This window comes from Enterococcus sp. DIV0008 (assembly GCF_050542615.1).
Classification (GTDB): domain Bacteria; phylum Bacillota; class Bacilli; order Lactobacillales; family Enterococcaceae; genus Enterococcus_D; species Enterococcus_D innesii.
Genome location: NZ_CP172937.1, coordinates 1,595,172 through 1,710,151, shown reverse-complemented (window position 1 = coordinate 1,710,151; position 114,980 = coordinate 1,595,172). Strand labels below are relative to the sequence as shown.

Annotated in this window: 119 protein-coding genes, 1 other RNA gene and 2 pseudogenes (2 of these 122 cut by a window edge); 25 read left to right on the top strand and 97 right to left on the bottom strand. The window is 42.4% G+C overall.

The genetic code is table 11. The annotated features are described in order from the left end of the window. Window positions 1-71: the final stretch of a cupin domain-containing protein gene (locus tag IGI84_RS08220; protein WP_430600178.1), read on the top strand. The gene continues 349 nt to the left of window position 1, outside the view; only the last 71 of its 420 coding nucleotides appear in the window; its start codon lies off the left edge, out of view; its stop codon occupies window positions 69-71. A gap of 14 nt (window positions 72-85) precedes the next feature. Beyond that, a pseudogene (locus IGI84_RS08215) lies at window positions 86-835 on the top strand (SDR family oxidoreductase). Between the two features lie 63 nt (window positions 836-898). On the opposite strand, the pseudogene IGI84_RS08210 reads toward IGI84_RS08215, so the two are convergent. Continuing rightward, window positions 899-1,078, bottom strand: a pseudogene (locus tag IGI84_RS08210) (LysR family transcriptional regulator); the annotation flags it as partial. Between IGI84_RS08210 and IGI84_RS08205 the strand changes: the two are divergent. Both IGI84_RS08205 and IGI84_RS08200 read left to right on the top strand, forming a co-directional pair. Further along, on the top strand, window positions 1,068-1,406 hold the full coding sequence (locus IGI84_RS08205) for a triphosphoribosyl-dephospho-CoA synthase (protein ID WP_254907616.1): 339 nt from the start codon (window positions 1,068-1,070) through the stop codon (window positions 1,404-1,406). The pseudogene IGI84_RS08210 and the gene IGI84_RS08205 sit on opposite strands and share 11 nt — an antisense overlap. A 174-nt stretch (window positions 1,407-1,580) precedes the next feature. Beyond that, window positions 1,581-2,624, top strand: coding sequence for an AI-2E family transporter (locus IGI84_RS08200; RefSeq protein ID WP_086292364.1), 1,044 nt, complete (start codon window positions 1,581-1,583; stop codon window positions 2,622-2,624). 71 nt (window positions 2,625-2,695) lie between these two features. Here the strand turns inward: IGI84_RS08200 and IGI84_RS08195 are convergent, their stop codons facing one another. The 4 genes from IGI84_RS08195 to IGI84_RS08180 all read right to left on the bottom strand — a co-directional run bounded on the left by IGI84_RS08195 (window position 2,696) and on the right by IGI84_RS08180 (window position 5,589). Beyond that, entirely contained in the window at window positions 2,696-3,172 is a 477-nt protein-coding gene (locus tag IGI84_RS08195) for a GNAT family N-acetyltransferase (protein WP_195265110.1), read from the bottom strand. A gap of 177 nt (window positions 3,173-3,349) precedes the next feature. Further along, on the bottom strand, window positions 3,350-3,574 hold the full coding sequence (locus tag IGI84_RS08190) for a hypothetical protein (RefSeq protein ID WP_077453327.1): 225 nt from the start codon (window positions 3,572-3,574) through the stop codon (window positions 3,350-3,352). 138 nt (window positions 3,575-3,712) lie between these two features. Further along, a complete protein-coding gene (locus tag IGI84_RS08185; protein ID WP_195265112.1) occupies window positions 3,713-4,699 on the bottom strand; it encodes a Gfo/Idh/MocA family protein in 987 nt (328 codons plus the stop codon). Further along, window positions 4,696-5,589 (bottom strand): MurR/RpiR family transcriptional regulator, encoded by an 894-nt coding sequence (locus IGI84_RS08180; RefSeq protein WP_081119468.1) that lies wholly within the window; start codon window positions 5,587-5,589, stop codon window positions 4,696-4,698. The genes IGI84_RS08185 and IGI84_RS08180 overlap by 4 nt, the downstream gene beginning before the upstream one ends. A 204-nt stretch (window positions 5,590-5,793) precedes the next feature. On the opposite strand from IGI84_RS08180, the gene IGI84_RS08175 reads away from it, so the two are divergent. The 3 genes from IGI84_RS08175 to IGI84_RS08165 all read left to right on the top strand — a co-directional run bounded on the left by IGI84_RS08175 (window position 5,794) and on the right by IGI84_RS08165 (window position 8,333). Continuing rightward, complete coding sequence (locus IGI84_RS08175) at window positions 5,794-6,819, top strand: Gfo/Idh/MocA family oxidoreductase (protein ID WP_195265114.1); 1,026 nt, start codon at window positions 5,794-5,796, stop codon at window positions 6,817-6,819. 72 nt (window positions 6,820-6,891) lie between these two features. Then, the gene (locus IGI84_RS08170; RefSeq protein ID WP_321205995.1) at window positions 6,892-7,332 is read left to right on the top strand and encodes a heme-binding protein; all 441 of its coding nucleotides are present in this window, start codon (window positions 6,892-6,894) and stop codon (window positions 7,330-7,332) included. Window positions 7,333-7,355: 23 nt separating this feature from the next. Further along, window positions 7,356-8,333, top strand: coding sequence for a Gfo/Idh/MocA family protein (locus IGI84_RS08165; RefSeq protein ID WP_081119465.1), 978 nt, complete (start codon window positions 7,356-7,358; stop codon window positions 8,331-8,333). A 62-nt stretch (window positions 8,334-8,395) separates the two neighbouring features. Here IGI84_RS08165 and IGI84_RS08160 read toward each other — a convergent pair whose 3' ends face one another. After that, window positions 8,396-8,584 (bottom strand): hypothetical protein, encoded by a 189-nt coding sequence (locus tag IGI84_RS08160; RefSeq protein ID WP_005226063.1) that lies wholly within the window; start codon window positions 8,582-8,584, stop codon window positions 8,396-8,398. A 181-nt stretch (window positions 8,585-8,765) separates the two neighbouring features. Between IGI84_RS08160 and IGI84_RS08155 the strand changes: the two genes are divergently transcribed. After that, on the top strand, window positions 8,766-10,091 hold the full coding sequence (locus tag IGI84_RS08155; protein WP_081119464.1) for a dihydrolipoyl dehydrogenase family protein: 1,326 nt from the start codon (window positions 8,766-8,768) through the stop codon (window positions 10,089-10,091). A 717-nt stretch (window positions 10,092-10,808) separates the two neighbouring features. Here the strand turns inward: IGI84_RS08155 and IGI84_RS08150 are convergent. The 4 genes from IGI84_RS08150 to IGI84_RS08135 form a co-directional block, all read right to left on the bottom strand. Beyond that, entirely contained in the window at window positions 10,809-11,603 is a 795-nt protein-coding gene (locus IGI84_RS08150; RefSeq protein WP_081119462.1) for a hypothetical protein, read from the bottom strand. Further along, a complete protein-coding gene (locus IGI84_RS08145) occupies window positions 11,593-12,132 on the bottom strand; it encodes a sigma-70 family RNA polymerase sigma factor (protein ID WP_081119461.1) in 540 nt (179 codons plus the stop codon). Before IGI84_RS08145 ends, IGI84_RS08150 begins: the two co-directional genes overlap by 11 nt. Before the next feature lie 61 nt (window positions 12,133-12,193). Beyond that, window positions 12,194-12,586 carry a hypothetical protein gene (locus tag IGI84_RS08140; protein WP_081119460.1) on the bottom strand — a complete coding sequence of 131 codons (393 nt, stop codon included), beginning with the start codon at window positions 12,584-12,586 and terminating at the stop codon, window positions 12,194-12,196. A 293-nt stretch (window positions 12,587-12,879) separates the two neighbouring features. Next, on the bottom strand, window positions 12,880-13,365 hold the full coding sequence (locus IGI84_RS08135; protein WP_081119459.1) for an AmiS/UreI family transporter: 486 nt from the start codon (window positions 13,363-13,365) through the stop codon (window positions 12,880-12,882). A gap of 341 nt (window positions 13,366-13,706) precedes the next feature. Here IGI84_RS08135 and IGI84_RS08130 point away from each other — a divergent pair, with 341 nt between their 5' ends. Further along, entirely contained in the window at window positions 13,707-13,961 is a 255-nt protein-coding gene (locus IGI84_RS08130) for a LexA family protein (RefSeq protein WP_077453350.1), read from the top strand. Window positions 13,962-13,994: 33 nt separating this feature from the next. On the opposite strand, the gene IGI84_RS08125 is transcribed toward IGI84_RS08130, so the two are convergent. Then, window positions 13,995-14,990, bottom strand: a complete 996-nt coding sequence (locus tag IGI84_RS08125; protein WP_142425473.1) for a DNA/RNA non-specific endonuclease — start codon at window positions 14,988-14,990, stop codon at window positions 13,995-13,997. Window positions 14,991-15,398: 408 nt separating this feature from the next. Between IGI84_RS08125 and mgtE the strand changes: the two genes are divergently transcribed. After that, window positions 15,399-16,763 (top strand): magnesium transporter, encoded by a 1,365-nt coding sequence (gene mgtE / locus IGI84_RS08120; protein WP_195265116.1) that lies wholly within the window; start codon window positions 15,399-15,401, stop codon window positions 16,761-16,763. A 152-nt stretch (window positions 16,764-16,915) separates the two neighbouring features. Continuing rightward, entirely contained in the window at window positions 16,916-17,857 is a 942-nt protein-coding gene (rsgA, locus tag IGI84_RS08115; RefSeq protein WP_081119455.1) for a ribosome small subunit-dependent GTPase A, read from the top strand. Window positions 17,858-18,173: 316 nt separating this feature from the next. On the opposite strand, the gene IGI84_RS08110 is transcribed toward rsgA, so the two are convergent. The 27 genes from IGI84_RS08110 to IGI84_RS07980 form a co-directional block, all read right to left on the bottom strand. Further along, window positions 18,174-18,527, bottom strand: a complete 354-nt coding sequence (locus IGI84_RS08110; protein ID WP_086292379.1) for a DUF2200 domain-containing protein — start codon at window positions 18,525-18,527, stop codon at window positions 18,174-18,176. 96 nt (window positions 18,528-18,623) lie between these two features. Beyond that, on the bottom strand, window positions 18,624-18,911 hold the full coding sequence (locus IGI84_RS08105; protein WP_005226077.1) for a hypothetical protein: 288 nt from the start codon (window positions 18,909-18,911) through the stop codon (window positions 18,624-18,626). Continuing rightward, a complete protein-coding gene (locus tag IGI84_RS08100; RefSeq protein WP_077453357.1) occupies window positions 18,908-19,186 on the bottom strand; it encodes a hypothetical protein in 279 nt (92 codons plus the stop codon). The genes IGI84_RS08105 and IGI84_RS08100 overlap by 4 nt, the downstream gene beginning before the upstream one ends. Before the next feature lie 37 nt (window positions 19,187-19,223). After that, a complete protein-coding gene (locus tag IGI84_RS08095) occupies window positions 19,224-19,592 on the bottom strand; it encodes a hypothetical protein (protein ID WP_016611785.1) in 369 nt (122 codons plus the stop codon). A 1,992-nt stretch (window positions 19,593-21,584) separates the two neighbouring features. Continuing rightward, a complete protein-coding gene (locus tag IGI84_RS08090; protein ID WP_170924092.1) occupies window positions 21,585-21,737 on the bottom strand; it encodes a hypothetical protein in 153 nt (50 codons plus the stop codon). A 131-nt stretch (window positions 21,738-21,868) separates the two neighbouring features. Beyond that, window positions 21,869-22,717, bottom strand: a complete 849-nt coding sequence (locus IGI84_RS08085; protein WP_220426548.1) for a sce7725 family protein — start codon at window positions 22,715-22,717, stop codon at window positions 21,869-21,871. 15 nt (window positions 22,718-22,732) lie between these two features. After that, window positions 22,733-23,401 carry a hypothetical protein gene (locus tag IGI84_RS08080; RefSeq protein ID WP_220426547.1) on the bottom strand — a complete coding sequence of 223 codons (669 nt, stop codon included), beginning with the start codon at window positions 23,399-23,401 and terminating at the stop codon, window positions 22,733-22,735. A gap of 84 nt (window positions 23,402-23,485) precedes the next feature. Next, entirely contained in the window at window positions 23,486-24,121 is a 636-nt protein-coding gene (locus tag IGI84_RS08075) for a hypothetical protein (RefSeq protein ID WP_077453362.1), read from the bottom strand. Between the two features lie 125 nt (window positions 24,122-24,246). Further along, the gene (locus IGI84_RS08070) at window positions 24,247-26,514 is read right to left on the bottom strand and encodes an AAA family ATPase (protein ID WP_430600951.1); all 2,268 of its coding nucleotides are present in this window, start codon (window positions 26,512-26,514) and stop codon (window positions 24,247-24,249) included. Window positions 26,515-26,532: 18 nt separating this feature from the next. After that, entirely contained in the window at window positions 26,533-27,012 is a 480-nt protein-coding gene (locus tag IGI84_RS08065) for a DUF6530 family protein (protein WP_005235941.1), read from the bottom strand. Window positions 27,013-27,209: 197 nt separating this feature from the next. Further along, the gene (locus IGI84_RS08060) at window positions 27,210-27,470 is read right to left on the bottom strand and encodes a TfoX/Sxy family DNA transformation protein (RefSeq protein ID WP_195265126.1); all 261 of its coding nucleotides are present in this window, start codon (window positions 27,468-27,470) and stop codon (window positions 27,210-27,212) included. Further along, window positions 27,467-28,006 (bottom strand): GNAT family N-acetyltransferase, encoded by a 540-nt coding sequence (locus IGI84_RS08055; RefSeq protein WP_220426544.1) that lies wholly within the window; start codon window positions 28,004-28,006, stop codon window positions 27,467-27,469. Before IGI84_RS08055 ends, IGI84_RS08060 begins: the two co-directional genes overlap by 4 nt. A gap of 179 nt (window positions 28,007-28,185) precedes the next feature. Next, window positions 28,186-29,034, bottom strand: a complete 849-nt coding sequence (locus IGI84_RS08050; protein ID WP_220426543.1) for a DegV family protein — start codon at window positions 29,032-29,034, stop codon at window positions 28,186-28,188. Window positions 29,035-29,127: 93 nt separating this feature from the next. Then, window positions 29,128-30,402: an LCP family protein gene (locus tag IGI84_RS08045; protein ID WP_430600950.1), complete on the bottom strand. Its 1,275-nt coding sequence runs from the start codon at window positions 30,400-30,402 to the stop codon at window positions 29,128-29,130. A gap of 117 nt (window positions 30,403-30,519) precedes the next feature. Further along, on the bottom strand, window positions 30,520-30,990 hold the full coding sequence (locus IGI84_RS08040; RefSeq protein WP_430600949.1) for a GNAT family N-acetyltransferase: 471 nt from the start codon (window positions 30,988-30,990) through the stop codon (window positions 30,520-30,522). Beyond that, window positions 30,965-31,846, bottom strand: a complete 882-nt coding sequence (gene pheA / locus IGI84_RS08035; protein WP_077453373.1) for a prephenate dehydratase — start codon at window positions 31,844-31,846, stop codon at window positions 30,965-30,967. Before pheA ends, IGI84_RS08040 begins: the two co-directional genes overlap by 26 nt. Before the next feature lies 1 nt (window position 31,847). After that, complete coding sequence (locus IGI84_RS08030; RefSeq protein ID WP_077453374.1) at window positions 31,848-32,354, bottom strand: shikimate kinase; 507 nt, start codon at window positions 32,352-32,354, stop codon at window positions 31,848-31,850. Continuing rightward, window positions 32,351-33,640, bottom strand: a complete 1,290-nt coding sequence (gene aroA, locus IGI84_RS08025; RefSeq protein ID WP_200124451.1) for a 3-phosphoshikimate 1-carboxyvinyltransferase — start codon at window positions 33,638-33,640, stop codon at window positions 32,351-32,353. The genes IGI84_RS08030 and aroA overlap by 4 nt, the downstream gene beginning before the upstream one ends. A gap of 9 nt (window positions 33,641-33,649) precedes the next feature. Next, window positions 33,650-34,735 carry a prephenate dehydrogenase gene (locus IGI84_RS08020; RefSeq protein ID WP_430600948.1) on the bottom strand — a complete coding sequence of 362 codons (1,086 nt, stop codon included), beginning with the start codon at window positions 34,733-34,735 and terminating at the stop codon, window positions 33,650-33,652. A 44-nt stretch (window positions 34,736-34,779) separates the two neighbouring features. Beyond that, window positions 34,780-35,946, bottom strand: coding sequence for a chorismate synthase (aroC, locus tag IGI84_RS08015; protein ID WP_200124447.1), 1,167 nt, complete (start codon window positions 35,944-35,946; stop codon window positions 34,780-34,782). A gap of 19 nt (window positions 35,947-35,965) precedes the next feature. Continuing rightward, window positions 35,966-37,021: a 3-dehydroquinate synthase gene (gene aroB / locus IGI84_RS08010; RefSeq protein ID WP_200124885.1), complete on the bottom strand. Its 1,056-nt coding sequence runs from the start codon at window positions 37,019-37,021 to the stop codon at window positions 35,966-35,968. A 36-nt stretch (window positions 37,022-37,057) separates the two neighbouring features. Then, window positions 37,058-38,083, bottom strand: a complete 1,026-nt coding sequence (gene aroF, locus IGI84_RS08005; RefSeq protein WP_077453378.1) for a 3-deoxy-7-phosphoheptulonate synthase — start codon at window positions 38,081-38,083, stop codon at window positions 37,058-37,060. 31 nt (window positions 38,084-38,114) lie between these two features. Beyond that, a complete protein-coding gene (locus tag IGI84_RS08000) occupies window positions 38,115-38,984 on the bottom strand; it encodes a shikimate dehydrogenase (RefSeq protein ID WP_170924090.1) in 870 nt (289 codons plus the stop codon). A 415-nt stretch (window positions 38,985-39,399) separates the two neighbouring features. Beyond that, entirely contained in the window at window positions 39,400-40,158 is a 759-nt protein-coding gene (locus IGI84_RS07995; RefSeq protein WP_081118659.1) for an ABC transporter ATP-binding protein, read from the bottom strand. Next, complete coding sequence (locus IGI84_RS07990) at window positions 40,158-41,042, bottom strand: ABC transporter permease (protein ID WP_081118660.1); 885 nt, start codon at window positions 41,040-41,042, stop codon at window positions 40,158-40,160. The genes IGI84_RS07995 and IGI84_RS07990 overlap by 1 nt, the downstream gene beginning before the upstream one ends. A gap of 76 nt (window positions 41,043-41,118) precedes the next feature. Continuing rightward, a complete protein-coding gene (gene trpX / locus IGI84_RS07985) occupies window positions 41,119-42,171 on the bottom strand; it encodes a tryptophan ABC transporter substrate-binding protein (RefSeq protein ID WP_096742696.1) in 1,053 nt (350 codons plus the stop codon). A gap of 377 nt (window positions 42,172-42,548) precedes the next feature. After that, window positions 42,549-43,124 (bottom strand): hypothetical protein, encoded by a 576-nt coding sequence (locus IGI84_RS07980; protein ID WP_077453382.1) that lies wholly within the window; start codon window positions 43,122-43,124, stop codon window positions 42,549-42,551. 125 nt (window positions 43,125-43,249) lie between these two features. On the opposite strand from IGI84_RS07980, the gene IGI84_RS07975 reads away from it, so the two are divergent. Both IGI84_RS07975 and efbA read left to right on the top strand, forming a co-directional pair. Continuing rightward, window positions 43,250-43,648 carry a DUF1622 domain-containing protein gene (locus IGI84_RS07975; RefSeq protein WP_077453383.1) on the top strand — a complete coding sequence of 133 codons (399 nt, stop codon included), beginning with the start codon at window positions 43,250-43,252 and terminating at the stop codon, window positions 43,646-43,648. Between the two features lie 107 nt (window positions 43,649-43,755). After that, on the top strand, window positions 43,756-45,456 hold the full coding sequence (gene efbA / locus IGI84_RS07970; RefSeq protein ID WP_200124443.1) for a fibronectin-binding protein EfbA: 1,701 nt from the start codon (window positions 43,756-43,758) through the stop codon (window positions 45,454-45,456). A 252-nt stretch (window positions 45,457-45,708) separates the two neighbouring features. On the opposite strand, the gene IGI84_RS07965 is transcribed toward efbA, so the two are convergent. The 19 genes from IGI84_RS07965 to IGI84_RS07875 form a co-directional block, all read right to left on the bottom strand. Beyond that, window positions 45,709-46,200, bottom strand: a complete 492-nt coding sequence (locus tag IGI84_RS07965) for a pyridoxamine 5'-phosphate oxidase family protein (RefSeq protein WP_200124441.1) — start codon at window positions 46,198-46,200, stop codon at window positions 45,709-45,711. A 14-nt stretch (window positions 46,201-46,214) separates the two neighbouring features. Continuing rightward, window positions 46,215-47,117, bottom strand: a complete 903-nt coding sequence (locus IGI84_RS07960; protein ID WP_200124439.1) for an AraC family transcriptional regulator — start codon at window positions 47,115-47,117, stop codon at window positions 46,215-46,217. Window positions 47,118-47,427: 310 nt separating this feature from the next. Further along, window positions 47,428-48,105 carry a carbonic anhydrase family protein gene (locus IGI84_RS07955; protein ID WP_017144366.1) on the bottom strand — a complete coding sequence of 226 codons (678 nt, stop codon included), beginning with the start codon at window positions 48,103-48,105 and terminating at the stop codon, window positions 47,428-47,430. Window positions 48,106-48,261: 156 nt separating this feature from the next. Then, on the bottom strand, window positions 48,262-48,897 hold the full coding sequence (gene pyrE, locus IGI84_RS07950) for an orotate phosphoribosyltransferase (RefSeq protein ID WP_086292399.1): 636 nt from the start codon (window positions 48,895-48,897) through the stop codon (window positions 48,262-48,264). Then, a complete protein-coding gene (pyrF, locus tag IGI84_RS07945) occupies window positions 48,894-49,613 on the bottom strand; it encodes an orotidine-5'-phosphate decarboxylase (protein ID WP_081118667.1) in 720 nt (239 codons plus the stop codon). The genes pyrE and pyrF overlap by 4 nt, the downstream gene beginning before the upstream one ends. Continuing rightward, entirely contained in the window at window positions 49,613-50,536 is a 924-nt protein-coding gene (locus IGI84_RS07940) for a dihydroorotate dehydrogenase (RefSeq protein ID WP_200124437.1), read from the bottom strand. The genes pyrF and IGI84_RS07940 overlap by 1 nt, the downstream gene beginning before the upstream one ends. After that, a complete protein-coding gene (locus IGI84_RS07935; protein WP_194194543.1) occupies window positions 50,536-51,312 on the bottom strand; it encodes a dihydroorotate dehydrogenase electron transfer subunit in 777 nt (258 codons plus the stop codon). The genes IGI84_RS07940 and IGI84_RS07935 overlap by 1 nt, the downstream gene beginning before the upstream one ends. Before the next feature lie 21 nt (window positions 51,313-51,333). Further along, window positions 51,334-54,519 carry a carbamoyl-phosphate synthase large subunit gene (gene carB, locus IGI84_RS07930; RefSeq protein ID WP_200124435.1) on the bottom strand — a complete coding sequence of 1,062 codons (3,186 nt, stop codon included), beginning with the start codon at window positions 54,517-54,519 and terminating at the stop codon, window positions 51,334-51,336. 1 nt (window position 54,520) lies between these two features. Continuing rightward, entirely contained in the window at window positions 54,521-55,600 is a 1,080-nt protein-coding gene (locus IGI84_RS07925; RefSeq protein ID WP_200124428.1) for a carbamoyl phosphate synthase small subunit, read from the bottom strand. A gap of 1 nt (window position 55,601) precedes the next feature. Continuing rightward, window positions 55,602-56,885: a dihydroorotase gene (locus IGI84_RS07920; RefSeq protein ID WP_430600947.1), complete on the bottom strand. Its 1,284-nt coding sequence runs from the start codon at window positions 56,883-56,885 to the stop codon at window positions 55,602-55,604. Window positions 56,886-56,916: 31 nt separating this feature from the next. Further along, window positions 56,917-57,843 carry an aspartate carbamoyltransferase catalytic subunit gene (locus IGI84_RS07915; protein WP_096742686.1) on the bottom strand — a complete coding sequence of 309 codons (927 nt, stop codon included), beginning with the start codon at window positions 57,841-57,843 and terminating at the stop codon, window positions 56,917-56,919. Between the two features lie 47 nt (window positions 57,844-57,890). Beyond that, complete coding sequence (locus tag IGI84_RS07910) at window positions 57,891-59,171, bottom strand: solute carrier family 23 protein (RefSeq protein ID WP_081118672.1); 1,281 nt, start codon at window positions 59,169-59,171, stop codon at window positions 57,891-57,893. Window positions 59,172-59,190: 19 nt separating this feature from the next. Then, window positions 59,191-59,727 (bottom strand): bifunctional pyr operon transcriptional regulator/uracil phosphoribosyltransferase PyrR, encoded by a 537-nt coding sequence (gene pyrR, locus IGI84_RS07905; protein ID WP_077453394.1) that lies wholly within the window; start codon window positions 59,725-59,727, stop codon window positions 59,191-59,193. A 243-nt stretch (window positions 59,728-59,970) separates the two neighbouring features. Beyond that, a complete protein-coding gene (locus IGI84_RS07900) occupies window positions 59,971-60,879 on the bottom strand; it encodes an RluA family pseudouridine synthase (RefSeq protein ID WP_077453395.1) in 909 nt (302 codons plus the stop codon). Then, window positions 60,863-61,348 (bottom strand): signal peptidase II, encoded by a 486-nt coding sequence (lspA, locus tag IGI84_RS07895; RefSeq protein ID WP_200124424.1) that lies wholly within the window; start codon window positions 61,346-61,348, stop codon window positions 60,863-60,865. Before lspA ends, IGI84_RS07900 begins: the two co-directional genes overlap by 17 nt. Next, window positions 61,345-62,052, bottom strand: a complete 708-nt coding sequence (locus IGI84_RS07890; protein ID WP_430600946.1) for a CBS domain-containing protein — start codon at window positions 62,050-62,052, stop codon at window positions 61,345-61,347. Before IGI84_RS07890 ends, lspA begins: the two co-directional genes overlap by 4 nt. Then, a complete protein-coding gene (locus IGI84_RS07885; RefSeq protein ID WP_142424861.1) occupies window positions 62,045-62,452 on the bottom strand; it encodes a hypothetical protein in 408 nt (135 codons plus the stop codon). Before IGI84_RS07885 ends, IGI84_RS07890 begins: the two co-directional genes overlap by 8 nt. Before the next feature lie 228 nt (window positions 62,453-62,680). Continuing rightward, window positions 62,681-64,351, bottom strand: a complete 1,671-nt coding sequence (locus IGI84_RS07880) for a formate--tetrahydrofolate ligase (protein ID WP_200124422.1) — start codon at window positions 64,349-64,351, stop codon at window positions 62,681-62,683. 208 nt (window positions 64,352-64,559) lie between these two features. Next, window positions 64,560-64,970 (bottom strand): EbsA family protein, encoded by a 411-nt coding sequence (locus IGI84_RS07875; RefSeq protein ID WP_077453400.1) that lies wholly within the window; start codon window positions 64,968-64,970, stop codon window positions 64,560-64,562. Between the two features lie 65 nt (window positions 64,971-65,035). Between IGI84_RS07875 and IGI84_RS07870 the strand changes: the two genes are divergently transcribed. After that, complete coding sequence (locus IGI84_RS07870; RefSeq protein WP_086292405.1) at window positions 65,036-65,452, top strand: ribonuclease HI family protein; 417 nt, start codon at window positions 65,036-65,038, stop codon at window positions 65,450-65,452. Here the strand turns inward: IGI84_RS07870 and cls are convergent. From cls to IGI84_RS07850, 4 genes are all read right to left on the bottom strand, one after another. After that, window positions 65,432-66,898 carry a cardiolipin synthase gene (gene cls, locus IGI84_RS07865; RefSeq protein ID WP_081118676.1) on the bottom strand — a complete coding sequence of 489 codons (1,467 nt, stop codon included), beginning with the start codon at window positions 66,896-66,898 and terminating at the stop codon, window positions 65,432-65,434. The two genes, IGI84_RS07870 and cls, sit on opposite strands and share 21 nt — an antisense overlap. Window positions 66,899-66,922: 24 nt before the next feature. Further along, entirely contained in the window at window positions 66,923-68,065 is a 1,143-nt protein-coding gene (locus tag IGI84_RS07860) for a cation diffusion facilitator family transporter (protein ID WP_200124420.1), read from the bottom strand. 277 nt (window positions 68,066-68,342) lie between these two features. Then, on the bottom strand, window positions 68,343-70,985 hold the full coding sequence (alaS, locus tag IGI84_RS07855; protein ID WP_200124418.1) for an alanine--tRNA ligase: 2,643 nt from the start codon (window positions 70,983-70,985) through the stop codon (window positions 68,343-68,345). A 351-nt stretch (window positions 70,986-71,336) separates the two neighbouring features. Further along, window positions 71,337-72,389 carry a DUF7278 family profilin-like fold-containing protein gene (locus IGI84_RS07850; RefSeq protein WP_200124416.1) on the bottom strand — a complete coding sequence of 351 codons (1,053 nt, stop codon included), beginning with the start codon at window positions 72,387-72,389 and terminating at the stop codon, window positions 71,337-71,339. A 70-nt stretch (window positions 72,390-72,459) separates the two neighbouring features. On the opposite strand from IGI84_RS07850, the gene IGI84_RS07845 reads away from it, so the two are divergent. Continuing rightward, the gene (locus IGI84_RS07845; RefSeq protein ID WP_200124414.1) at window positions 72,460-72,897 is read left to right on the top strand and encodes a GNAT family N-acetyltransferase; all 438 of its coding nucleotides are present in this window, start codon (window positions 72,460-72,462) and stop codon (window positions 72,895-72,897) included. 37 nt (window positions 72,898-72,934) lie between these two features. Here the strand turns inward: IGI84_RS07845 and IGI84_RS07840 are convergent, their stop codons facing one another. Beyond that, entirely contained in the window at window positions 72,935-74,281 is a 1,347-nt protein-coding gene (locus IGI84_RS07840) for a DEAD/DEAH box helicase (protein ID WP_005226134.1), read from the bottom strand. 58 nt (window positions 74,282-74,339) lie between these two features. Continuing rightward, a complete protein-coding gene (locus IGI84_RS07835) occupies window positions 74,340-75,503 on the bottom strand; it encodes a VanZ family protein (protein ID WP_081118681.1) in 1,164 nt (387 codons plus the stop codon). 93 nt (window positions 75,504-75,596) lie between these two features. Here IGI84_RS07835 and IGI84_RS07830 point away from each other — a divergent pair, with 93 nt between their 5' ends. Then, window positions 75,597-75,923, top strand: a complete 327-nt coding sequence (locus IGI84_RS07830) for a hypothetical protein (protein ID WP_081118682.1) — start codon at window positions 75,597-75,599, stop codon at window positions 75,921-75,923. A gap of 157 nt (window positions 75,924-76,080) precedes the next feature. Here the strand turns inward: IGI84_RS07830 and IGI84_RS07825 are convergent, their stop codons facing one another. The 8 genes from IGI84_RS07825 to IGI84_RS07790 form a co-directional block, all read right to left on the bottom strand. Beyond that, window positions 76,081-76,314: a hypothetical protein gene (locus IGI84_RS07825; protein ID WP_081118683.1), complete on the bottom strand. Its 234-nt coding sequence runs from the start codon at window positions 76,312-76,314 to the stop codon at window positions 76,081-76,083. Then, on the bottom strand, window positions 76,311-76,691 hold the full coding sequence (locus IGI84_RS07820) for a hypothetical protein (RefSeq protein ID WP_430600945.1): 381 nt from the start codon (window positions 76,689-76,691) through the stop codon (window positions 76,311-76,313). Before IGI84_RS07820 ends, IGI84_RS07825 begins: the two co-directional genes overlap by 4 nt. An 83-nt stretch (window positions 76,692-76,774) precedes the next feature. Next, a complete protein-coding gene (locus tag IGI84_RS07815; protein ID WP_081118685.1) occupies window positions 76,775-77,434 on the bottom strand; it encodes an HD domain-containing protein in 660 nt (219 codons plus the stop codon). A gap of 147 nt (window positions 77,435-77,581) precedes the next feature. Continuing rightward, window positions 77,582-79,096: a carboxypeptidase M32 gene (locus IGI84_RS07810; protein ID WP_081118686.1), complete on the bottom strand. Its 1,515-nt coding sequence runs from the start codon at window positions 79,094-79,096 to the stop codon at window positions 77,582-77,584. Further along, window positions 79,093-80,256, bottom strand: coding sequence for a THUMP domain-containing class I SAM-dependent RNA methyltransferase (locus tag IGI84_RS07805; RefSeq protein ID WP_081118687.1), 1,164 nt, complete (start codon window positions 80,254-80,256; stop codon window positions 79,093-79,095). The genes IGI84_RS07810 and IGI84_RS07805 overlap by 4 nt, the downstream gene beginning before the upstream one ends. Before the next feature lie 66 nt (window positions 80,257-80,322). Beyond that, window positions 80,323-80,688, bottom strand: an RNA gene (rnpB, locus tag IGI84_RS07800) — RNase P RNA component class B. Window positions 80,689-80,707: 19 nt separating this feature from the next. Then, on the bottom strand, window positions 80,708-81,118 hold the full coding sequence (gene gpsB, locus IGI84_RS07795; RefSeq protein ID WP_005226142.1) for a cell division regulator GpsB: 411 nt from the start codon (window positions 81,116-81,118) through the stop codon (window positions 80,708-80,710). Between the two features lie 71 nt (window positions 81,119-81,189). Next, entirely contained in the window at window positions 81,190-81,735 is a 546-nt protein-coding gene (locus IGI84_RS07790; RefSeq protein ID WP_077453483.1) for a DUF1273 domain-containing protein, read from the bottom strand. A gap of 70 nt (window positions 81,736-81,805) precedes the next feature. Between IGI84_RS07790 and recU the strand changes: the two genes are divergently transcribed. Further along, window positions 81,806-82,444, top strand: coding sequence for a Holliday junction resolvase RecU (gene recU / locus IGI84_RS07785; protein ID WP_077453414.1), 639 nt, complete (start codon window positions 81,806-81,808; stop codon window positions 82,442-82,444). Next, complete coding sequence (locus tag IGI84_RS07780; protein ID WP_321205994.1) at window positions 82,434-84,755, top strand: PBP1A family penicillin-binding protein; 2,322 nt, start codon at window positions 82,434-82,436, stop codon at window positions 84,753-84,755. Before recU ends, IGI84_RS07780 begins: the two co-directional genes overlap by 11 nt. A gap of 410 nt (window positions 84,756-85,165) precedes the next feature. On the opposite strand, the gene nth is transcribed toward IGI84_RS07780, so the two are convergent. From nth to IGI84_RS07740, 8 genes are all read right to left on the bottom strand, one after another. Continuing rightward, the gene (gene nth, locus IGI84_RS07775; RefSeq protein WP_077453416.1) at window positions 85,166-85,822 is read right to left on the bottom strand and encodes an endonuclease III; all 657 of its coding nucleotides are present in this window, start codon (window positions 85,820-85,822) and stop codon (window positions 85,166-85,168) included. Between the two features lie 24 nt (window positions 85,823-85,846). After that, the gene (locus tag IGI84_RS07770; RefSeq protein WP_077453417.1) at window positions 85,847-86,548 is read right to left on the bottom strand and encodes a DnaD domain protein; all 702 of its coding nucleotides are present in this window, start codon (window positions 86,546-86,548) and stop codon (window positions 85,847-85,849) included. A gap of 111 nt (window positions 86,549-86,659) precedes the next feature. Then, complete coding sequence (locus IGI84_RS07765; protein ID WP_077453418.1) at window positions 86,660-87,046, bottom strand: RidA family protein; 387 nt, start codon at window positions 87,044-87,046, stop codon at window positions 86,660-86,662. After that, entirely contained in the window at window positions 87,043-87,483 is a 441-nt protein-coding gene (locus tag IGI84_RS07760) for a Fur family transcriptional regulator (protein WP_077453419.1), read from the bottom strand. The genes IGI84_RS07765 and IGI84_RS07760 overlap by 4 nt, the downstream gene beginning before the upstream one ends. Window positions 87,484-87,649: 166 nt before the next feature. Further along, window positions 87,650-88,579, bottom strand: coding sequence for a cysteine synthase A (gene cysK, locus IGI84_RS07755; RefSeq protein WP_081118689.1), 930 nt, complete (start codon window positions 88,577-88,579; stop codon window positions 87,650-87,652). Between the two features lie 200 nt (window positions 88,580-88,779). After that, a complete protein-coding gene (locus IGI84_RS07750; RefSeq protein ID WP_081118690.1) occupies window positions 88,780-89,649 on the bottom strand; it encodes a glucosaminidase domain-containing protein in 870 nt (289 codons plus the stop codon). Between the two features lie 370 nt (window positions 89,650-90,019). After that, complete coding sequence (gene tkt, locus IGI84_RS07745; RefSeq protein WP_081118691.1) at window positions 90,020-92,017, bottom strand: transketolase; 1,998 nt, start codon at window positions 92,015-92,017, stop codon at window positions 90,020-90,022. Window positions 92,018-92,117: 100 nt separating this feature from the next. Further along, entirely contained in the window at window positions 92,118-92,357 is a 240-nt protein-coding gene (locus IGI84_RS07740; protein WP_081118692.1) for a DUF896 family protein, read from the bottom strand. A gap of 136 nt (window positions 92,358-92,493) precedes the next feature. Here IGI84_RS07740 and lexA point away from each other — a divergent pair, with 136 nt between their 5' ends. Beyond that, entirely contained in the window at window positions 92,494-93,114 is a 621-nt protein-coding gene (gene lexA, locus IGI84_RS07735; RefSeq protein WP_005226165.1) for a transcriptional repressor LexA, read from the top strand. Between the two features lie 129 nt (window positions 93,115-93,243). Further along, window positions 93,244-93,456, top strand: a complete 213-nt coding sequence (locus IGI84_RS07730; protein WP_005236082.1) for a hypothetical protein — start codon at window positions 93,244-93,246, stop codon at window positions 93,454-93,456. Between the two features lie 64 nt (window positions 93,457-93,520). On the opposite strand, the gene IGI84_RS07725 is transcribed toward IGI84_RS07730, so the two are convergent. The 7 genes from IGI84_RS07725 to obgE form a co-directional block, all read right to left on the bottom strand. Continuing rightward, the gene (locus IGI84_RS07725) at window positions 93,521-94,033 is read right to left on the bottom strand and encodes an adenine phosphoribosyltransferase (RefSeq protein ID WP_005226167.1); all 513 of its coding nucleotides are present in this window, start codon (window positions 94,031-94,033) and stop codon (window positions 93,521-93,523) included. An 11-nt stretch (window positions 94,034-94,044) separates the two neighbouring features. Then, window positions 94,045-96,345: a single-stranded-DNA-specific exonuclease RecJ gene (gene recJ, locus IGI84_RS07720; protein ID WP_081118693.1), complete on the bottom strand. Its 2,301-nt coding sequence runs from the start codon at window positions 96,343-96,345 to the stop codon at window positions 94,045-94,047. Between the two features lie 147 nt (window positions 96,346-96,492). Continuing rightward, window positions 96,493-96,930 (bottom strand): lipopolysaccharide assembly protein LapA domain-containing protein, encoded by a 438-nt coding sequence (locus tag IGI84_RS07715; protein WP_005226169.1) that lies wholly within the window; start codon window positions 96,928-96,930, stop codon window positions 96,493-96,495. Between the two features lie 12 nt (window positions 96,931-96,942). Next, a complete protein-coding gene (locus tag IGI84_RS07710; protein ID WP_081118694.1) occupies window positions 96,943-97,731 on the bottom strand; it encodes an SDR family NAD(P)-dependent oxidoreductase in 789 nt (262 codons plus the stop codon). Next, window positions 97,715-98,671 carry a ribonuclease Z gene (rnz, locus tag IGI84_RS07705; protein WP_430600944.1) on the bottom strand — a complete coding sequence of 319 codons (957 nt, stop codon included), beginning with the start codon at window positions 98,669-98,671 and terminating at the stop codon, window positions 97,715-97,717. The genes IGI84_RS07710 and rnz overlap by 17 nt, the downstream gene beginning before the upstream one ends. 72 nt (window positions 98,672-98,743) lie before the next feature. Further along, on the bottom strand, window positions 98,744-99,319 hold the full coding sequence (locus tag IGI84_RS07700; RefSeq protein WP_010748409.1) for a DUF456 domain-containing protein: 576 nt from the start codon (window positions 99,317-99,319) through the stop codon (window positions 98,744-98,746). Window positions 99,320-99,499: 180 nt separating this feature from the next. After that, entirely contained in the window at window positions 99,500-100,813 is a 1,314-nt protein-coding gene (gene obgE / locus IGI84_RS07695) for a GTPase ObgE (protein WP_077453427.1), read from the bottom strand. A 248-nt stretch (window positions 100,814-101,061) separates the two neighbouring features. On the opposite strand from obgE, the gene gap reads away from it, so the two are divergent. Beyond that, window positions 101,062-102,072: a type I glyceraldehyde-3-phosphate dehydrogenase gene (gene gap, locus IGI84_RS07690; RefSeq protein WP_081118696.1), complete on the top strand. Its 1,011-nt coding sequence runs from the start codon at window positions 101,062-101,064 to the stop codon at window positions 102,070-102,072. A 52-nt stretch (window positions 102,073-102,124) separates the two neighbouring features. Here gap and IGI84_RS07685 read toward each other — a convergent pair whose 3' ends face one another. Continuing rightward, window positions 102,125-103,075 (bottom strand): alpha/beta hydrolase, encoded by a 951-nt coding sequence (locus IGI84_RS07685; protein WP_200124883.1) that lies wholly within the window; start codon window positions 103,073-103,075, stop codon window positions 102,125-102,127. Between the two features lie 180 nt (window positions 103,076-103,255). Then, the gene (locus IGI84_RS07680) at window positions 103,256-104,347 is read right to left on the bottom strand and encodes a DUF871 domain-containing protein (protein ID WP_081118698.1); all 1,092 of its coding nucleotides are present in this window, start codon (window positions 104,345-104,347) and stop codon (window positions 103,256-103,258) included. 182 nt (window positions 104,348-104,529) lie between these two features. Here IGI84_RS07680 and IGI84_RS07675 point away from each other — a divergent pair, with 182 nt between their 5' ends. Further along, window positions 104,530-105,279 carry a peptidylprolyl isomerase gene (locus tag IGI84_RS07675; RefSeq protein WP_200124410.1) on the top strand — a complete coding sequence of 250 codons (750 nt, stop codon included), beginning with the start codon at window positions 104,530-104,532 and terminating at the stop codon, window positions 105,277-105,279. 50 nt (window positions 105,280-105,329) lie between these two features. Here IGI84_RS07675 and fabZ read toward each other — a convergent pair whose 3' ends face one another. Next, on the bottom strand, window positions 105,330-105,770 hold the full coding sequence (fabZ, locus tag IGI84_RS07670) for a 3-hydroxyacyl-ACP dehydratase FabZ (RefSeq protein ID WP_005226178.1): 441 nt from the start codon (window positions 105,768-105,770) through the stop codon (window positions 105,330-105,332). A gap of 203 nt (window positions 105,771-105,973) precedes the next feature. Here fabZ and fabI point away from each other — a divergent pair, with 203 nt between their 5' ends. Both fabI and IGI84_RS07660 read left to right on the top strand, forming a co-directional pair. Continuing rightward, window positions 105,974-106,729, top strand: coding sequence for an enoyl-ACP reductase FabI (gene fabI, locus IGI84_RS07665; RefSeq protein ID WP_077453431.1), 756 nt, complete (start codon window positions 105,974-105,976; stop codon window positions 106,727-106,729). A 147-nt stretch (window positions 106,730-106,876) separates the two neighbouring features. After that, on the top strand, window positions 106,877-107,794 hold the full coding sequence (locus IGI84_RS07660; RefSeq protein WP_005236101.1) for a mechanosensitive ion channel family protein: 918 nt from the start codon (window positions 106,877-106,879) through the stop codon (window positions 107,792-107,794). 34 nt (window positions 107,795-107,828) lie between these two features. Here IGI84_RS07660 and cbpB read toward each other — a convergent pair whose 3' ends face one another. From cbpB to IGI84_RS07620, 8 genes are all read right to left on the bottom strand, one after another. Next, entirely contained in the window at window positions 107,829-108,332 is a 504-nt protein-coding gene (gene cbpB, locus IGI84_RS07655) for a cyclic-di-AMP-binding protein CbpB (protein ID WP_005226181.1), read from the bottom strand. A 109-nt stretch (window positions 108,333-108,441) separates the two neighbouring features. Beyond that, a complete protein-coding gene (locus IGI84_RS07650; RefSeq protein WP_081118700.1) occupies window positions 108,442-108,954 on the bottom strand; it encodes a metallophosphoesterase in 513 nt (170 codons plus the stop codon). Then, entirely contained in the window at window positions 108,951-110,303 is a 1,353-nt protein-coding gene (gene rph, locus IGI84_RS07645) for a ribonuclease PH (RefSeq protein ID WP_081118701.1), read from the bottom strand. Before rph ends, IGI84_RS07650 begins: the two co-directional genes overlap by 4 nt. Beyond that, window positions 110,304-111,119 (bottom strand): glutamate racemase, encoded by an 816-nt coding sequence (racE, locus tag IGI84_RS07640; RefSeq protein ID WP_081118702.1) that lies wholly within the window; start codon window positions 111,117-111,119, stop codon window positions 110,304-110,306. It abuts the gene before it with no gap. A gap of 227 nt (window positions 111,120-111,346) precedes the next feature. Next, a complete protein-coding gene (locus IGI84_RS07635; RefSeq protein WP_005226185.1) occupies window positions 111,347-112,003 on the bottom strand; it encodes an amino acid ABC transporter permease in 657 nt (218 codons plus the stop codon). A 17-nt stretch (window positions 112,004-112,020) separates the two neighbouring features. Continuing rightward, the gene (locus tag IGI84_RS07630) at window positions 112,021-112,668 is read right to left on the bottom strand and encodes an amino acid ABC transporter permease (RefSeq protein ID WP_077453437.1); all 648 of its coding nucleotides are present in this window, start codon (window positions 112,666-112,668) and stop codon (window positions 112,021-112,023) included. Between the two features lie 11 nt (window positions 112,669-112,679). Next, a complete protein-coding gene (locus IGI84_RS07625) occupies window positions 112,680-113,489 on the bottom strand; it encodes a transporter substrate-binding domain-containing protein (protein WP_077453438.1) in 810 nt (269 codons plus the stop codon). 18 nt (window positions 113,490-113,507) lie between these two features. Further along, on the bottom strand, window positions 113,508-114,245 hold the full coding sequence (locus IGI84_RS07620; RefSeq protein ID WP_077453439.1) for an amino acid ABC transporter ATP-binding protein: 738 nt from the start codon (window positions 114,243-114,245) through the stop codon (window positions 113,508-113,510). Between the two features lie 267 nt (window positions 114,246-114,512). On the opposite strand from IGI84_RS07620, the gene trpS reads away from it, so the two are divergent. After that, window positions 114,513-114,980, top strand: the start of a protein-coding gene (gene trpS, locus IGI84_RS07615; protein ID WP_081118703.1) for a tryptophan--tRNA ligase. 540 nt of this gene lie beyond the right edge of the window; only the first 468 of its 1,008 coding nucleotides appear in the window; the start codon lies at window positions 114,513-114,515; its stop codon lies beyond the right edge, outside the window.

The window sequence follows — 114,980 nt, the reverse complement described above, 5'->3', positions numbered from 1 at the left end:
TTACTGCTGGTGCTTCAGAATGGTTAGAAGCAGTCAGTGATGAAGAATACGATCAGTTGCCTGACGCATAAAGGAGGAAAAGGGGATGAATCGAATCAAAGGAAAAGTCGTGATCATTACGGGTGCATCAAGCGGAATTGGTGAAGCAACAGCGTTACTTTTAGCAGAAAAAGGTGCCAAATTGGTTTTAGCTGCTCGGCGGAAAGAGAAACTAGCGGAGCTTGTTAAAACAATACGTGAGAAAAATGGAGAGGCTGTCTATAAGGAAACCAATGTGACCAAACCAGCGGATAATCAAGCGCTGATCGACTATGCAAAAGAGATCTATGGGAAAATCGATGTGATTTTCTTAAATGCGGGCATTATGCCTAGTTCTCCTTTGTCTGCTTTAAAAACAGAGGAGTGGGATTAAATGATCGATATCAATATCAAAGGGGTATTGCATGGTCTAGCTGCTGTTCTGCCAGATTTTATTTCCCAAAAATCTGGACAGGTGATCGCAACCTCTTCCGTAGCCGGATTAAAAGCATATCCGAACGCAGCAGTTTATGGGGCTACAAAATGGGCTGTGCGTAATCTAATGGAAGTTCTGCGGATGGAGTCGGCACAAGAAGGAACAAACATTCGAACTGCCACCATCTATCCAGCAGCGATCAATACTGAATTATTAGACACGATCACAGATGAAACAGCAGCCAAAGGTATGAACGCATTATACAAAGAACATGGAATATCACCCGATCGAGTAGCCAATATCGTGGCTTTTGCAATCAACCAGCCAGAAGATGTCAATGTGAATGAATTTACCGTCGGGCCAACCTCCCAACCTTGGTAAATACGTAGGAGAAAATAAGCTTCCGCTTGCATAACCAATACGCGAGTGGGAGCTTATTTTTATTTAGCCAAGATAAAATTCAATCAACGTTTTTGCAATTAGTTTCGTCATGGAATGACCTTTAGTAAAGCTTGAAGCTAAATAAATCGTCCGCGATAAGGGAATGTCCGTTAGTGAATGCAGAACAAAAGGTGCCTCATCTTCATAACCCCAAGTAATTTTAGGAAAGAACGTGATTGCTAGTTCTTTCGCTCTAGCGGATTATTTTTCTCGGAATTGTACCAATGAGACTGAAAAAAGGCTCCACATGCTGTTGACGATCATCGCTACGCTGGACGATACGTGCATTTTTTACCGCAGCAATCAAGAGGTACTGACACTGGTTCAGCAACTCGCACAAAAAGCCAATCAACAAGCGTTGCCGAATCCAGCATTTCTGGCACTAGCAGCCTTCTGCCAGTCAGAAAATGTATCTCCCGGAGGCAGTGCGGATCTGTTGGCTGCCAGCTTCTTTTTATTGTCCATCAACTCGATTTTACCCATAAAAGAAGGGGAGACCGTTTATCAATAACTCTTTTCCTTAGAAGAAAGGCAACGATTCTTCTAAGGATTTTTTTGTTTCATTTTTTTACTCGTTTAAGAAAAATAAAACCTCTTGCTATTTGCATAGTTTAATGATTAGATAATTCTTAGGCACTACTGAAATGCTTCGTTGCTTCATTGCAACGAAAAAAAGGAGTTACAGATGAAATATTATAATGCTTTTCTTCAAAATCTTGTGTTGCGGCGCTGGACGGTCTTGTTTATGCTTGCGGGCATTCTTTTTTTGTTTCGCAGTATGATGACCATTCTTTTGCTGACCTTTATCTTTACGTATTTGATTTATCGGCTGGTTCTTTTGCTCCATCGAAAAAGCCGACTGCCCATCAAGCTTACGAGCATCCTGACCTACAGCTTGATTGTTTTTATTCTTTATTTAGTAGCAACAAATTATGTTCCCATCATCATCAAACAATCCGTCCAATTAGTCAATTCCGTTGCTGATTTCTACCAACGGACAGACTCCAATAATGAATTGATTGAATATGTCTTAAATTTATTGCAAACCAGTGAATATATTCAGAAATTACAAAGCGGCGTTTTAGTCGTGATCAATTATCTGTATAATTTCGGTGAACTGGCATTGACGGTGCTGATCTCATTTCTGCTTAGTTTCTTCTTTATGATCGATAACAAAAAAACCGTTGCGTTTTCTCAGCTGTTTTTGCAAGGGCGAGGGGCGTGGTTCTTTGAAGATGTTTACTATTTAGGAGCTAAGTTTACGCGGGCTTTCGGAAATGTGATTGAGACGCAGTTGGTGATCGCCTTAGTTAATACAGCAATCACTGTCTTCGCCTTAGCGGTGATGGGCTTTCCGCAACTATTGAGTTTGGCGTTGATGATTTTCTTTCTCAGCTTGATTCCTGTTGCTGGTGTGATCATCTCGTGTATTCCATTAACGTTTATTGCCTATTCTATCGGCGGATTTAATGATGTGATCTACATTTTACTGATCATTGTGTTTGTTCATGCGTTGGAATCCTATATCTTAAATCCCCGCTTGATGGCCAATAAAACAGAGATCCCGATGTTTTACACGTTTATTCTCCTGTATCTTAGCGAACATCTCTTTGGCTTGTGGGGCTTGATCATCGGGATCCCATTGTTCACTTTCTTTTTAGATTTAATGAATGTGAAAGAGATTCCGCGATTGCGTAAAAAATCCGATGACACCTTGCAGGACCAATAAAAATGATTGCTGTAAAGGATGCCAATTGATAGAAAAAACCATCTCTGCCGATGAAAGGCGAGATGGTTTTTTTATTTCGCCGCAATTTTTTTCGTAAAGGAGACAAAGCAGATTGCTGAAGAGGGGCTTTGAAACCTCCCTGTTGCTGAATACCCTAACGAGTGATAAAAGTGAACCAGCTTGGGTTCTTGCAGGATCGTATGTAAACGAATCGTATCTGTTTGTACGTTCCTTTCAATCAAGGTCATTGCTTGTCTACCGATCCCGCGGTTCTCGTAGGAGGGAAGAAGGGCGATGGAGGATAGCTTCGTCGTATGTTCCTGCTCAACCGTCAGTTTTAGGAAGCCCACGATTTTCTGAGCGGTCATGATTAAATAATAAGTTGTATTCGACGCAGAAAACTTTGCGTTTAGCTTCTCGAAACTTTGTAAATAGGGAGAAGTTTCTCCGTCTTGATAACGGAGAAAGAGTGGTTTGAAGGCAGCTTTTTGTATCAAGTAGATAGAAAGTAAATCGGAAAGCTTCGCTTCTTTAAGCTGAATGAGCATGCACACCTCCATAAAAAGTCAGACATCATTTGTTGAAAGACATTGATTCGGTATAGAAGGTCCTGATGAAAAAGCCATCGAATAGCAGTTTTTCATTGGCTCGTTTCCGTTTTGATCCTTCCCTCAACCAGAGGTTCAAAAACGAAGAGATCCGCAGGGCTTCGTGCCAACGGTGTTTTATTGAAAAAGATCATTTATCGATGTAACCAAGTCGTCATAGGTTTGACCGGTAGTGATTGCATAAACGGAAAGCAAAAAGACGAGGGCTGCTGCCAGCACGTAAAAAATTCGGAGGCGATAACCGTCACCTGTCCGGCGATTTTTTACAAAAGTAAAAATCGTCACAGCTAGATAAGCGAAGGTCAATAAACAAATAAGATACGTAATAATTTCTGGTGTCATGGGCGTTTTCCTTTCTTTTTCTATTTGTATAAAAATATACTCAATAAATATAATATAACCATTTCGATACCGTCAAAGAAAGCGCTCAATTTTTGACACATAAAAACTGACCGAATGGTAGCCATTGGTCAGTTCTATTCAAAAACGATGTGGTATGATCTTAATTGTCTTTTTTTCTGCCTCTAGTAAGCTTCTTAGTTCATCAGCTAAAGCGATACAGGCAATACTATCTGTTAAGGACATCAAGGGATTTTCGAGTTGTCCTTGTGCAAGTGCGGTAAGAACTGCTTGAATCTCTGAATGGAAATCATCGATCTCGTACCCAATATCATAGATCGTGTCTTCTTGGTCAATCGTTACGGTAAAAGAAGCGGGGCGATGGAAGTTTGGGACCGTGATTTTCCCTTTTGTTCCTTGTAATTCCGCCACCGTCTCTTTTGTTTGGTCAAATCCAGTCTCAATCACTGCAACAAAGTCTTCACTGACAAAGCGTGCTTCAACGTAGGTATCGACCCCAGTTTCATACAGGCTGTAATCGATCAATTCGGCAGTTAAATTTTCTGGTGAAAAATCTTGGATAAAGGCTAAGTTATAGATCCCCATATCCAGTAAAGCACCCCCTTGTTTTGGCAGATAATGATAAGTACTGCCTTCGACTGGTAAATGGCGGCGAAAAGTAGTCGTGACACTTGTTAGCTCACCGATATGACCACCATCCACAAGTTCTTTTAGTTTGCGATACGCCGGAGTGAAGCGCGGTTTCATAGCTTCCATAAAGAAGACTTCGTGTGCTTGGGCTTGTTTTTGTACATCGCACATTTCTTGTGCAGTCAAGGTTGCTGGTTTTTCACATAAAACAGCTTTTTTCGCTTGAAAGGCTTTGATGATCCATTCATAGTGATACAAATGCGGCAAAGCAATATAAACGACATCGATAGCTGGATCATCTAATAGGTTTTGGTAGTCATCAAAGACAGCATCACACGGAAATTTTGCTTGAAACGCTTGCGCTTTTTCCATCGTACGACAAGCAACCCCATAAAGTTGGGCATCTTGAAAATTTTCTAAGCTTGCAGCAAAGCGATTGGCGATATTTCCGGCACCAATAATTCCCCAATTGATCATTTCATTTCCCTCTTTTCTTCAGTTGACGGGTATTCTGAGAGAATCCCTGATTCCAAAACAGTTTGTTTTTTTCTTAGTTCAGCAATATTTTTTTGGTATTCTTTGGCATACAGCAATGCGAACAGTGAATCTAAAATATACTCAAAGGCGACCTGCGAAGAAAAGGTACCGACTTTGAGGAAATCACGTTCATCATGAGAAGCGATGATCGCATGGGTCGCTAATGGGATGATTTTTGCATGGGCGTTGCCAGAGATCACGATCACTGGTACCCCGACATCACGAAAGTGCTGCATGATTTTTTCGTATTGCGTATTTTTCCCACGATAGGTAATAAACACGGCACAATCTTTTTTCGTGACGTTCGACGCATTCCACGCATCATCTCCATACTCATCAGCAACGATCAGATACTTATTGATCTTGACCAACTTATTTTGAAAACTTCTTGCCCGGATCTGAGAATCACCACGAGCAAATAAGAAAATCCGCTGGGCAGCTTCCAACGATTGTACCACTGCTTCCATCGTTTCCGGAGCGACCTGAGCATGGGTTTTGTGGATCGAGTTGATCGTTAGATCGGCCATTTTTTTCAAAATGTCAGGCGTTTGATCCTTGGGCGAAAAGGGGAAATTCGCGTCAACAAAGGTTGGATTGAACATCTGATTATGGGCAATTTCAGCCAGACCTAAGCGAAAACTTTTAAATCCTTCATAACCCATCTTTTTGGCTAGACGAATGACGGAAGAGTGGGATGTGTACGTATGCTTGGCGATGACTTCAATCGTCAACGAAGGCACATCATTGATATTTTGCAAAATATAATCGGCAATCCGTTTCTCCGTATTGGTCAATCCTTCTTGAAGCCGTAATTTATCTCCTAATAACATCAAACCACCTCTTTCTAATCATAGCCTAGGACAAAGAAAACCAAAAGCAAAAACTGTGCCTTTTTGGTAATTTGGTAAAAATGTTCAGAAGCACTCAGCAGTTTGCAAAAAAGTCTGGTCAAAAGCACCTGTTTTTGGCAAAAGACTTCCCATTTTGAAGAATTTCATTAATAATCAAGCTATCAATTTATAGGAGGCGTCACAATGTTAACTATCGCATATCTCGGAAATGGGAAAAGCACCAATCGCTACCATCTGCCTTTTTCAACCAAGCTACAGGATAAAATCAAAGTGAAGACGATCTATTCACCAAGCGGCAAGCTGACCTGGCCAACACTGGAAGGCGTTCATTACACCTCTGACTTAGAGGATATTTACCGTGATCCTGAAATTCAATTAGTTGTGGTCACGACCCCTAGTCATTTGCATTATAAATTAGGCAAGGATGTCTTGCTTCATGGGAAAAATGTCTTGATCGAAAAACCTTTTACGGAAACCTCGGCACAAGCAAAAGAATTGTTCGCACTGGCGCAGGAAAAAGGCTTGTTTGTGCAATGCTATCAAAATCGACGCTTTGATTCTGATTTTTTGACCACGCAAAAAGTGATCGAAAGTGGCGTGCTCGGAGATCTCTTAGAGGTAGAGATGCATTATGATTATTTTCGTCCAGAGGTTCCACGGTCAGTGACCGAATTTTCACTGAATACTAGCTACTTGTACGGACACGCTTGTCATACACTGGACCAAGTGATCTCCTATTTTGGGCAACCTGACGATGTCCATTATGAGGTTCGGCAATTGCTTGGAAAAAATCGCATGAACGATTACTTCGATTTGGATCTGTTTTATGGTCGAATGAAAGTCTCAGTCAAATCTAGTTACTTCCGATTAAAAGAGCGGCCTAGTTTTGTCGTTTATGGCGAAAACGGCGTTTTTGTAAAACAAACGAAGGATCGACAAGAAGAGCATCTAAAACAGTTTTATCTCCCAGATCATGCAGATTTTGGGATCGATTTGCCAGAGCACTATGGCACACTAACTTATATGGATGCTAACGGTGACTACCATGAAGAAAAAGTCATCTCTGAAATTGGTGATTATAGCCGTGTGTATGAGGGCGTCTATGAAACGATCATCAATGGCAAAGAGAAAATCGTAAAAGACGAAGAAACGATTTTGCAACTCGAAATGCTAGAAACAGGCATCAATCAAGTGATCACTGAGTCATAAGGCAGAGTGATTACGGGGCTTTTGACAAACAAAGCGCCTGAAGGCATCAACTGACTCAACGTAAAGGAGGAGATACGAATCAAACCTTCAGAAATCCTGCAAGAAGAACAGCAGCTGCAGTTTGCTCATTTTGACAATGACCTCGCATTGCGGTTGGTAATTGCCATTGATCAGTACGTTAAAAGGAACTATCCGAAGCCGGTAGGGATCAAAGTTATTCATCATGGCTTGACGATCATTCGATTTTTAATGGCAGGGCGAAAAGAAAGCCCTTGGCTTGAAAGAAAAGAACGAACGGTACTAGAAAGCGGGCATAGTTCACTATATGTCTATACCCAAAAAGATAGAGATACACAATTCGCTAAATGGGCAGAAGACGAACACTATGCAATTTGTGGCGGTGGTTTTCCAATTATCGAAGACAGAAAAGTCACTGGTGCTATCTGTGTGTCAGGTTTGGCCCATTTCGAGGATCATAAAGTGATCACCGAAGTATTGAAACAAATGATCTAAGAAGATAGAAAAGGGGAAGCAAGATGAACTTAGCGATTTTAGGCGCAGGCATGATTGTCCATGATTTTTTGACGGTGGCGGGGGATGTCCCGCAGCTTGAACTGTCCGCTATTTTTGGGACAGAAAGTGATTTAGAGAAAATGAATCACTTAAAACAGCAATACGGGATTCAAACCGTCTACACAGAGTTAGGGGCATGTTTGGCGGATCCATCCGTTGACACCGTGTATGTCGCATTACCCAATCATTTGCATTATTCTTTTGCCAAAGAAGCGATCCTCGCTGGCAAACACGTCATTTGTGAAAAGCCATTTACGTTGCAGACACGAGAATTAGTAGAATTAACAGAATTGGCAGCTGCCCATGAGGTGCTTTTGATGGAAGCAATCACGAATCAGTACTTAGCCAACTATCAAGGAATCAAAGCGCAGCTTGAAACATTGGGAGAGCTGAAAGTGATTGAATGCAACTATTCGCAATATTCTTCTCGTTATGATTTATTCAAAGAGGGAACCGTTTTACCTGCATTTGACCCGAAAATGGGTGGTGGGGCATTGATGGATATCAATATCTATAATATTCATTTTGTCGTCGGGCTTTTAGGAAAACCCAAAAGTGTCCGCTATTTTGCTAATGTCGAACAGGGGATCGATACTTCTGGCATGCTGTTTTTAGACTATGAACAAACAAAAGTCGTTTGTATTGGCGCCAAAGATTCGACAGCGACGATTCGCTCAACGATCCAAGGGACGAAAGGATCGATCATCGTCAATGGGCCAACGAATATGCTTGCCAGCTATGACGTTGAACCGATCAACGGGGCAAAAAGCCATCAGGATCAAAGCGTTCACGGACATCGTATGTTTGAAGAATTTACCTGTTTTGCACAAGCCATTCACGAAAATGATCAGGCCTTTGTCAAGGAACGCCTTGCCCATAGCAAGCTGGTGATGGAAGTAGTGGAAAAAGCATTGGCAGATGCCCAGATCGTATTAGGATAATCGCATCAATGAGGAAAGACACCAGCTTCTTAGAAAAGTTGCTGGTGTCTTTGTTTGTTTTCTTATTTTTTCTTCTTTAAACTCAATAAGGTTAGTGGGATACCCAGGGTGAGATAGCCGACAATCGTCATCAAACAGACGACCAGCCAAAAGTTATCTACTGCTAGAAACGCAATCAGACCATAGGCCACCAGAATCGAGAGAAAATAAAAAAGAAAGAGCTGAAAAAAGCGTTTAAAACTCACAGTCATTCATTCTCCTTTGTTGTTAAACTGACAAGAAAAGTATACCATATCAAACGCAACTTCAAGGGATGATTGTGAACATTCGTAGGAGCCGCAAAAGGCGAATTGTTTTGTGGGCTGACCGTGATTCGCTATACTTGAAGGGAAGAGAAAGCGTAGGAATTTTTTTAGGAGAAGGAGGAGACAGATGAAAAAGGTGGATGTACTGATTATCGGAGCGGGTCCAGCTGGAACGGCTGCTGCCTACGGGTTAAAAGCCAAAGGAAGGACCGTGGCGATCGTTGAAGCCGATTTATGGGGTGGCACTTGTCCCAATCGCGGGTGTGATCCGAAAAAACTACTGATGCGAGGCGTAGAAGTCAAAACAGAGGCGAAACGTATGCATGGCAATGGCGTTCAAGAAGAGGTATCCATTGATTGGCCGGCACTGATGGCGTTTAAGCGCTCGTATACTGATCGTGTGCCGGAGTCAACCAAACAAGGGTTACTAGCAGAAGGAATCACTACTTACTACGGACAACCCGCTTTTCGTGATGCCCATACGGTCGTCGTGGACGCAGAAGAGATTCAAGCAGAAAAAATAATTATTGCGACAGGACAGCGTCCAGCCGTACTGCCAATCGTCGGCAAGGAGCATTTACAAAGCAGTACTGATTTTCTTTCCTTTGAAAAGATGCCAGCAACGATTGCTTTCATAGGTGCTGGGTATATTACCTTCGAATTGGCGATGATCGCTCAAGCAGCAGGTGCTGAAGTTCATGTGATCCATCATAATGACCAGCCGCTAAAAGGATTTGATGCAGAATTAACCACAAAAATGGTTCGCTCAATGCAGGACCAAGGCGTTTCGTTTCACTTTAATCAGAATACGCAGCGAATCACGAAAGAACAAAACCGCTATACGATCCAGACACAAGCATTGTCTCTCAACGTAGAAGCAGCGATTGGTGCCACGGGACGCAGACCCAATAGCGATCAGCTGCAACTGGAAAAGGCAGGGGTAGAAACGTCAAAACAAGGGATCGTAGTAAATGAGTTTTTGCAGACTAGTCAAAGACACATCTATGCCATCGGGGATGTGCTCGCGAAAAAGCAGCCCAAACTGACCCCTGTTGCCAGCTTTGAAGCCGCCTATCTTGTCGAGCATATAGATGACCAGAAAATGCCTATCCGTTATCCGCTGATCCCTACACTAGTTTTTGGTGCGGAAAAACTGGCAAGAATTGGGATCAGTGAGCAAGAAATTGCCGATAATGCCTCAGAATATCATAGCGAGGTGATGGATCTATCTTCTTGGTACACCTATCGACGAATCAATGATCAAGAGGCAAAAATCAAATTGGTTTATGACACATCTGATACCATCGTTGCTGTCACGATTTTTTCTGCATTGGCCGATGAGTTGATCAACTACTTTGTTTTTGTATTAGAAAATCAGCTATCGAAAGAAGCGATTGCCAAGATGATTTTCGCGTATCCAACACCTGCCAGCGATTTGCCTTATTTTCTATAGATAACCAAACAAGCCTGCGCTAGTTTCCGCTAGCACAGGCTCTAAATTATTATGTCCGTATTGACTATAGTCTGCCAACCTTAAATGAACCTTAAAGTTGGTCTGAGGATTATTTAAGAAACGGGTTTGTTTCCTAGTAAAAGTAGATTTTCAGGCTCTCTTTGAAAGCCGGCGTACCGCAATGATTAGTACGATCGATGACAAGAAGAGTCCGATCAAATAGATGATGAAAATAAAATCCGGCTCATAATGCCGATAATTGAATATTTTTATCATAAAAAAGAGAAACGGGATCGCTGCAATAAGGGTTGAAACGAAACGTTTCCGCCATTGTATGAAAAACGATCCAATCACTAGAAAAAGACAAAATGGGACCCAGAAGATCAGATGTCCGATAAGTTCGATTTTTCACACCTCCTAGCAAGTAAAATCATCATAACGTTTCTTCCTAAAAAGCAAGCGTGAATGAAAAAATAATCCCATTAGGCACGTATGAAATTATGAGTGGAGTCTTCTGAAAAGTTCACAAGAAATCTGAGAATTTCAAAAGGAAATGAAAATCGAGCGATTAGGAATGTCCCAATAGGCCGAGAAAAAAGCACCTCTTGCAGGATTCATTTTCACTTGAATCCTGCAAGAGGTGCTTTTTCGTAGAAAATCTGGTGCTTTATTCAATTGATAGCAAAGAAATGATTAGGAAGGAACGGCAGTCTTTTTTTATGGCAAGATCTTCTTACTATAAAAAAGGGAAATGACCATACCTATGTCCAATAGATCCTTATAATAAAATCCTTTCAGTGGCCCAAAGTGTAAGAGAAATCCGAGAATCATTAATACAAACAGCAGCAGGAAGAGCAGGTTGAAAATGGTCATTAAGCGAAAACTGAAATGCCAATTACTCAAGAAATACTGATATTTCGCTGCTCGGTAAATTTTGTTTTGAATCGGAATTTTCTTGAGTGCAGGAATGGATTCATGATAGGACGTAAATAACTCGTAGTCTTTTTTTGTCAGCACTTCTGAGAATATGTTCGTCCCCGCTTGAAAGTCGAAATAGCCCCAATGGAATTGCTCTTTATCATCTGGCGATTCATGCTTCATCAGCTTTCTTGGCTTGATGGTGAAGGCTTTGATGGTCTCATAGGGGTAACTGAAATAGGTGTTGCTTTCTAGATAGTCGATGATGACCAAAAAAAGCATTCGGGTCTCTGTGAAAACCAACAAACGATTGCCACGGGTGTCATGAAAGATGTCACGGTATGCTTTTGCTTTTTCGGTTGTTGCATAGGCATAGGCGCCAAGCCCTTGATTGGCGAAGGCGAGGTTTCCATCTGGCGTCAAGGGCAGATAGCCAAGAATCGTTTCGTCTTTTGCTAAAAGCGTCCGAAGCTCCTCTAATAGATCTTGCAAGAAAACATATTGTTTGGACAGCTCGAAGGTTGTTGCTTTTTCTTGTTCAGATACTTTTGTCAGTGGTTTATTTTCATTTAAAACTAACTGTTTAAAATCCATCGATAGTCATCCTTTCTTTTAAGCGTTTGCGGCCACGGGAAAGACGATTGTAAATTGCTGAGATATTTAAGTCCGTCTGCTCTGCGATGGTTTCGGGTGATTCCTGATAAAAATAGTAGAGCAGAAAGATCCTTTGATCGAGGGCTTCAAGGTCTTCAATAAAGCCCAAAAAGTTTTCCTTTGTCAAAGGTGAATCTTCGATCGCTAGTTCCTGCTCATCAACCGGCTTTTCTTCCAGCGAGCGTTTGTTCAGCTTCCGCTTGTGGTCAATCGCACGACTGCGACTAATCAAAAGCAGCCACGTAATCAAACGACTTCTTTCTGGTTGGTACGCAGCAATCTTTTGCCAAACCTCGTAAAAAACTTCGTTCGCTACATCTTGTCGCTCGCTCACTTCATGCGGTTGCGAGAGGACACTATGAATCGTCCTCAGCATGCTATCACCATAAACCGCTAACAGTTGTTCTAAACCGGCATAGTCTTTCTTTTTGATTCGTTCAATGATTTCTTCATCCTGCACCTTTTTCACCCCTTCACACTGTATACGAAGAATTTTTGCCTTTTCTATCAGAAAAAGAAAAAAACCTCTGTTAACGAGGTTTATGTTCTTTGGCCAGAAGATCTGTGGCCAAGCGCTGTGCTAAATACTCCCAAAGAATGCCGCCAAAAAAAGCACCAATCATATAAAGAGTGACTGCTTGCAGCTCCACTGGATTATTTGCTAGCCAGAAAGAAAACAGCGAGCCGATGATCAATAGGTAGCTGCCAAAAAGCACTTGCCGCCACGAGCGTTTATTAACAAACTTGCTAATGATAAAGGTTGAAAGGATCATCAAGAGAATTTGGATGAATGCCAGCGAAGGCAGAAGTGCAAAGCCAGAAACAACCATTTCCCAAAATTGTTGAATCAAGAAAAAGAAGGCAAAGAGAATCAGCCCGCGTGAGAGTATACTAAGCCGCAAGGAAGATATTTTTTTTCGCATTTGTTTACTCCTTGAAAGGTTTTCTTTATTATAGCAAATTTTTAGTTAAACAATGTAAAAAGATGAACGAGAAGGTCTGCAAAAAAAAACTTCTCCTACATGTGCCTACTTTTAGTATGCTTGAAAGAAACGAGTGGATGGACTCGATACATAAGGAGGATTTCATGCCAATGATTCTTTTTGCACCTGCCAAATGGTCCTCAGAAAGCGATGCAGGAGATTGAACACTTTTTAGAAAAAAACAGTTTTCCTACTAAAAAAAAAGCGATTATCATTGAGATAATCACTTTTTTTTAATAGAGATCTAATAGCATCAGCAAACCCGGGACCCACGTAGTGAAGATACCGCAAGCGATCGCAAAATAATGAATCTTACGTCCAAAGTTTACCTTTACGATTGTGTCTAAAAAGCCGCAAAACCATAACGCTCCCCATGTTAACCAAATCAGTGCAAAAAGGGGATCTTGCTCCCATCGCCAAGAAACCCAGGCAAAAGGCAAGGTATTGATGGCTACGAATAGTGCAAAAATCCCATAAATACGTAGATCTAAATCAAAGAGGTAAATGATCCCTACCAACAAATACGTGAATGCAAAGAGAAAGCCAGTGCCTGCTTCATAATAAGCGCCTTGAAGCATATACACTAGATTGATAATAAAAGATAACGAACCTGTAAAAAGATTGATTAAAGCAAGTGAGCGATAGTCAATGTGAAGCAAGCTGCCCCAACCATTGATTATCAAGGTGATTCCTACGAAAAATAAGCCAATTCCTAACATAAAATCCTCCTTTAATTAAATTTAGAATAACAAATTCTAAGAAAAAATAATAGCTCTATTTGCTTTTGTGTCAATAAAAATAAAAATAATCGGTAAATCTGCTATTATTTGCTGTTAAATTTGATAAAATCAATAGCAAAGAGTGTTGCTTGCCGATGCTTTTCTCGATAAGGGGAAAATTTCAGCGTATAATAAGAACTTTTACTCGTTGAAAGAATGGGAAAAGAGACAGCATCAATAGATTTTCAGTGTATTGATCGGACAAAAAGCAGACGAAGCAGTAGTTTATCAGTTTTTACAAATTTGCAGCAGCGAGGACTGCTTCGTGGAAAGGAGGAATTATGCCGAGAAAAGACCGAATTTTACTTTTTATTGACGACTATATGCAAGAACAAGGTTGTGCACCTACCATACGGGAAATCTGTGCCAATGAAGAGATAAAAACAACTTCTTTGGTTTATCGTCATTTATTGCGTCTTGAAAAAAGAGGCCTGATTTACCGAGCTTACCGTTATAAGTCACGCTCGGTACGTTTTACAGATGAAGGGAAGGCCTATGTCAAAGCGTTGCGGCAAGCGCAAGGCAATGAAGAATAAATAAACACCAAAATAAAAAAGCCTTAGGCTTTTTTATTTTGGTGCACGGTAGCCGGCAGCTTCCGCTTCAGCGATCGTTTTGAACCATTCTTTCGGGTTGGTAGTATCCTCGTAGTATTTAGATCCTGGCAAATGATAGATGCCACTTTTTGACCCTTTAATTAAACCGTTGCCTTGTTCATCGACATATTGTTTCTGTTTCTCATCCGCTTCATTGCTTTTATTGCCGGCAGAAGTCGAAGCTGTGGTTTTTTCACTACTTGAAGCATCCTTCTCCGATTGTGGCATTTCTTCGCTTGAAATTTCGCTGGTACCATCCGCATAGTTGATCGTGACGCCATCTTGGATGTTAAAGATATAGCAGTTAAATTGGATCGTGTCATCACCAATGGATTTTGCTTGCATCTGGACACCACGAGCAACCAGTTCGTCTTCGCGATAGATCGGAGTGACGGAATATCGGACATAATGCTTTTTATCTTGCTTGAGATAATAGTTGATATCCATTTCTAAGCGCAACATCTCGGGATTGTTCAACTGACTAGTCCCCGTGATCAAATTCTTCCAGTTTGCATTTTCGCCAGCTAAAGCAAACCCAATCAAATGGGTCCGATTATATAAATATTTTCCATTGGGGAGTTGCTTATTACGCCAGCCCGTTGGTTTCACACTAGAGATATCGCCACGCTTTTCCGTTGGCATCAAGGATTGATTCAACATTGCTTCAGCAGAGGTCGCACGATTGAGGTGGTCAAGGTCGCCGTATGCTTCCCAGGCACCATTTTCAAGTGAAAGATCATCTTCTGAAAACTCAGGAATGTTCTGATTGACTTCAATCGTTTGGGTGCCTTGGTAGGTTAACTGTGCCAGTTCATCTGCACGAATATCCTTAGCAGAAGTGGCAGTCACCTCTGATGATGGTGTGTTATGGTTTGGGAATAGCTCATTATTTTGTAGGAAACCAAAGCCAACTGCTGCGAGTGCGAGAAGCGCAGTGACCGATCCGATAAATGTTTTTTTCTTTGCCATCTTTTTTTGCCTCTCTTTTCATTGATGTATAGTTAGCATAAACGGGGAGTAAAAAAACTGCAACCCATTCATCATACCATTTGCATAGAGCGTTTGACAGAGCTTTCCTGCTGCTTTTGTTTTTACTCTTGATTGTTTCCAATCAACGCTCCTTACAAAGGGAATATATTAGAATAAAATTTTTCGTCTGCAAGCCATATTTTTCATGTTTTAAAAAAACTATGTGATATAATGAGTAAAGTTGCTGCTCTATCCCTTTGGTGCTTGTTTTAATAACAGGCATCTCCAGCTGCGGAACGAAATTTCAGCTGTCTAGCAGACAACCTTCAAACGAAAGAAATCCGGACAATTTTCTGAACGCTTTCCTTTCTTTCTTTGGGCAAAATTATAGGAGAAGGAGTGTATCCCATGAACCAGCAAGAAACTATCTTACATCATTTAAATAAGAAAGACTCTGAAAAATTAAAAAAACTTGTATCAGGAATGGAAGAGCTGCCGCTGTTACAATTATTCAGTAATTTATCCGCGGATGAAAAAGTGATCGTTTTCCGACTATTACCGAAAGATAAAGCCCTTATCCTATTTGAAGATTTGACACCAGCCACACAACAACACTTGTTACGCTCTTTCACCGATGAGCGGGCAACCGAATTTGTAAACGAAATGGCCCCCGATGTCCGTGTAAGGCTCTTGGATGAGCTGCCAGCCACCGTGACGCAAAAACTTTTACAATCGTTGGCACCCGATGAACGAGCCGCGACAAACCTCTTATTAGGATATGAAGCTGAGACTGCTGGCCGTTTAATGACACCGGAATTCATCACACTGAAGAAAGATATGACAGTCAATCAAGCGTTAGAAAAAGTGCGGATGCAAGCCAAAGAAAAAGAAACGATTTATACGCTCTATGTGACTGATCAAACGAAAACGTTAGAAGGTGTTTTGTCGCTGAAAGATCTCTTGATGGCACAAGGGGAGCAACTCATCAGTGAAATCATGTCACGAAAAGTAATCTATGTGACCACTGACACGGACCAAGAAGAAGCGGCACGTTTGCTAAATGAACTAGATATCATTGCGCTACCAGTCGTAGACAAGGAATCACGAATCGTTGGGATCATCACTGTCGATGACGCCATCGATGTCATCGAGCAAGAAACGACGGAAGACATGTTTAATGCCGCAGGTTTAGTCGATGTTGCTTCTAATGAAGCAGACCGTAGTAATGTTCTGATCAACGGCAGCCTTTGGCAAATTTGGAAAGTCCGATTGCCGTTTTTAGTGATCACTTTGGTTGCTGGTCTTTTAGCTGGGGTCGTCATTGATGAATTTGAACAAACATTGGAATCGGTGGCAGCTGTTGCAATCTTTATTCCTTTGATCATGGATATGGGGGGGAACGTTGGAACACAGTCCTCAACTGTTTTTGTTCGCGGGATGTCATTAGGGCATATTGATCTTTCGACCTTCACCCGCCATTTCTTTAAAGAGGTTTGGATTGGCTTGAGTTTAGGTTTGATCGTAGGGATCATCTCCGGCACCGCCGCTTCACTATGGCAAGGGATCCCAATGTTAGGTGTGGCTGTTGGTGTTTCGTTAGTTTTTGCCATGACCTTAGCCGCAGCACTTGGTTTCTTAGTTCCGTTTGTACTTATTAAACTGAACATCGACCAAGCAGCCGGTTCGGCACCCATTATTACCTCAATCAAAGATATTGCCGGCTTGTTTATCTACTTTATTTCTGTAAATGCTCTCTTGGGACATTTACTTTAGCCATCCGTCCGTTCCGATGGTATAATAAAGCGACATCACATGATGAGCACAAAATAGAAAGGGGAAATGTCTTATGACAAATCAAATGAAGCAACATCAACTCGGAGGTTTCTCTTTTTAAGTGCGGCCTCCTAACTAACTGGAGGGAAATCATGGAAAAACAAGGAATTGTGGTCTTTCAGGCCAAAGATATCGCAAAAGTCCGCTTGACTACAGGAGAAGAATGTTTAGCAACAGTTACAGGAAAATTTCGCCAGCAGGCACTAGCACCCAAGGATTATCCTATTGTTGGTGATTTTGTACAAGGGCAGGTGTATGATCAAGATCATTTCTTGATTGATGCTTTGCTCCCACGAAAGAGTTTTTTACAACGAAAAGTAGCCGGAAATCGGACGGATGAACAAGGGATCGCGGCGAATATCGACACGGTTTTTATTGCAACTAGCGCCAATGAAGAATTCAATTTCGCTCGGTTAGAGCGCTTTGTCACGATCGCTTGGGACAGCGGGGCTAATCCGGTGATTCTCTTGACCAAAGCCGATCAAGTCACAGCTGATGAAAAAGCAGAGCTACTGCAAGCATTAAACGATGCATTTGGTGTGAAAACATTTGCTACGTCCATTTTTGAACCAAACGAATTGCTGATGGAAACGTATTTTTCTGACGGACAGATCAGCGCATTTATCGGTTCATCTGGGGTCGGAAAGTCCAGCTTATTAAATCAGCTTATGGCGCAAGACGTTCAAAAAACCAATGACATACGAGAAGATAGTCGAGGACGACACACGACGACGAGTCGTCAGTTATTCACTTTGCCCTCTGGCGCAATGATCATCGATACTCCTGGTATGCGGGAAGTTGGCATCAGTACCGTCCGCTCAGCTTCGATCGACCAATCCTTTGAAGCGATCAGCCAGTATGCTGAAGGTTGTTTCTTCCGAGACTGTCGTCATGAAACAGAACCGAAGTGCGCGGTCAAAGCAGCCATTGCTGCCGGTGAGCTTTCAGAAGACGCCTTCGCCCGCTATCGTAAAATGGAAAAAGAACTGGCGTATTTGAAGCGAAAAGAACAGATCAAAGAATTGAAAAAGTAACAATGAGCACTCCTTTCATTTAGGAGTGCTTTTTTGTGCGTTTCCAAAGAGTCTGGTTAAGTGGAGAAGAGGAGAGCTATAGACAATGTCCTTATCTTTTCACGAAAAAGGCGGCCAATTCCAAAGGGCACTACATGCTAAGTGGTTGAACTAAGCTAAGGTTGCCTAGCTGGTTACAAGCTGTCGTCAAGAAGCGCAGCATAAAAAACACAGTGGGGTGATTTCCCACTGTGTTTTGAGCAATGATTTGCCCCTGCCAAGGTACTTTCCAGTATAAAGGGTTGATCTGCAAATGACAACTTGAAAAAAGAGGGGGTCATTCGACAGAGCGCAAAATTTTCGTCATGGCTTTTCCTTTCGCCAGTTCATCAATTAGTTTATCTAGATAACGAATTTCTTGAACCATTGGCTCTTCGATCTCTTCTACCCGAATCCCACAAATGACACCAGTGATCTGTTTTCGCGCTGGATTGAGCTGTGGGGCTTGACTAAAAAAGGTTTCAAAAGAAAGCTCCTCATTCATCTGTTGCAGCGTTTCTTGGTCATAACCAGTTAGCCACGTAATAATCTGATCCACTTCTTCTTTTGTTCGATTTTTCCGCTCTGCTTTGGCAATATATAGGGGATAGACTTTCGCGAAACTCATTTGGGTGATTTTTTGATTTTTCATGATATGCTCCTTTAGTCTTTACACAAAGTATACTTTATTTTCTTCGTTTTGCCGAGATTTTCGACACTTGTTGTGTGCCCAAAATAGGCGAGGGGACTAAAGAATGATCTTTTCTTCTTGTTCACGAAACCCTAGTACTTTTTGACGTGACTCGCCATCCCAATAGAGCAAGTCCAAATTCTTATGCAGCATTAGCTGTGTATATAATTCTTTCAGCGTCAGAGCAGGCTTTTTTGGTTCGAAAAATAAAATCAATTGGTTATGGCTATCTTGAGCGATCGTCGTAAAAGGAATCAGGTTTTCTTTGTACGTTAAATAAATTCCTTGGTAATCCGCTGCACTCGATGACGTTGTCAGTGCTGTTAAGAGGTCTCTTGCTCTCATAATGAACCCGCCTTTACTGTTTTTTGTCGATAGGCATCGATATCCAACATGATTTTTGTTTTGCCGTACACCGTATACTTTTGCACCACGAATTGGTGGCGCTTATTCCAATAGCCACCTACAGTTAGAAACATGCCGTCATCAACATCCCCTAAAAAGTTCAAACTGTGTTTCGCAATCAAACAGTTGGTGGTACCTAGTGTAAAGCGGACCAAAGGGGAGGGGGCAAAGGAAACGATCCTTATTTTTGAGACAGTGCCTTTTTGTGTTTGCATCAGGTGTTCCTCCTTTAGTAAGTAGTAAAAAGCGGCATCATTCGTTGAGATCAAACCATTTTTTCTCTTCATAAAAAGCGACATGACGAATCTCATCATAATGGATTTTTTCTGTTGTTTCTCCCGTCAAGTAAATACCTAATGGATCATAACCACTGATTTTCCCGATAATATCTGGAGGATAGCCGCCTTCTTCATTGACTTCTTCTCGTTGGATCGCCACAGTTAGGTTCTTTTTCATGGCTTCAAATAAACACTGATTGATTTCTTCCGTTGTGAGTGACGGCTTAGGTGGACAATCAAATTTACGTGTCGGCTCTTCTTCAATTTCAGTTGTATGCTCAGATAAAAAGAATCCTTGCCACTTTAGCTTTTTTCGATCTTCATATGGTTGCAGCATACCCATAGCAATCACCTCTTATCTATATAATACAAACATACGTTCTCATTTGTAAAGCGAACAGATTTTTAAATTTCTGATTCTTCTATGGAACCCTTGCAAAGCCCAGCAGATAAGGAAGTAAAGGTAGGTCGTTTTTTTATACTATATCTGCTATAATTCACTCGAATGCAACAATCAACTTTTAAGAAAAGCAGCTGGGGAGAAGGGAATATGATGTCTGGATTAGTGGTGGTCATACTTACAATATACCTTGCAAGTAGACAGGATAAAGAACAGTGGCTCTTTGATCGCAAGCGATTGACTATTCTGGCGCTTATGTTTGTGATCGTCGGCATAAGTTGGGGCTTAAATGACAAAATAATGAAGGATCCTCGGAACCAAAATATCAGCAGCGATTTACTGCTTAATTATTCGTTCCCCTTATTGATATGTATGCTAGGTTTATTTATCAAAGAAATCCCACGGTGGGGACGGATCGTGACTTTGTCATTTGGCTTTATGATTTTCGGGTATTTAGCTCTGCACTATTTGATAGGGTTTCACAACCCGTATTGGGAAAATCTACAGCTACGTCCATTGTATTGGCTACCAATTGGTCAATCAAACACAAAGCAAATTCAATACATAATAGGATACATTCTGTTCCGTACTTGTTGCAGCTAATGGTCAGCAACAATTGGTTTTCTGTTTTTAATTTTGAATTTGTATCAGCTGATAAAGAGGTTTAGAAAGGAGAAGGGGCGTTGAATCGTTAGAATAATTGCTTTTGGATCAATCCGAACCTTATGTATTTTATCCTAACTAGCGGCACTTTAAAGCAAAATCCATTCACTAGCCGTCGAAAAGCTAGTGGACAGCAGCAGGTTTGATCTTATTGGCAAATGATTCTATTTTTCCAAAGAATGATCAACGGTGTTTTATTCAGGCTCTTTAGCAAAATATGGGCTTTTATGATGACCTATGAACATTACAATTATATGAAATAACAAAAGTACCCAATTTATCTACATGACTTTAGGGTTCTTTTTTATCAAATCATGTAATAGATATGTGTTAGCAGTTGCAACGTCTAAGCACCTGTATAAGAACTTTGAAACGGATTGGCTATATATGAATAAAGTTATAGAAAAAAACTTAAAGATTTTCAAAATGATTATAGCATAAAATCAAACCGATTGGTTCGTGAATCAAGGCTGATAGCTTGAATCTGTATTTGCTGAGATAAAAAAGACGAATCCGCAAGTAACTTGCTACAAGACAGTTATCAATCTGTTGAGCAGCAAATCATAAAAAAATCTGAAAAAACTTGTAAAAAAAGAAAGCTTAGTTTTAGTTGAATATTAGGTGAATTAATGACAATTTACTGATAAAAGTCATTCGGAGGGAGGTAGAATGATGCAGAATTGATATGAACTGTCTAGAATGGCACGAACTCTTTTTCAAATACATCTTTGTATAATATATATTATGTAAACTAAAATAGAAAATTTTTCGAACACCGTATTTAGCTAGTAATTTTACGTCTCTCCTCCCTCTTATTCACGATTATTTCCTTCAAATTCAGCTAATTGGCAGCTTAATCCAAAAAAATGGTCATTTGAGCGATAGTTTTTTGGATTTTTATTTCTTCTACGAGTGAAACGAAATGCAACGTTTATATTTAATCTTGTTGATCCTTGAATCTTCGAATTCAAACTTTGTTTGCAGCTGCTGGCCAATCTCAATGAATCATTCAATGAATCGTTGTTAACGATCTTATCAGTAATGACTCGTAATGATTCGTACATAACCCAGCAAATTTGTTCTAACTAAATAGCCTAATGGGAATCTTGATCACAGGCAAACCAGCAACGATAAACAAGAAACGTTTCGTTGCGTTCAGTTTTCACCTAACGGATCAGATTCCCATAGCGAGTCCTAATCAAGGGATCACAGTCATTTAAGTACAATTTCTTCCTATTGCCGCCGATAATGTAATGACAGCTACGAAAAGTTTCAAACTATGTAATACAGGATCGCCAAAAGAACAATGATCGAAACGACCAAAACAAACGTTAGTTGATTTAAACGTTGAATAAGCAGGTTTTTCTTGTTTTTTTCAGATTTTTTTACTTCGTTTCGATAATATTCTCTATCTTTTGTTCCCATAAGTGCCAACTCCTTTTCCCTGATTTTATCGCTATCCTGAAATCATATGGTGCAATCAAGGCAATTTGTACGATTAACTAAAGTGGCAGGATCTTATTGATTGAAGACCCACAGTCGTCTGCGTATAGCGACTAAATAAGACGACTGACGAGCTCCAAGTGATTCATAACAGCGGCTTTTCGGATAACCCCCATGCCTGGAAATGAGCCTTGGTGATAAGCAGCAACTAATAGCTGTAGCCCAGCGGTTTGGGTAGGATGTTGCTCTTCGTGCTGCAATAAAGCCTCCATGACTTGGAAAAACTTTTCTTTCTGGTTTGGTAATTCTTCCTCAGAAAATAAGTGAGCGATACGCAATGCTTGCTCTGCTGTCGGATAAATCCAATGCAAAACCAACCGCTTTGAAGGATAACTGTGCTCATAATAAATTTTGCTATCGACAGAAAAATCACTAAAACCCGCGTAGCCCAATTTTTGATAACTGTGATGGGCATTTGAAAATCCTTCGTCCAAACATTCTGTATAGAAACTATTTTTGGGTAAACGGGTAAACGGATCTTCCATCAGTAGCTTGGGACCGTTGATTTTATTTAACAATCGAAATTCTTTACCTACCAACACCGGCAGCGTATTTTCCCGCCAATCACTAGCGAGTGCTTGATCCGATTGATGAACAATCCAAAGGTCAGGCTTTTCTTCCACTGTTTCAATGGGACGATCCACGATCATTGCTTTAGGGGCAGCAACATTTTGTAACTCTGATAACCCTTCTGCCGTCAGAAAAGCCCCTGCCTGGGGATTGCGAATCAAATAAAAAGGATGTTGTTTCTTTTGAAATAATTCGATGGTTGTCCAGAACGTTTTTGATTGCTTGACTGGTTCAATGATCGGCTGGATCGCTTCTGATAAGCGATCTTGTTCCAATAAAGCTTTTAATGCCAACAAATCAAATTGTTTGCCACGAATATATGGGAAGTACATCTGCTTCTCTCCTTCTTACTCGCCTGATAAAAAACGTTTTTCCAGCGCTTCATAGGCTGCTCTGGTAGCGTCCAATTCTTCCTTCAACGCTTCGATCGCTTGTAGCTGAGTGTCTTCGATAAATCGATCGTAGTAATTCACTCCACCACCGAACAAGTCATACTCAGGCTGACGTTTCTTCAGTTCTTGGTACAAACGTTCTGTTGAAAATACCCGCAATCCTCGAGCAGTCTGTTTTGCTTTGCCGACTTCTCGCGCTTGTGCCGAAATCAACCGAAACAATAAGGCTTTTTCTGGAACCTGCAGCTCTTGCCGTTGGGGTTTCTTTTCGACACTGAAATACCCTTTGCTGCCCGTTTCTTTTTCAAGAAACGCATGATAGACCAAGACACCAATTGTAGGAGCAATCTGATCTTTGACTTTTTCATACAATGCCTTGGGTAAGGCAAAATAATTATAATTCCCAATAAAGGATAGTTTTGCTTTTGAGCGAAAATCTGCCAAACTGACTTTTAGTTCATAGCAACGCCATTCAAAGGTGTTTTCTGCCGTCAAGCGACAACTTAAGGTATCCACGATGCCATGATCGTCCGGCATGACTACCTCTTCTACCACAATATCACTGTTTTCACGACAATAATAATAAAGTGCCTCTTCCATTTCTAAAGTTAAGGATGTCTTCACAATTTCACGACCTTTGTCTTGTTTCACTTATTATAAAACATATGTTCGCATTTTGGAAGAGGGAAATAAAGGCAGCCTATTCCCTCACCCATTCGGGCATCCGTTAACGAGAATCTCTTCAACCGTCCTCTTTGTACCGCGGAAACGTAACACGACAAGCAACAAGAGCACACTAAGTTGAACTAGGAATAGACGCTTAAAAGGAAGCTCAAATGTAAAGCCTGCCGGAAGATGAAAGAACCCGAAAAAATCATGCAGTGCTTTTTGACTAAGCCACAAACCACTGACAAATCCTATTAAATAAATGACGGTGCTTTGTATGGTGATAAAGACAAGTTCTTCCAACGTGACCAGTAAAGGTGTTTGTCCTAATAATAAACGTATATGCAGGGATTGCTCTTCCTCACCGATCAAGTGATAATGATACATGTGGTTACACTGCCACAAAAAAGCACTGATCAAGCCCAATGTTAACATTCCTAACGCAACGCGCAACAATTGCAAGAAGAAAATCCAACTGGCATAGGTGAGATCCGTCTGGATTTCGCTGTTATTTGATTCATACTGCAACCAGTCATGAAAAAACAACAGCCAATTTTCTGCAAAGATGGTAAGAATCAGCAAGAAAACAGCCAATAAACCACTCATTAGTAAACTGCGTCTGCGAAGAGCTGCGTGCCAGCCAAACTGGTAAGGATAGAAATAACGCCATTTGTCCATAGTACTCCTCCTTTTGGCATCTATTTTACAGAATTTTCCGAATTTAGATAAACACCATCTTGTTTACATAATATAATTATAGACAAAAAAGAATGCGGCACTCGGCCTACACTCTTTTTTGTCTATTACAAATACCTAGTTAGTAGCTGCAACAAACGCTGCGGAAATTCTGTTAGATTGGAAAGATCAATGAAGCGTTCTTCCCCATAAATCGCTTTGATCACTTCTTTGTCTTGGCCAATGGCAGCTGCCAGAAACAGCACCCCTTGTCGTTCGTAGTCAGCGATCACCTGCTGAATATCTTCTTTGGCTTTTACCCCTGTATAATCAGGAAGAGCCTTTGGCTGGCCATCACTGATATTCAAGAGTAATTTAGTAGTTGCCGGCTGATGAGCGAGCTTTTCAGCTAGTACGCGCAAGACTGCCCCATCACGGTTATTTTGCCGAGGCTTCATTGTCATGAGTTTCTCTGGCACAAATTCAAAACCTTCGTTAAATTCTTTGTAAGCAAAAAGCGAGGTCTTTTCACGAGCGGTCACATCTGCTGTATCGCCATAAATCATCAATGGCAAAGATAAACGCTCCGCGAACGCATTCACCGCTAAGACCGCCTGTTGCGCATACTGTATCCGGTCTTCTCTAATCATCGAACCTGATTCATCAATGCGCAAAGCGAGAGCCAAGGAAGGCTGTTCGTGGGGTGGATTTTTCTTGTCAAAGGTCCGAAAATCTTGATACGCGACCTTACTGGCATCAAAGCGTGTGCCACTGTACTTACCTTTACTGTATGCCGAAGCTTGTTCGTTTTCCAAAACTTCTTGGGTTTGCTTGATCAATGACTCTACGATCGGCAACAACGGCTGCAAACGCTCCTGGGCTTCAGCCGCTTTCTTTAAATCGACGGGTGGTCGATGAACGATCAGCCCTTCTTTGGCATGGATCGATTCTTTTAATGCTTGTCGAGCCGCCTTTGATGCCGAGGTTTTCTTTTCTTTTTCCTGGGTTTCATACGCTTCGATCGACAAAGAATGAGCAGTAGGAGCGGTCTCTTGTGTCTCACTCCCAGCTTTTGCTTGGCCATCGTGACTATTGCGTTCTAGTTCTTCTGAAAACGTCGCCTCAGTTGCTGCGTCTTTCGCTTCTTGTTTGTCAGAATCACTGGTTTCCATCGTTTCCGCCTCAGTTTCTTGATTGGGGGTCTCAAGGACTTGTTCATTTTTTAGGACGGTCGTGCCTTCTTCCACTACATTGCGCTGGTCCGCCTCTTCGCTGCTGATTCGGCGTCCTTTGATTTGTTGTTTAAAGGCATTTAACGGTTGTCCAGAAAACAAAAGCCGCAATTGCGCCAATAACCCTGAAGCTTCTAGCGCCTGTTGTAAAAGAGCAAGCTCATTTGGATCGGTGGTGATTTTGTAGAGCACTTTGCTATCAATTGCTGTAAAAGGATCTTGTCCTTGTTTGACTGCATTTAGCCAATAAAAATAGGAGCGCATGCCCGCCACCCCTTTGATGGCATTGGCTTTGGCGGTCACGTCTAGCAAGCGTATGATCTCAGCCATTTTCTCCGCAGTCGTTTTGTCCGGATAATTGGTTTTGGCAATGCCTCGCTGCACCATGACTGCCAGCTCAGGTAAATCCATTTTTTCAGCATGCTGCATCCGGTCTCGCAAGGATTCGTTCAAAGGACGGTTGCCTTGGTAATTTCGATTCGTGGTGATGACTACGACACAGTCAGGGTGCCGGCGAACAAAGCCAGTGGGAATATTCAGCATTCCGTTTTGTTCAAGAGCAGAGTTTAAGGCCACTAGTACCGAAGCATCACGAATGACCGTTGGCTCTTGAATCTCAAGCAAATAACCTTTTTCCAGCGCCCGTACGATTTCCGAGGGATAAAATTTGTATTGAATCGTTGGTTGCTGATCGCTGGTTTCGATCCGCTCGATCAGTTCCGCAAATTTCGCCCGTGCCCGCTCACGAGTCAGGGAAAAATGCCGCCGGATCAACGCCAAGACATCTTCAAAACAATCACTTTGATAAATCGCATCCAGCAAGTCCTTATCTTCTTCTTGGTCGGTGTTGATCACTGGTAATAAAGCACCAAACACATCTGACTTATCCATATCCGCAAAGCAGGTGATTTTGGTGTAGGGCAGTTGCAGGTCGGCAGAAAGTGCCTTTGCCAACTGTGTTTTACCAGACCCAGCATCGCCTTCCAGCAACACATTGAAAATTTTCATTTCTGGATCCGTCCAATTCAGCGCGATCTCTGATGCAATTCGTAGTTCTTCATCACTGGTCTGATGACTTTGTGGTTTTTTCCAAATCATTGTTTGTTCTAATTTACTAAAAGCGCGTCCTTTCGTTACGACAAAAGATGGTTGATGTTGTGTCATAGCAATCTGCTCCTTTTCTTAATAACCTAGCTCATCTAAAAGCCGTTTCAGGATTTTGAAGCGTTCGCCGTATAGCTCACCATCTTTTTGCAAGGAATCATAGAAAAGCAGAATGTCTTCATCGATTTTAGGATTTTCGGTGTCTACTTCGACGGTCATGCGATTTCCTTGTAGGCCAATGATTTCAATCAAAGGATTTTCAGGATCGTAAAACTTTTCATGGCGATAGGCCTCTTGAAAATATAAACTGGATTGAGCCACTAAGATCGCTAGATCCAAAATTCTCGTAAGTGGCAATTCTTCGGATTGTCGAGACCATTTTTCACCAGTATGGCGCCAGACTTTGCCGGAGATATCGACTTTCCCGCGATCATTCCATTGCGCCAATCCGAGGGAAAGGCCTTTTGCATCTGTATGTAACGCATTTTTTCCGTCAACAGTATCATAGTCTTCTACTTTAATGACAGGTTTATGTTTCAAGTTTTCTGGTATTTTCATTATTTTCACTCCTTGTTTAGTAAATTAGTAATTTACTAGATAGAGTAAGTATAATAAGGAAGCGGGTCTGGAACAAGCAAAAGGTCTTTTCTACTATGCATAGACAGTATAAACAGGAGTCTATAGAAAAAGCACCTTGATAAGGAGCTTCTAAAAAAGAAGCCTCTTAAAAAAGTGCTTTGCTGTGTCGCCTTGATTTATTCACTCAATTGATTGAAAAAAAGGCGCAATTCTTGCTTTCTCTGACTTGTGAGCTGGGCTTTGGGAATGCCTTGGATCGCCCCCTCAATGCCATAGAGCATGTGCAGGCAAGCACCTGCATCGCATTGTTGGCGGATCGTTAGAAAAACCGCTTCGGCTTTTTTGGCGCGTAATTGCTCCGGGGTATTGATACCGATCCTAACGAAATGATCCGCTAAAACCTGTCCAACATTTGGTAACTTTTGCAGTTCATTCATAGGGTATCTCCTTTTTGATTATTGTCATCCTGCGCATCATCCTCTTGACGAATCAACGAATAGAGCTTCATATCTAACAGCTGGTGATTTTTTTGCGCATTTTTTCGTAAAATTCCTTCCAACTCAAAGCCTGCTTTTTCCAACACGCGACAAGAGGAATGATTCTTAGCAAAAGGCTCAGCAAAAATACGAACAATATTTGACGTAGTAAATACATAGTCACATAGTTGCTGAACAGCTTTGGTCATCAAGCCTTTTCCCCAATATTCTTCTGCGATGTAATACCCTATCTCAGCTGTTCTAAAATGGATGTTTTCTTTGCGAAGGGCGCTAATACTCCCCACAGCTCGATCATCCACAGTGATCGCAAAGGCGAATTCTGCCTTTGCGACAGATTGAATATAGGCCTGTGCATCTGCAACAGTGTAAGGAAAGGGGAGTCCATCTCGTAAATTGCCATGAATTGTCTGGTTATTTAGAGCTCGAGCCAGTTCATTTGCATCACTCATCTGCCACCTTCTTAAGGAACACTTCATTTCAACGCCTCCTTTGCCAGTGTTTCATTTTGATCCTATTGTATGAGTTTGTGTGTTTTTTTACAAGCAAATCTCAAAAAAGATTGTTGAAAAAAACCAGCTAGACAAACGTCTAACTGGTTCTTTCCTTTACTGTCTCCATAAAGATAATTGCTTTTGTAAACACAGATAAATAAAAATTATTGCGCTGATATGGCGATCCCGATGGCTTTTTCTCCTAAATGTGAGCCGATAACTGGTCCGAAGTGACCAATCTCAATTTCTGCATTTGGGTATTTCGCTTGTAGCTTTGCTTTTTCTTCTTTGGCTACTTCTAAATTATTGGCATGGATTACATAAAATTTAACAGGCAATGCGATTTCTTGCTCCCGTTGACCAATGATATCTTCCGCACGATTGAATGCTTTTTTACTGGAACGAATGCGCTCGTAAAGCACAATTTTTCCTTGATCAAAAGTCAAAATCGGTTTGATTTTTAATAATCCGCCAATTAAGGCTGCTCCATTGGTTAAGCGACCGCCGCGAACCAAGTTATTCAAGTCGTCCACGATTAGATAGGCATAGGTATTGTCTCTGATAGTGTCCAGATGGGAAATGATCTCTTCGACGGTTTTGCCTTGACTTGATAGATCAAGAGCGGTTTCTACCATGTGACCCATCGGCATACTTGTGATTTTCGAATCGTAAGGAATGATTTGAACACCTTCGATTTCATCGGTGATTCCATACAGCGTTCCGATAAATCCAGAGATCCCGCTTGATAAGTGGATACTAATGATCGTGTCGTAACCGCGATCTTTCAATGTCTCATATAAGGCTAACACTTCCCCTAATACCGGTTGAGAAGTGGTTGGGAATTCTTTGCTGTTTTTCAACAAAGCGTAATACTCATCAGCTTCAATGTCGATACCCTCATTGTAGACTTTTCCATCTAAAATAACAGGGATCGGTATGATAAACAAATCTTCATGTTTTTTGATCCGTTCCGGCAGATAAGCTGTACTGTCAGTAACAACGGCTAATTTCATTCTTTTTCCTCGTTTCAACAAATTTCAAACGTCATTAATAATATAGCATAAATTTACTTACTTTCAAATGGTTTTCAGAACTTTTCATTCTGCTTATTCATTAAGAAAATTCCTGATTGCTTGTTGATTGGTTTCAAGATTAACGACTAACACACTTCCGGCACTCGCACTTGAACCGTATTGCCAAGAGTCAGCGACTGGGACAGTCAAGCTGTCGATCCCCCCTGCCCCACGAGCAATCGATAAGGTATTTTTTAATAGGAAAGACATTGGCAGGTTGGTGGAAGCATAGCCTAAAACTTTTCCTGCTGCATAAGGCAATTTTAAAACAGCTAAAGGATTTTTCATTTCGCTAAAGATCGCATCCATTACTTGCTGCTGTCGTCTTACGCGACCGAAGTCACCTTCTTCGTCCATCCGAAAACGTGCGTATTGCAACAGCTCAAGCCCATTCATTTGTTGTTGCCCTTGTTTGATGGCAACTTCAAGATTTTTACTCATATCTTTTTCCGCGTTGATAGCAACGCCTGAGGGAAACAGTGTATCGATCACTTTTTCAAAGGAACGAAAGTCAACTTTTGCATAATAATTGGTTTCTAGACCGAAGTTCTCTGCTAACGTTTGTCTGACTAAATCAGCACCACCAAAGGCGTACGCCGCATTGATCTTGTTTTCGCCATAACCAGGAATGGTCACCAAGGTATCACGCATAAAGGAAATGAGCTTCGGTTTTTTGCTAGGACCATCTAATTGCAAAACCATAATGGTGTCTGCTCGTCCAGCTTCTCCTTCACGACTATCACTACCAATGAGCAATATATTACGAGCACCATTTGCAGCGGCCGTACCATTAAAAGTCTCCTCATCAGTTGTAGCAAAAGCAGCGTCACTTCTTGCGACTTGCTGACCGACAAGAAATGCAATCAATGAATAGGCAAAAAGCACCAATAGTACCCGGATCACAATACGCAGAACTGGGTGCTTCCGCTTTTTCTTTTGTTTGGGTGGCTTGCTCTTCTTAAGCTTTTGCGCTTTTTGTTTGCTTTGTTCCTGACTTTGATGTATCGCAGGCCCCTGAGCAGATAGCGGGGGAATTGCGCTTTTTCGTCCCTCAGTTTTTTTTGATCCTACTTGTGTCTGTTCTCGGAAACTTTGGGCCACACGAGGGTCGCTTGCCCTAGACTGCTGGGTGTTTTGATAAGAAATATCTCCTACTTCCTCATCAGCAGACGGAGTAGAATCGCTCGGTCTGACGCGCTGGTTTCTTCTTTTGGCTTCTCTGCGGGCAAAGATACTTTCTTTGGCTGCCTGACTGGATTCCTTTTCTAGCCGCTCATGCAGTTTTTTATTTTTTTCCATCCTGCTCATTGCTTCTGATCCTCCAACTAAAAAATAGCTCTCTGTCTATAAGGATACCCTAGACCTTATAGAAAGAAAGCTATTTTCTGAAATTTTAACCTTTTTCTAGGAAATTTCTTCATTTTATTACCTTAGATGCTTTGATGCACCTTGTCGTGTGCTCACAAATCCTGCTTGCTCATAAAATGATTTCACTGGATTTGTCGACCAAAAATTTAGTGAAAGATCATCGAAGCCTTTTTCCAACGCAACGTTTTCAGCAAATGCCAACAATTGTTTTCCAATATGCATCCCTTGGTACCGAGTGTCAACGGCAATCGCCGCAATTTCCAGCCACTTTCGTTCATGCATCATCGCATTTTGTGGCAAACAGACCTCTTGAAGATGCACAAAGCCACAAGGCTGTTCCGCCAACCAAGCGATAAAAAAGTGGTGGCTTGGCTCTTGTAGCTGTTGTGTGATTGCTTGTTCAAATCTTGACTGATCAAAGGACTTAAAAATCGTTGGGTACCATTGATGGTGCTGTGCTTGGATCCCTTTATGAAACGTTGCTAAAAGCTTTTCATCTTGGCTAATTTTTATTTTGACTTGAGTCATTTTTTGTCACTTCCTCAACAACATTTACCGCATACACGCCGAGAAGATGGACTTGACCACCCAACAACTGAATCTCTTCAAAGGCATTTACAATCAGTTGCCACGGTTTGTCCATCACCAGATCAATGACAAAAAAGTATTCCCCTAAGGTAGTTTTCGACGGACGCGATTCAATTTTGCTTAAATCAATTTCCCGCCAGCCAAAAGTTGCTAAGATTTTGTGCAAGATCCCCGGACGATTTGCTGGCAATGTCACAAAAATGGTTGCTTTTTCGGCTGTTTGTTCTGGTACTTCGGTGTTGGCTGTTTTCTTTGTCAAAACCCAAAAGCGGGTTTGATTAAAGGCAACATCTTGGATATTGGTTTCTTTGATCGTTACTTGATAGGCAAAAGCTGCTTCTTTGGAAGCAATCGCCGCAACTGCTTCTTCTGGATGTTTTGCTACGTAGGCTGCTGCAGTCGTTGTGGAAGCAACCGCCTCAACAGTAGCGCCAGCAAATCGGGCTTCGATAAAGTCGGCACATTGCGCCAATGCTTGCGGATGAGAAATTATCTTAGTGATGGGACGGTTGTCTTTTGCTGTTTGCTGAGAAACTAACAATTGATGATTGATCGGTAAAATAATTTCCTGTTCAATGCTCAACTGATTTTGACGAAACAGCGTATCAATCGTGGCATGAACAGAGCCTTCTAATGCATTCTCATTGGGAACGACCGCTCGATCGATTACGCCGTTAGCTAGTGCTTGAATACAAAGTGGAATCGATCCATAGGGCATAAATGTATTTTCTGGATACGCTTCTTGCGCAGCTAAATACGTAAAAGAGCTTTCAGGTCCTAAATAACCAATCTTCATTTTAGGCACCCGCTTTAGTTAAAATTTCCTGAACGATTTCTTGTGGTGCTTTGTTTGTCGTTTCAACGATCAATGAAGCAGTTTCTTCATAAAGAGGGATCCGAGGTCGGTAAACAGCCAATATTTCTTCGGGTGTTTTCGAGACAACCAAGGGACGAATACTACCAGTATCCGCCTTTAAACGGTGGATCAGTTCCTCGGGATCTGTTTTTAAATACACGACTAAGGGCATCTCTTTTAAAAGTTGACGATTTTCTTCTTTTAATACAATGCCCCCACCTGTGGAAATAATTTGTTCCTTTGCCAAAGTTTTAGCTAAAATATCCGTTTCGATTTTGCGAAAGGCTTCCTCACCGTGTTGGTCAAAAAATTCTTGAATGGTCATGCCGATCTCAGCAACGATCAAGTCATCAAAATCCACATGGGACTGTTTCGTTTCTTCAGCCAAAAGACGACCAATCGTGGTCTTTCCGGCACCCATAAAGCCAATTAATATCACTTTTTTCACTCGCTGTCTCCTCCTTTGGCCAAACGCGCGACATCCTCAAAAAAATCAGGATAAGAAACTGCTACGGCTTCGGCTTTTTCTAATTCTACCTCTTCATCTGTCAATAAGGCGGCAATCTGCAACATCATACCGATACGATGATCTCCCCGACTTGAGACCTTTCCGCCATGCAAAGGAGTAGGTCCGTTGATGATCAAGCCGTCCTCGGTAGGAGTGATATCCGCCCCTAATTTTCTCAGCTCTTCGGCAGTTGCATCAATTCTATTGGTTTCTTTTACTTTTAACTCCTCTGCATCTTTGATGACCGTTTTACCATGAGCTTGTGTAGCCAATAAGGCAATGATCGGTAATTCATCAATCAGACGCGGAATAATGTCGCCGGCGATGGTTACTGCCTGCAAGGTAGAACTTTGAACAGTGAGGTCAGCCGATTGATTTTGATCATCTTGATTAGAAAAAGCAATCGATGCCCCCATTTCTTCTAACACATCAAGGATCCCTGTACGTGTCGGGTTGATTCCGACATTTTCTAAAATGATCTCACTATCGGGCATAACCGTACCTGCGGTTAGGAAGAAGGCAGCGGAAGAAATATCTCCCGGAACGACTACTTCTTGGCCGTGCAGTGTTTGTGGGCCGGTTACGGTAATCGTTTTGCCTTGGGTGGTGATCACACCACCGAATTGACGGATCATTTCTTCAGTATGGTTACGGCTCGCCTCTTTTTCAATGATCGTCGAGGTACCTTGTGCTTGCAATGCCGCAAAAATCAGCGCCGATTTTACTTGGGCACTTGCAACGGGCATCTGATAATTGATGGGCTGTAAAGAAGCAGTACCATTAACGGTGATTGGTGGGAATTCCGTCTGTTCATGCCCTGTAACATTTGCCCCCATTTCTCTTAATGGCAGCATCACGCGATTCATTGGTCGTCTATTCAATGAGTCATCACCGAATAAGGTGGTTGTGAACGGCTGCCCAGCCAAAATTCCCATCATTAAGCGAATTGTTGTACCAGAATTGCCGATATCAATTGGGTCTTGGGCAGGCTTAAGGCCATTAAAGCCCTGTCCTTCAATCGTGATCGTCTGACCGTCATCATGGATTGGAACTCCTAATGATTGAAATGCATGAAGAGTGCTATAGCAGTCTTCTCCCCGCAAGAAATTACGGACAGTCGTTGTTCCTTCGGCTAATGCCCCGAACATGATACTGCGATGCGAGATCGATTTATCGGCGGGAACAGCTATCGTCCCTCTTAAATGTGTTGCTTTTTTTAGTTTCATCCCAGCCTCCTATTTTTTTCGACACGAATAGGTCGTCTTGTTTTGGATCAGCTGCTCTGCTTGCAGCAAATCATTTTGCGTTTTGAATGAAATCTGTAAAACACCAATGATGTCTTCTCGAGTTTCAAGAATTTTTAAGTTGATCAAAGAGAGCTGATGTTCGCTCAATAGCCCCGTCACTTCAGCGACAACACCGGGATGATCCGGTACATCGATGAAGAGATCATAGAATGCCGGGATCGCTCCATTTTGATGAACCGGCAATTGATCCCGTGTTTCCTTCGCGGATTCAAAGAACCGAAAGATCGCCGTTTCGTCTTTTTCCTGCAACCAGTGAGCCATGGTCATCATTTGTTTTTGCCACTCATCGATCAGCTGCAGCAGTTCCTGTCGATTACTCAATAAGATATCGGTCCACATGCGAGGATCTGAAGAAGCGATGCGAGTGATATCGCGAAAACCGCCTGCTGCGAGTTGCTGTGCTCTAGGGTGTTCATGGTTGAAGGCATCTGCCTGATTGACTAATCCTGAAGCAATAATATGGGGCAAATGGCTCAACATCCCCGTGATTTGATCATGTTCTTGCGGAGCAAGTGCCACATACTTGGCCCTCGTCCCTCGAAAAAGCACCTGTAATTCTTCCACCCGCTGACTTTTCGTCGGCGTAAAGATATAGTAAGCATTCTCAAAGAGGTTCTCATCGGCTGCTGTGATCCCGGATTTATGAGAACCAGCCATCGGATGGCCCCCAATAAAATCAAAGGAAAAGGACTCGGCAAATTGCGTAATTTCTGCTTTGGTACTGCCGGTATCTGTCACTAGGACTGAAGGCTTTAGTGAAAGGGTCCCAAGTTGAGCAAGATACGTTTTGGTGATCTCTACCGGCAATGCCAACAAGATCACGTCGGCACGAACAGCACCCTCAGAAAATGAAGGAGGTACTTCGTCTACTAAACTTGTTGCTAATGCGATCTCATTGGTTTTACGACAGTGATCCCACCCCATTAGATGGGTTTGGGGATGTGACTTTTTAATACATTTTGCTAAGGAAGCGCCGATCAATCCTAAACCGGCGACGAAGATATTTTGGTTCATGAAAAGAATCCTCATTTCTACTGGAATTTTTGCTGTCTCTTTAATCAGTAGGTTAACAAGTATTCCCGATACGCCTGAACAGATGCGGTCAATTCTTCGAAAGAATCACTTGGAAACTTTTCTAATAGTTCATTGGCCACCACTGTTGCCACCACACTCTCACAAACAACACTGGCTGCCGGAACGGCAGTGCTATCCGAGCGTTCCACACTAGCTTTATACGGTTCTTTGCTGTCGATATCCACACTTTGCAACGGCTTGTACAATGTCGGGATCGGCTTCATAACCCCGCGAACCACAATTGGTTCCCCGTTCGTCATGCCACCTTCAAACCCACCTAGGTTGTTGCTACGACGGGTGTAGCCCCGTTGTTCGTCCCATAAAATCTCATCCATGACTTTTGAACCTGGTAAAACACCGGCCTCAAAACCAACACCGAACTCAGCCCCTTTAAAGGCATTGATACTGACCACGGCTTGGGCGATCTTCGCATCAAGTTTTTTGTCCCATTGCACGTAACTACCAAGACCAGCAGGAACCCCGCCAACAAGCACTTCCACTACGCCGCCGATCGTATCACCATTTTTCTTTGTTTGATCGATCAACTGTTTGATTTCTTCCTCGACAGATGGATCTAAGACCCTTACTTCCGAGGCTTCCGAGCGCTGTGCAATTTCTTTGACGGTCAACCCTTCAGGAATTTCTGCTTTGATGCCGCCTAACATCGTTACATGACCTGCCACATCGATGCCGAGTTCCTTCAAAATTTTCTTCGCGATTGCGCCGATGGCTACCCTCATGGTCGTTTCCCGGGCCGATGAACGTTCCAAAACGTTTCGTAGATCTTGATGATGGTATTTCATCCCGCCGACTAAGTCAGCATGACCAGGTCTTGGTCGTGCCACTCGTCGTAACTTGCGGTCCTTTTCTGGTACTTCTTCGATCGCCATGACCTTAGTCCAATTTTTCCAATCTTTGTTCTCGACCACTAAAGTCACAGGAGAGCCTAATGTTTTTCCATGACGGATACCGGAAGTGATACGGACTTGGTCTTTTTCAATCAGCATCCGTCCCCCACGGCCATAGCCGGTTTGTCGTCTCGCTAATTCAAAATTAATGTCTTCTGCCTTTAATGGCAATCCTGCCGGTAACCCTTCGATAATGGCGGTCAACTCTGGTCCATGTGATTCGCCTGCTGTAATATAACGCATGATCCGTTACCTTCCTTTCTTATAATAGGTAGTCTTTGATTTCTTCCGTGGGAATCGTCACGATTTTTGCCTGACCGATCCTTTCTAAAAGAATGATCTTTAATTGTTGCCCACGGGCTTTTTTATCATGAGTGATTGCTTGGTATAATTGCTCTTTCTCAATTTCTCTTGGTTTGGTCGGCAAATGAAATTTCTCAATCATTTTCGTTAACTGCGCGGTGGTCCCTTTTGGTGTTAGTCCAATGGCTTCAGCATGACGGGTGATCATAATCATCCCCATTGCAACCCCTTCGCCATGACTGGTGTCAAACGCAGCTGTTCTTTCTAAGCCATGCCCGATCGTATGACCGAAGTTCAGTGTCAGACGACTGCCATGATCAAAGGGATCTTCTTCCACTACTTTTTGCTTTACTTTTAAAGAAGCTGTGATCACTTTTTCAGCATGGGCCAAAAGATCGACTTCATCTTTCAAACCTGCTAACGTTTGCCAAAGTTCAGGGTCCGCAATAGCGGCCGACTTAATGATTTCAGCGATGCCTTCTTGCACGCGTTTAAGGGGCAAACTTTTAAGCAAATCCGGATCGATCATCACACCGACTGGTTGGGCGAATGTGCCAACGAGATTCTTGGCACTGCTAGTATTTACAGCTGTTTTTCCGCCGATACTTGAATCGACCTGTGCCAATAACGTCGTCGGAATCTGCAAGAAATCAATGCCTCGCATATAAGTAGAAGCAACAAAGCCTGCAAGATCTCCAATTACACCGCCACCAAGAGCGATGATTCCATCGCTTCTAGTCATCCCTGATTGAGCAAGACGGTCATATAAAAAAGCAGCTTGTTCAAGGGATTTACTGTTTTCGCCAGCCGGCACGGCTAACAGTGTTGCTTCAAAGCCTGCGGCAGATAATGCTTCGATGATGTGTTCGCCATACAGGGGGGCGACATTGCTGTCAGTAATGACGGCAATGCGCTGTTTGTTCCATAATTGCTGGACCCAGGTTCCGACTTCTTGAAACGCCCCACGTTTGATGAGGATGTCATAGGATTGTTCTTCTAAATGGATGTGTAGCATTGATTTTTGCACCTCTTTTATTGGTTGTCTTAGCGCTTAGTCTTGCAACGCTTTGATTTCTTTCATCGCTTTTTCCATGATATGGACTTCTTTCATCATATTCATGTATGTTTTTTCGTTTAACGATTGCGGACCATCAGACCATGCATTGGCTGGATCTGGGTGGATCTCAACGATCATGCCATCGGCGCCGGCAGCAACGCCTGCTCTTGCCATTGGTGGTACGAGATCCCAAATGCCTGTTCCATGACTAGGGTCAACGATGATCGGGAAGTGGCTCAGTTTTTTGATGATTGGTACCGCACTTAGATCAAAAGTATTACGGGTCGCTGTTTCGTAAGTTCTGATTCCGCGCTCAATGAAAATCACTTCACTTTTATCTTGGACGGCGATGTATTCCGCTGCATTCAACCATTCGTCGATCGTCCCAGAGATGCCTCGTTTAAGGCCAATTGGTTTACCAGTTTTTCCAACTGCAGCTAGCAATTTGAAGTTTTGCATGTTCCGAGCACCAATCTGCAAAATATCACTGTATTCCGCAACCATATCGATATGTCCTTCGTCCATGACTTCTGTGATGACTTTCATACCTGTTTCATCGGCTGCTTGACGAATGTATTTTAACCCTTCTTCTTCAAGCCCTTGGAAGGCGTATGGTGAAGTCCGTGGTTTGAAAGCACCCCCACGTAAGATTTGTGCACCACCAGCTTTGGCGATTCGGGCACATTCACGAATTTGGTCTAAGCCTTCAATCGAACACGGACCAGCCATTGTGACAAAGTTGCCATCGCCGATTTTTACGCCATCTACATCAACAACCGTATCTTGTGGATGGAATTCACGAGAGGTCAACTTGTAGGTATTTGAGATCCGAATGGCATCTTCGACACCTTCGTAGCTGCGAAAAGCGACATCTTGGATGCGGCGTGTATCTCCTTTTAAGCCGATAACAACCTGTTCTTTTCCTTGGTTGACTTGAACATCCAACCCTTCTTTTTTGATTCTTTTTACAACGACTTCAACTTGTTCTGGGGTAGCACCTGGTTTCATAATTACGATCATTTTTTCTTCCTACTTTCGTCTTTTTATTTTTTTACATGGATTCAATGAGTGCTTTTACTTTTTCAACGGGCATCTCTTGGCCGGTCCAAAGTTTAAATGCAGCTGCACCTTGATACAGCAACATACTTAAGCCGTTTGCAGTTTTGGCCCCGACTGCTTTCGCATCTTTCAAAAGCTGCGTTTCTCTTGGATTATAGATGACATCATAGACAGCTAATGATTCCCGCAAGAGGGTTTTGTTTTTCAGAGGACTCACCGTATCATTCGGCTTCATCCCCACGCCAGTAGCATTAACTAAAAGGCTGCTTTGATCGATGGCTGATTTTAAAGCCGTCTGATCTTCTAAATCCGCTAATGTGATTTCACAGGCGGTCTTTTCTGCGATCTGTGTCAATTTATCCTGGATGATTGGATAAAACTCATCCTTGCGGTTGAAGACATGGATCGTTTTGACACCGTCTAGTGCGGCTTGACTAATGATCGCTGTCGCTGCACCACCCGCACCGATCACAGTCATGGTGTCGCCAATGATCGACACTTGAATGTCTTCAAGTGCGCGCATAAAGCCGATGCCATCTGTATTGTGCCCAATCAATCGTCCCTCTTGATTGACGATTGTATTGATTGCGCCGATCAGCTCTGCTGCGGGTGAGCATTCATCCATCAACGGTACTGCCGCCATTTTATGGGGCATTGATAGATTGACACCTAAGAGATCCAGCTGACGGATGCTTTGAATACTGGCTGCCAAATCATCCGGCTCAACATCAAAGGCCAGATACACGGCATCGATCCCTTGTTCTTCAAAAGAAAGATTGTGCATTGCTGGAGAGATGCTGTGTTTGGCTGGTTTGGCAAACAGTGCCGCCAACCGTGTGTGACCGGTTATCATTTGTTTCATCTGGTTCATTCCTTTCAACAAAAAAAGATGTCCACCGTAAATTTAAGAATCTACAGTGAACACCTTCAAACATTACATATCGACAAAGCCAGATATGTGAATATAAAAAATAGCCACTATAGATTTTACGATCTACGTGGCTGCGAATTCATTACGAAATGCTCTAGCCATCATAGATACAAACTTAGCGTTTGTACCCATGCTTTCATGAATACAAACCTATCTAAAATAGCTAAAGTAATATTTATTCAGTTGTGTGGGGTTCGTTAGCAATAATTTTTGCATAGTCCTTCGCTCCAAACTGATGTAAGATTGACCTAAGTATAGGTTTAACTTTGAAAGATGTCAATGATTTTTTCTTATTTTTTTCATTTATTTGATTAATTTTTTTGAAAACACCGTTCTATCAAGGGTTTTATAAGTCGTCTTCAAAGAACAGTAATAGTTCTGGTAAACTTAAGCGTGCTTTTTCATCTGCTGAAAGATCCTTGACGATTTCCCCTTTTCTAAGCAGGATCAGGCGATCTCCGTATTTTAATGCATCTTCCATCCGATGGGTGATCATGAGACAAGTTAGATTTTGTTCTTCTACCCTTTTTGCAGTGATCTGCATCAGCTGCTTGGAAGTTTTCGGGTCTAAGGCAGCCGTATGTTCATCCAACAACAATAGTTTAGGGGTTTGGATCGTTGCCATCAATAAACTTAGTGCTTGTCGCTGACCACCGGATAAACTACCCGTTGGCGTATCTAAATGATTTTCCAACCCATTGCCGATTTCTTTACAAAGGGCATAGAACGATTCTCTTTGTCCTTGCAGTTGACGAAGACCTAGTGACCGTTTTTGCCCTCTTTTTTGTGCTAACAGCAGATTTTCTGCCACTGTCATACGGGGAGCTGTCCCCATTTTCGGATCTTGGAAAACCCGTGCCAAAAAGCGCGCGCGTTTTTCTTCCGAAAGCGTGGTCACATTTTGATCATCGATCGTCACTTGGCCACTCGTTAGAGGCATGGTACCAGAGATGCAGTTGAATAACGTGCTTTTGCCGGCCCCATTTCCTCCCACAACCGTAACGAATTCACCGGGTTTTAAAGAAAGATCGATTTTGTTCAAGAGTACTTTTTTCTCATTCGGTCCATTGCCGACAACTTTAAAGGCTTTTTTTAAGGCTAACATTATTCATCCTCCGTTTCAAAACCAGTGCGTAGATGCAGGGCTTGTTTAAATTGAGGGATCAACAAGCAGATCGTCAAGACGATGGCCGAGAAGATTTTCAAGTAAGTCGTATCAAAACCAGCTTTGATCACAAATAGGATCAATAATTGATAGATGATGCTGCCGATCACGATAGCGATCAAACGTTCTAGCAAGGTCAATTCGCCATATAACACTTCTCCAATGATGATGGATGCCAATCCAATCACGATCACACCGATTCCCTTACTGATATCGGCATAGCCGTCGTTTTGAGCGATCAATGCGCCTGAAAGTGCGATCACGCCATTAGAGACGATCAGACCGATGATTTTCATTCGATCCGTATTAATCCCCATCGACTTCGCCATATGTTCATTATCCCCTGTAGCAATATAAGCTTGACCCAAGTTGGTATGAAAAAAGTAAACCAGTACGCCACCGATCAATAAGACCATGATCAGCCCGATAATGACGGTATCATAATAATTCGGTAAGTTCATTTTAGTAAAGAAATCCTGGATCTTGGGCTGGTTTAACAGCGACAGATTAGGAGACCGCATGACAAACAGCATCACCGAGTTCAATGAAGACATCACCAGGATACCAGCCAAAATCACGGGAATTTTGCCTTTTGTATAAAGAAGTCCGGTCACACATCCGGCACACATCCCAGCCAATACTCCTAAACAAGTCGCTAAGACGGGGGAAACCCCATGGGTGATTGCTGTCACACAGACAGCACCGCCTAGTGGAAAGGACCCTTCCGTCGTCATATCCGGGAAATTCAAAATTCGATAGGTCATAAATATCCCTAAACCAAGGATCCCCCAAAGTAGTCCTTGCCCAATTGCTGAAACAATCATCATTTTTCCTCCATTTTCTTACATGTTTTCTCTTTCAAACCCTCGTCGTGATCCTAGATGGTCTTAAGATTCTTGATCACTCATCACTTGCTTCGGTTTCTGGTGTCGTTGTAATCAATTTTGCCTCGTCTTTGAGATTTTCTGGGATAGTGATGCCCAATAACTGCGCTTGTGTTTCATTAATGATCGTTTCGCCATCGCTGAATGTATAGATCGGCGTTGTCGCAGGTTCTGCTGTCCCATCAAGAATTGCTGCCACCATCTTCCCAGTTTCGACCCCAATCGTAAATTGATCTTGCCCGACCGTTGCTAAGCCGCCTTGTTCCACCATCGTATCAACAGATGTGATGATTGGCGTTTTTGATTTATTGGCTTCTTGGACTACCGTCTGCATAGCATTTGCGATCGTATTGTCTAAAGGAATATAGATAAAGTCGACTTCTCGTGCCATCACTTGCACCATTTGCGCAATTTCGTTACTCGAAGGAACGGCATAGGATTTACTGGTCAAGCCATTCTCTTCAGCAGCAGCTTCTGCTTCTGCCACTTGGTATTTCGAATTGTCCTCAGTCGAAGAATACAAAATACCGACTGTTTTTGCCTCTGGCAGCAAATCTTTTGCTAGTTTGATTTGCGCAGCTACTGGTGCTTTATCTGAAACGCCAGTGATATTGCCGCCGGGTTGGTCCATATCTGCCACCAGATTCGCCCCAACTGGATCAGTGACCGCCCCTAAAACGATTGGTACATCCTGAGTGACATTCGCCAATGCTTGTGCTGCGGGTGTTGCGACCCCAACTAAAACGTCGGCATCTTTATTTAGCAGCTGCTGGCTCATCGTTGCCAATTTGCTTTGATCCGCTTGGCCGTTTTGGAATTCGATTGTCAAGTTGTCCCCTTCGGTATAGCCTGATTCTTTAAGGCCTTCTTTGATCCCCTCGGTGATCGCATCCAATGCTTCATGGCTGACAAATTGTAGGATCCCAACTGTTTTTTCAGCTTTCTCTACTGGTTCTGAAGCCTCACTGGCTTGATTGGTCCCACTTCTCATTCCTAACTGATAGACGAAGGTCGCTCCTAAAAATAATAAAATAACGGCAACTGATGCAATTAATCCCTTGTTTTTCATTTTTTATTCTCCTTTTTCTGCTTACATTTTTCGAGTTTTTCTTTTTATGGTTTTTGAGAACAAAAAAAGCAACTGCCTATGTGACGGCAATTGCAAGTAAGCAAAAGCCGCATAGAAGCTTGTCCTATGCGGCGATAAATTCAACTACCAGCATAGATACAGCACTTTAGAAGGTTCTCTAAAAAGTTGTATCTATGGAATGAGGTTCCATCAATACAACTATCTATGCCAGTTTTGCCATGATTTCACTTGCAATGGAATAAATAGTTTCATGATTGTTCCTCCTTCTCAACTTGTTTTCTTTCTTGATTGAATTCAGTTTAGCTTATTGATAAAAAAACGTCAACAATTTTCTGTCAAATTGTCAGATTTTTTTATCAATCATTGGCAGAAGTACGAATCGTCCACATCGGTAAACGATTCAATTCTGGGATAAATTCCGTCGTTGGCTGGTCAAATGAATCAAAGGTAAAGCGATTTTTTTCGACTCCTTCTTCATAAAAGACAAAGGTTACTTTATCAGGATCAATATCATATTCATTGGAGAAAAAAGCCGCATCATAGACGATTGGATAATAAAAAAATGTCCGATTCATTTCATCTTCTTGTGCTTGGATCAGATCAAACACTTGATCCAACTGAGCACCACTCGGTTTACTATACATCACAGAAATCGCTCTTGTTTCGCGAATCGTCTTGTCAGCTGTCAGATAAGGCAATGGTTGTACTTTTTCTGAAGGTAGCTTATCAAAAGCGATCCGATCCACTAGAGAAGCGTTGATACGATTTTGAGAAAAGACGATCAAACCGGCGAAAATCAAAGCGAAAAGAATCCCCCCGATCAGCGTGAAAATCGTTTTTTTCTGATCTCGGTAGAGATCATCTAAAAAAGCTTGCCAGCTTTCTACTGCTTTTTCTTTCGTGTAATGAACAAAGCTTTTCACTTGTTCCATAATTTGCCCACCTTTTTAAAAATACTACTATTATTTCATACTATCAATTCCCTTCTAGAACGTCAAGAAACTTCACATTTCCTCAATAATTCGGTAAGATAAAAGAAAACGGTAAAGGAGTCATTATGCATAATCTAGCTGATTCATTGATGACTGGAGCCAATCCAATCTTCGATTTCATCGTTGTCTGTTTGAACTTTCTCTCCATTTTCGTCATCGTTTGGGGTGTATTGATTGCAGGCATTGATTTTGTGCGTTACGAATTAACAGAAAAGGATCGTTTGGTAGCAGCCAGAGAAAACAATTTTATTCGCAATTATTTAGGAAGTTACGTCTTGTTAGGTCTGGAGATTTTGATTGCCGCAGATATAATTGAGACAATCATCCACCCCACCTTCGAAGACATCGTACGTCTAGCTGCAGTCGTTATTATTCGAACAGTCATCTCTTATTTCTTGAACAAAGAGATCGAACGGGCTTTGCAAACCACCGATCATCAGCCTGCCAAGAAAAAGGAAAGCTAGCTGTCATGGCTTTTCTACCGATTCTTCGGTATAATAGATAGGAATATTTGACATTAGAAGGATCAATCCCTCAGTCAAACTATCCTTAAAAGAAAAGAGGGAACAATATGTCTTTTGATGGTGTTTTTACCCATTTAATGGTCAAAGAATTACAGAGTCAATTAACTAGTGGACGCGTGAACAAAATTCATCAGCCTTATGAAAACGAGGTCGTATTTGTGATCCGTGCCCAAGGGAAAAATCACAAACTCTTGCTATCCGCTCACCCTACCTATGCCCGTGTGCAATGCACAACGATCGCCTATAGCAACCCAGAGACCCCACCGAATTTCTTGATGATGCTGCGGAAATATTTAGAAGGGGCGATCCTAGAATCAATCGAACAAATCGACAATGACCGTGTGATCCATTTTCATTTTACCCGACGAGATGAATTAGGTGATTTGCAAGCCCTTGTCTTGATCGTCGAATTAATGGGCCGTCACAGTACGATTTTATTAATGAATAAGACAAGCGGAAAAATTGTCGATACAATTAAACACATTGGTCATTCACAAAATACGTATCGCACCTTATTGCCAGGTGCTGTCTATGTTGCACCACCAAAGCAATCGACGCTTAATCCTTTCACAGCCTCTCGCACCAAGATTTTTGAAGAATTATCTACTCTCGATCCCTTGACGGCAAAAGAACTGCAACAACGATTCCAAGGCTTAGGCCGTGATACCGCAGAAGAATTGATTGCCCGAATCAGTGCCAATCCTAATGAAAAACTGCGTCAGTGGGAAACTTTCTTTTCAGAGCTTACGGAAGATTTAACACCAAGCTTTCTCCGGTCAGAGAAAAAGGAATATTTTACGCCTATTCCCTATGCATCATTGATTGATGCGACCACCACTGTCACCCATTATCAGACTCTGAGCGAGCTTTTAGATGCATTTTACCATGATAAGGCGGAAAGAGATCGGGTCAAACAACAAGGTGGCGAACTACTGAAAAAGGTTGAAAATGAACTGAAGCGTAACCAGCTGAAGTTAAAGAAACGCCAGCAAACCTTGAGGGATTCAGAAAACGCCGAGGAGTTTCGCCAAAAGGGTGAACTCTTGACGACCTTTATGAGCCAAGTGCCTCGTGGTGCTACATCCGTTAATTTGGAAAATTATTATGAGGAGAATCGGCTTTTGACGATCAAATTAGATCCCGCTCTTTCTCCTAATCAAAATGCTCAGAAGTATTTTCAGCGATACCAGAAATTGAAAAACGCAGTTAAATTGATCCATCAGCAGATTGCCGAAACGAAAGAAGAAATCGCGTACCTCGAATCCGTGTTAGCCCAATTAGAAATTGCCTCTCCAATGGATCTAGCGGTTATTCGGGAAGAACTGATCGCACAAGGCTATGTCAAAAATCGGACGAAGCAACGTAAAAAAGTCGCCCCTTCGCAACCGGAACGATTTGTTTCTTCAGACGGAACAGAAATTCTCGTCGGAAAAAACAATTTACAAAATGACCAACTGACTTTAAAAACAGCTCGTAAGAGTGATATCTGGCTACACACTAAAAACATTCCTGGTTCGCATGTCATCATTCGTTCGGACGATCCTAGCGAGACAACCTTAATGGAAGCTGCAGAGCTTGCCGCATATTTCTCAAAATATCGTCAATCTGCCCAAGTACCGGTGGACTATGTGCAAGTCAAACATATTCGGAAACCGAATGGTGCCAAGCCTGGATTCGTCATTTATGAGAATCAAAAAACCTTATACGTAACACCTGATGAGGGTATTTTAAGATTAAAACAGTCCTAGCTGTTCCTAAATTTATTCGGATCAAAAAATCATAAAGTAATCAATCAAAAAACCGATCACAAGCGGTGCGAAGAGGCACGCGCTTGTGATCGGTTTTTATGCTTTTTCGTTCTATCTACTGCTCTTTCAACAACAATTTTGCTTAGCTTGAATCACAAAAGGCAAACCTTCTCAGAATTCAGCCATCGACATATCTGCTAGATCCGCTAGAATGGCAATTGAACATCACCTGCAGCTAATAGTTTCTGCTGGCTAATAAATCCCGCCATCCTCCATAGTGACTTTCTTCTCAAAATCAAAATGATACAGCTTTTCCCAGTGATTGATATTCAAGGTTCCTTTAGTCAAACGGATCGCCAGAAAGCAACAGCCCTTATCATTCTCGTTGTTGACTTCGTCGTACCAAACAAAGGCTTTGCGAATTTTGCTTCTTAATTCTGCATTTTTAGGGTCTAGCACCCAACCTAAATTCTCCCCTTGACCGATCGCGGTAAACCATTCACCACTGACAGCAATAGAAACTGCTGGCTTCTTTTTGATTTGCTTGATTTTATTGGATTGTTCGTGCGTCGACACGTAAAAAATGCCCTCTTCATAAAAAGCATCAACTTCTCGAACGACTGGTTGTATGTGTCCCTCTGCAGTTTTGTCACAAGCTGTCGTCGCAAGGGCAATCACATTGTCTTTGAAATGCCCAAATTTTTCTTCAAGCAGCTTTATTCCTTCTTCATACTGGTGAGTCATTATTCTGTTCCTCCTTACATCTCTCTTCTTTTTTTAAAAGGAATCCATAATTCGACATGTGTAACCCGATTGTTTCCTTTTCGATATAGCTCTGGAAAAAAATCCTCAGCAATCCAACCATTTTTCTTGAGCCAAAAACGGGTATAACGCATCGCCTTTCCCATATTGATGATCAGTTGCTCTGAGATCGTATCAAAGCTGCAAACAATGTAATCACGTGCTGGTAGCGTCCATTCAATGAGGGTCGATAATTGCGTACCGTCACTTAATTGGCCAACAAAGTAACTTGAGTACCCTTCTGGCGCATCTCCCGGAAATGAAACACCGATCAGGCAATGATCAGTGCGAGGCTGATTTGCAATCTTTTGATAAAAATCACGCCAAATTTCATCAATAGGGTCGATTCCTGTTCGTTGACCCAGCATTTTTCCATATTTAAATGGATAATAACCAATAACGCCATAAAAAATCATTGGTTGCTTGTTTCTTTTTTTCTGAATCTCCAAAACGACCCCTTCACTGATCAATGGATTACCTTCTTCTGTGACAATATACCCTAAAGATAGATCTGGCTTATCAAAATTTTGTAAGCCGATCGGCGCTTTTTGGTAAAGAGAAGGCGAAAGTCCATAAACGGTTTTAAAGGTTCTTGAAAATACTGCATGGCTGCTAAAACCAACCTCAAAAGCGACTTCAATGACTCGACTTTTTCTGTCTTTTAATAAATTAGCGGCTCTGGCCAGACGACGCAGTTTTATATATTCCCTAACAGAAATTTTAACTAAACGGGTGAATAAGCGTTGATAATAAAATACAGAAAGGGATGCGACTTGTGCTAACGTTTCGATCTCTAATGGCTCGGCAAGATTGTCTTCAATATAATCGATTGATTTTTGGATTGCTTCCCATGCATGCATATGGATTTCCTTTCTTTCACTATAAAATATTCAGCCAAAAAAGCTTTACCGTGTCTGCTCTTTTTCAATTGATTTAATTGTATTTTATTTCACAATAGAACTTATGCTTAGAAACTGCTTATTGATTAGTTTAGCATAGTCTTTGAACTCGATGGATATAAAAATAAAAAAAGACGAGCGTTTTCGTCTTTTTTTGTCAGTTCATTTTTAAACTATTGTATTCCTTGAAAGTTCTCATTACGTCGTGTTTTATAGGATAATCATTAGAGAATTCCAAGAAAAACTACGTAAAAGGAACTATTTTTATAAATCAATAGAAATAAATAGGCCGATCTTTGCGGTCTTGTAATGGACGATTATTATTTTCTAATACTTCTTCGCGGAATTCTAAAATAAAGCGACGACTCATCTCACCAATCCAGTCAAAGACAAACCAGTTGATTGGACCTTTCGTTGGCGGGGTCGTCAGGGAACCCACATAATGAAAATGATGAGTGCGCTCTGGCAAGAACATGCTCGGATCAAACCATTGGGTATGGTTCTCAAAGTCCCAGATGCTGTCGTCTTGCTGATTGCAGATCCAGTTGAGTTTATCCGTCAATTTGAATAAGATACCCACGACCAAGTTTTCTCCGTCATCATTCATATGAACGAGATGAAACTCTAATTCTTGCTGCTCGTCATCGATAATGTGTTCAGACGGCATGTGAAAATGAATATCCGTCAAATAGTAGTTGATCCCTTTAAACGTGACATAGCTTTCTTTATTATAAGGAACGAAGTGAATCGTATTTTTGAATTCTTTTTCCGTGAACCGCTCTCGTTTATAGTGAAAAGCCAAGTCCTGATCGATGGGTTCTTCGGTCTCATCGTGGACTAAAGCGATTGGGGATTGGTACGGAAATTCGGCACCTTGTGCATACCAGTCGCACAAAGTGTGCCAATGTTCAGGTCCATTGTCTCCGGAATAACTCCAGGGAACGTCCATATTTCTTTTCAAAAAAAACAGCCTCCTAATTCAAGTTGACAGCAAGGAACAGCCCTTCCTATCAAAAAACTTTCTCCCAATGCTATCAGAAAATAGGTAAAAATAAAACGAATATGCTTGGTCATTCCCTCACATATCCGTTTCTTTTTCAATTCCTTATTCACTCAACCAAGCAGCAGGATCTTTACGCCACTCTTGTAACAGGGCAACATCAGACTCTTGAATAGCACCCGTTTCTAAAGCCGACTCGATCAGAGCCGTATAGTTTGTCAAAGTCACGTATGGTAGATCTGCTTGCTCAAAATTCTCTTGAACTTGTGGCAGTTCGTAAGTAAAGATCGCAGCAACGCCTAATACGTCGGCTCCTTCTCTTTTGGCTGCTTCACAAGCTTCTAAGACACTGCCACCTGTTGACAATAAATCTTCAATGACGACCATTTTTTGATTTGGCTGAATACGTCCTTCAATTTGATTGCCTTTGCCGTGTTCCTTTGCTTTGCTGCGAATATAAACCATTGGTAAATCTAACAATTCAGCGACCCATGCAGCATGGGGAATCCCGGCTGTTGCGGTCCCTGCAATCACTTCTACTTCTGGGTAAGTGGTTTTGATGACTGCAGCTAAGCCTTTCGCAATGGCACGACGCACAGTTGGATAACTCATGGTGATTCGATTGTCGCAATAAATAGGGCTTTTGATACCGCTGGCCCACGTAAATGGTTCATTGGGTCGTAAGAAAATCGCCTCGATGTCTAAAAGATCTTTGGCGATTTGATTGGATTGTTCCTTCATTGGCTAGCTTCCTTCCATTCTTGTTTAATTTGCAAATAACTTTCATAGGGTGTCTTAGACTGGGTGATCGGACGTCCTACAACGATCATGGTAGCCCCTGCTTTACGAGCTTGTGCAGGTGTCATGATCCGTTTTTGATCGCCAACTTCACTGCCAGCTGGTCGGATACCAGGCGTCAAGCGTATGAAGGCATCGGTTGTCCTTTGCTTGATCTGGTTTGCCTCGTGAGCGGAACAAACAACACCGTCTAATCCAGCTTTTTGGGCACAAGTGGCGTAATGGATGACACTTTCTTGTAGTGACGTCATGATCTGCTGATCATGATGCATTTGTGCCTCGCTAGTGGAGGTCAATTGGGTGACTGCAATCAAGTCAGGGACTTTTTGTCCTGTCGGGGTTCCTTTTTGTAGGCCGTTTTTAGCAGCAGTCATCATTTCGATCCCGCCGGCTGCATGAACATTCGTCAAAGAAACACCTAAAGAAGCTAAGCGCTCCATTGCTCGTCCTACTGTATTGGGAATATCATGTAGTTTTAAATCTAAAAAGATATCATGGCCACTGTTTTTTAACCAAGTAACGATTGCTGGCCCTTCTTGGTAGAAAATCTCCATTCCCACTTTTACAAATAATTTTTCTTCCGCAGGAAATTGCGCTAAAAATGTTTCAATAGCCTGTTTGTTGGGGAAATCTAGGGCAATAATTGGCCGTTCACTCATCACATATGCTCCTCTCTCACTTCTTTTATCAGCTGTTCCAAAGAAGGGATCCCTAATTCTGCCATTCGGATAGGCAATTCTTCAATCAATTTCGGGCAAATGTAAGGATCGGTAAAGTTTGCGGTTCCGACTGCAACAGCACTAGCACCTGCCAGATACATTTCCAGTACATCATCCACTGACATCACGCCCCCCATGCCAATAATTGGTAATTGAGAAACTTGCGCCACTTGTTTGATTAGACGGATCGCCACCGGTTTGATAGCTGGTCCAGATAAGCCTCCGGTTTGGTTGGCTAAAATTGGTTTCCGTGTTTTTAGATCGATCCGCATGCCTAAAAGTGTATTGATCATCGTAAACCCGTCGGCGCCGCCTGCTTCGATCGCTTGCGCAATTGGGACGATATCCGTCACATTCGGCGATAGTTTGACATAAATTGGCACTTGCGAGACTTTTTTGACCGCTTCAGTCAATGCACCAGCAACCGCAGGATCGGTGCCGAACATGATACCGCCATGCTTGACATTAGGGCAAGAAATATTCAGTTCGATCGCTTTGACATTTTCTGCTCGACTGATTTCCTGACACACAAGAACATAATCTTCGACAGTCGAACCGGCAACATTCGCGATGATTGGCAAATCGGGGTGTTTTTGAGCTAAGTCCGGCAATATTTGATTCATGACCGTTTCTAACCCAGGATTTTGCAACCCGATGGCATTTAACATACCGCTAGGCGTTTCTGCTACCCTTGGGGTTGGATTGCCGAAACGTGGTTCAGGTGTGGTCGCTTTGATCATCACCGCACCTAATTGACTGATGTCATAATATTTATCATATTCTGCACCAAACCCAAAACAGCCGCTGGCAGGCATGATCGGATTTTTCAGACTCAATCCGGGTAGCTCGACGTTGATCGACATTAAATGACCACCTTTCTCGCCTGAAATACAGGCCCTTCGTCACAAACTTTGACACTTTTTGTGCCTTGTTCATCATCTTTCGTATGGCAAACACAGGCATAACAGGCACCCATCCCACAAGCCATTCGTGCTTCCATGGATAATTGAACATCTGGGAGGTCTTCGAAAAGCTGGGCGGTGGTTTTTAAAAGACCGTTATTCCCGCAGGCAAAGACCGCCGCAGGTGTTTGCTCTGCAGCTAATAACAGGTTGCCAACATTACCTTGTAAACCAGCGCTGCCATCATCGGTAGCAATCCTCGTGTCTCCTAGTGCGCGAAATTCCTCTTCATAATACATGACGTCTTTGCTGGCAAAACCCAAAAAGTGAATGACGTGGACGCCTTGTTGAGTCAAACGTTTCGATAATTCATAGAGCGGCGGTACACCGATACCGCCACCTACGATAAATGCAGTGTCCCCTTGATTTAAATGATGATAGCGAAACCCATTTCCTAACGGCCCCATCACATCGATTGGATCACCAACGGTCATTTCTGAAAAAATTCGTGTCCCCTCTCCTTCGACCCGATAAATGATACGGCATTCTTTTTTCTCAGTATCGATATGATTGATACTGATCGGTCGGCGAAGAAGAAAGGCATTTTGAGGAACCCGTAGGTGCAGAAACTGCCCAGGGGTCCTCATCTCATTGACTAACTCACCCGTCAATGTCATTTCAAAAATCCGCGGTGCCAGTTGACGCTGTTTGCTGATGATCATGATTTCTTGCTTCATCAAAAAACTCCTTTATCTGCGTTAAATTGCTTTTGTTGAAAAACTGCGGGATTCCATCACTTTTAGAATTGCATCCGCTGTATCAAGAGAAGTAAAGGTCGGTACACCATGTTCCACTGCTTCTCGACGAATGATAAATCCGTCTTCCGTTGCATTTTGGCGATCTTTATCCATGGTATTGACTACTACTTGGGTCGTTCCTTTACGGATCAAATCAACAACCGTTTCTTCTGCTTGTTGATCAGAGATTTTAGCAACTCGTGTCACTTGCAGGCCTTTTTCTTCAAAGTAATCAGCGGTTCCATTGGTAGCCAATAAGGTGAAGCCTACCTCTACGAAACGCGCCGCCAGCGCTGCTGCCTCTTCTTTGCTTTCGTCTGCAACGGTGAAAAGTGCTTTTCCAAATTCAGGAATATGCAGGCCTGATGCCTCAAAAGCTTTATAAAGTGCTTTTGCCAAATCTTTGTCTGATCCCATTACTTCACCTGTTGATTTCATTTCAGGGCCTAAGTAAGTATCGACTTTTAAAAGTTTTGTAAAGGAGAAGACCGGTGCTTTGATGTGTACTTCATTTGGTGTTGGCGCAAGTCCGTCTTGATAACCTAACGCTGTGATTTCTTCTCCGAGAATCGCCTTCGTGGCAATTTGGGCCATTGGGATCTCTGTTACCTTGCTTAAAAATGGCACGGTTCGGCTAGCACGAGGATTTACTTCAATGACATACACTTTGTTTTCATGGATGACAAATTGGATATTCATCATACCGATACAATTTAAACCTAATGCCAAGCGTTTGGTATATTCTTCGATCGTAGCAATTAGTTCATCCGAAAGATTTTGCGGTGGATAGACCGCCATTGAATCTCCTGAATGGACCCCTGCACGCTCGATATGTTCCATGATTCCAGGAATCAAAACAGTTTTGCCGTCACAGATAGCATCGACTTCACATTCTTTACCGACCAAGTAACGATCGACCAAGACAGGATGTTCTGGTGATGCTTTCACTGCATGACGCATATAATCTTCTAAATCGGCTTGGTTTTCCACGATTTCCATCGCACGTCCCCCTAAGACATAACTTGGGCGAACTAAAACAGGATAGCCGATTTCTTGAGCGATGGCGATTGCTTCTTGTTCGTTCGTCGCTGTATCCCCTGGTGGTTGCGGAATATCTAGCGCTTGTAATGCTTGCTCAAAGAGATCACGGTTTTCGGCACGATCAAGATCTTCAATGCTGGTGCCTAGGATTTTGACTCCGGCTTTCACCAAAGGTTCGGCTAAATTGATCGCCGTTTGCCCGCCAAATTGGACGATGACCCCAATGGGTTGTTCCAAATCGATCACGTGTAAGACATCTTCTAAGGTCAATGGTTCAAAGTACAGCTTGTCGGAGATAGAAAAATCAGTCGAAACCGTTTCGGGATTGCTGTTCATGATGATTGCTTCATAGCCAGCAGCTTGGATCGCTTTCACCGAATGTACAGTCGCATAATCGAACTCCACGCCTTGACCAATTCGGATCGGTCCAGAACCTAAGACAAGAACAGATTCTTTTGCGCTACGTTTGCTTTCATTCTCAAACTCATAGGTGCTGTAAAAATAAGGCGTTGCTGATTCAAATTCTGCGGCACATGTATCCACCATTTTGTAGACTGGCAAAATCTTTTGTTCATGGCGTAGCGTGCGGATCTCAGCTTCTGTGGTTTCCCACAGCTCAGCGATCTTTTTATCCGCAAAGCCGTTTTGCTTGGCTTTTTTCAACACATCAAGGGATTGTGGGTCGTTTGCTAATGCTTGTTCGATCTCAAAGATGTGAAGCATTTTATCTAAGAAGAATAAATCGATTTTCGTCATTTCATTCAAATCTTCGATGGTATACCCTCTTCGGATGGCTTCCATGACGTAGAATAGGCGATCATCTTGCGCCTTGATGACTTTTTCCATCAGATCATTGTCAGAAAGAGCTTCTAGTTCTTTCATTTCGATATGATATGTGCCGATTTCTAATGAACGAACAGCTTTCAGTAATGACTCTTCAATATTACGACCAATCGCCATCACTTCTCCAGTTGCTTTCATTTGTGTTCCTAATCGACGTTCCCCCGTTTCAAACTTGTCAAACGGCCAGCGAGGAATTTTTGCCACAACATAGTCTAGTGCCGGTTCAAATTCTGCATAGGTGGTTTCTGTGACTGGATTTTTCATTTCATCCAATGTTAAACCGACGGCAATTTTTGCTGCCAATTTGGCAATTGGATAACCTGTTGCTTTACTTGCTAGTGCAGACGAACGAGAAACCCTTGGGTTTACTTCAATGACATAGTAGTTGAAGCTATGAGGATCAAGCGCCAATTGAACGTTACAGCCACCTTCGATTTTTAATGCGCGAATAATTTTTAATGACGCATCTCGCAACATTTGGTATTCATGATCTGACAGTGTTTGACTAGGGGCAAAGACGATGGAATCGCCGGTGTGGATGCCGACTGGATCGAAGTTTTCCATATTACAAACGACGATCGCGTTGTCAGCAGAATCTCGCATCACTTCATATTCGATCTCTTTAAACCCAGCAATACTCCGTTCAATCAAGCATTGGGTCACTGGCGAGAGCTTCAAGCCGTTTTCAGCGATTTGGCGCAGCTCTTCTTCATTGTTACACATGCCGCCGCCTGTTCCCCCTAGCGTAAATGCTGGACGAACAATGATTGGAAAGCCGATTTTTTTTGCAAATTCAACTGCTGCTTCCACCGTTGACACGATTTCAGATTCTGGGATCGGTTGATCCAATTCTTCCATTAATTGTTTGAATAGATCTCTGTCTTCTGCTTGGTCGATTGCTGCTAATTTGGTTCCTAGCAACTCAATTCCTAATTCATCCAAAATACCCGAGTTGGCTAATTCCATCGCCATATTCAAGCCCGTTTGTCCGCCTAACGTCGGTAAAATTGCATCAGGCTGTTCTTTACGTAAAATCCGTGAGACAAACTCAAATGTGATTGGTTCAATGTAGACTTTGTCAGCAATTTCTTTGTCCGTCATGATCGTTGCGGGATTCGAATTGACTAACACCACTTCGTAGCCTTCTTCTCGTAAAGCTAAACAAGCTTGTGTGCCGGCATAATCAAACTCTGCCGCTTGTCCTATAATAATCGGTCCAGAACCGATAACCATGATTTTCTTGATATCTGTACGTTTTGGCATATTAGTTCTGCTCCTTCCATGCATCGATCATCTCTAAAAATTCGTCAAATAAGTGGACTGCATCATGCGGGCCCGGTGCCGCATCTGGGTGGTATTGGACACTGAATGCTGGGTAGCGGCGATGACGAACCCCTTCGATCGTGCCATCGTTCACTTCGACGTGGGTCACCATTAGTTTTTCAGGATCGATGGATGTTTCATCCACAGCAAAGCCATGGTTTTGTGAGGTAAAATCGATCCGACCAGTGGCGATTTCTCTTACTGGATGGTTCAATCCGCGGTGACCGAACTTCATTTTATAGGTATCTGCCCCATTCGCTAATGAGAAGAGCTGATGGCCTAAACAAATCCCGAAGATCGGTACCTTGCCTTGAATCCCTTGTATCATTTTAATTGCTTCTGGCAAGCTTTTAGGATCGCCCGGTCCATTCGTCAGCATCACGCCATCTGGTGCGAGGTCTAAAATTTCTTGCGCTGTCGTATTGTATGGCAAAATCGTTAGATTGCAGTTGCGACGTGACAGCTCTCGTAAAATACTATGCTTCAAGCCGAAGTCGATGACCACGATATTGCGACCCGTTCCAGGGCTTGGATAAGGTTTTGAGGTGGAGACTTGTGCCACTTGATTGGTTGGTAAAACCGCTGCTTTTAATTGATCAAAGGCATGGTCAAAGACATCTCCCGCATCAACGATGCTCGCTTTCATGGTTCCGTGTTGACGGATCTTTCTTGTCAGCGCGCGTGTATCGATTCCTGCGATCCCTGGAATATTTTTGCGTTTTAAAAATTCATCTAACGTCAGCTGCTTCCGCCAATTACTCGCTAGACGCGCGTGTTCTTTCACAACGACCCCTTTACAAGTCGGTGAAATTGATTCGTAGTCGTCTCGGTTGACGCCGTAATTTCCTACCATCGGATACGTAAACGTAATGATTTGTCCGTTAAAGCTTTGATCCGTAATGGCTTCTTGATAGCCCGTCATGCTGGTGGTAAAAACAATCTCACCAAAAACATTGATACTGGCACCAAAGCCTTCGCCTTCAAAGTATGTTCCATCTTCTAAAATAAGCCAACGTTTCATATTATTGCCCACCTTTTTGCCATACTAATTTTCCATTTACAAATGTATAACTTGTATCCCCATATAACGTCCATCCACCGAAAGGCATATTGACTCCTTTTGATAGGAATTGCTTAGGATCCACGTTATAAGCTGATTCTAAGTCAAAAATTGCGAGATCGGCTTTGTCTCCGACCATCATCGTTCCGGCGCTTAGACCAAAAATTGATGCTGGTTTCACGGTCATCCAATCCACTAATTGCTGTAAGGTAAAGCGTCCTGTTTTTACAAAATGAGTGTACAACAATTGGAAGGCATATTCTGATCCGACGATGCCAAAGGGAGCTTTTAAAAAGCTTTGCATTTTTTCTTCATAACCATGCGGTGCATGATCCGTCGCGATACAGTCGATCGTGCCATCCAGTAGACCTTCGATCAACGCTTCACGGTCTTCTTGCCCACGTAATGGTGGGTTCATTTTCCAAAAGCCTTCATCGGCAGGAATATCTTCATCGATCAGAAGTAAATGGTGGGGAGAAACTTCGGCTGTCACATGAATGCCAGCTTTTTTGGCATCTCGGATCACTCGAACACTTTCTTTCGTAGAGACATGGCAGACATGGTAATGGGCTCCTGTTGCTTCCGCCAAAAGCACATCCCGAGCGATTTGAGATGCTTCCGTTACACTCAAGATCCCTGGCAATCCAAGTTCTTCCGCTTTTTTACCAGCATGCATCACGCCGCCAAAGAGTAAGGAATCATCTTCTGTATGGGCAACCAAAGCCAAGTCATTTTCGGCTGCTTGCTTCATTGCCAGATACATTGTGCCTGCAGTCTGAACACCCACGCCATCGTTCGTCAAGGCGAAAGCGCCAGCAGCTTTCATTCCAGCTGCATCCGTCAATGTTTCACTGCGCAAGTTTTCTGTAATCGGCGCGTATTGTAAGACATTGATTGACGCATCTGCGTTGATTTTTTCGTATACAGCTGTTAATTTTTCTGGTGTATCAGGAACTGGGTCAAGGTTAGGCATTGCGCAAACTGTTGTGAACCCACCACGAGCTGCTGCCCTACTACCCGTTTCAATTGTTTCTTTGTATTCAAAGCCTGGTTCTCTGAAGTGTACATGAACATCCACTAACCCTGGTGTGATCAATTGCTCTTTGGCATCGATGACTTCGTCAAAATCTGTTTCGGGAAATGCTGTACCGATCCCGCGAATGATTCCTTCTTCGATCCAAATTGCTGCAGGAACACAGTGATTGTCTTTTTTGATGATTTTACCGTTTTTAATGAGTGTTTTCATGTAAACTTCCTCCTCTTATTCCTTTTGACTGTTAGGCTTTACCATTTAATACTGCTTCAAGAATCGCCATTCGAACGAAGACGCCATTCGACATCTGTGTAATGATTCGTGAGCGTAAGCTTTCAACTAGCGCATCAGCCAATTCCACATCGCGATTGACCGGCGCTGGGTGCATTATGATCGCATGTTCCTTCATTCTGGCTGCCCGTTCGACGGTCAACCCGTGATTTTTTAAGTATTCTTCTTTGGAAAAGCTTTCCGTTCCATCATGGCGCTCGTGCTGGACACGAAGCATCATCATGACATCAACTTCTTCCACTAATTCATCTAATGGCAGCCAATGACCGTACACTTCAAACTCTTCGTCGTACCATTCTTTCGGTCCTGAAAAGAAAACTTTTGCGCCAAGTCGCTTGAGCATTTGCATGTTTGATTTTGCGACCCGTGAGTGGGTGATGTCACCTACGATGGCGACTTTCAAGTCGTCAAAGTGCCCAAACTCTTCATAGATCGTCATTAGATCCAACAAACATTGTGTTGGGTGTTGGCCGCTGCCGTCCCCGCCATTGATGATACTGCACTGGATCGTTTTGCTTTGGATCAAAGCGTCGTAGTAGTTTTCATCGCCGTGGCGAATGACTGCCACGTCTACGCCCAGAGCTGACATCGTCAAGACCGTGTCATACAAGGTCTCGCCTTTTTGAACAGAACTGGTGGAGGCTTCAAATTCAATGACTTCGATCCCTAGTTTTTTCTCAGCAACATCAAAGCTTTTGTGGGTTCTAGTACTGTTTTCAAAAAAGAGATTTGTTGCGAAATACTGTTCCTTTTGGGGCATCCATTTCGCCCCTCTTTTGAATTCTTGTCCTCTGCGGATGAGTCCCATCACTTCACGGTCCGTCAATGCTTCGACCGTCAAAAGATGCTTTAAGCTGATTCTTTCGGATTGAATAATCATGAATGAATTCCTCCTTTGTTTCTGTTTAAACGATGAGTTGGCACAAGTTATTTTTCTTCGCTGCGAGAGCTGTCAGGTAAAATAAGATTCAAGAAGATTCCTAGGACAGTTGCTAACGCCATTGCAGATAAGGTGAAGGTACCGACCGTGAATACAAGACCGCCGATTCCTACCACAAGGATCACTGACGCAATGATCAAATTCTTCTTACGATCAAAATCGATTTTGTTGTCGATCAAAATTTTCAACCCGCTGGCAGCGATGACGCCAAAGAGCAGGAAGCTGATCCCTGAGATGACTGGACCAGGAATACTTAAAATCAATGCGCTTAGTTTTCCAACGAAGCCTAGTACGATGGCTAGAACTGCTGCACCACCGATGACGAACACGCTATGGACCCGTGTAATTGCTAAAACCCCGATGTTTTCTCCGTAACTTGTCACTGGCGGTCCCCCAACGAGACCGGCTGCGATTTGAGCAAAACCATCGCCTAAGAGTGTTCGGTTCAAGCCCGGCTCTTCAAAGAAGTTCCGCTTCGTTAATTTGTTTAAGACCATCAGATGTCCGATATGTTCTGTCATGGTGACGAAAGCGATCGGTGCCATCGTAGTGATCGCATTTAGATACAGTTTGGGTTCATAATTAATGAAAGGAATTTCGAAACTTGGCAGCCCAAACCAGTTGGCGTCAATGATTGGTTGTACGTCGACGATCCCTGCCGCTAAGGCGATCAAGTATCCGCCAACGATCCCTAGCAGGATCGGGATCAGCCCTAAGAACCCTCGCAAAAACATGTTGAAGAAAATCGTTAATCCCAAGGTAGCCAAAGCTACTAGAATGTACTTGAAATCGTAAACTGAGTCATTGTACATCGCATTTTGGGCGGCGTTGGCGGCTAATCCTAGACCAATCACCATAATCACAGGACCGACAATGATCGGTGGTAAGATCTTATCCAACCAAGCAGCGCCAGCACGTTTGATGATCAGCGAAACGATCACGTAGACCAACCCAGTCGTGATGGCGCCTTGGGCGATGGCTGGGTAGCCGTCTGATTCCATCAGCATTTGCATCGCCGCGATAAACGCAAAGCTGCTGCCTAGATACGCTGGGATTTTCCCTTTCGTTGTGACCAAGTAAACCAATGTCCCAATACCGGAACTTACCAAAGCGATACTGGGGTTGATCCCTACCAAGATCGGTACTAAAACTGTCGCACCGAACATCGTGAAAAGATGTTGTAAACTAAGACCTAACCAAGGCAATGCTTTGGGCCGATCTTTGATGTCTAAAACTGCGTCTGGATTACGAAATTCTTGCTTCTGCATGTTGCTGTCACTCTTCTTCCTAGTCGTTTTCTTTATTGATCATGATCCGGTCAGAACCGTCTGATTCTTCCATCTCAACGATAATTTCTTCACTTAAAGCAGTTGGAATATTCTTCCCGACAAAATCTGCCCGAATCGGCAGTTCCCGATGGCCGCGATCAACTAGAACGGCTAGTGAGATTCGTTTTGGTCGACCAATATCCATGATGGCATCCAAAGCTGCCCGAATCGTCCGTCCGGTAAACAAGACATCATCGATCAAGATCACTTCTTTGCCGTCAATGGCCGTCGGAATGTCTGATGAATGGATCTCTGGATCATCTTCGCTCTTTTTATCATCTCGGTACAAGGTGATGTCCAATTCACCGACAGGTACTTCTACGCCTTCCAATTGTTTTAAACGTTCCGCAATCCGTTGGGCGATATAGATGCCTCTGGTCTTGATTCCTACTAGCACCAAATTATCAATGCCGCGATTTCTTTCAATAATTTCGTAGGTGATCCGTGTTAACGCTCGTTTCATTGTTACTGCATCTACTACTTCTTTCGCTGCCATATGTTGTTCCCTCCTAATTTTGAACATAAAAAAACTCCTACCTGCTTGAGGTAGGAGTCATGTTTTCCGATCGTTGCCTAAAATCCCAATCTGTGGATTTTGGGTACACGTTATCATCCAGTAAGGGTTCGAATCTCCAACGCGGGAGTCGTCTACTTACTCATTCCTTCTTAGCCTCACGGGACTACATTTAAAGGAGCTATTTAGTTGTTACAATTACTATACAGTTCCACCACAAAAAAATCAATCATTTTTTCGTAATTTTTTTAGGGTGTCCTCAAATAGTTCTGGTAATGGGGCTTCAAAGACCATTGACTCACCCGTTGTGGGATGTGTGAAGCCTAAAAGCTTGGCATGTAAAAACTGGCCGTTGCCTTTTAAGGTACGCTTTGGCCCGTAGATTGGGTCACCAGCTAACGGAAACCCGATATATTGCATATGCACTCTAATTTGGTGGGTTCTTCCAGTTTCCAATTGCAATTCCACCAAGGTAAATTGATCAAAGCGTTCCAACACGGTGAAATGAGTCACTGCGGGTTTGCCGTTCTCAATCACCGCCTGCATTTTACGATTGACTTTCGAGCGGCCGATCGGTGCATTGATGGTGCCTTTTTCGTGGCTGATATTGCCATGGACCAAAGCCACATACTTGCGTAACGAGGTTTTGTCTTTCAATTGTTTCGCTAACGACTCATGCGCCTGATCATTTTTGGCAATCATTAACAGACCCGACGTATCTTTGTCGATTCGATGAACGATACCCGGCCGAACAACATCGTTGATCGTCGATAGATCCTCCATATGGTACAACAATGCGTTGACTAAGGTGCCACTCGGATGACCAGCGGATGGATGAACCACCATCCCTTGCGGCTTGTTGATGACTGCCACATCAGCATCTTGATAGACGATCGTTAAAGGAATATTTTCTGGCTCTAAATCTACTACTTCCGGCTCTGGCACTTGGATGACCAAGTGATCGCCTGCTTTTACTTTATAATTAGCCCGGACCGTCTCACCTGCCAAAGTAACGGCATCTTCTTTCAGCCATTGTTGGACTTGTGAACGGCTATGGTCAGGCAAGCGTTCGGCCAACACTTTGTCGACCCGCCCTTTTTCTTCTTTAATGATTACTTCAATTTGCTTTTCCATTTGATTCTCCTTGTTTCCCTTTTGCTACATCATCTACTAGTGCATAAATAAAAATCAAGATTACCCCAAACACTAATGACATATCAGCGATATTGAAAATTGGGAAATTGATAAAATCAAGCTGGAACATGTCCACTACAAAGCCATGCTGCAAGCGATCGATGAAGTTCCCGATAGCGCCACCTAGAACAAACGCCAGTCCGAAACGAAACCATAGGCTGCTGTTTTGGTAGCGAAACAATAGATAAACAACGACGGCAACCGCGATAACGGTGATGATCGCAAAAAAGGTGATTTTTCCTTCTAGAATACTCCAAGCTGCACCCGTATTCTGAAGATAGGTCAGTGACAACACATTGTCGATCAGAGAATGTGTTTCACCTAGTTGATAATTGGCAACGATCCAAATTTTTAGCCATTGATCCAAGCCAATGACAACAGCACTTAACAAAAAAAACAACGCGATCATAAATTTTCCACTCTTTCTTCTTTAAAAATATCTCGTGGACGGATGATGCCCAAGAGATTTCCATTCGGATTTTTATCTTTGGTGATCAATACCGCCTCAAGCAGGGCATTTTTTTGAAACAATTCTTCCACTTCTACGATGGTCGTTTCAGCCGACACGAAACAAAAATTCGACCGTTTCCCATCTCCTGCTAATAATTCATCGGCCGTTCTGCCTGCTAACTTGATTTCACCATGGAGGCTTTCTTTCGCTAACCAGTACCCCAGCATTCGCAAAGTGATCAAGCCCAAAAATCGACCATTATCATAGATTGGAAATTGTGAGTAGCGCTTTTGGGCAACGATTTTCAATAACTCTGGTAATGGCAGGTGCTTTTCAAAACCAGTCACTCGTTTCGCAAAACGCGGCATGACTTTTTCAGGCGCCAGTAGAGATCGTTCAATTTCTTGAATGCGATTGACGACCCATTCACTTGGCTCTGCAATGACAAAGTTCTCACCAATTTTTTCATGAACGATGGCATTGCGCAGCTGAGCCATCTGTAATAGATCATCTTCTGCTCTTCTAACATTGATATTTTTACTTTTTGATAAGCGACGAACCATTTCAGAAAACCCCATATTCCGCGGATTATCCAATTCGTCACGAAGACGCTTTTCGATTCGATTAAAACTGCTCAAAAATTGATCTGCACCACTAGCCATGAGGAACCTCCTTGATAAGATATGCTTTTTTTAAATAAATCAAAACAAAGACAAAATAAGCCACCAAATACACACCAACAAAAAGCAACGAGTAGAGGGAGATGGATAATAAGCCCAAACCCCCTATCATGAGAAAAAGGCTTATATAAAAGCCGATATATATTCTTTTAAGCGCAGGATTCATCACGACCTCCAGCTTGAGCGCTGATTGGCCTTGTGGTAGCTGAAAGGGCTGACTTTCTAAAAAAAACATGCGCACACGAATCGGCGTCTGCTCAGCCAGCGCCAAAAAAATCGTTTGCTGATGATTGATGGCAGCGATTCTTTTTTTCCCTTGCATGATCTCTAAGGGACTGCCCATTCCATAAAAACCAGTCCTCCTAGTTAGTTGTAGCTCCATTGACAAAGATCACCTCAATTGGTTAAGTATACTTGATTATCAAAAGAAAGAAAATAGACTTTTGCTTGCTTCCTTGATTATTATAACAAGAATCCCTACTTTTATCTTCCATCACGTCAAATGAACAAGAAAAAGACGAATGCAGCGTGCATCCGTCCTATCAAATCATCTCTTTACGTTCTTTCGTTTCAAATGCCGCGAATGCCTTCTTTGTTTGTGACCGCTCTTTTAGAAAAGACCGATCGCTTGGCCATCAGAAGTCACGTCCATATTGATGGCGGCAGGTTTCTTCGGTAATCCCGGCATCGTCATCACGGCACCAGTCAAGGCTACAATGAAGCCAGCACCTAGCTTTGGTACGAACTCACGAATGGTCACAGAAAAGCCTTCTGGTGCACCCAGTTGCTTTGGATCATCACTAAAGGAATACTGGGTTTTTGCCATACAGATCGGCAAATGATCCCAGCCTTGCTCTTTAAAGTTTTGCAACTGCGCCTTGGCTTTTGGTGCAAACTCAACCTCAGCCCCGCCATAGATTTCCCGCACGATCAAAGAAGCTTTATCCGCTAAAGGCAAATCGTTCGTATACAAGCGTTGGTAGTTAGCCGGTTTTTCCTCGATCACTTGGACTACCGCTTTTGCGAGATCCGTTCCACCCGCTCCACCATCTGACCAAACAGCTGTCCGAGCGACGGTGACATCGATTCGCTGGCACAAGGCTTCAACTAATTCACGCTCCGCTTCGGTGTCTTGTGAAAATTCATTGAGGGCGACTACCACTGGAATCTGATATTTGCGCATATTTTCAACATGCCGTTTCAAATTACTGAAGCCCCGCTCTAATGCTTCTGTATTCTCAGTCCCTAGATCAGCGACAGCGACACCGCCATGCATCTTCAATGCTCTGATCGTTGCCACAACCACGATCGCATCCGGTGCTTTTGATAGATTTGGTGTTTTGATATCTAAAAATTTCTCTGCACCTAAATCGGCACCAAAACCAGCTTCGGTCACCGTGTATTCGCCTAAGTGCAAAGCTGTCTCGGTTGCGATCACACTATTACACCCATGGGCGATATTCGCAAAAGGCCCGCCATGGATCAGCGCAGGAGTTCCTTCGATTGTTTGGACCAGATTCGGTTTCAGAGCGTCCTTCAGTAGTAAAGCTAAGGCTCCTTGAACCGCCAAATCTTTTGCGTAAATCGGTTGTTTTTCATAAGAATAGCCAATTAAGATCTTTCCTAATCGTTCTTTTAAGTTATCAATGCTCGTTGCCAAACACAAAATCGCCATGATTTCACTTGCGACAGTAATATCAAAACCATCTTCACGAGGAACACCTTGTAATGGACCGCCTAAGCCAACGATCACTTGGCGTAACGCACGATCATTCAAATCGACAACGCGTTTCCATGTAACCCGACGTCCGTCGATCCCTAATTCGTTGCCTTGTTGGATATGATTGTCGATCAACGCAGACAAGGCGTTATTAGCAGCCGTGATCGCATGCATATCACCTGTGAAATGTAAGTTGATGTCTTCCATCGGTAGTACTTGTGCTTTGCCACCGCCAGTGGCGCCGCCTTTGATGCCCATTACTGGTCCTAAAGATGGCTCACGTAAGGCGATGACGGTTTGCTTGCCGATTTGATTTAACGCATCTGCAAGTCCAATGGTCACGGTTGACTTGCCTTCTCCTGCTGGTGTCGGACTGATCGCTGTGACTAAAATCAGCTTACCCAGTGGATTGTTTGCTTTTTCGTTGATTGCCGACCATTCGATTTTTGCTTTATATTTGCCATAAAGTTCCAGGTCATCCCCTGTTAAACCAAGTGGTTCAGCAATTTCAATAATCGGTTTAGGCTTTGATTCTTGTGCAATTTCGATATCTGATTTCATTTTTACCCTCAATTCACGAACTATTTAGCACTTTAAAAAAGGTTTTGTTTGCTATGGTCTTATTATACTTGATTTTATTCAGAAAGAAAGAGAGATTTTTCACACTTTTACAAGAAGTTTCACGGATCCTTTATGTAAACAAAAACAGCGTCTCTCCTAAGGCTGTACCGCCAAAAGGAGTGATCGCTGTTTTCTAGATTCCTATGAATTAGTCGTGGGTTTCGACCTGCACCCTTTTTTCAGGGATTTTTTCTTGAAAAAAAGTTTCTAACCATACCACATCTTTTTTACGTAACGTGAAGGTATACGTTCTTTGATGATCGGTAATGCTTATTAAACGGTTTTCAATTTGCCATTTTTCTATCTCAGACAGAGAGACGATCCTTTTCTTCCATATACGTGCGTAGCGAATCAGTAACACATCATTTCTAATGAGCAGACTCCGGTGGAGCCCCAGCCATACAAAAAAGAAGAAGACGGCTAAAACGAGGTTGCTTTTCCAATAAGGTCTGGTATTTTCTAACGAAAGAATCAAACTGATAAATAATATCATCATAGTGAACGACCAATAAATGATCGCTGTAGCAGCTTCCGGTTGCCAATACAATTTACGCTTCATAAAAGTTCCTCACAACATAAAATTTCTAGTATACTATCTTTATCATATCAAAAAAGGGTGAGACAATGTTAAAAGTTTATCTTGATGCTTCCACGAAAGGCAACCCCGGCCCTAGTGGCGGTGGAATCGTCATTGTCGGTACTGATCTGCATGAACAAATTGCGTTTCCGCTACCTGATTCCACCAACCACCAAGCAGAGTTCGCTGTGATGGTCAACGCGCTGCAGCTGTTGATTAACAAAGGGTTACAGGAACAGACAATTATGCTTTATACCGACAGCAAAGTCGTTGCGCAGACCATCGACAAGAATTATACCAAAAACCCTGCTTTTTCTGATTATTTAACAGAAATTCAATACTTGTTGAAACAGTTCTCTTTAGCGATCATCCAATGGGTCCCTGAGAGTCAAAACAAAGGTGCCGACCATTTGGCCCGCCAAGGATTAGCAAAAGCGATGAAATTAAAGGATCGGAGACAATAACCGAGAGAAGTTTTGTTTGAAGCGCAACCAGTAAGATTGCTTAGCCAAAATTTCATCCGTCAGTAATGTTGATTGTGCCATATCCTCTTCAAAGAAGCCTTTCAACGTTTGCGTGACATCGTGATCGTAGGCGAAGGCATTGACTTCAAAATTCAAGGCATAACTCCGAATGTCTTGATTCGTCGTCCCAAAGGAACTAATGGTATCATCCATCATGACCGTCTTCGCATGGAGGAAACCGTTGTTATAGATGTAGATTTTTGCACCACGGCGATGCAAGTAATTGGCATAATGCTGTGTTGCCCGATAAATGAATGGATGATCCGGCATACATGGAATCATGATTCGGACGTCTACACCTGAGTGGATGGCAATTTCCAATGCATTCATCATACTGTCATCAGGAATCAAATAAGGCGTTTGGATCCAAATCGATTCTTTCGCAGCCAAAATCATTTTCACAAAACCGCCTTTAAGGATTTGGGTCTCTGTTTCTGGACCGTCGGCGACAATTTGCAGATCAACATTTCCAGCAAGCTCTTTCGGTGGCAAAATAAAATAACGATCTTCGTATTCTAGCTGATCCTCTTCCTTTTGCACCGATGCATTCCAATCACGAATAAAAATCTCTTGTAGCGTAAAGCTAGCGGTTCCGACGATTCTTGCGTGGGTATCTCGCCAATAGCCGAACTTGGCCTTTTTGCCAAGATATTGATCACCAACATTAAACCCGCCAGTCCAGCCAATTTGTCCATCGATCACAACGATTTTCCGATGAAGGTGGTAATTTAGCCGTGTGTTACGAATCAGATTTTTCGAGGTGATAAATGGCACGACTTTTCCTCCAGCATCGATCAGCGGTTGGAAGAACTTGCGATTGGCTTTCGGTGAACCCCATGGATCATAGACCAAACGGACTTCCACGCCTTCACGGGCTTTATCGATCAAGATAGACAAGAATTGGCCACCGATCTCATCATTAAAAAATGAATAATACTCCACATGCAGGTTGTCTTCAGCTTGCTTCATATCTTCGAATAATGCTGCAAACTTTTCTTTGCCATCTGTGTAAAATTTCACCTTGTTTCCTTTAGTCAAGGGCGATTCATCTAGGTTCTTAAAATAGCGCTCCAATAAATGATTATCATCTGAGTAAGGATGTTCTGGAAAAGAATAATTGTGCACTTTGATGATTCGATTCAACTCATTGATCCTACTCTGATGATGCTCACTGAATTTATAAATAATTTCTCCATCGATTCCCCGTCCGCAAAACAAGTACAACAAGAACCCAATGCCGGGGATGAATACCAACGTCATCATCCAAGCAAAGACACTTGCAATCGAGCGTGGTTTCCGAAAAACAGTAATAAAAGCAGCAATCGTATTAATAAACAAAAGTGCCAATAAGACCGTGGAAATCATGCTCATATCCATTTTTATCATAGTTTCCTCCTATATCCTGTAACCCTATAATAGGTAACTGTGATCGAAAGCAAGCTTCAATTCATAGTCCCCTAGTGTTTCTTTGATTTTTTGTTTCAGCATTTCTTCGATTTCTTGATCATTATACGCCGATTTTGCGGGAATCACTAAATCAAAAGCCAACAGATCTCCTTTGACCTGAAAATCATGCATCCGTAACTGTGGGTCAACGAAGCGAATGATCTTTGACACTTCTTTTTTTAAATGCCGATACTGCTGATCTTGAATTGGTACTGGATCAAGATGACAGACCAGGTCGACCTTTAAAGATTGGCGAAAATCTTGTTCAATCGCATCAATCACCTCATGCGCTTCTCGTAAAGACCACGTTTCATCCACTTCGATATGCACACTGGCAAAGCGATTTTTCGGTCCATAATTATGAACCAGTAAATCATGGTAACCGAGAATCGTCGGATAGTGATCCAAGCGTTGCTCCATGGCTGCTACTTCTTCTTGGGTTGGGCGTGCCCCTAATAATTCGTTGATAAAGGAACGAATCATTTTGATTCCGCTAATCAAAATATACAAGGCAATCAGACAGCCGACAAAGCCATCGATACGTAGGCCAGTCAGCCACTCGATCGTCGCTGAAAACAAAACCGCCCCTGTTGTATACACATCGTTGAGACTGTCTTGACCACTGGCACTTAGTGTTTGAGAGCCGATCAACTTAGCCAATCTGCGGTACATTGCTCCCTGCCAGACTTTGATCAAAATCGATAAAACCAAAACGATAAACAATAGTGGGGAAAGACGGATACTCGTCGGTTCCATGACGCGTTGCACAGAACTGATGAGAAATTGGCCACCAACAAATGTGATGATCAAAGATACCACAAACCCACTGATGGCTTCAAAACGCTCATGACCATATGGATGTTCACTGTCGGCTGGTTTCGCCGAGATCCGAAAACCGATCAATGTTAAAATAGACGAGGCGGTATCTGAAAGACTGTTGATGGCATCGGCCATAATCGAAACAGATTGTGCAGATAAGCCAATGATAAATTTCCCTGCGAATAATAGGAGGTTGGAAAGCAACCCGAGGCTACCCGCTAACTTCCCGATGGCTGTACGTTCGTAGACACCATTTTTTTTGCTACGATCTAAAAAAAAGTTTAGCAAATCATCACCCTCTCAAAAAACCATCTTTCTTATTTTACCCCGAAGGAATTCAATTAAACAACTATTCGTATCGTTTTTTCGAAAAAAAAGCGAATTCCCTTCAATTATCAAACGCATTTTCAGATAACACGTAGGAAAAAAGGAAAAAGATAACGGAAGGGTCTCCCCCTCCGTCATCTTCGTTCAAAAAAGGAATGTGTTAAAGACCTGCGCTCCTCTTTCATCTATCTTCTCAAACGAAAGAAACTTGCTGCACAGATTCAACCAGTGAGTGTGATTACTTGGCAGCTAACCACGTTGCTGCTGACTCAAGTGCTGCTGCGATTCCTTCAGGATTCTTCCCGCCGGCTTGCGCCATATCAGGACGACCGCCACCGCCGCCACCAACTTTAGGTGCAATCTCTTTGATCAAATCGCCCGCTTTCAATCCTTTTTCATTGGCTGCTTTGTTCATGGCAGCTAAAAGATTCACTTTGCCATCATTCGCGGTAGCTAACACTAAAATATCAGAATGGTCTTTTTGTTTCCATTGGTCAGCTAGTTGACGTAATTGGTTCATGTCCTTTACAGTCACTTTTGCTGTGATCAGACGCAGACCATTTACTTCTTTGACATCTTTGAAAACATCCCCTGCTTGCTGGTTTGCTAACTTGCTGGCAAGAGCTTCGTTTTCTTTTTGTAGTTCACGCAGCTGCGCTTGCAGTTGTTCTGTTTTGGCAACGACTTCTTTTAATTGAGCGGATTTAACGATCCCTGCGATTGCTTTCAATTGCGTCTCTTCTTCATGCAATAGCGTATAGGCCTCTTGACTAGTCACTGCTTCGATCCGACGAACACCAGCACCGATCCCTGATTCAGAAACGATTTTGAAAATACCGATATCCTCCGTATTTGCTACATGGGTTCCCCCACATAATTCGATCGACCAATCGGCAACATTGACGACGCGAACGTCATGCCCATATTTTTCACCAAAGAGTGCCATCGCTCCCATGCCTTTTGCGGTATCGATATCCGTTTCGATCGTCACAACAGGGAGGGCTTCCCAAATTTTTTGGTTAACGATTTGTTCCATTTGGCTCAGCTCTTCGCTGGTCACTTGCCCGAAATGACTAAAGTCAAAGCGCAAATGTCCTGGAGCAACTAATGAACCTGCTTGGTTCGCATGGCTACCTAATACTTCTTTTAACGCTTTATGCAATAAGTGAGTCGCCGTATGATTTTTGATGATCTTATTGCGACGATGCTGATCCACTTGTAAGAAATAGTTCACGCCTTCTTTTAGTGGCGCTTTGATTGTAGCAGTATGCAAGAACTGACCGTTCGGTGCTTTTTTGACATCCGTCACTTCCGCTACAATCGTACCATCTTCTGCTACGATCGTGCCTGTATCCGCAACTTGTCCACCCATTTCTGCGTAAAATGGTGTTTCGGCAAAAATCAGTTTTGCTTCACCTGTCGAAACAGAATCATGTAACGCTTCGTCTTGGATGATCACTAATAATTCGCTGTTTGCTTCAAGTGAATCATAGCCAACGAAACGGCTGTCTACTTTGATATCTGTCAATAAAGCGGATTGTACGCCCATTGAAAGCTCCGTTTGTCGAGCCGCACGAGCACGGGCACGTTGTGCATCCATTTCTTGTTCAAACCCTTGGTGGTCCACTTTCAACCCTTCGTCTTCCGCCACTTCTTCTGTCAATTCAACTGGGAAGCCGTAAGTATCATACAATTTGAAAATATCTTGACCAGCTAACGTATCTTGACCGTCTGCTTTTACTTGGGTGATCACTTGATTTAAAATATCTAACCCTTCATTGATGGTTTCATGGAAACGTTCTTCCTCGTTGCGGATCACTTTTTCAATAAATTCTTGCTGCTCTAATACTTCAGGATAGTAGCTTTCCATGATCTCGCCAACGATCGGTACTAATTTGTATAAGAAGGCAGCATCGATCCCTAATTTTTTCCCATGCATGACTGCACGACGTAATAAACGACGTAAAACATAGCCACGGCCTTCATTTGAAGGCAGTGCCCCATCACCGATCGCAAAAGAAAGCGCGCGGATATGGTCTGCAATCACTTTAAAGGAGATATCTGTCGTTTTGCTGTCGCCGTAGTTCACACGACCGCTTAAATCTGCCACTGCATTGATGATCGGCAGAAACAAGTCTGTTTCAAAATTGGTTGGTGCATTTTGAACGATGGAAACCATTCGTTCCAGCCCCATCCCTGTATCAATGTTTTTATGTGGTAGTGGTTCATAGGAGCCATCTGGTTGATGATTGAATTCTGAAAAGACCAGATTCCAGATTTCCAAATAGCGTTCATTTTCGCCACCAGGATAGTTTTCGGGATCATCTTCCGCTACGTCATTAAACTCAGGACCACGGTCATAGAAAATCTCTGAATCCGGTCCACAGGGGCCTGCACCGATGTCCCAAAAGTTGTCTTCAATCTCAACGATATGCTCTGGTGTTAAGCCGACTTCTTCTGCCCAGATCCGTTTTGCTTCCGTGTCTTTTGGATAAACCGTGACATATAATTTCTCTGGATCAAAAGCCATCCATTCTGGGGAGGTCAAAAACTCCCAGGCCCAATGAATCGCTTCATTCTTAAAGTAATCGCCGATCGAAAAGTTGCCTAACATTTCAAACATCGTATGATGTCTTGCTGTTTTCCCAACGTTTTCGATGTCGTTGGTCCGAATCGATTTTTGCGCATTGGTAATTCTTGGGTTTTCAGGAACAACACTGCCATCAAAATATTTTTTTAGCGTTGCCACCCCTGAATTGATCCATAATAGGGTTGGATCGTTGACTGGGACAAGGGACGCACTTGGTTCAATTGAATGACTTTTTGATTGAAAGAAGTCCAAAAACATTTGGCGTACTTCTGCACTGGATAATTGTTTCACGTTATTCTCCTACTTTCTTCTGTGTTCGCTTAAGATACAGGGGCTGACAAAATTGCTGGTAAGGCGCTCTTATGCCTGTCGAGACATTTTGACGATAAAAAAACACCATTGCAGAGCAAGGACGTCGATACGCGGTACCACCTTGCTTGCAATGATGTGACTCATTACCTCTTAGACTCGTTAACGCGGAGTGGACGGCAACATTTCTGCTACAGTTGAGCACCAAAGGGAGCAATCCGTCCGAATTCATGTTTTTCTCTCAGCAATGAAAAACTTTCTGTAATGAATCATCAAACCGACCATATCCTTCGTCATTCAAAGTATAAGGAAATGTTTTGAAAAAGTCAATCCTCAAATCCGGTCTTTATTGATTAGGATCCCTTTGCGGTAACGATAGTTCTGGGGAGAAAGCTTTTGATCGGGCTGCAACATTTTCCGTGAACGGTAATAACTGGCATACGGCAATGCATCGAATAAGGGATGACCACAAATTTGCCAATTCTCCATTTTTAAAGACAAGCCATCTGTCAGCTCCCACGCATCCGCAAGCCCATAGGTGCAGCCAAATAAATTCGGTTCAAGCAATTCAGCGGTTGACAAAGAGACGCCATCATCGCAGGGCTTTTCATTGCCCCAGCGAAAAAGTCGCCGAGTCGCAGCACCGCAAACGTATTCCCATTGATCCTCTGATAGCAACTGAAAGCCTTGTTTATCTAACTGCTGTTTCAATTCTGTTTGACTGACGGATTCGTGGGTAAATAACTGATAGGTTTCCGTTAACGGCTCGAGTGCAGCAAAATAGCGATTCTCTTCGTGATAAAAAGCGGGTAATTCCCAACGCAAGCTTTCCTCAAAGGACGCTGGTGCTGTGAATTGTGCCTTTAGCTCTTTTTCGAAAACACTGAATTGATCGACTAACCCGTGAAACTCCCCAGTGATCGTATTCAGCTGCCCGATATACCTTGCGCCAGCAGGCAGCGCACTTTTTTGGACTAGCATGGGATCAATCACAGCTTTGCGCAAAGGGCTCGTAGACTCATTGACAAAAATCCCCCAATCTTGGCTGGTTTCTAATTCATAGATGGTTTCCAGCTGGTGAATGATCTCGTTGGGTGCTGACTGCCAATTTTTACTCCAGCAAGTAGCCGGTAACCCTTGCACACCGAGATCCCAACCTAAGATCGCCTCAGAGTTCCCTGGTATAAAGACAAAGTCTTCGCCATCGATCGTTAATTCAAAGGTAGCACATTTCAACCCTGCATACGTCAATTGACTAAAATGGACATCGGTGATCTCCTTTAAAGGACTGACAAAATACATTAAAATTTGCTGGATCAGCTGTTCTTTGATTTCAAAGGACAGTGTCTTCCAATTTGACCATTGTAACGCCTCAAAAAAATCCACGTCATTTCTCCTCTCATCTGCTACAATTACTATATAACGAGTATACCACGAAAAAGGAGGAAAACGACTGATGCTTTATTTTGGACGCAGTCCGTGGATGCTACAAGCGGTTTTTGCCCTGCGGCAAGCCGTTTTTGTGGAAGAACAGCACATCCCTATAGAATGGGAATTTGATGAAAAAGACCAAACCTGCCCATACTTTCTTTGGCTAGATGGACGCATCCCGATCGCGACCATTCGCTATCAATTCTCTTCACCGAACACTCTGCAACCTGATCGCTTTTGCGTAGCCAAGGCCTATCGGCACCAAGGATACGGCACCAAATTATTGCATTATCTCGAAATGCGTGGTATCCAAGAGGGTGCCCTCCAATCAGTGTTATCCGCAGAGATCGACGCTTGTGCGTTTTATGAATCCTGTGGGTATCAAAAAACGTCCGAGCCCTATACTGAAGATGGTGTATTGTGTGTAGAAATGACCAAACAATTAAAAACAGCAGTCAAGTAAGAGAACACCCCTTACATGACTGCTGTTTTGGTAACCATTAACTATTCGAATTTTTCTTGTTTTTGCGGGCCGTCCGAGTCGTTTGACGGCGTTCGATCTTCCGTTTTTCTTTGTTCTTCTTATCAACAGCCCATTGAATTTTTTTCTTGTAGCCAGGCTTGATTTTTTTCTTCTTCTTCTTGACTAGGCCAATCAAGGTTGGGTCTAATTCATCACGAGATTTTTCCCGCTTTTGTCGACGATTCCGATCGTAAGTCGCAACGATCTCGCCATTTTTGATTTCCTTCGGTTGGAAAACAACCCCTAGATCTTCGATGGCTTGGATTGCCCCTTCATCACTTGGATCATATAACGTAATCGCGGTCCCATCCATTTGGTTTCGACCTGTCCGACCAACACGATGGATAAAGAAATCCAAATCAGCTGGAATCTCAGCATTGATGACATGAGACACCCCTTCAATATCAATCCCTCGCGCCGCTAAATCTGTTGCGACCACATATTGGTAGTCCAAATTTTGCACTTGGCGCATGATCCGTTTTCTTTCACGAGGGCTGATGTCGCCGTGGATCTTCGCCACTTTTAAACCTTGCTCCTTTAAGTAATCCGTAATTTCATCCACACGGCTCTTCGTGTTGGCAAAAACGATGGCAAGATAGGGATGGCCTGTAGTCAATAATTGGTAGATCAATTTATTGGTATTTTTCCCTTTGGTAGAAATCAACCAATTCTCGATCGTATCAGAGATGACTGCTTTCGATTTGATTTCTTCGATCAATGGATTGGCCATGTATTTTTTCAAGAATGGGCGCAATTTCTCTGGAATCGTTGCGGAGAAAACCAGCATTTGTAGTTTCTCAGGCAAACGCCCCGCAATTTGATCGACTTCTTCTAAAAAGCCCATATCCAAGGTCATGTCTGCTTCATCCACGACAAATACATTGGCAGTGTGAACCCCTAACGCTTGTTCGTTGATCATATCCAAGATACGACCAGGTGTCCCAATCACGACATGGGGCTGTTGGTTTTGCAGACGGCTTAATTGACGTTGCTTATCCGTTCCTCCGACGAAATTTGACACTCGAATTTCAGGATCATGAAATCCGCCGATTTGTTTTGCGGCGTGATAGATTTGCGTGGCTAATTCACGACTCGGTGCAGTGATCACTACTTGCACTTCATCTTTTTCGGCATCGATTTTATCCATCAATGGCAGTAAAAATGTGTGGGTCTTACCACTTCCGGTCTGTGATTGCCCTACAACACTGCGGCCTTTTTGGATAACAGGTATCAGTTTTTCTTGCACTTCTGTTGGTTTAGAGAACTTTTTATCAGCAAGTGCTTCATAAATAAATGGTTGAAATTTAAATGACTCAAAAGACATTCAAACACCTTCTTTCTTTTAGCATCCTTTGGATTATAGCATATGTTGCCTTGTTTTCCTAACTTTCTTTTGTAATCGATTGAGGATCGATCGTACTGATAGTATACGTTGCACTGCGGCGTTCATAGAAAAAGCGGCTTTCTTTTTTTATTGCTGCCCACAAGAGATTCAAGTAAAAGCCAAACTGGATCAACCCAAAAATAACTACCATCAACAAACTAACGACTAAAAGCAGCATATTATCCGACTCAAGAAACGGTGCGAAAAAGATATTGACCCGACTGATGCTGGCATAAATCAGATAAAACAAGCCATAGCGTTTCAATAAAGCCCCCAAGCTAACACGCTCACGACCTTCTTGCATGATTTTGATCCGTACGAGTTTTTTTCCAATCGTTTGTCCTTTAGCAAGATAAGCCAACAACACAAAGTACAGCAACACTTCAAGAGCAAAGTACCAATAGTCCCCACTAAAGTCTCGTACCGTCTGTTGAGTGAGCAAACGAACAGCGATCACCACAAGGAAACTGATCACATTCAGTATTCCCCAGTCGATCAACCAAGCAACCACCCTTCGTGTCACGGTTACCCGAGTACCCTTGGCGTAAGAGTCGGCGTCCATTTCTTCTCTTGATGGCAATAAGAACGTAAAAAGTGGGGCGATCGTCCAGCCCACAAGCCCTCCGACTGTATTGACAAAGAGATCATTGACATCGAATAAACGATACGGACGAGGATAGATAAAATACAGTCCCGTCAACTGCGTTAATTCAAAAAACAACGTCAGACAAAAGGTCATCGCCAGTGTTTTAAAAAAAGAACACTTGAAGTAATAACGTAAGTAAACCCCGAATGGCAAGGTCAACAATAAATTAAAGAGAGGTTCTAAAAAGACCCCTTGTTTCATAGCGGGAAGATAGGTTTGTGGATCGTGAATGTTTAAGACGGTCTGTTGGACAAAATGTTGCCACGATGCCCCTAACTGCAATTCCATCTTAGGGCCAGTCATCTGCGCTACCTCTTCGATCGAGGGCAATGGCAGGATAACTAAGAAATAGGCGCACAATAAATAGAAGACAAACGAATACAGAACCAGTGCGCGTGACAAGATAAAACGACCGTATTTTCGGTATTGGATAACAAAAAAAATCATTGATATCGCCAATGCTAGGAAAGGAAAAACCAGCAGGGCAACTTTTATTGGGGTAATATAAGCGGACATAAAGAACTCCTTCACGTTTTCTTTTTATCTTACACGCTATTTCCCAAAACGTAAATTTTGGAGTATCATAAAAGAAAAGGAGGTTAAAAAACCATGTTAAATCCCTATTTTGCCTTTGGCGTACCGGCATTCCTTTTGGTTTTATATGTAGCTTTTGCTCTTTTTCGCCGGTCTTCCGATATACCCTACTTAGGATTTGTTCTATTCATCATTGCTGGTTTTCTGACTGGATTTAGTTTACAAGTCATTCAACAAGCCATCAATGAAGTGGCTAAAACATCTTTTCAGCACGTACAAGATACCCATCTTTACTCACCTTACTTATTAGCGATTCCATTGATTGTGGGGATTCTTTTACTTATAGTTAACTTGGTTCGCGGCTATCTAAAAGTCAAAAAAGTGCGCCTGCAGTCAAAATAAAAGCAGCCTACCTTGTGATACGAAGCAATCTGCTCCCCTTGCTTGAGGAATGAAATTGCTTCGTATTTTTTTGGTAAGCTGCCTAGATTGTTAAACCCCTTCTAAAGATCCAACCGCCACTCCCGTAGTAAAACAGTTTATCAACCACAAAAAGCGTTTATTCGTCGGCTAGTCCTTCATCCGGGTCTGTCTCTGACGTATCAGCAAAAGATTCTTTTACATCATCATTGACTTGTTCCAACAAATACTGCCAGTCACTATTTGATACAACCACAACATCGATATTTTTTTCTTCATCGATCAGCTCCAGATTCGAAACATCCTCTCCTAACTGCTGGAATAGGTCAATCAATGTTTGGTCTTGTAGCGTTACGTATTCAGTCCGTTTCATTCTTCTTCCCCCCATGAATCAAAAAATTCATAAAACAAGATATCGAAACTAGTAAGATCGGTCATCTTTTGCAAAGTAGATAAATCTAAACGAATAAACGCTTTTTCCACTAATAAATAATGGTTTTCTTCCAACGCTTCTTCGATAAATGGTAAAATCTCTTCCTCGTTCCCTAATGTCTCACTAGAGATTTGGTCGATTTGATCAAATAAGCGATCATCTTGTAACAAAAAGAATTGATCGTCGTAAAGATAGACTGCGATTTGATATTGCCGGATGGGTAGCTCAGCCTGAATGACAAAAAAACATTCCCCTGAATTGGAAATTGCTGGCAATAGTTCATTCGGTTGTAATGCCTGTTGGTAGTACATTTCCATCCCTCCTTTGTACTTACTATTATAAAGAACAACGGAAGAAAAAGGAAATAATCGAATTTTCGTTTAAAAAACTCTAAACAAAGCTATACATCCCATTCTGTATAAAATTCTTGCAAGAAATCTTTCATAAAAGCCACACGTCGCTGGGCTTCTTTTTTGCCATACGCCGTGGTCATCTTTTCGGGAAGCAAAAATAGTTTTTCATAAAAATGATTGATCACCGTGGTTCCTTTACGGTAATCCTGATGATCTTGAAACGTCTTTGGTGCTAAGTTACTGTCATGGATCGGGTGTTGATGACTGCCACCAAAATAGCTCGTTCGTAAAATACCGATCGCACCTAAAGCATCGAGACGATCTGCATCACGGACCACACGTCCTTCTACTGAAGCTACCTGTGCCCCTTGTAAAAGTTCTTTTGAAAAAGATAGATTCTCAATAATAGAAAAAATTTCTTTCGTTTGTGCTTCACTGGCTCTCGCTGCGGTCAAACAAGCTCGCACCTCGGTATACGCCGCTGTGACATCCGCTACAACTTTATCATCCACTGTATCGTGTAAGTAGGCTGCTGCCTGAACGACAAAGGTATCAACCGTTAATTTGTCGGCATCGATGATGGCTTGACTTAATCCCGCCACTCGTTTGACATGATCATACCCATGTCCTGTGTGATCGTTCCCCAGTATACTCTTGGCATAAGCAATTACTTTGCTAAGATCTGCCGCATTGTTTTCCTTGTTCATCTTTCTCCTTCTTTCGATACGAAAGCAGCTAACCTGCCTTTTTTCAATTGATGATAGCGCGAAAACGAAAAGAAGTTCAACAAAACGAGCTCCCACTAAACAGTTGAGGAGGCAACGCCTTGCGAAGCTTCTTTCCACTTGTTACTTTTAAGCGAAATCTTGCGTCTCGCTGATTTTATAGACACTAAAATAGATCTTACGTAAATAGTCTAATAGGTATTGAGGATTCAATAATTCATCCGTTGCATCTAAAATCAATTCATTTGGTTTCTTTGATGCGCCATATTGATGAATATTTTCAGTCAACCATTTACGAATCGGTGAATAATCATCTGAAGCCAAGACTTCATCGACATTGATTTCTTTTTCCATCGCATGAAGTAATTGTGCTGCATACATATACCCTAGAGCATAGGATGGGAAATACCCGAAGCTTGAACCTGACCAATGAACGTCTTGTAGGATCCCTTCAAGGTCATTTTCTGGTCGAATCCCTAAATATTCCTCGTATTTGTCATTCCAGATTTTCGGTAGTTCATCGATCGATACGGTTTCGTTAAAGATCATTTTTTCGATCTCGTAACGAATAATGATATGGATCACGTAGGTCAAACTGTCAGCTTCAATACGGATCAAGCTAGCTTTTGAGTGTTTTAAAGAGTCATAGAAAGTGTCAAAAGACACATCATCAAACGTGCCTTCCGCACATTCTTGGAAAAACGGGTATTGCTTTGCCCAAAAATTGCGGTTGCTGCCGATAATGATCTCATTAAACAGCGATTGGGATTCGTGGATCCCCATTGACGCCCCTTCATGGACCGGTGTTCCTTCGTATTTTTCGTCAATGTTTTGCTCATACATTCCATGACCGGCTTCATGAATCACACCGAACAGTCCCATTGAAAAGTCGTTTTCACTCCAACGGGTGGTCAAGCGCACATCGTTGTGGTTGATCCCAGTGGCAAATGGGTGGACCGTATTATCCAAACGACCACGAGAAAAGTCATAGCCTAAGTCGGCAATCACTTTTGAGATAAATTTGCGTTGTTGCGCTTCGGTCATCTTACGTGAGAGGATCGAAGTATCTGGCGCTGTTCCTTTTTCAGCCAATTGACGACGAATATCCATGATGCCGTCTCTCACTTGCGAGAAAACATTATCCAAGATCTCAACCGTCATATTCGGCTCGTATTGATTTAACAGCACATCGTAATTCGTTCGCTCATTTTTTTTCCAATAAGGAATCAATTCTTTCGTCAAGCGAATGTTTTCAGAAAGTGCGTCTTTAAATAAAGAAAAATCTTTTTCTTTGCGGGCTTTCAACCAAGCAGTATGTGCTTTTGACGTAGCTGCTGAAGCGGCCATCGCTAACTCATTGGGCACATCTTTTTGCAATTCATACTCTTCTTTGACTAATTGATACGCCGCTTTCCCTACTTCAGATAATTCTTCTGGGTGCTTTCCAAAATAGCTGATCGCTTCTTGGATTGGTTCCCCAACTTTTTTGTCAAAATAGAGACCATATAAATAGCTGTCAACTTCCGCCCGGTAATCACTGGCTTTTTCTGGCATCCCCGTTTGGTTATCCCAGCCTAGGATCCCCATTGCTTGTTGTAATAGATCGATTTCTTTTAATTCTTTCAGAAATTCTTGTTCTTTCATTCAGCAGACTCCTTTTTGCGTGGCGGACGTTGTCCCCAGTATTGGAAGAGATCGGTACGAATCGCACCGTTGTATAATTTGCGTTTTTTCGTTGCTTTCTCACCATAATGCGTCTCGAAGGTCAAATCACTAGTTAAAAAGTACTTGCTCCAGGTTTTAAGGGGCCGAAACACTTGGCCCATTTCTTGATACAATCGTTGAACAGATTCTTCTTCCCCTAAGCGTTCACCATAAGGAGGGTTAGCCACAACGACACCATATTCTTTTTCTGTTTTAAAGTCCTTAACGGCTTGTTGTTTGAAGGTGATCGAGTCTCCTAGACCGATTTCTTCTGCATTTCGGCGGGCGCTCTCAATCATTCGACCATTGATATCTGAGCCAGTAATATCCAATTCGACATCATAGTCTGCCGCTTCATCTGCTTCTTTTCTTACTTTTTCAAAGACTTCTGCTGGGAACCAATCCCACGTTTCACATACGAATTCCCGATTAAATCCAGGGGCGATATTATGGCCGATCAAAGCTGCTTCAATACATAAGGTCCCTGATCCGCAAACAGGATCGACAAAAGGCTTGTCTTTGTACCAATTTGTCAGCATCACTAAAGCCGCAGCCATGTTTTCTTTCAGAGGTGCGCCCCCTTTTTCTAAACGATAGCCGCGTTTAAACAAACTAGGGCCAGTCGTATCCAATGTGATCATCGCATGGTCTTTCAATAAAGCGACTTCTAATTGGAAAAAAGCGCCCGTTTCAGTCAGAGGCACACTTGCCGGACGATGGTATACTTCTCTTAAGCGATTGACGATTGCTTTTTTGGTAATCGCTTGACAATCAGGCACACTAAACAGTTTTGATTTGATTGACTTTCCGGCTACTGGGAATTCAGCATCTAAAGGTAAAAAGTCTTCCCACGGTAACGCTTTAACTTCTTCAAACAACTGATCGAAAGTCAATACGTCAAATTCTCCGACGACGATTTTGATCCGATCTGCTGTACGGAGCCACAAATTCGCGGTAGCAATGGTCTCCATTGTCCCTTTAAAGCGCGCTCGGCCGTTTTCAACCTCACACTCGATCCCTAAATCCCGTAATTCTTTGCCCACAAGTGCTTCTAAACCGCTCGCAGCGGTGGCAATACAATTAAATGTTTTTTCAGTCATAACGCTCTCCTTCTTGATATAAAAAAACCTTCCGTTGCTGGAAGGATTCCCTGATAGGTTGTGATTTTCTATAAGCCATGTTTTGTCCGTATTTTCCTCAGGGAGAAGAAAACACTGGGTAATTATCTATCTGCAATTACTTGCCTTCTTGCTCCGTTCATTTCCGTGCAAAAAGTGCCCCTACCATTGTTTGGGTTGCTCGCTCGAGGGGTTTACCGCGTTCCACCAAGACGGTTTCCCGGCTTGCTTCGTCACTGTGGCACTTTCAAGGATACTTTGGCATAGCTTGCACCTTAGCCATTTTTCCTGCCGTTACTTTCTCAAGTACCCTAGCTTATGGTTTCGCTAGGCACGAACACTACAAGCGTCTCAGCTTGTGCGAGCATGGACTTTCCTCAGCATAATCGAGTTATGCCGCAATTACCCGAAAACCACAACTATCTTTGCTAAATTAGAATTGACGGGTTTTTTCGTTATCATCTTCAAAATCAGCATTTGTATAATTGCTGTTGTATGAAGAAGAACGAGTGACAGGTTCTGATTCACGATCAAGCTTTTTGCCAAAAACTTCTTTTTCAAGATTCGACAAACGTTTTAAAATATCAAAGTTTGTGACTGTTTGGCTTTTCGGTGCTTCTTGTTGAACACGAGAAGCGATTGCTTGGTTTTTCGACAATTGATCGATTTTCGCTGTCAGACGATCATTTTCTTCTTGCAGGGCTAAGATCTCTTTATTGTAGCTTTCGTAGTCTTTAATGATATTATCTAAAAACTCGTCCACTTCCACTGGATCGTATCCACGCATTTTTGTTTTGAATTCTTGTTGCAGAATATCTTTTGGACTATAAATTAAATTTGCCATTATTTACACCTCATTGTTTATTCCAAATGGTTTTCACTTTCTAGACCATTCTAACAAAAAATACACGAAAATCAAAGTAAATTACTATCAAATGTTGCGTTTTGTAAATCATCCATTGTTATTTGATGAATAAAGTAGGGATTTTGCTCACTATAGGCTTTGGCATCTCTTAAGAAATAATTAGGTTTTCCTGGAAATTCATCATCATATAACACGAGCGCACCTTCGGTATGTTCAAGCAAAAACGCGGTGTGATTTCTTAATTGACTAGGATCTTGGTAAGGCTTATGGCTGGTGGCATTGACATAATCGGCAAATGACTTCGCTGTTTGCAGTGCCTGCTGATTTGTTTCGTTCCAATTTTCACCAAATCCTTCAAAGGGAAAAATGATTCCTAGTTTCAGTTCGGGGTATGTTTGTTTCAATTGTTCTGTGACTTCTGCGCACCATAGCTCTGCCCCAAGATTTCCGCTGATCAAGACCCACTCCAAGCCTTCTTCCAAATAATTTGTCAAGGCCGACATTATTACTTTCTTAATAACTGCAATCTTGGGATCTTTTGCTTGAAAGACACCTAATTCATAATTACGATAGCCAGTAAAGTATAAGGTTTTCATTGTTTCTCTGGTCATCTCTTTTCTTTCCAAACGACTTTTTGGTATAATGTTGCCTAGGAGTGTGAACAACATGGTTATTCGTTACCCGAATGGACAATCTACTACCTATGATGACGGCAAAAAACAAAAAATGCAAGAAAAACTAATAAAGCCAAAAACGTATGCCAATCGTGGGATGCGTTTTGAAGAAGCGATCAATGAAAGCAACCTTTATTATTTAAATCGTAAACTTGCGGTCATTCATAAGAAACCGACACCAGTTCAAATCGTCAAGGTAGATTATCCGAGAAGAAGCGCCGCAGTAATTAAGGAAGCCTACTTTCGAGAGGCCTCTACCACCGATTACAACGGTGTTTATCAAGGGCAATATATCGACTTTGAAGCGAAAGAGACTCAAAACAAAACGTCATTTCCCTTTAAAAATTTTCATCCACACCAAATCAAGCATATGGAAGACTGTTTGGAACAAGCAGGATTATGTTTTGTTCTTTTATGGTTTTCTAGTCTACAACGCTGCTTTTTCTTAGATAGCAAGTGCTTAGTTTCTCAGTGGCACCTGCAAAAGGAAACCGGAAAAAAATCAATGACGTTGACCTATATCGAAACCAATGGGATCGAAATCATCCCTACCATTGCGCCGCGTATTCCTTATTTAAAAGCAGTTGATCAATTTTTAACGATGAAGGAGAATGATGAGTATGGCAAATGAATCACAATCGAGGACCTCTCGGCATGATTCTAAGAAAGGTACTGCTAAAAAAGCATCAAAGCCCCCTAAAGCCAAAGGCAAACGAAGTATTGGGAGTATTATTTTAAAAGTGTTTATGGGCCTATTTTTCTTAGGCTGTATCGGGATTTTATCAGGAATGGGGCTGTTTTGGTGGTATGCCAAAGATGCGCCAGCACTTGATGAAACACGTTTGGATTCGACTGTTTCTTCACGTTTTTATGCCTCCAACGGTGAATTGATCACTGAATTCGGAAGTGAAACGAGAGAAAAAATCACGGCAAGTGAGATCCCCCAACTGCTAGAAGACGCGATCGTCTCTGTCGAAGATCGTCGGTTCTATCAGCATATCGGGGTTGATCCGATCCGGATCGTTGGTTCTGCATTATCCAATGCCACAACCGGCGGTATGCAAGGCGGAAGTACCTTGACCCAGCAATTGATCAAGCTGTCCTTCTTTTCTACCAGCGCCGAAGATCAAACATTACGAAGGAAAGCACAAGAAGCTTGGATGGCGGTTCGGCTTGAACAAATGAAATCAAAGCAGGAAATTTTGACTTACTATATTAATAAGGTGTATATGTCCAACGGGGTTTATGGAATGCAAACAGCCGCCATGAAGTTTTACGGCAAACCTTTGGCTGAACTAGATCTTGCCCAAACTGCCTTAATAGCTGGTTTACCAAATGCCCCTTCTGCTTTTGACCCTTTCGCTCATCCTGATAATGCGAAAAGTCGTCGAGATGTGGTTTTAGGCGCAATGCTTGAAAACGAGAAAATCACGCAAGCAGAATATGATGCCGCCGTTGCCGAGGATATTCAAGAAGGCTTGCAGAAAAACCCACGAGAAAATCAAGAGTGGAAATACTTTGATAATTACTTCAACGAAGTGATCGCAGAAGTTAAAGAAAAAACCGGCAAAGATGTTTATACAGATGGTTTAGATATTTACACCAATGTCGATATCGATGCACAAAAACGGTTATATGATATCGTCAACAGCGATGACTATGTTAATTATCCAGACGACAAGATGCAAGTTGCCGCTACCTTAGTTGATGTCAATACGGGCAAAGTCACGGCTCAAATCGGTGCCCGCAACGTTGATGACGTTCTCGCAAACAATCTGGCTGTCAACGTCGCTCGGGACTTTGGATCGACCGTTAAACCGATCACAGACTACGGCCCTGCCTTCCAATTTTTACAAGACTCTACCGGTAGAATGATTTTAGATGAACCTTATACTTACAAAGGAACCGATATCCCTGTGTACAACTGGGATCGCCAATATATGGGCAACATCACGCTGCGAACTGCTTTAGCAGAATCTAGAAATGTACCAGCAGTGAAATTGTTTGATGAAGTTGGTGCGGATAATATCGCAGACTTTCTTAGCGGTCTAGGTATCGAATACCACACGATCACTCAATCTAATGCGATTTCCAGCAATACGGATAAATTAGATGGCACAAAATATGGAATCTCCAGCCTGAAAATGGCCGCTGCTTATGCTGCGTTTTCAAATGGTGGCACCTATTATGAACCTCAGTATGTCAATAAAATCGTCATGCAAGATGGCACAGAAGATGAAGAATCCTTTAAAGTTGATGGTCAAGAAGCAATGGATGATACCACTGCTTATATGGTGACAGATATCTTGAAAGATGTTATCTCCGTCGGTACTGGAACCAACGCGCAAATCGATGGTTTGTACCAAGCAGGGAAAACGGGAACTTCCAATTACACCGATGACCAGCTAGCACAACTTGATACATCGAATGGTGCCTACCCTGATATTACTTTTGCCGGCTATACTCCCTCCTACTCATTGGCGGTTTGGACCGGATACAACGACAAAATGACACCTATCACTGATAGTAGTACCCATGTGGCTTCTGATGTTTATCGAGAATTGATGCAATATGTTTCTGCTTCTGTAGAAAACAAAGACTGGACAATGCCAGATGGTCTGACACGGATCGGAAATGAACTTTATCTTGAAGGAACTTATACCCAGCCGACCTATTCGGCACCAAGTTCTTCTAGCAGTAGTTCCTATGTTGAACCTTCGACATCTTCTACAGAAAGCAGTGAGTCAACCGAATCTAGTTCAACCGAGTCCTCAAGTGAAGTGACACCACCAGTATCGACACCGGATGAGGATGATTCATCATCGGTCGTTACACCTCCTGCTTCTAGTCAGGACCCTGGCTCAACAACACCTTCCAGCAGTGAAGAAAATCCTTCCTCACCGCCGGATCCGCCAGAGCCAAACGATGGCAATTCCGAATAACTGTGAATAGCGAAAAACAGTAGATCAACGTTTGATCTACTGTTTTTTTTTTGAATCACTACCATGAAAAAAGAAGCTTACTTTTCAAGCTCTTAAAAAATAATCTCTTATCAGATAACTGATAGACCTGCTTGTGCATTTCATCAAACAAACCAATCACATTTTCTTTCGCCTTGTTGACTTAATAAACTCTCTTTGGAATGATCATGAATCCCCTCGATTCGCATTTTGGTCTTAAGAATCATCTGTTCTGGTCTGATCTTTGCCTCTTGAATCACTCGGTTTGCTTTTCTTCTAGCAAAGACTAAGACTCCGCTGCACTCTGTTCATTTGTTCTTTTTTAGCAAGTAAAAACGCTAAGCAAAATTGCCTAACGTTTTTAATCATAACTAGTTTATTTTGCGTACTTTTTAGATAGTTTTTTTCCCCTTCATCCGGAGCTTCCCTTCTTGACACATCGCCAGCAACGGGCAAATCTCACACTTTGGTGCCCTTGCAGTGCAATGATAGCGGCCGAAAAAAATCATTGTATGGTGGGTTTTGACCCACAATGGTTCGGGAATCTTTTTCATCAGCGTTTGTTCAACTTCTAATACATTGGCGTCTAATTTACAGATACGTAATCTTTTTGATACCCGTTCGACGTGAGTATCAACAGCAATTGCCGGTATGCCATAGGCATCACCTAAAACCACGTTTGCAGTTTTTCTACCGACACCTGGTAACGAAACCAAATCCTCTCTCGTTTTTGGCACTTCCCCACCAAAACGCAATAGCAATTCTGAAGCACAAGCCTTGATATTTTTTGCCTTGTTTCGATATAAACCGATCGACTTGATTTTTGCAATCACGTCTTCTAAAGGTGCTTCGCTCAATGCTTGCGGTGTGGGATAGGCCTCAAAAAGCGCAGGGGTGACTTTATTTACCGAGACATCTGTTGCTTGCGCACTTAAGATGACTGCTATCAATAATTCAAACGCATTTTTAGATACCAATTCGCCATGCGCTTCGGGAAACATCTCATACATTGTTTCGATAGCGGACATTGTTTTTTCTTTACTGATCATAGGACTATTTGAACTCCTTGTCTGTTACTCTCCTTCTAACCAATTATGCATAGGGATTTTGGGCATTGGTCCTTCTTCCTGTGAAGCATTCTCATTTTGAAGAAATTGTTTTTTTCTTCTTTTTTGTTCTTCCTCAACTTGCGCTTTCGACGTAATATTCTTACGTTCCCACGAAAGTAAGATACGATCGATGTAATTCAAGCTATAAGCCTGATTCAAAACCGCTTCTCGCAAAGCAAACTGAATCAGTTCCGGATCGTAGTGGTCCTCATCCAACCACTGCCCGATCCGCTGGTATTCGATCGCTGACAACGGCCGACCGAACTCTCCTTCAAACAAACGATATAACCCACGAATTTTTTCTTCATTTGATTCTGCTTTTTCATTTTTTGATTGCTGTTTTAAGAGAAATTCTAGACGCTCATAAATACCTGTAAAATCATAATAATCAACCATTTTCCCAGCAGTATCTTTTTTTGACTCCATCCGCACTACATCTTTTTTTAGCAATTGATTTAACCAATGATAAATTTCTTTTTGATCACTGCCCATCACAGAGGCAATCTCACGTAAATCGGGAAAATCATTTCCTTGCTCATGACTCCGATACAACTGCAGCCATAACAAAAATTCATCATTCGTCAATCCCAGATGATGGTAATTCTCTAAAAGCAAATTTGAAATTGTTGTTTGCCCTTTTGCTAAATATTCCTTTAACGAAACCATACTGCATCCTCTTCTCCTTGATTCACCTGAAACCCTATGATCCTTTCGTTCAGGATCAATCCAATAAAAAGGGGACGACGCAAATGCGGACGTCCCACGATTCCTTGTTGGTTACGCTTTTTCTTTCACTGCCGCGATGATTTCAACTTCAACCAAAACATCTTTTGGCAAGCGAGCAACTTCTACAGCAGAACGTGCCGGTAACTCTTCATTGAATAACGTACTATACGTATTGTTAAAAGGAACGAAGTCATTCATATTTTTTAAGAAACAGGTAGTCTTTACAATATCATTTGGTGTCAGTTCTGCCGCTTCAAGAATCGCTTCAATATTTTTTAGTACTTGCTGTGTTTGAACCTCAATCGTCGTGCCGACAACTTCCCCTGAAACAGGATCTAACGGCACTTGACCAGAAGCAAACAAGAAGCCGTTTGCGATTTTTGCTTGAACGTAAGGACCGATTGCTTGTGGCGCTTGATCAGTAGCGATTATTTTCATTTTGTTTCCTCCTCTTTCGCTTGGCACTCTGGACATAGACCATAAACTTCTAATCGATGGTTATTTATTTGATACCCAGTTAGTTTTGAAGCAGCCATTTCGACATCTTCAAGCCCTGGATAGTAAAAATCAGCGATCTTTCCACACTGTTGGCAGATAGCATGATAATGAGGCTCAGTTGTAAAATCAAATCGACTGGAGGCATCTCCATAATTCATTTCTTTTACAAAGCCAATTTCTGTGAATAAACGTAAATTATTGTAGACCGTTGCGACACTAATACCAGGAAAATGAACTTCAATCGCCCGATAAATCTCTTCAGCAGTTGGATGAGCATCGTGACTGGCCAAAAATTCTAATATCGCTACTCGCTGCGGTGTAATACGAATATTCTCATGTTTTAATCGTTTGATCGCTTCATCGTAGATCGTACTCACAGGAGTTCCTCCATTTCTCTTATCTTTCCTATCATACTATGTAAAACCCAAAAATTCAAACAGCTTTCCTTGTTTTTTTCTAAGGTATAGCGCTTTTTTCAGCCCGTCTTTATGCCCCTTTTGAGAAAGAAAAGCAGACAATCCAATGTCTGCTTTCTCCTTCTTGTTAGTCTTCAAACTGATAGAGCGCTGTGGACAGATAGCGTTCGCCATTGTCGGGCACGATTGCTAAGACTTTTTTCCCGGAACCTAGTTCTTTTGCCACTTGTAAAGCAGCTTGGATCGCAGCTCCTGAAGAGATACCTACTAAGATTCCTTCTTTCATTCCAACTTCGCGTGCAGTTTTCATCGCATCTTCACTAGCAATTGCAATGACTTGGTCATAGATTTCGGTGTCTAATACTTTAGGGACAAATCCAGTACCGATCCCTTGAATCTTATGCGGTCCTGGCTTGCCACCTTCTAAAATCGCAGATTCGGCAGGCTCAACACCAACTATTTTCAAATTGGGATAGACGCGCTTCAGTTCTTTACCCGCTCCAGTGATCGTTCCACCAGTGCCGATCCCAGCGACAAAAGCATCTAAACCTTTTGATTCAAACGCATCCTCAATTTCTTTACCTGTCGTTTTTTCATGAATTTCTGGGTTAGCCGGATTTTCAAATTGTAATGGCATATAGTAGCCGTCTTGCTCTGCTAATTCTTTTGCTTTATTGATGGATCCTGTGATCCCTTCAGATCCAGGGGTCAAAATCAACTCTGCGCCATAAGCTTGTACGATTTTGCGTCTTTCGATACTCATCGTTTCTGGCATAACCAACACAACGCGATAGCCTTTTGCCGTACCGATCATGGCTAAACCAATCCCTGTATTTCCTGAGGTTGGCTCGATAATCGTATCGCCAGCTTTCAATAAGCCACTTTTTTCAGCTTTTTCAATCATGGCTAAAGCAATTCTGTCCTTTACGCTACCCCCAGGATTGAAAAACTCTAATTTCACATACACATCAGCAGAACCTTCTTCTACGATATGATTTAATTTGACGATTGGCGTATGACCAACTAATTCATTGACCGATTGATAGATTTTTGTCATTGAAAATCCCTCCCGTTCTTATTCTTCCATTCTACCTAAAATACCTCGGAGTTGCGAATAAAAAGTAAGCAATTTCAAATTTTTTTTCTTATAGTTTTCTACTTTGGTCTTTTTCCACTGACTAGAGTTTGATTGTCACGACAAAAAAACCTTAAGATTAGCTGCAGTTGTAGCAACCCATCCTAAGGTTTTTAATATACTTATACGATCAACTCTTGTCCGATGACGATTGTCTCACTGGATAATCCATTCGATGCCATCAACGCATCAACGGTTGTGCCAAATCGATTGGCGATATCCCAAAGCGTATCCCCAGAAGCAACTTGATAGCTCTGAGCTGAAGATGTACTACCTGAATACGTGGTCGTCGTTGTTTCGCTGGTCGTTGTGCTCGTTGTGTTTGACCATGCTGTACTTTGTGTCGTTCCTGTATCGAACCGTGTAAGCTGATAGGTTTCGATCAACCAGTTCAGTTTTTGTGCGTAACCTGGATCGGTAGCATAGCGCCCCGTCAAATAATTTGTCGCATCATAAAATGAGGTGGTTTGGCTTTTCCAGACACCACTGTAATGGGCAGTCCCTGTCGCAAAACTTGTACTTCGCAAGACGTTCGCATGATCCTGAAACGATTCCCAATAAGAGTTATATTGACGAAACGGTTCATTCATTTCTACCCACTGACCATTCAAATACTCTTGGGTAGGCATATACACACTTTGACCGTTGTAGCTGCCTTTGACCCCAAACAAATTGTAATAAGGTGCATTGGATAATGCGGAAGAACCATAGCCGCTTTCTAAAATTGCTTGAGCGATCATCACAGAAGCATACAGATCATTGTTGGCAGCAACATCTTGTGCTGACCAGCCAATTTGCTCGATGAAACCTGAGATGTCTTGCGTCGCATATTGGTTCTCAGCAGCTTGTACTTGTTGAGGAACGAAAGAGATCGCCGTTGGAGCTAACATCATTCCGGCGCTCATTAGTGAAACGACCGCCTTCTTGCTAGGTTTTTTACTCGACTTCTTTGGTTGATGATGTCTTTCGCTTCTAGTTTGATAGCTTTTCATTTTACCCTCCACTAAGTGTACGTTTTTTTAAATAAATCAATAAAACTATTATACGGAAAAACTTTCAGCTATGCAAACAATGTCTCCTTTTCGATCGCTAAAAAAACTTTAAAAAAACTTTTCAGTCCCCCTCCTCATTTTCCGATCCATCGCCGAGTTTTTTAAAAAACTATTTGCTTTCATCCTGTTGCTTTCCTCTTCGTATTCAAAAACTTTGTATCTTGCTATGAAACCTTTTTTTCAAAATCTTAGCCACTGCTAATCTACATCCATCACTCTGGCACTTTCAGAGTGATAATAACTCGAAAAAAAACACGTTCGAAAATCGAAAAGATTCTCGAACGTGCAGCTTTTTCTTTGTATCGACCAATTAGTTGATTGATTTGAAGGTATTCACCACATTTTCAACACTGAAGCCGAATTCTGCTAATACCTTGTCACCAGGTGCGGATGCACCGAAATGATCGATCGCGATCACTTTTCCATGGCAGCCAGTGTAACGTTCCCAACCAAATGGGGAAGCCGCTTCGATCGCTACCCGTTTCTTCACTGCTTTTGGCAAGACACTTTCTTTGTATTCTGAGCTTTGGGCTTCAAACAGATCAAAGCTTGGTAAGGAGACCACCGATACATCGATGCCTTCTTCTGCCAATTTAGCTTGTGCTTGGACCGCAAGATTCACTTCAGAACCTGTGGCGATCAAAATACCCGCTGGTGTTTCACCGGCTTGTTTTGAAATCACATAGCCACCTTTTGCGACATTTTCATCCGCACCGGTTTGCGTGCCTTCGATCACTGGTAGGTTTTGTCGACTTAAGACTAAGACCGTTGGCTTATCGGTTGTCGTCATGGCCAGTTTCCAAGCAGCACGGGTTTCATTGCCGTCTGCTGGACGAATCACTTGGACATTTGGCATGCAACGGACGCTAGCTAATTGCTCGATCGGCTCGTGGGTCGGTCCATCTTCTCCAACCGCCACGGAGTCATGCGTCAAGACATAGATCACAGGCGCATGCTGGATCGCAGACAAGCGCACCGCTGGACGCAAGTAATCAACGAAGACGAAGAAGGTTCCACCATAGATTCGCGTACCGCCATGCAATTGGATCCCGTTCATCGCTGCCGCCATCGCAAATTCTCGGACACCAAACCAAATGTTGCGGCCTTCGTATTGGCCAGGCTCAAAGTCTTTTTCTGCTGCCACCATCGTGTTGTTGGAACCAGAAAGGTCAGCCGATCCGCCCCATAAGCTAGGTACGGCTTTGGACAACGCTTGGATCATCTCTTTGCTGGATACCCGGCTAGCTTGTGAGCTGCCAACTTCGTAGCTTGGTAATGCTGCATCCCAATCTGCTGGCAATTCACCTGCAAAGGCTTGTTTGAATTGCGCCGCAAGTTCTGGATAGGCTGCTTCATAGGCATGGAAAGTTTCGTTCCAAGCTGCTTCAGCTTTTTGCCCTTCATCGATCATGGTTTCTTTGAAGCGCGCAGCAACTTCGTCAGGTACAGTAAATTCTGGGTATTCCCAGCCATAAATCGCTTTTGCTGCAGAAATGCCTTCGGCACCGATCGGCGCACCATGGACGGCAGAGGTGCCTTGATTTGGCGCACCGTATCCGATCACAGTCTTGATTTCGATCAAGGTTGGTTTGTCGCTTTCAGCTTTTGCTTCGTCGATTGCTTTTGAGATCGCTTCTAAATCATTGCCGTCTTCAACGAGAATATGTTGCCAGCCATACGCTTCAAAACGCGCACCGACATTTTCTGTAAAGGCTTTTGAGGTCGGACCATCCAGGGAGATGTCATTTGAATCGTACAAGACGATCAGTTTATCTAATTTCATGTGACCCGCCATGGATGCAGCTTCTTGCGAAACGCCTTCCATCAAGTCCCCATCGCCACATAAGGCGTAGGTATAGTGATCAATGACTTGATACTTGTCGCGATTGTAGGTTGCCGCCAAGTGGGCTTCGGCCATCGCCATACCGACTGCCATAGCGATCCCTTGTCCTAAAGGTCCAGTGGTTGCTTCCACGCCGTCTGTGTGATCGACTTCTGGATGCCCTGGCGTGCGGCTATCCCATTGACGGAAGTTTTTTAGATCCTCAATGGTCACATCGTAACCAGACACGTGCAACAAGCTGTACAATAGCGCCGAACCATGTCCAGCAGACAAAACAAAGCGGTCACGATCCACCCAGTTGCGAGAAGTCGTTGGATTGACTTTCAAGTGTTTCGTCCACAAGGCATAGGCCATGGGTGCTGCCCCCATCGGTAATCCTGGATGTCCTGAATTGGCTTTTTGTACGGCTTCGATACTTAATGTACGAAGGGTGTTCACTCCTAATTGATCGATTTTATCAAACAATGGTAGTTCCTCCTAATTTAGGTTTTTTTTACCTTTATTACATCTCTTATTATACGTGATTCAGATGCTTATTTCAATAGCAATGAAAAGGAATTCACAATTATCTGCCGTGGAGACCTTTTTTCTTCTGAATCTCTTTCAATTTTTCTGGTGTCACATCAGAACCTTCAGGATCAACGATTTTCATTCCTTCAATATGGTGACGCATTCCTCCACGAAAGGCGGTTAAATACTCTTCACGTAGAACTTTTTGTTCGTTCGTTTCTGCCTCGGTCAATCCTTCTGTTTTTTTCTTGTTGGCAAGTTCATTGATTCGAGCTAATTTTTCTTGAGATAGCATATTCGTTCCTCCTTTTCCCTCTTGATTTTACTACAAACTAGCGAATAAAAACAATAGCGCAAAAAGCGAACATTTGTTTGAATATTCGATATACCTATGGTACACTAATGTTATCAAATGAAAGAAGGTGTCAGTTTTGGCAAAACGAACAGAAAATCGACAAATCGAAATTCTTAAGTTCATTCATACCCGTGTCACTGAAAAAGGCTATCCGCCGACTGTTCGCGAAATTGGCGAAGCCGTTCAGTTATCTTCTACCTCAACTGTTCATGGCCATTTGTCCCGACTTGAAAAAAAAGGGTTGATCTTACGAGATCCTACAAAACCCAGAGCCATTGAATTAACTGCTTCCGGTCTTGAAAAAATCGATGTTCAACCAGCATCCATTCCGATGCTTGGTGTCGTAACTGCGGGAGAACCGATTTTAGCAGTGGAAGATGCATCCGATTTCTTTCCGATTCCGCCAGATTTAGCAAATAGTACCGGCAGTTTGTTTATGTTGACGATCCGAGGAGAAAGTATGATTAATGCTGGCATCCTTGACGGCGATCAAGTGATCGTTCGCAAACAACAAAGTGCGCAAAATGGTGATATCGTGATCGCTATGACAGATGAAGATGAAGCTACTTGCAAACGATTCTATAAAGAAAAGAATTACATTCGATTACAGCCAGAAAATGATTATTTAGAGCCCATCATTTTGCCTGACGTAACGATTTTAGGATTAGTTGTTGGTTTGTATCGCCATCTGCTTTGATTCTAATCGTCCTACCTAGGAAATCTTCGTACCTGCGAAGATTTTTTTTCTTTCCTCTTTACAAACCGAACAAACATTCGTATAATAGGTATACAAACATAAGTTCGTATTATTTAAGGAGTGAATGAGATGAAAGCAGTTCGTCGATTTGGTTTTATGTTGTGGGTATTATTGATGGGTATCGTTATTGGCTATTTTGGCGTTCTAAGTGCTGTTCTGATTTTTTGTCCTCTAATGATGCTTTGGTTCATGCTATGGGATGAAAAGAAATTCCGGCAAGCAGAGCGCAAACGTAATCGTCATTATTATCATGATCATGATTTTTATCGGTATGAACCATGATCCTTTCTCTACATAAGCCTCAAAGCAGAAAAAAAAGGACTCGCAAGAGTCCTTTTTTTCTGCTTTAATATTCCATCAAGGTTTTGATTTCGACACCTTGGATTTTATCTCTTCCATGTAAATCCATTAGTTCGATCAAAAAGGCGCAGCCAACAACGATACCGCCTAATTTTTCTACGAGTTCAATTGTTGCTTTGATCGTTCCGCCAGTTGCTAGTAGATCGTCACAGATCAAGACACGTTGTCCTGGTTTGATAGCATCGGCATGCAACGTCAAAACATCCACACCATACTCTTTTTCATACTCTGCTTCAATGGTTTCCCGTGGCAATTTGCCTTTTTTACGTACTGGAGCAAAGCCGACACCTAACTGGTACGCAACTGGACAACCAACGATAAATCCGCGGGCTTCTGGTCCTACCACCATATCGATGCCTTTTTCTTGTGCATACTCAACGATCTGCTGTGTCGCATAACGATACGCTTCTCCATCAGCCATTAACGGCGAGATGTCCCGAAAAATAATTCCCTCTTGGGGATAATCCGGAATACTAGCAATATACTCTTTTAAATCCATTTTTTTTCCTCCTAGACTGTCAACCACTGACGTAGGGTTGATAAATCACTCATTAATAAAAATTCTTCTGTTTTGATCATTTTTTGTCGTTGCTGATACAAATGACTCTCTGTCAGCGGACGAGAAACAGGATCAGCCGTTTTATTCAAAACACCATCTTGTATTGTAACAAATTCCAGCTCAGAAAACACCTGAATCATGAAAATAAGTAATTTTTCTGGAATTTTTAGATAGTCAGCAACCATCCTTAATTTGTAGCGAATATCCAAACGAGGTTGTTGCTTGATCAATTGAAAAAGCCGACCATATTGCTCTCTGGTGCCTACCCCATCTAAATAGGCATCTTCGGTCGAGTAAAACACAAACGCAATTCTTGAAGCATGAAGCGTTTGGATGATTTCTTTGATCACTGCAGGGTCAGTAGGACAATCTAAAAAGGCGATTTCTTGAAATTGAGCTTCATGAAACGTGTCTCTCAAGTTAGCCACTGAGTCGAATAAGATCGTTTGTCCACAGAACCCTTGCAGCTCTCGAGGAATTTTCTTATTGAAAACGACCCCTACTGTTTGATTTCCCAGAGAGACACCTTGCCGACTCCTTTTCGAACGATAATCAAACAACTGCAGACCTTCCACAGCAAAATCATCCAACATCAACTGCGGTTTTTTGTTGCCATTCCATTCATTGATTGAAAGCTGACCGACGATCGACAGTCGATCATTTTCAAACTCTACTAAGTCTTTTCCAAAACCAAACCCAATCACATCTAGCTGTGTATTGGACTCATCTGTCATCACTAACTTCAAGTGTTGGTTTTCAGTACCAATCTGGCGAGCATTTTGAGTCGATAGATTGGAAAACAGAAATTTCGGTAACGGATTATCCGTGCCAAAAGGCGCTAAAACGTTTAAAGATTCAATAAAATTGATCGATACTTCTGTCAATGGCAGTTCTTCATCAATTGTCAAGGGGATCCCTTGGCTAAGATCAATTCCATTTTCTTCCACATAGCGATTCATTTGGGCTTGTAGCATATCTAAATGATCGATGGGGATACTTAAGCCAACTGCTGCATGATGGCCGCCAAAACTAGTAAACATGTCTTTCATCGTGGTCAACATTTCAAACAGATTCAACGCAGCAATACTTCTTCCTGATCCTTTTGCTAAGCCATTTTCTTTTTTGGTCAAAACGATCACAGGTTGTCCGGTACTTTGCATGATTCGTCCGGCTACGATTCCTAAAACCCCTTCGTGCCAGTCATCACCTACGACTAGATGAACATGATTGGCAGGGTCGATTTTTTCTTGCGCTTCTTTCATGATTTCTTCAACGAAAGTTTTTCGCTGCTGATTGATCGTATCTAATGTCTTGGCTAAGGTTACTGCTTCTTCTTCGTCAAATGTGGTTAACAAACGAACAGCAGGATTTGGGTCTTCCAAGCGGCCGATCGCATTAAGGCGCGGGCCAATAGCAAAACCAATGTCGGTTTCATTGACTGTTCGTTTTTTCAATCCACTGACCGTCAGCAACTCATTTAAACCAAGCCGATCAGTTTGTTGGATCATTTTCAGGCCATTGCTGACTAGTAGTCGATTCTCATCTGTCAAAGAAACCATATCAGCAATCGTCCCAATTGCAACAAGATCAAGCAGTTCGACGGGCACTTCTTCTAATAAGGCGCACGCCACTTTAAATGCGACACCGACTCCTGCCAAATCACCAAACGGATAATTTCCTTCAGGATGACGAGGATGAACGATAGCAAAGGCTTCTGGGAGTTCTGCAGGAAGTTCGTGGTGATCCGTCACGATCACATCGACGCCTTGTCCTTGAGCATAAGCAATCGCCTCATGTCCAGACACTCCGTTGTCAACAGTGATGATCAATTGTGTCCCTGCGGCAATTTTTTCTTGATAGACAGTTATATTGGGACCATAGCCATCTGTAAAACGGTTGGGCAGATAATACTCAGCCTCAGCCCCCAGCAGCTCCAGCGTTTCTTTTAATACGGTGGTGCTCGTAATCCCATCTGCATCATAGTCGCCATAAATCAAGATCTGCTCACCATTTAAAATGGCTTCATGGATTCGTTCCACGGCTTTATCCATATCATGAAAGAGAAACGGATCATGAAGGTATTGCAAATCAGTGGATAAAAAAGCGTCTAGCGCTTCTGCTGTTCGAATATTTCTTTGCCATAGCAATGCGCCGATCCGCTCAGGAATCTTTCTTGCTTGGATCAATTCTTTAAATTCAGGGGTAGCTTCGCTATCTTGCGGACGCACCCAATGAAAATTTGCACGTTTCACCAAATCACTCCTAACTAGGATATTATAGCAAAGTTTATGCAAAAAGGAAAAACAACGAAAGAAACAATTTATTTTTTCATATCACAAAAAAGAGCTTGCAGCGAATGATGCACCTGCAAACTCTTTTCTTCATTACGCTCATGTATTCTAGGCTTGTGATTCAAAAGACTTCATTTCTTCATCGATCGTTGGCGGCGTTGAGGCACCTGCTGCACGGGATGAAAGTTGCGCTTCTTGATCGTCGAGTTGCTGCTGCCTAGCTGCTAACTCCGCCTGCTTGTTGGTATATTCTCGTTCCAAGGCTTCTCGTTGTTCTTGCAGAACTTTCTCGTTATTCGAGCGATAATCCGAGAGCTCTTTTCTCAATTGTTTTAGTTCTTTTTTTTGACGGAACATTGCGCTTGTGGAAACCAGCAACAAAATCAATGCGCCTAACAAAGCAGAACCAATAATGACTAAGATCAGTGGCGATTGAATCGTTGTGAAGCCAAAATTGATCGGAACAGTCATATTGTTTGCAACCGCAAATAAAACGATCACTAAAATCAGTAAAATACCAACAATAACACGCCATTGATTTTTCATGGGATTCAACTCCTATTTTTTGTTGAACATCGTTCCTGCCATATAATCCCCAATTGCAGGGAACAGTGTATAAAGTTTTGCAGCCGCCCCTAAAATATGTGGGCGATTGATTTCTCGTTTTGAATGAATCATGGCTTTGACGATCGTTTGTGCCAATTTGTTTGGTTCAAGGACAAGGCTACCCACCGATGATAAGTAACTACCGCTAGGATCTGCTTGGTCAAAGAATGCCGTTTCGATCGGCCCTGGATTGACTGTTGTTACGTTGATTCCCAGTGGTTTTAGTTCTAAACGTAATGCGTTAGAAAAACCAAGTACAGCAAACTTCGTGGCAGAGTAGACTGCCGTCTTCGGCGTAGCGATCTTACCCGCGATTGAAGCAACATTTATGATATGACCATGCTTTTGTTCAGCCATTTGAATCGCAACTTGCTGAGTCAAAACCATCATCCCAAGCACATTGACTTCAAACATATTACGGATGACCGCAGGATCCATCTCGGTAAATTCTTGAAAGATCCCGTAGCCGGCATTATTGACAAAGACATCGATCTTTCCGACTTTCTCACTGATTTTTTCTAATAAGCGCGCCACGCTTTCAGGGTTTGCTACGTCCAATTGAAACGCATACGCTTCTTTGCCGCTTAATTCCATGCATTGTTCTTTGACTTTCCCAATCAAATTTGTTCTGCGAGCACAAGTCACAACGATCGCACCGCGTTTTGCGGCTTCATAACAGATTTGTTCGCCAAGTCCGGCAGAACCACCTGTTACAACGACAACTTTATTCTCCAAGTTCATCTGATTCTTCCTCTCCGGCAAAAGGGATCTCGACAACATCAAAATCTTTGACGATCAACGTATTCTGAAATACTTCTTTTGCTTCATTTACTAAATTTGTAATATCTTTGCCAACATAGCGCGCGCTGATATGGGTCAATAGCAAACGCTTGGCGTGAGCTTCTTGGGCCACTTCAGCAGCTTGGCGTGTCGTCGAATGAAAATAAGCGCGAGCCAGCTTGGCTTCTTCTTTGTTGAAGGTACTTTCATGCACTAATACATCCGCATCTTTCGCTAAAAGCACGGCGTTTTGACATTTACGCGTATCACCTAATATTGCCAAAATCCGACCCTTTTTCGCTTGACCTAAGAAATCAGCCCCATTGATTTGACGTCCATCGTCGAGGGTAACTACTTCACCTTTTTTTAAACGTCCGAAGACGGGACCAGGTTTCAGACCAAGTTCAAGCAATGCTTGCACTTGCAATTCCCCTTGATGGCTTGCTTCAACAATACGATAGCCAAAACTATCAATGCCGTGATCAAGGGGCAGACAAGATACCTCAAATTGCTGATCTTTAAAAAGAATCCCTTCTTCTTCAATCTCGAAAAAATGCAATGGATAGCTGACTTTCGTCTGGGAAATCCGCAAAACGGTTTGAATGTATGCTTTGATTCCCTTTGGTCCATAAATCTCTAGAGGCGTGTCGCCCCCTTGAAAGGAGCGGCTGCTGATCAATCCCGGCAACCCATAGATATGGTCACCATGAAGATGAGTGATAAAGATTTTTTCAATCTTTCGTGGTCGAATTGTAGAATGCAAAATCTGCATTTGGGTTCCTTCGCCACAATCAAAAAGCCAAACGGCATTCCGTTCATCTAAGAGTCGTAACGCAATGCTGGTCACGTTTCGATGTTTTGCAGGCACTCCCGCACCTGTTCCTAAAAATTCTAATTCCATAAGCTTCTTTCCTTTCATCTCTTCCCAATTTTAGCGGAAAAGAAATCAAGTTGCAATTGAAGCTTGCGGTTTTTATTTCTCAGATTGGCGATCTTCTGCGTCATTATGAGAGTTTTTCCAGTCCTCTTGAACCCGTGCTTTGGTGGATTCTTCGACTTTCTTAGCTGTTTCAATCTCTGCTTCCACTTCATCGTAGTCAAAGCGCGTGATATCGCCGCCCAATTCATTCATGATCAATTGATTCAAAGGACGATTGTCTTCTTCATCGGCGATCAATAATAACCCGGTATCACCTACACCAATTTGATTTCCGACGTGTTCAAAAAGCATTTGCGCATTTTGGATCTCTTTTGCATCACGAGTAGCACCGATCATACTGCCGCCAAACCAGCCCAGCATGATTCCTAAAGGTCCGCCTAACACACCAACGAGCATCCCGATCAAACCACCCGTTGATGTCTTATTGTTCCCAGTAAAATCAAGAAAGTCCTCGACTTTAAATTGATGCACACCTTCATTGGTGTGGGTAAGGACCGCCATTTGTTCTCCTTTAATCTTTCGTTCCATATGCATCCGTTTCACTTCAGAAAAGGCTTGATACGCTTTGGCACTAGCATCAAAGTTCATTACAATGACTCGTTTTGACATAAAAATCGCTCCCTTTGGTTTATTTGTTCTTTTCTTTATTTTAACAGTAAATCATTTAAATGAAAAAAGAAACCAAAAAGACTGCTGATCATTGATTTCTTAGAGAAAATCAATGATCAACAGCCATAACCACTTCAACTATGAAGGATTTTTTTTTACAAATGATGTTCTTTTAAACGCTTATTCGACAAACTCGAATTCAAAATTACCGATACGCACGATGTCGCCGTCTTTGGCACCTCGCGCACGCAATGCTTCATCAACACCCAATCCACGCAATTGACGTGCAAAGCGCATCACGGTCTCATCGTGATCAAAGTTCGTCATTTGGAATAGTTTTTCGATTTTCTCACCGCTCAAGATCCAAGTTGCATCAGGATCGCGATCGATTGAAAACTCCGGCTCATCCGATTGGAAGCCGTAATGAACCACATCTTCTTCTATTTCTTCATCGTACAAGAGGAACTCAGGAGTGACTTCCAATAAATCCGCTGTCGCATTCAGCAAGGCATCGATTCCCTTACGAGTGACACCAGAGATTGGGAAAATCATTGGTTCATCCGCGAACTCATCCGTTTTTTCTTTTGCCAACTGCTCTTTGAAAAGGGCTAAGTTTTCTTCAGCATCCGGCATATCCATCTTATTGGCAACGATGATCTGTGGGCGCTCTAGTAAGCGCAAGTTGTGGGTCGACAATTCATTGTTAATGGACAAATAGTCCTCGTATGGATCGCGCCCTTCCATGCCACTCATATCGATCACATGTAAGATGACCCGCGTCCGTTCGATATGACGTAAAAACTGAGTCCCTAAACCAACACCTTGCGAAGCACCTTCGATCAAGCCTGGCAGATCGGCTACTGCAAAACTACGACCATCAGTGGTCGTTACCATGCCTAAATTTGGCACCAGTGTTGTAAAATGATACGCGCCGATTTTTGGCCGAGCAGAGGAAATCACAGAGAGTAATGTGGACTTCCCAACCGAAGGGAAACCAACTAAACCAACATCTGCTAAGACTTTTAATTCGAGCTCGATTTTTCTTTCTTGACCGGGTTCTCCGTTCTCAGCTAACTCTGGTGCTGGGTTTTTCGGAGAGGCAAACCGAATGTTCCCGCGGCCGCCCCGCCCGCCTTTTGCGATCACTAATGTTTGACCTTGCTCAATCAAATCCCCTAATAAGGCTCCTGTTTCAGCATCACGAACGGTGGTGCCTTGGGGCACTTTGATGTAAGTATCATCTGAGCCACGGCCGTGCATTCCTTTACTCATGCCGTTTTCCCCGGGTTGTGCTTTAAAATGACGATTAAAGCGGAAATCCATTAATGTACGCAAACCTTCGTCTACGACTAAAATGACGTCACCACCACGTCCGCCGTCACCACCTGCGGGTCCGCCGTCTGGGACATACTTCTCTCGGCGAAAAGCAACCATTCCGTCGCCGCCTTTTCCTGCTTTGACATCGATTGTCACTTGATCTAAAAACATGGACATTATTTGTCCTCCATTCTTTTTTTACTACCTTCTATACTTTTTGATTATCAGTTATCTCACCTTAAGTGGTTACTATTTCTCTAATAAGAAAGTCTATTTTATTGTAACGACCGAAACGCCTTTTGTCTATCTTTTCTCATGGGTTTCCATAAGAAATCGTGAATTCTTAAGGGTTATTCTTTGACAGTCACATCAAATCGTAGCAAACTTTTAAGTGTACTAGACACAATTAAAGGAGGAAACAAGAAATGACAGTAAAAGTTGGAATCAATGGTTTTGGACGAATTGGACGTTTGGCTTTTCGTAGGATCAAAGAAGTTTCTGCCGATATTGAAGTTGTGGCAATCAATGATTTAACAAGCCCCGTCATGTTAGCACACTTGTTGCAATTTGACTCGACCCATGGCACTTACCCTGGCACTGTAACTGCAACGGATAATGCTATCGTTGTCGATGGCAAAGAAACCAGAGTGTATGCCGAACCAGACGCAAGTAAAATTCCTTGGGCAAAAGAAAATGACGTCGATATCGTTTTAGAATGTACGGGTTTTTACACTTCCGCAGAAAAAGCCCAGGCCCATCTTGATGCAGGTGTCAAACGAGTGGTCATTTCCGCTCCCGCCGGCAATATGAAAACGATCGTATACAATGTTAACTCCGACACGTTAACACCAGATGATACTATCATATCCGCAGGCTCTTGTACGACCAACTGTCTAGCTCCGATGGCCTACTTTTTGAATGAAGAATTTGGGATCGAAGTTGGTACGATGACGACAGTTCATGCGTATACTTCTACTCAAATGCTATTGGATGGTCCTGTAAAAGGCGGAAACTTAAGAGCCGCTCGGTCCGCTGCAGACAACACGATCCCTCACTCAACGGGTGCCGCCAAAGCAATCGGTTTGGTTATCCCAGAATTAAATGGCAAATTACAAGGCCACGCCCAACGGGTTCCGGTCGTCGATGGTTCTTTAACAGAATTAGTCTCAATTTTGAAAACCAAAGTAACCGCCGATGAAGTCAATGAAGCCATCAGAAAACACACCGTCGATAATCCGTCATTCGGTTACGATGACCGTGAGATCGTCTCGGGTGATGTCATTGGTACCACTCAAGGTTCTATCTTTGACCCGACGCAAACAGAAGTGACTACTGCCGGCGATTTCCAATTGGTGAAAACCGTCGCTTGGTATGATAATGAATATGGCTTTACTTGCCAGATGATTCGTTTACTCGAAGAATTTGCTCGTTTGTAAGTCAATGAGTAGGCAAAAAGTGCCGGTTCTGAAAAAAGAACCGACACTTTTTTTATTCACTTGCTGGATGATCGTATTTTTCCAAGAAAGCCGCGATTTTTTCTTTGTAAAGCGCTGGATCAGTTTTGTAGCTTTTCGCATGCTCGGCTCCTGAAACGACCCATTTTTCTTTAGGCGCATCGGTCGCGTTATACAAAATATCCAGCATCGCATAAGGAACAAATGTATCCGCATCGCCATGAATAAAAAAGATTGGACGCGTATTTTTTTGCAGTTGTTTGACTGCATCTGCTTCACCAAAGAAATACCCCGCTCGGATTTTTGTGACAAGGCTAGTGACATTCATCAATGGAAATGCGGGCAACCCAAACAATTGATCGAGTTGATAGCCTAGTTCTTCATTGACGTTGGTATACCCACAATCTTCAATGATAGAAGTGACATTTTTTGGTAAGTCTTCTCCGCTAGTCATCATCACTGTGGCCGCACCCATACTGATGCCATACAAAGTGATCGTCTCTTCAGAACCATTTTTTGCAAGTATTTCATCGATCCATTGCACGTAGTCTTTACGTTCGTGCCAACCAAAACCAATATAATCCCCTTCGCTTTGACCATGCCCTCGAGCGTCTGGAACCAACACATTATAACCTAAATCATGATACATCTTGGCGTAGTCCGCCATCGTTTCTGCATTCCCCATGTAGCCATGCGCGATGATCGCCGTTTTTCCTTGATTCTTCTCCTCCGCCGGTAGATAAATGGCGGATAATTTTAAATCATCTTCAGAAGTCAGCTGCCACATCTCACGATTTGCTGCATCTGTAAACCAATTTTGCGCTTCGCTTCCCGTCTGATTTTCATCAGTACCCGGGGTATCTCCTTCCAAGAAATCTTTTTCTGAAGGAACTACCGCATAGTCGTAAAAATAGTTTCCAGCATATCCTAATCCCGCAATCGCTAATACAGCTACTCCGATGGCAATTTTCCAGCGCAATTTCACACTTGTCACGTCCTCTTAAGTATATAGTTTACATAATATTATTATGGTCTCAACATTCCTCATGGTAAGAACCCACTACATAAATTACCGTTTTTTACTCGTGTTTGTCAATCGCAAGCGCCCAAAAAGAAAAACCATTGCCAACAATAGGTGTTGACAATGGTTGATTCCTCGTAATGGCTAGTTGTTTTCGACCAATTTAAAACTTGACCAAGGTTTCAAAAATTCTAATAAGAAAAGCTCTTCTTCAGCGATTTTCCCAACGACATTGACCCGGCCGTCATTTTTCATTTCTTTCAAGGCGATTTGCGTCTCCCCTTTGTATTGTCCATAGCCAGCATTATCGATCAAGACATCTCCTCTTACCATATCATGGGTATCATGGGGTGGAAATTCTTTGTCTTTATAATAGATCCGGGTCATCGTTGAACGCAAGATGTATTCTGAACGATCTCCTCGGTAACTATGCAGATTATCAAACAAACAGATGCGTTCATCTTCAGTGATTCCATCAACCACATCAACTCTTAATGTCGGATAATCCGCGTGAAATGCTTCAGCCATTGCTGCCAATTCTGCTTCTGAAGCATAGGCATTGCCAACAGAGATATCATCGATCAAGCCAGTCAACACTAAATGTTTGACTTGCGTAGCTAGTGGCAGATCACGATGATCTTCTAAAGAGCATAAACCATCTTGTGTTGGCCATGGACCGAAGTCAGCTTCGTGAGAATTCACGAAAGCCATCGTATTTAAATTGTATTTGCGGAATTTTTCCGAACAAAAAACGAAATGGTCGTAGCCTAACCCTGAATAGCGATGAGGATAGAAATTATGCGAGCCTAGTAAATTTTCAGTATTAGGCGAATAACTCATGATGTTATCCACGTAGCTCGTACCACTGCTCATATTGATCTCAATTTTGATCCCGTAAGGATTGCGGGTCATTTTGGCTTCTTCTGAACCAGTAAAACCAATATCTAACCGAACACCGTAAGCCCCCATCTCATCAAAGAAGGATAAATCATCATAAGAAATACCTAGCTGTTCGAATAAACCAGGATTGATATCTACCATGACTTCCATTCCTAACTGATTGGCATAATCCACGACTTGTTTAAAGTCTGCCAAGACTTTTTCTTTGTCATCGTTGATTTGCAGCAAACTGGTAAATACCCGTTTAAAGCCGTATTTGTGTGCCAAGTCTAGATACGCTTTGTCCTTTTCAAACGTTGAGCGCTCTGGATAAATCGATATCCCTAATTTTCCCATCAAAAAAACCTCCTGTACATTCTATCCGTTTATTATAATGAATCCTCTTTCATTATAGCAAACATCTAAAAAGTGGTCTACACCTTTCCACCTGTTTCTTTCTCATTCCACAAAATCTGCGCTTTCTTCTATGTCTCTTTTTTGTTATGATTAGCATTAAGAAAACTGGAAGGAATGAAAGAATGAAAAAAATCCTATTCACACTGACAGCAGCTGCTAGCCTTTTATTATTAGCTGCTTGTACAGGTTCAAGTACCACCGATCCCTCATCAAGCAATTCGGCAGAAAGCACGTCGACCTCAGAATCCGTTGACTTGAATGCCCTAGAATTGCCGCAATTATCAACGGATGTGCAAGAGAATGAAGCTTTAGTTGAAATGGTGACGGAAGAAGGCTCGATCAAAATCAAACTTTTCCCAGAGATTGCGCCCAAAGCCGTCGAAAACTTTTTGACCCATGCCAAAGATGGTTATTATGACGGCTTGACTTTTCATCGTGTCGTAGAAGAGTTTATGATCCAAGGGGGCGACCCTAATGGTGATGGCACTGGTGGAGAAAGTATCTGGGGTGAAGGATTCGGCGAAGAATACTCAAACCAGCTCTACCACTTGCGAGGCGCATTGGCAATGGCAAAATCAAGTGCACCAAATAGCCAAGGCAGTCAATTCTACATCGTTCAAAATGATCAAGATGTATCCGACGGTCTAGCGATCCAACACTATCCCGAAAAAATCATCGAAGCCTATAAAAATGGTGGCACGCCGGCTTTGGACGGTAAATATACCGTCTTTGGTCAAGTGATCGAAGGCATGGATGTCGTCGATAAAATTGCGCAAGCAGAAACCCAAGACTCTGGCAATGGTGAGAATTCTCAACCGGTTGAGCCAGTGAAGATCGAAACGATCAAGGTCTTACAAGAAGCCAAAGAATAAATAAAAAACCGCTGAAAGCCCCGATTATCGGATGCTCCAGCGGTTTTCTTTTATTTTTGGTCGCCTACGATAAAGGTAAATTCGCACTCCGCAGCTTTTTTGCCATCCACTGTCGCTACTGCATCTGCAGTTCCTACAGAGCCTTTGATTTTGGTGATTTCAAAAACAAGTTTCATGGTATCTCCCGGAACAACTTTTTGACGGAATTTTGCTTTATTGATGCCGCCGATATACGCCGTTCTCCCTTGGAATTCCTCAGATTTCAATATTAAGATCGATCCTGCTTGTGCCAATGTTTCTAAAATCAAGGCACCTGGCATCACTGGATTTCCCGGAAAATGTCCTTGAAAAAAATCTTCGTTGATGGTGACATTCTTCGTTGCGATAATTTTTTTACCAGATTCGATTTCATCAACATAATCAATATAAATAATTGGGTAGCGATTTGGAATCAAATCCATGACTTCCGTTTCAGTCAATAGTTTTTTCATGGTGTCCCTTCCTTGCTTAAGAATTTATTATAGTTTGATTATCAAAGTATCATAGTTCAAGGAAATTCGCAACTAAATATTTATTAAGAAAAAAATAGTTTGACAATCAAACAATTATGCTTAATAATTAGAAATCAAGATAGTTTGATTTACTATTTGTCATTATACGTATTTTATTGTTGAATTTATTAAGGAGTGGAATTATGAGTTTTTTAACCGGTAAAAAAGTTGTCGTCATGGGCGTTGCTAACAAACGCAGTATTGCTTGGGGCTGTGCACAAGCACTAAAATCCCAAGGAGCCGAAGTGATCTACACGTATCAAAACGACCGCATGAAAAAGCCTTTAGAACGCTTATTGGAATCTGATGAATTTGTAGTGGAATGTGACGTCGCCAACGACGAAAGCATTGCTGCCGCCTTTGAAACGATCAAAGAATATGCTGGAGAGATCCACGGTGTGGTCCATGCCGTTGCTTATGCTAATAAAGAAGATCTATCGGGCGATATTTTAAATATTTCTCGTGACGGTTATGCTTTAGCGCAAGATATCAGCAGTTACTCATTGATTGCAGTCACCAAATATGCCAAACCAATCTTAGCTGAAAACGCTGGTATCGTCACTCTTTCTTACTTAGGTGCCGAACGGGCAGTGCCAAACTACAACATGATGGGTATTGCGAAAGCTGCTTTGGAATCAAGTGTTCGCTATTTAGCTGCCGAACTTTCACCGCAAAAAATCCGTGTTAATGCGATTTCAGCTGGTGCCATCAAGACGCTGGCAGTAACTGGTGTAAAAGACTATCAAAAACTGATCCAATTGTCAGAGGATCGAACACCTGATCATATTGGTGTGACGATTGAAGAAGTAGGTAATACTTGTGCCTTCTTGATCAGTCCATTATCAAGCGGCATTATCGGCGAAGTGATTTTTGTTGATAAAGGCGTTCATTTATCTTAATCAATAATTGTCATAGAAAAGTCTGCTATTTGCCTCTCCGTTGGCTGAGCAGGCTTTTTCTGAAAAAAACAGGTATTTCAGAAAACCTCCTTTGCATTTCTATTTTATCTTGGTTAAAATAGATGCAGTAAGACTTGGAGGGATTTTATGAAACAACTGCTACTTGCAGCTAGTACGACCGATTCAAGTGGTTCCAGCATTACCGAACCAGCAGCTGCTCAACTCAATGCATTACAAAAATGGTGGGCGTCCATCGACTGGGAATCGATCATTGGCTTACTGATCCAAAAAGCATTGATGTTGCTTTTTTTATGTATCCTATTTGGTATTTTATTGAAAATAAGCAATATGATCATCGATCGAATCTATCGTTCCTATGAAAAAAAAGCCAGTTTCAATGTGAGTCGAATCAACACGATCCATACCCTGATCCGCAATACGGTTCATTACACATTAGGCTTCTTTTTTGTCTATGCACTCCTTTCCACCATCGGCGTACCTGTAGGCTCGTTACTAGCCGGTGCCGGAGTCGTCGGGGTCGCACTTGGTTTAGGTGCCCAAGGCTTTATGAATGACTTGATTACTGGCTTCTTCATTATTACCGAGCAACAAATCAATGTTGGTGATTACGTCCGCTTGACCAATCTGACGCTTGAAGGTACGGTGACAGCAGTCGGGATTCGAACGGTCCAATTAAAATCCGTTGATGGAACCGTTCATTATATCCCAAATCGTAACATCACGACCATCAGTAATACATCAAGAGCCAATATGCAAGTCGTTGTCGACGTACGTATCTTACCATCTGAAGGCCTAGATGAAATACGTGCCATCATTGAAGAAGTCAATGAACAGATCGCTCAGCAGCATGAAGAAGAGATTCAAACGGCCCCTACGGTCTTCGGTCTGGTGGATCTAGGGAACAACAACTTTGCGATTCGAACCACCATGTATGTGACCAACGGTACGCAATGGAAAATCAAAGAGGAATTTTTGGCCGCATCGATTGATGCATTAACTGCCAAAGGCTATACGATTCCTAATGCGCCCATCGTCGGTATTTAAAAAAGGTTATCCCAAAACTGGGATAACCTTTTTTCTATACCACATGCAGTTCATCTGTCATCTTTGGGGCATCTTCTTTCGAAATCAGCAAATAGCGTCTTTCAATTTCATGTGCCAAATGATTGACGGATTTTAAAATCTCTTTGCGGGTGATGATCCCTACAAAGACATTGTCATCATCAACGATCGGCAAGAATGCTTGATCCACTAACAGATGCAGCATACTTTCCAACTCATCGTTTTCTTTGATGCAATTCACATTGACTTCCATGACATCTGCCACAGTCAGCCCTTCAATATTTTCCATACTGAAGCCAGTGAGATCCATCATTCGTTCTACGATGTTTGAGAGGCTGATTAAGCCGACTAAATGGTCCTCACTATCTAGTACTGGGATCTTTGAATAGCCCACTTTTGATAAAACAAGCAATGCGTGACTCAAAGGGTGGTTATAAAATACCGATGCCACATTCTCTGCCGGCACCAAGAAATTTTCTTGATTCTCGAGTAATATTTTTTCTACGGTCTGTCCTATCAATCTAATTGCCTCCATTTCACAGCTACTCTTCTATTTTACTTGAAAATGAGAATAGAAAGTAGAAACCTGCAAAATTATAATGAAATTTTTACTTTTTGATTCCGCTTACTTAACGTGTAAAAACGAAAGCTAGCTCTGGGACTTTATGAAAGGAACGATCATAGTATTGGATTGCCCATTGTTCTGGCGTACTTTCAATAATCGCAAAACTTTTGATTTGAATTTGCCCTCGCGGTTGGGAAATACTGCCAGGATTCAAGAAAAGTCGATTCCCGACTTTCTCACAAGCAATTTGATGCGTGTGACCAAACAAAGCGATCGAGGCATCTGCTTGTTGCGCTTTTAATCCTAATTTGGTTACGCCAAAACGAACATCCGCCAAATGGCCATGGGTCATATAGATGGTATCCAGCGGCGTTTTAACGATACGCTCATTGGGAAAACCACCACCGTAATCGCAATTGCCGCAAACGACTTGGAATGTTTCCCATAAAGAATCTGTATCAGGCAGTTCAGAGTCTCCACAATGCAGGAATAAATCGACTTGATTTTCGAATTCATTTTTAAGATCAACAAGAATCTCACGATCTGAATGATTGTCACTGACAACTAAATATTTCATACATTTTCTCCTTCTAGCCACTCCTGCCACTGTTCTTGGAGTTTTTTGATTGCTTGACCACGGTGGCTCACTCGGTTCTTTTCTTCTTGACTCATTTGGGCTGCGCTTCGCTCTGAACCATCAGGAATAAACAATGGATCGTAACCGAACCCATTTTCTCCACGAGGGATACGGCCGATTCTCCCAGGCCATTGGGCTTCAACCACCAAGCTATCTTTTCCTGGTGCTGCGAAAACTAACGTACAGTGAAATTGAGCACTGCGTTTGTCATCTTCGACATCCGTCAATTCATAAAGCAATTTTGCATTATTGGCAGCATCACTTTTTTGCTCACCAGCAAATCGAGCAGAGTACACGCCTGGGCGTCCCCCTAATGCATCGACTTTCAGTCCTGAGTCATCAGCCAACACCGGTCTTCCCAAAATTCTGGCGATAGTTTCTGCTTTAAGGCGGGCATTTTCTTCGAAGGTGGTGCCGGTTTCTTCAACATCCGGCAAGGAAGGATAATCTTTCAAGGTGCGGACATCGTACCCTGCTGCCCCAAATACGGCTTTAAATTCCTTGGCTTTTCCTGGATTGCCTGTGGCAATGACGATCGTTTTTTCGGGAATCTCATAAGGGGGTTCATCTGGTAAAAACAGTGCCTCTTTTTGATAGGCAATCAATTCTTCGATAGCTGTTTTTCCGTAGATCAGCATCTCATTCAACTGCTGACCATCAAAGGTCGCTTCTTCCCCAGTTCCTTGCAATTCGACAAATCGACCGGATTCTGTCATCACCAAATTCATGTCGACAGCAGCTGAAGAATCTTCTTGATAATCGAGATCAGTCACACAGGTGCCATCTGGTAAGATTCCAACGCTGATGGCTGCCAAATGCTCCTTGATCGGGTCTTCCGTCAATGCTTTGTCACGCAACAATGTATCGATAGCTAAACGCAACGCAACAAATGCGCCGGTAATACTAGCTGTTCGGGTACCACCATCTGCTTGAACGACATCACAATCGACCACAATACTGCGTTCCCCTAGCTTTTCTAAATCGACCACAGCTCGCAAGGAACGAGCGATCAGCCGTTGGATTTCCATTGTACGACCAGAAAGCTTACCTTTGGCACTTTCTCGACGGTTACGAGTGTTGGTCGCTCGTGGGAGCATACTGTATTCGGCTGTGACCCAGCCTTTTCCCGTATCTCGTAAAAACGGAGGGACCCGATCTTCAATCGTTGCCGAACAGATCACGGTTGTGTCACCAAAAGAGATCACAACCGATCCTTCGGGGTGTTTGTAGACGTTGGTTTGAATTTCAACTGGTCTTAACATTGTTTCTTTTCTGCCATCATGTCGCATTTAAAAGCCTCCTAAATCAGTGTGAACCGATGAGATCGTGTCTAAATCAAGCCAATCATTGGCGATCTCATCAAATATTTTCGGTGAACCAGTAGTAAAAAATGCATGCTGCGGGTGCGGATCGTCCTGGCTCGTTGCTGCAATGGCGAAATAGTCCAACAAGGTACTGACTTCCCCCACCGTTTCTGCCCCTGAATCAATGAGCTGGATATGGGCCCCCAATTCATTTTGGATCAAAGGGCGCAATAAAGGATAATGGGTACAGCCCAGAATCACCGTATCTAACCGCTTGTTTTTCAAGGGGCGTAACGTTTCTGCCACAATTTTCTTGGCAACCGAGCTATGGTATTGTTTGCTTTCTACGATCGGTACAAACTTTGGGCAAGCCAAACTGACGACTGACGCATGGGGGGCTTTCCCATGAAGGGCGCGCTTGTACGAGTCGCTTTTAATCGTTCCGTTTGTCCCGATAACACCGATTCGTTGATTTTTGCTTGCTTTGACCGCTGCTCGACTGCCAGGCAGTATCACGCCGATCACTGGAATATCCAGTTGTTCTTTGATTTCTTCAAGAGCGACCGCTGTTGCTGTGTTACAGGCGATCACCAACATTTTAATGTTTTTTTCCAATAAAAAACGGGTCATTTGCCACGTATACTCGATGACTTGCTCAGCAGGTCTTGGGCCATAAGGGCATCTGGCAGTATCGCCTAGATAAAGAATCGATTCGTTGGGCAGTTGTTTGATTGCCTCTTTGACGACCGTCAACCCACCAACACCAGAATCGATAAAGCCAATTGGTCTGTTGTTTGTCATAGTTTCCATCCTTTACATGAAAGAAAGAGTTTGATGCATTTTTCTCTCTTATTCATTTTGGACTTTTTTTGTCTATTTTTCAAGTATTCCTTTCGTTTGCTAAAGAAAGCTTTCCCAAAAAAATACCAATCGGTACAAAAAAAGCCCCAACCATTGGCTCACAACCAGCAAGTTGCACTTGCATGGTTGAAAGACCGATCGCGGGGATTTTTGTCGATTGTTCATTTTTAGTAATCGTACTGACGTTTTTCCAAAAAACCTGAAAGCAATGACAGTGCATAACAAACCAAAAAGTATAAAACAGTCATTGCCAAAAACATTGGCAAAACATAGTTTGTATTTTGACCATAAATGATCCGGGCATGATGGGTCAACTCTGGTAAAGAAATGATCACGGCTAGTGATGTATCCTTGATCAAAGAGATCAACTGACTGACGATCGCTGGCAACATCGCTTTAAATGCTTGTGGCACGACGATACTGCGCAATACTTCAACATAACTTAATCCCGTTGATAAACCAGCTTCCATCTGACCTTTTGGCACAGAATTCAAGCCCGCTCGAAAGATCTCAGAAAGCATCGCTGATTCAAAAATCGTCAACGCCACCACCGCTGACCAAAAAATGTTAAAGCGGATGCCAATCTGTGGCAAGGCAAAGTAAGTGAAGAAAATGATCAAAAGCAAAGGCAAGTTACGAATAACATCAATCACGACACCTAGTACTTTAGAAAAGACCGGAATCGAGCTGAAGCGTAAAATACCGGCGATTCCTCCAATAATAAAGCTAAATAAGATCGAGAGGATCGACACTTCAACCGTAACACGTAAGCCATCGATCAAAAAGCGAATGTTAATCGCCGAAAAAGCTTCAAAAAAATCCATAGTTCTTTAGCTCCTTTCTATGAGCGGACAGCCCAACGCCGTTCCAAGTAAACCATCAAATAAGACAATGGCAGGGTGATAATCAAATAGAAAAGACCAACAATGATATAGGTATCAAATGTATTGAAGGTCTCGCTTGCGATCAAATCCCCTTGATACATGATATCTAATCCTGCGACCATCGCTAAAATTGAGGAGTTTTTGACGAGGTTAATAAATTGATTGCCTAGTGGCGGCACAACGATTTTAAATGCTTGAGGCAAAATAATGTAGCGCATCGCTTGACTATAAGTAAAGCCAGAAGACAAGGAAGCTTCCATCTGTCCTTTAGGAACCGTTTGGATCCCTGAACGGATCGTCTCGGCGATAAATGCCGATGTATAGATCGTTAAACCAATCGTTCCCGCTTGAAATCCGTCAAAAGAGACCCAATACATTGGCACAACAACATAAAAGAACATCACGATGATCAATAAGGGAATATTCCTAAAAAACTCGACATATGCTTTGGCGATCCCTTTGATGAAGCGATTGTCTGACAACTGAAAAATTGCCATTAAAGTTCCGATCAAAAGGCTAAAAAACAGTGCGATCAAACTCGCCATGACTGTATATTTAAAGCCTTCAATAAACTGACCGGTATAGGTTTGAAATAATTCAACCATTCAGTTTCCTCCTAATCTACTTTTCCTGATTCGTCTTCAGGGAACCATTTGTTGTAAATCTCATCATAGGTTCCATCTTCACGCATTTCCCGCAAGGCTTGATTGACAGCATCTAGAAATGGTTTTTGACCTTTGTTGATGGCAATCCCATAAGGCTCTTCGGTAAATGTTTCGCCAACTAAATGATAATTAGGATTTTCACTCGCCATCCCTAATAGGATTGCGTTATCCGTAGTCATAGCATCCCCTTGTCCTGATTGCAAAGCAGTAAAGGCTTCTGCATAATTTTCAAGTTCTAGGATTTGCGCTTCTGGTGCAGCCTCACGAATGTTTACAGCTGACGTAGAGCCTTTCACGACCAATACAGTGGTGTCTGCGGTCAAATCTTCAATCCCTTGGATCGGACTATCTTTTGCGACCAATAAAGATTGTCCTGCATCAAAATAGACATCCGAAAAGTCAACTTGCTTTTTACGCTCTTCCGTGATGGTCATCGTTGCGATGATCGCATCGATATTGCCGTTTTTCAAAAGCGGAATCCGAGTTTTTGAGGTAACTTCAACAAAAATCGCATTGCCATCACGCCCTAAGATTTTTTCAGTGATCGCACGAGCGATATCAATATCAAAGCCACGTACTTCTCTAGTCGCGATATCCATCAACCCAAATAGACGGGTATCGTTTTTTACGCCCCAAACGATCTGATTCGTCTCTTTGCTGTTTTCTAAAATATCAATATCTGCGGCACTTTGTCCTTTACAACCTGAGAAAGTCACAAGGGCAAAGGCTAAAACTAGAAAAGAAAAAATTTTCTTTTTCATATAGGTTCCTCCTGTCGCTTAATGATTTGTGACTTTGCTCAAGAATTGTTTTGCACGCTCGTCCCTTGGTGCGTCAAAGAATCCATCGACATCCCGTCGATCTTCTAGCACTTGGCCTTCTGCCATAAAGACGATTCGATCTGCTACTTCACGAGCAAAGCTCATTTCATGGGTAACGACGATCATGGACATTCCTTCACTGGCGATTTTTTTCATGACATCTAGTACATCGCCAATCATTTCTGGGTCCAATGCTGAAGTTGGCTCATCAAAAAGCAGCATCTCTGGTTTCATCGCAAGGCCTCGGGCAATTGCGACCCGCTGCTGTTGTCCACCGGATAACATAGACGGATAAGAATCTTTTTTATCCAACATCCCAACTCGATCAAGTAGTTTTTCCGCCAAATTGATGGCTTCTTGCTCATTTTGTTTTAATACTTTAATCGGCGCTAACGTAATGTTTTCTAACACGGTTTTGTTTGGATACAAGTTAAAATGTTGAAACACCATACCAATGTTTTTTCTAACTTCTGTCATTTTGACATCTTTATCAAATAAGTTCTTGCCGTTGACTAACAATTGACCACCTGAAATGGTTTCTAGTCCATTAATTGTACGGAGCATTGTACTTTTACCAGAACCTGAAGGTCCGATTACAACAACGACCTCACCTTTTTCAAATTCAAGGTTGATGTTTTTTAATGCATGGAACTTTCCGTAATATTTCTCTACGTTCTTAAATTCGATCATTGCCATTGATTCACACTCCTAGCTATTTTTAAAATTAAATGAGTAAATGGAAAGATTTGATTCATATTATAGCCCAATCTTTTTTCATTTGTAAAGGTGCTTTTCCAATGTTCCCCCCTTATTTCTGAAAAGACAAGTGCTATTTTACTTTGATGTGAGGTTTTTGTCCATGAAAATTTTTCTAACCTCGACAGATCACAAGGAGAACCTGTTGTTTCTTTTGCTAAAAAAAGGTAAGATAAACCATATAACAAAGGTAAAGGTGGAAAAAAAGTGAATACGATTTTAACTGGCGACCGCCCAACTGGCAAACTGCATCTTGGCCATTATGTGGGGTCTTTAAAAAAACGGGTCGAAATGCAAGCTGACCCTGAAAATCAGCTTTATATCATGGTCGCTGATATGCAGGCACTAACAGATAATGCGAAAACACCTGAGAAGGTCTCAGCGAATATTTTAGAAGTCGCTTTGGATTATTTAGCCGTTGGATTGGATCCATCAAAAACAACGATGTTTATTCAATCGCAAATCCCTCAACTCTCTGAATTGACGATGTACTACCTAAATTTAGTCAGTGTAGCACGCGTGCGACGCAACCCGACGGTCAAAGCAGAAATTGAACAAAAGAAATTTGGCGAAGGCGTTCCTTCTGGTTTCTTCATCTATCCAGTCTCTCAAGCAGCGGATATCACTGCTTTTAAAGCAAACTTAGTCCCCGTTGGTGAAGATCAAAAACCAATG

Bases quoted from the DNA above. Each gene is read 5' to 3' on its own strand.
- rnz (WP_430600944.1), bottom strand. From the start codon at position 98,671: ATGGAATTAGAATTTTTAGGAACAGGTGCGGGAGTGCCTGCAAAACAT.
- gap (WP_081118696.1), top strand. From the start codon at position 101,062: ATGACAGTAAAAGTTGGAATCAATGGTTTTGGACGAATTGGACGTTTG.
- IGI84_RS08105 (WP_005226077.1), bottom strand. From the start codon at position 18,911: ATGAGAGCAAGAGACCTCTTAACAGCACTGACAACGTCATCGAGTGCA.
- IGI84_RS07620 (WP_077453439.1), bottom strand. From the start codon at position 114,245: ATGGCAATGATCGAATTTAAGAACGTAGAGAAATATTACGGAAAGTTC.
- IGI84_RS08000 (WP_170924090.1), bottom strand. From the start codon at position 38,984: ATGAAACAAATGATAACCGGTCACACACGGTTGGCGGCACTGTTTGCC.
- rsgA (WP_081119455.1), top strand. From the start codon at position 16,916: ATGGAAAAACAAGGAATTGTGGTCTTTCAGGCCAAAGATATCGCAAAA.
- IGI84_RS08065 (WP_005235941.1), bottom strand. From the start codon at position 27,012: ATGAAAATACCAGAAAACTTGAAACATAAACCTGTCATTAAAGTAGAA.
- IGI84_RS08055 (WP_220426544.1), bottom strand. From the start codon at position 28,006: ATGAAGTGTTCCTTAAGAAGGTGGCAGATGAGTGATGCAAATGAACTG.
- IGI84_RS07935 (WP_194194543.1), bottom strand. From the start codon at position 51,312: ATGAAGCAAGAAATCATGATCATCAGCAAACAGCGTCAACTGGCACCG.
- IGI84_RS07920 (WP_430600947.1), bottom strand. From the start codon at position 56,885: ATGAAAACACTCATTAAAAACGGTAAAATCATCAAAAAAGACAATCAC.
- IGI84_RS08125 (WP_142425473.1), bottom strand. From the start codon at position 14,990: ATGGCAAAGAAAAAAACATTTATCGGATCGGTCACTGCGCTTCTCGCA.
- efbA (WP_200124443.1), top strand. From the start codon at position 43,756: ATGTCTTTTGATGGTGTTTTTACCCATTTAATGGTCAAAGAATTACAG.
- IGI84_RS07765 (WP_077453418.1), bottom strand. From the start codon at position 87,046: ATGAAAATAATCGCTACTGATCAAGCGCCACAAGCAATCGGTCCTTAC.
- IGI84_RS07875 (WP_077453400.1), bottom strand. From the start codon at position 64,970: ATGAAGCGTAAATTGTATTGGCAACCGGAAGCTGCTACAGCGATCATT.
- IGI84_RS07770 (WP_077453417.1), bottom strand. From the start codon at position 86,548: ATGGTTTCGTTAAAGGAATATTTAGCAAAAGGGCAAACAACAATTTCA.
- trpX (WP_096742696.1), bottom strand. From the start codon at position 42,171: ATGAAAAACAAGGGATTAATTGCATCAGTTGCCGTTATTTTATTATTT.
- IGI84_RS07740 (WP_081118692.1), bottom strand. From the start codon at position 92,357: ATGCTATCTCAAGAAAAATTAGCTCGAATCAATGAACTTGCCAACAAG.
- IGI84_RS08050 (WP_220426543.1), bottom strand. From the start codon at position 29,034: ATGAAATTAGCCGTTGTTACTGACAGTACAGCTTATCTGCCGGAACGG.
- IGI84_RS08195 (WP_195265110.1), bottom strand. From the start codon at position 3,172: ATGCTCATTCAGCTTAAAGAAGCGAAGCTTTCCGATTTACTTTCTATC.
- fabZ (WP_005226178.1), bottom strand. From the start codon at position 105,770: ATGAAAAAACTATTGACTGAAACGGAAGTCATGGATTTGATTCCAAAT.
- IGI84_RS07940 (WP_200124437.1), bottom strand. From the start codon at position 50,536: ATGTCGATCAACGTCGAGCTACCCGGATTGAGTCTGAAAAATCCGATC.
- IGI84_RS07910 (WP_081118672.1), bottom strand. From the start codon at position 59,171: ATGCAGAAGCAAGAATTTCGTAATCCAGACGCAGTTTTAGACATCAAA.
- IGI84_RS07870 (WP_086292405.1), top strand. From the start codon at position 65,036: ATGTTAAAAGTTTATCTTGATGCTTCCACGAAAGGCAACCCCGGCCCT.
- IGI84_RS08190 (WP_077453327.1), bottom strand. From the start codon at position 3,574: ATGACACCAGAAATTATTACGTATCTTATTTGTTTATTGACCTTCGCT.
- IGI84_RS08095 (WP_016611785.1), bottom strand. From the start codon at position 19,592: ATGGGTATGCTGCAACCATATGAAGATCGAAAAAAGCTAAAGTGGCAA.
- IGI84_RS08185 (WP_195265112.1), bottom strand. From the start codon at position 4,699: ATGATCAATTGGGGAATTATTGGTGCCGGAAATATCGCCAATCGCTTT.
- aroB (WP_200124885.1), bottom strand. From the start codon at position 37,021: ATGCTACACATCCATTTAGAAGAACAATCCTATGACATCCTCATCAAA.
- IGI84_RS07840 (WP_005226134.1), bottom strand. From the start codon at position 74,281: ATGTCTTTTGAGTCATTTAAATTTCAACCATTTATTTATGAAGCACTT.
- carB (WP_200124435.1), bottom strand. From the start codon at position 54,519: ATGCCAAAACGTACAGATATCAAGAAAATCATGGTTATCGGTTCTGGA.
- IGI84_RS07780 (WP_321205994.1), top strand. From the start codon at position 82,434: ATGGCAAATGAATCACAATCGAGGACCTCTCGGCATGATTCTAAGAAA.
- lspA (WP_200124424.1), bottom strand. From the start codon at position 61,348: ATGATCGCGTTGTTTTTTTTGTTAAGTGCTGTTGTCATTGGCTTGGAT.
- IGI84_RS07810 (WP_081118686.1), bottom strand. From the start codon at position 79,096: ATGAAAGAACAAGAATTTCTGAAAGAATTAAAAGAAATCGATCTATTA.
- IGI84_RS07630 (WP_077453437.1), bottom strand. From the start codon at position 112,668: ATGGTTGAATTATTTCAAACCTATACCGGTCAGTTTATTGAAGGCTTT.
- IGI84_RS07715 (WP_005226169.1), bottom strand. From the start codon at position 96,930: ATGAAAAATCAATGGCGTGTTATTGTTGGTATTTTACTGATTTTAGTG.
- IGI84_RS07965 (WP_200124441.1), bottom strand. From the start codon at position 46,200: ATGACTCACCAGTATGAAGAAGGAATAAAGCTGCTTGAAGAAAAATTT.
- IGI84_RS08200 (WP_086292364.1), top strand. From the start codon at position 1,581: ATGAAATATTATAATGCTTTTCTTCAAAATCTTGTGTTGCGGCGCTGG.
- IGI84_RS07925 (WP_200124428.1), bottom strand. From the start codon at position 55,600: ATGAAACGTTGGCTTATTTTAGAAGATGGAACATACTTTGAAGGCGAA.
- IGI84_RS08180 (WP_081119468.1), bottom strand. From the start codon at position 5,589: ATGTTATTAGGAGATAAATTACGGCTTCAAGAAGGATTGACCAATACG.
- IGI84_RS07625 (WP_077453438.1), bottom strand. From the start codon at position 113,489: ATGAAAAAGAAAATTTTTTCTTTTCTAGTTTTAGCCTTTGCCCTTGTG.
- IGI84_RS07790 (WP_077453483.1), bottom strand. From the start codon at position 81,735: ATGAAAACCTTATACTTTACTGGCTATCGTAATTATGAATTAGGTGTC.
- gpsB (WP_005226142.1), bottom strand. From the start codon at position 81,118: ATGGCAAATTTAATTTATAGTCCAAAAGATATTCTGCAACAAGAATTC.
- IGI84_RS07890 (WP_430600946.1), bottom strand. From the start codon at position 62,052: ATGGCTAGTGGTGCAGATCAATTTTTGAGCAGTTTTAATCGAATCGAA.
- IGI84_RS07995 (WP_081118659.1), bottom strand. From the start codon at position 40,158: ATGTTAGCCTTAAAAAAAGCCTTTAAAGTTGTCGGCAATGGACCGAAT.
- IGI84_RS07650 (WP_081118700.1), bottom strand. From the start codon at position 108,954: ATGAAATATTTAGTTGTCAGTGACAATCATTCAGATCGTGAGATTCTT.
- IGI84_RS08045 (WP_430600950.1), bottom strand. From the start codon at position 30,402: ATGAGCAGGATGGAAAAAAATAAAAAACTGCATGAGCGGCTAGAAAAG.
- IGI84_RS07725 (WP_005226167.1), bottom strand. From the start codon at position 94,033: ATGGATTTAAAAGAGTATATTGCTAGTATTCCGGATTATCCCCAAGAG.
- aroF (WP_077453378.1), bottom strand. From the start codon at position 38,083: ATGATCGTAATTATGAAACCAGGTGCTACCCCAGAACAAGTTGAAGTC.
- pheA (WP_077453373.1), bottom strand. From the start codon at position 31,846: ATGAAGATTGGTTATTTAGGACCTGAAAGCTCTTTTACGTATTTAGCT.
- IGI84_RS08060 (WP_195265126.1), bottom strand. From the start codon at position 27,470: ATGAATGAACTGCAAAAGTTACCAAATGTTGGACAGGTTTTAGCGGAT.
- IGI84_RS07845 (WP_200124414.1), top strand. From the start codon at position 72,460: ATGCTTTATTTTGGACGCAGTCCGTGGATGCTACAAGCGGTTTTTGCC.
- IGI84_RS07660 (WP_005236101.1), top strand. From the start codon at position 106,877: ATGAAACAACTGCTACTTGCAGCTAGTACGACCGATTCAAGTGGTTCC.
- IGI84_RS08075 (WP_077453362.1), bottom strand. From the start codon at position 24,121: ATGGACAAATGGCGTTATTTCTATCCTTACCAGTTTGGCTGGCACGCA.
- obgE (WP_077453427.1), bottom strand. From the start codon at position 100,813: ATGTCCATGTTTTTAGATCAAGTGACAATCGATGTCAAAGCAGGAAAA.
- IGI84_RS07980 (WP_077453382.1), bottom strand. From the start codon at position 43,124: ATGGAACAAGTGAAAAGCTTTGTTCATTACACGAAAGAAAAAGCAGTA.
- IGI84_RS07830 (WP_081118682.1), top strand. From the start codon at position 75,597: ATGTTAAATCCCTATTTTGCCTTTGGCGTACCGGCATTCCTTTTGGTT.
- IGI84_RS08020 (WP_430600948.1), bottom strand. From the start codon at position 34,735: ATGAACCAAAATATCTTCGTCGCCGGTTTAGGATTGATCGGCGCTTCC.
- IGI84_RS08085 (WP_220426548.1), bottom strand. From the start codon at position 22,717: ATGTACTTCCCATATATTCGTGGCAAACAATTTGATTTGTTGGCATTA.
- IGI84_RS07915 (WP_096742686.1), bottom strand. From the start codon at position 57,843: ATGATTATTCAATCCGAAAGAATCAGCTTAAAGCATCTTTTGACGGTC.
- IGI84_RS07820 (WP_430600945.1), bottom strand. From the start codon at position 76,691: ATGGAAATGTACTACCAACAGGCATTACAACCGAATGAACTATTGCCA.
- IGI84_RS07805 (WP_081118687.1), bottom strand. From the start codon at position 80,256: ATGACTGAAAAAACATTTAATTGTATTGCCACCGCTGCGAGCGGTTTA.
- nth (WP_077453416.1), bottom strand. From the start codon at position 85,822: ATGATCAGTAAAGAAAAAACAATGTCCGCTATCGAAACAATGTATGAG.
- IGI84_RS07680 (WP_081118698.1), bottom strand. From the start codon at position 104,347: ATGGGAAAATTAGGGATATCGATTTATCCAGAGCGCTCAACGTTTGAA.
- pyrF (WP_081118667.1), bottom strand. From the start codon at position 49,613: ATGAGTGAACGGCCAATTATTGCCCTAGATTTCCCCAACAAACAGGCT.
- pyrE (WP_086292399.1), bottom strand. From the start codon at position 48,897: ATGAAGGAACAATCCAATCAAATCGCCAAAGATCTTTTAGACATCGAG.
- IGI84_RS07880 (WP_200124422.1), bottom strand. From the start codon at position 64,351: ATGAAATCAGATATCGAAATTGCACAAGAATCAAAGCCTAAACCGATT.
- IGI84_RS07835 (WP_081118681.1), bottom strand. From the start codon at position 75,503: ATGTCCGCTTATATTACCCCAATAAAAGTTGCCCTGCTGGTTTTTCCT.
- IGI84_RS07955 (WP_017144366.1), bottom strand. From the start codon at position 48,105: ATGGACGTTCCCTGGAGTTATTCCGGAGACAATGGACCTGAACATTGG.
- cysK (WP_081118689.1), bottom strand. From the start codon at position 88,579: ATGACAAAAATCTATCAATCGGTCAATGAATTAGTTGGTCATACGCCA.
- IGI84_RS07885 (WP_142424861.1), bottom strand. From the start codon at position 62,452: ATGGAGCTACAACTAACTAGGAGGACTGGTTTTTATGGAATGGGCAGT.
- recU (WP_077453414.1), top strand. From the start codon at position 81,806: ATGGTTATTCGTTACCCGAATGGACAATCTACTACCTATGATGACGGC.
- IGI84_RS08160 (WP_005226063.1), bottom strand. From the start codon at position 8,584: ATGACTGTGAGTTTTAAACGCTTTTTTCAGCTCTTTCTTTTTTATTTT.
- IGI84_RS08165 (WP_081119465.1), top strand. From the start codon at position 7,356: ATGAACTTAGCGATTTTAGGCGCAGGCATGATTGTCCATGATTTTTTG.
- IGI84_RS08155 (WP_081119464.1), top strand. From the start codon at position 8,766: ATGAAAAAGGTGGATGTACTGATTATCGGAGCGGGTCCAGCTGGAACG.
- IGI84_RS07730 (WP_005236082.1), top strand. From the start codon at position 93,244: ATGAAAGCAGTTCGTCGATTTGGTTTTATGTTGTGGGTATTATTGATG.
- IGI84_RS07700 (WP_010748409.1), bottom strand. From the start codon at position 99,319: ATGTCAAAACGAGTCATTGTAATGAACTTTGATGCTAGTGCCAAAGCG.
- IGI84_RS07900 (WP_077453395.1), bottom strand. From the start codon at position 60,879: ATGGAAAAGCAAATTGAAGTAATCATTAAAGAAGAAAAAGGGCGGGTC.
- IGI84_RS07960 (WP_200124439.1), bottom strand. From the start codon at position 47,117: ATGCATGCATGGGAAGCAATCCAAAAATCAATCGATTATATTGAAGAC.
- IGI84_RS08135 (WP_081119459.1), bottom strand. From the start codon at position 13,365: ATGTTAGGAATTGGCTTATTTTTCGTAGGAATCACCTTGATAATCAAT.
- IGI84_RS07710 (WP_081118694.1), bottom strand. From the start codon at position 97,731: ATGAACTTGGAGAATAAAGTTGTCGTTGTAACAGGTGGTTCTGCCGGA.
- IGI84_RS08100 (WP_077453357.1), bottom strand. From the start codon at position 19,186: ATGCAAACACAAAAAGGCACTGTCTCAAAAATAAGGATCGTTTCCTTT.
- rph (WP_081118701.1), bottom strand. From the start codon at position 110,303: ATGCGACATGATGGCAGAAAAGAAACAATGTTAAGACCAGTTGAAATT.
- cls (WP_081118676.1), bottom strand. From the start codon at position 66,898: ATGATAAAAATGGATATGAGCATGATTTCCACGGTCTTATTGGCACTT.
- IGI84_RS08150 (WP_081119462.1), bottom strand. From the start codon at position 11,603: ATGGATTTTAAACAGTTAGTTTTAAATGAAAATAAACCACTGACAAAA.
- IGI84_RS07825 (WP_081118683.1), bottom strand. From the start codon at position 76,314: ATGAAACGGACTGAATACGTAACGCTACAAGACCAAACATTGATTGAC.
- IGI84_RS08175 (WP_195265114.1), top strand. From the start codon at position 5,794: ATGTTAACTATCGCATATCTCGGAAATGGGAAAAGCACCAATCGCTAC.
- IGI84_RS07750 (WP_081118690.1), bottom strand. From the start codon at position 89,649: ATGAAAAGCTATCAAACTAGAAGCGAAAGACATCATCAACCAAAGAAG.
- pyrR (WP_077453394.1), bottom strand. From the start codon at position 59,727: ATGGCAGCGAAAGAAGTAGTAGATGCAGTAACAATGAAACGAGCGTTA.
- IGI84_RS08110 (WP_086292379.1), bottom strand. From the start codon at position 18,527: ATGAAAAATCAAAAAATCACCCAAATGAGTTTCGCGAAAGTCTATCCC.
- IGI84_RS08090 (WP_170924092.1), bottom strand. From the start codon at position 21,737: ATGGGAACAAAAGATAGAGAATATTATCGAAACGAAGTAAAAAAATCT.
- racE (WP_081118702.1), bottom strand. From the start codon at position 111,119: ATGACAAACAACAGACCAATTGGCTTTATCGATTCTGGTGTTGGTGGG.
- IGI84_RS08130 (WP_077453350.1), top strand. From the start codon at position 13,707: ATGCCGAGAAAAGACCGAATTTTACTTTTTATTGACGACTATATGCAA.
- IGI84_RS08070 (WP_430600951.1), bottom strand. From the start codon at position 26,514: ATGACACAACATCAACCATCTTTTGTCGTAACGAAAGGACGCGCTTTT.
- IGI84_RS07990 (WP_081118660.1), bottom strand. From the start codon at position 41,042: ATGATTGTTTCAGCAATTGGGCAAGGACTACTTTGGGGGATCCTTGGT.
- fabI (WP_077453431.1), top strand. From the start codon at position 105,974: ATGAGTTTTTTAACCGGTAAAAAAGTTGTCGTCATGGGCGTTGCTAAC.
- IGI84_RS07635 (WP_005226185.1), bottom strand. From the start codon at position 112,003: ATGGATTTTTTTGAAGCTTTTTCGGCGATTAACATTCGCTTTTTGATC.
- IGI84_RS08040 (WP_430600949.1), bottom strand. From the start codon at position 30,990: ATGACTCAAGTCAAAATAAAAATTAGCCAAGATGAAAAGCTTTTAGCA.
- IGI84_RS08140 (WP_081119460.1), bottom strand. From the start codon at position 12,586: ATGCGAAAAAAAATATCTTCCTTGCGGCTTAGTATACTCTCACGCGGG.
- IGI84_RS07675 (WP_200124410.1), top strand. From the start codon at position 104,530: ATGAAAAAAATCCTATTCACACTGACAGCAGCTGCTAGCCTTTTATTA.
- IGI84_RS07815 (WP_081118685.1), bottom strand. From the start codon at position 77,434: ATGAACAAGGAAAACAATGCGGCAGATCTTAGCAAAGTAATTGCTTAT.
- IGI84_RS07975 (WP_077453383.1), top strand. From the start codon at position 43,250: ATGCATAATCTAGCTGATTCATTGATGACTGGAGCCAATCCAATCTTC.
- aroC (WP_200124447.1), bottom strand. From the start codon at position 35,946: ATGCGTTATATTACAGCAGGCGAATCACATGGACCAGAGTTGACCGCC.
- aroA (WP_200124451.1), bottom strand. From the start codon at position 33,640: ATGAAACTAAAAAAAGCAACACATTTAAGAGGGACGATAGCTGTTCCC.
- mgtE (WP_195265116.1), top strand. From the start codon at position 15,399: ATGAACCAGCAAGAAACTATCTTACATCATTTAAATAAGAAAGACTCT.